The organism is Winogradskyella echinorum (assembly GCF_014297365.1).
GTDB lineage: Bacteria > Bacteroidota > Bacteroidia > Flavobacteriales > Flavobacteriaceae > Winogradskyella > Winogradskyella echinorum.
Genome location: NZ_JACOQD010000006.1, coordinates 1 through 115,343, shown reverse-complemented (window position 1 = coordinate 115,343; position 115,343 = coordinate 1). Strand labels below are relative to the sequence as shown.

The 115,343-nt window shown below is 32.4% G+C and carries 97 protein-coding genes and 1 other RNA gene (1 of these 98 running past the window's edge); 34 read left to right on the top strand and 64 right to left on the bottom strand.

All coding sequences use genetic code 11. From position 1 onward, the window contains the following. Positions 1–711, top strand: the final stretch of a protein-coding gene (locus tag H8K90_RS15560; protein ID WP_186846914.1) for a bifunctional alpha,alpha-trehalose-phosphate synthase (UDP-forming)/trehalose-phosphatase. It extends 1,479 nt beyond the left edge of the window; the window shows 711 of its 2,190 coding nt (coding positions 1,480–2,190); its start codon lies off the left edge, out of view; it ends in the stop codon at positions 709–711. A gap of 39 nt (positions 712–750) precedes the next feature. On the opposite strand, the gene H8K90_RS15555 is transcribed toward H8K90_RS15560, so the two are convergent. Both H8K90_RS15555 and H8K90_RS15550 read right to left on the bottom strand, forming a co-directional pair. Continuing rightward, positions 751–2,016, bottom strand: a complete 1,266-nt coding sequence (locus H8K90_RS15555; protein ID WP_186846913.1) for a glucose-1-phosphate adenylyltransferase — start codon at positions 2,014–2,016, stop codon at positions 751–753. Between the two features lie 55 nt (positions 2,017–2,071). Next, the gene (locus H8K90_RS15550; protein WP_186846912.1) at positions 2,072–3,475 is read right to left on the bottom strand and encodes a glycogen synthase; all 1,404 of its coding nucleotides are present in this window, start codon (positions 3,473–3,475) and stop codon (positions 2,072–2,074) included. A gap of 158 nt (positions 3,476–3,633) precedes the next feature. Between H8K90_RS15550 and msrB the strand changes: the two genes are divergently transcribed. The 3 genes from msrB to H8K90_RS15535 all read left to right on the top strand — a co-directional run bounded on the left by msrB (position 3,634) and on the right by H8K90_RS15535 (position 5,062). Then, positions 3,634–4,119, top strand: coding sequence for a peptide-methionine (R)-S-oxide reductase MsrB (gene msrB / locus H8K90_RS15545; protein ID WP_186846911.1), 486 nt, complete (start codon positions 3,634–3,636; stop codon positions 4,117–4,119). A gap of 109 nt (positions 4,120–4,228) precedes the next feature. After that, positions 4,229–4,489, top strand: a complete 261-nt coding sequence (locus H8K90_RS15540) for a hypothetical protein (RefSeq protein WP_186846910.1) — start codon at positions 4,229–4,231, stop codon at positions 4,487–4,489. Between the two features lie 24 nt (positions 4,490–4,513). Next, positions 4,514–5,062 carry a DUF1572 family protein gene (locus H8K90_RS15535; protein WP_186846909.1) on the top strand — a complete coding sequence of 183 codons (549 nt, stop codon included), beginning with the start codon at positions 4,514–4,516 and terminating at the stop codon, positions 5,060–5,062. Positions 5,063–5,074: 12 nt separating this feature from the next. Here H8K90_RS15535 and H8K90_RS15530 read toward each other — a convergent pair whose 3' ends face one another. Then, complete coding sequence (locus tag H8K90_RS15530) at positions 5,075–6,370, bottom strand: peroxiredoxin family protein (RefSeq protein ID WP_186846908.1); 1,296 nt, start codon at positions 6,368–6,370, stop codon at positions 5,075–5,077. Between the two features lie 130 nt (positions 6,371–6,500). Between H8K90_RS15530 and lpdA the strand changes: the two genes are divergently transcribed. Further along, a complete protein-coding gene (lpdA, locus tag H8K90_RS15525) occupies positions 6,501–7,877 on the top strand; it encodes a dihydrolipoyl dehydrogenase (protein ID WP_186846907.1) in 1,377 nt (458 codons plus the stop codon). 52 nt (positions 7,878–7,929) lie between these two features. On the opposite strand, the gene H8K90_RS15520 is transcribed toward lpdA, so the two are convergent. The 5 genes from H8K90_RS15520 to H8K90_RS15500 form a co-directional block, all read right to left on the bottom strand. Beyond that, complete coding sequence (locus tag H8K90_RS15520; protein ID WP_186846906.1) at positions 7,930–8,463, bottom strand: outer membrane beta-barrel protein; 534 nt, start codon at positions 8,461–8,463, stop codon at positions 7,930–7,932. A gap of 220 nt (positions 8,464–8,683) precedes the next feature. Next, positions 8,684–9,100: a type II 3-dehydroquinate dehydratase gene (gene aroQ, locus H8K90_RS15515; RefSeq protein ID WP_186846905.1), complete on the bottom strand. Its 417-nt coding sequence runs from the start codon at positions 9,098–9,100 to the stop codon at positions 8,684–8,686. Between the two features lie 77 nt (positions 9,101–9,177). Further along, positions 9,178–9,723, bottom strand: a complete 546-nt coding sequence (locus H8K90_RS15510) for a hypothetical protein (RefSeq protein ID WP_186846904.1) — start codon at positions 9,721–9,723, stop codon at positions 9,178–9,180. Between the two features lie 166 nt (positions 9,724–9,889). Then, positions 9,890–10,459: a porin family protein gene (locus tag H8K90_RS15505; protein ID WP_186846903.1), complete on the bottom strand. Its 570-nt coding sequence runs from the start codon at positions 10,457–10,459 to the stop codon at positions 9,890–9,892. A gap of 152 nt (positions 10,460–10,611) precedes the next feature. Continuing rightward, the gene (locus tag H8K90_RS15500; RefSeq protein ID WP_186846902.1) at positions 10,612–11,136 is read right to left on the bottom strand and encodes an outer membrane beta-barrel protein; all 525 of its coding nucleotides are present in this window, start codon (positions 11,134–11,136) and stop codon (positions 10,612–10,614) included. Between the two features lie 219 nt (positions 11,137–11,355). On the opposite strand from H8K90_RS15500, the gene xerA reads away from it, so the two are divergent. After that, complete coding sequence (gene xerA / locus H8K90_RS15495) at positions 11,356–12,264, top strand: site-specific tyrosine recombinase/integron integrase (protein ID WP_186846901.1); 909 nt, start codon at positions 11,356–11,358, stop codon at positions 12,262–12,264. A gap of 56 nt (positions 12,265–12,320) precedes the next feature. On the opposite strand, the gene rny is transcribed toward xerA, so the two are convergent. The 4 genes from rny to H8K90_RS15475 all read right to left on the bottom strand — a co-directional run bounded on the left by rny (position 12,321) and on the right by H8K90_RS15475 (position 14,814). Then, positions 12,321–13,898, bottom strand: a complete 1,578-nt coding sequence (rny, locus tag H8K90_RS15490; RefSeq protein ID WP_186846900.1) for a ribonuclease Y — start codon at positions 13,896–13,898, stop codon at positions 12,321–12,323. A gap of 131 nt (positions 13,899–14,029) precedes the next feature. Beyond that, a non-coding RNA gene (gene ssrS / locus H8K90_RS15485) (6S RNA) lies at positions 14,030–14,159 on the bottom strand. A gap of 57 nt (positions 14,160–14,216) precedes the next feature. Further along, on the bottom strand, positions 14,217–14,504 hold the full coding sequence (locus tag H8K90_RS15480; RefSeq protein WP_186846899.1) for a cell division protein ZapA: 288 nt from the start codon (positions 14,502–14,504) through the stop codon (positions 14,217–14,219). Positions 14,505–14,523: 19 nt separating this feature from the next. Further along, positions 14,524–14,814: a hypothetical protein gene (locus tag H8K90_RS15475; RefSeq protein WP_186846898.1), complete on the bottom strand. Its 291-nt coding sequence runs from the start codon at positions 14,812–14,814 to the stop codon at positions 14,524–14,526. Between the two features lie 177 nt (positions 14,815–14,991). Here H8K90_RS15475 and H8K90_RS15470 point away from each other — a divergent pair, with 177 nt between their 5' ends. Both H8K90_RS15470 and H8K90_RS15465 read left to right on the top strand, forming a co-directional pair. Further along, positions 14,992–16,683: a M23 family metallopeptidase gene (locus H8K90_RS15470; RefSeq protein ID WP_186846947.1), complete on the top strand. Its 1,692-nt coding sequence runs from the start codon at positions 14,992–14,994 to the stop codon at positions 16,681–16,683. Positions 16,684–16,694: 11 nt separating this feature from the next. Further along, the gene (locus H8K90_RS15465) at positions 16,695–19,160 is read left to right on the top strand and encodes a TonB-dependent receptor (protein ID WP_186846897.1); all 2,466 of its coding nucleotides are present in this window, start codon (positions 16,695–16,697) and stop codon (positions 19,158–19,160) included. 11 nt (positions 19,161–19,171) lie between these two features. On the opposite strand, the gene H8K90_RS15460 is transcribed toward H8K90_RS15465, so the two are convergent. Then, a complete protein-coding gene (locus tag H8K90_RS15460; protein ID WP_186846896.1) occupies positions 19,172–20,317 on the bottom strand; it encodes a cysteine desulfurase family protein in 1,146 nt (381 codons plus the stop codon). A gap of 35 nt (positions 20,318–20,352) precedes the next feature. Between H8K90_RS15460 and H8K90_RS15455 the strand changes: the two genes are divergently transcribed. Continuing rightward, on the top strand, positions 20,353–21,339 hold the full coding sequence (locus H8K90_RS15455) for a hypothetical protein (RefSeq protein ID WP_186846895.1): 987 nt from the start codon (positions 20,353–20,355) through the stop codon (positions 21,337–21,339). On the opposite strand, the gene H8K90_RS15450 is transcribed toward H8K90_RS15455, so the two are convergent. Continuing rightward, entirely contained in the window at positions 21,336–21,893 is a 558-nt protein-coding gene (locus tag H8K90_RS15450; protein ID WP_186846894.1) for a Smr/MutS family protein, read from the bottom strand. The genes H8K90_RS15455 and H8K90_RS15450 overlap by 4 nt on opposite strands. Then, a complete protein-coding gene (locus tag H8K90_RS15445; protein ID WP_186846893.1) occupies positions 21,883–22,095 on the bottom strand; it encodes a hypothetical protein in 213 nt (70 codons plus the stop codon). Before H8K90_RS15445 ends, H8K90_RS15450 begins: the two co-directional genes overlap by 11 nt. 92 nt (positions 22,096–22,187) lie before the next feature. Between H8K90_RS15445 and H8K90_RS15440 the strand changes: the two genes are divergently transcribed. Together H8K90_RS15440 and H8K90_RS15435 are read left to right on the top strand one after the other, a co-directional pair. Continuing rightward, positions 22,188–22,487, top strand: coding sequence for a DUF2752 domain-containing protein (locus H8K90_RS15440; protein ID WP_246457826.1), 300 nt, complete (start codon positions 22,188–22,190; stop codon positions 22,485–22,487). Positions 22,488–22,500: 13 nt separating this feature from the next. Continuing rightward, complete coding sequence (locus H8K90_RS15435; protein ID WP_186846892.1) at positions 22,501–22,863, top strand: CCC motif membrane protein; 363 nt, start codon at positions 22,501–22,503, stop codon at positions 22,861–22,863. 69 nt (positions 22,864–22,932) lie between these two features. Here the strand turns inward: H8K90_RS15435 and rocD are convergent, their stop codons facing one another. The 4 genes from rocD to H8K90_RS15415 all read right to left on the bottom strand — a co-directional run bounded on the left by rocD (position 22,933) and on the right by H8K90_RS15415 (position 25,780). Next, on the bottom strand, positions 22,933–24,210 hold the full coding sequence (gene rocD / locus H8K90_RS15430) for an ornithine--oxo-acid transaminase (RefSeq protein ID WP_186846891.1): 1,278 nt from the start codon (positions 24,208–24,210) through the stop codon (positions 22,933–22,935). Between the two features lie 135 nt (positions 24,211–24,345). Beyond that, positions 24,346–24,732 carry a DUF6768 family protein gene (locus H8K90_RS15425; RefSeq protein ID WP_186846890.1) on the bottom strand — a complete coding sequence of 129 codons (387 nt, stop codon included), beginning with the start codon at positions 24,730–24,732 and terminating at the stop codon, positions 24,346–24,348. Beyond that, positions 24,722–25,273, bottom strand: a complete 552-nt coding sequence (locus tag H8K90_RS15420) for an RNA polymerase sigma factor (protein WP_186846889.1) — start codon at positions 25,271–25,273, stop codon at positions 24,722–24,724. Before H8K90_RS15420 ends, H8K90_RS15425 begins: the two co-directional genes overlap by 11 nt. Continuing rightward, on the bottom strand, positions 25,274–25,780 hold the full coding sequence (locus H8K90_RS15415) for a hypothetical protein (RefSeq protein ID WP_186846888.1): 507 nt from the start codon (positions 25,778–25,780) through the stop codon (positions 25,274–25,276). 228 nt (positions 25,781–26,008) lie between these two features. On the opposite strand from H8K90_RS15415, the gene rlmD reads away from it, so the two are divergent. From rlmD to H8K90_RS15385, 6 genes are all read left to right on the top strand, one after another. After that, positions 26,009–27,463, top strand: a complete 1,455-nt coding sequence (gene rlmD / locus H8K90_RS15410; RefSeq protein WP_186846887.1) for a 23S rRNA (uracil(1939)-C(5))-methyltransferase RlmD — start codon at positions 26,009–26,011, stop codon at positions 27,461–27,463. A gap of 31 nt (positions 27,464–27,494) precedes the next feature. Next, a complete protein-coding gene (locus H8K90_RS15405; RefSeq protein WP_186846886.1) occupies positions 27,495–27,857 on the top strand; it encodes a four helix bundle protein in 363 nt (120 codons plus the stop codon). A 30-nt stretch (positions 27,858–27,887) separates the two neighbouring features. Continuing rightward, the gene (locus tag H8K90_RS15400) at positions 27,888–28,445 is read left to right on the top strand and encodes a DUF6452 family protein (protein ID WP_186846885.1); all 558 of its coding nucleotides are present in this window, start codon (positions 27,888–27,890) and stop codon (positions 28,443–28,445) included. Further along, entirely contained in the window at positions 28,411–29,169 is a 759-nt protein-coding gene (locus H8K90_RS15395) for a DUF6048 family protein (protein ID WP_222611371.1), read from the top strand. The genes H8K90_RS15400 and H8K90_RS15395 overlap by 35 nt, the downstream gene beginning before the upstream one ends. Before the next feature lie 153 nt (positions 29,170–29,322). Then, the gene (locus H8K90_RS15390) at positions 29,323–29,847 is read left to right on the top strand and encodes a DinB family protein (RefSeq protein WP_186846884.1); all 525 of its coding nucleotides are present in this window, start codon (positions 29,323–29,325) and stop codon (positions 29,845–29,847) included. A gap of 166 nt (positions 29,848–30,013) precedes the next feature. Further along, positions 30,014–30,730: a class I SAM-dependent methyltransferase gene (locus H8K90_RS15385; protein ID WP_186846883.1), complete on the top strand. Its 717-nt coding sequence runs from the start codon at positions 30,014–30,016 to the stop codon at positions 30,728–30,730. 152 nt (positions 30,731–30,882) lie between these two features. Here H8K90_RS15385 and H8K90_RS15380 read toward each other — a convergent pair whose 3' ends face one another. Both H8K90_RS15380 and H8K90_RS15375 read right to left on the bottom strand, forming a co-directional pair. After that, on the bottom strand, positions 30,883–31,836 hold the full coding sequence (locus H8K90_RS15380) for a phosphoribosylaminoimidazolesuccinocarboxamide synthase (RefSeq protein WP_186846882.1): 954 nt from the start codon (positions 31,834–31,836) through the stop codon (positions 30,883–30,885). A gap of 172 nt (positions 31,837–32,008) precedes the next feature. Next, positions 32,009–32,962 carry a PhoH family protein gene (locus tag H8K90_RS15375; protein WP_186846881.1) on the bottom strand — a complete coding sequence of 318 codons (954 nt, stop codon included), beginning with the start codon at positions 32,960–32,962 and terminating at the stop codon, positions 32,009–32,011. A gap of 110 nt (positions 32,963–33,072) precedes the next feature. Between H8K90_RS15375 and H8K90_RS15370 the strand changes: the two genes are divergently transcribed. From H8K90_RS15370 to dnaN, 6 genes are all read left to right on the top strand, one after another. Next, entirely contained in the window at positions 33,073–33,936 is an 864-nt protein-coding gene (locus tag H8K90_RS15370; protein WP_186846880.1) for an SAM hydrolase/SAM-dependent halogenase family protein, read from the top strand. Between the two features lie 120 nt (positions 33,937–34,056). Next, positions 34,057–34,353, top strand: coding sequence for a putative quinol monooxygenase (locus tag H8K90_RS15365; RefSeq protein WP_186846879.1), 297 nt, complete (start codon positions 34,057–34,059; stop codon positions 34,351–34,353). A 104-nt stretch (positions 34,354–34,457) separates the two neighbouring features. Further along, positions 34,458–35,183, top strand: coding sequence for a gliding motility-associated ABC transporter permease subunit GldF (gene gldF / locus H8K90_RS15360; RefSeq protein ID WP_186846878.1), 726 nt, complete (start codon positions 34,458–34,460; stop codon positions 35,181–35,183). After that, complete coding sequence (locus tag H8K90_RS15355) at positions 35,183–35,680, top strand: hypothetical protein (protein ID WP_186846877.1); 498 nt, start codon at positions 35,183–35,185, stop codon at positions 35,678–35,680. Before gldF ends, H8K90_RS15355 begins: the two co-directional genes overlap by 1 nt. Next, on the top strand, positions 35,667–37,334 hold the full coding sequence (gldG, locus tag H8K90_RS15350; protein WP_186846876.1) for a gliding motility-associated ABC transporter substrate-binding protein GldG: 1,668 nt from the start codon (positions 35,667–35,669) through the stop codon (positions 37,332–37,334). The genes H8K90_RS15355 and gldG overlap by 14 nt, the downstream gene beginning before the upstream one ends. 134 nt (positions 37,335–37,468) lie before the next feature. Beyond that, positions 37,469–38,587, top strand: a complete 1,119-nt coding sequence (gene dnaN, locus H8K90_RS15345; protein ID WP_186846875.1) for a DNA polymerase III subunit beta — start codon at positions 37,469–37,471, stop codon at positions 38,585–38,587. Positions 38,588–38,666: 79 nt separating this feature from the next. Here the strand turns inward: dnaN and H8K90_RS15340 are convergent, their stop codons facing one another. The 6 genes from H8K90_RS15340 to H8K90_RS15315 form a co-directional block, all read right to left on the bottom strand. Next, positions 38,667–39,026 carry a DUF4870 domain-containing protein gene (locus H8K90_RS15340; RefSeq protein ID WP_186846874.1) on the bottom strand — a complete coding sequence of 120 codons (360 nt, stop codon included), beginning with the start codon at positions 39,024–39,026 and terminating at the stop codon, positions 38,667–38,669. 63 nt (positions 39,027–39,089) lie between these two features. Further along, positions 39,090–39,299: a YgaP family membrane protein gene (locus H8K90_RS15335; RefSeq protein WP_186846873.1), complete on the bottom strand. Its 210-nt coding sequence runs from the start codon at positions 39,297–39,299 to the stop codon at positions 39,090–39,092. A gap of 50 nt (positions 39,300–39,349) precedes the next feature. Beyond that, entirely contained in the window at positions 39,350–39,622 is a 273-nt protein-coding gene (locus H8K90_RS15330) for a hypothetical protein (protein ID WP_186846872.1), read from the bottom strand. Positions 39,623–39,630: 8 nt separating this feature from the next. Further along, positions 39,631–42,825, bottom strand: coding sequence for an efflux RND transporter permease subunit (locus H8K90_RS15325; RefSeq protein WP_186846871.1), 3,195 nt, complete (start codon positions 42,823–42,825; stop codon positions 39,631–39,633). A 219-nt stretch (positions 42,826–43,044) separates the two neighbouring features. After that, positions 43,045–44,124, bottom strand: coding sequence for an efflux RND transporter periplasmic adaptor subunit (locus tag H8K90_RS15320; RefSeq protein WP_186846870.1), 1,080 nt, complete (start codon positions 44,122–44,124; stop codon positions 43,045–43,047). Between the two features lie 64 nt (positions 44,125–44,188). After that, entirely contained in the window at positions 44,189–45,496 is a 1,308-nt protein-coding gene (locus tag H8K90_RS15315; RefSeq protein WP_186846869.1) for a TolC family protein, read from the bottom strand. 130 nt (positions 45,497–45,626) lie between these two features. Here H8K90_RS15315 and H8K90_RS15310 point away from each other — a divergent pair, with 130 nt between their 5' ends. Further along, the gene (locus H8K90_RS15310; RefSeq protein ID WP_186846868.1) at positions 45,627–46,625 is read left to right on the top strand and encodes a metal-dependent hydrolase; all 999 of its coding nucleotides are present in this window, start codon (positions 45,627–45,629) and stop codon (positions 46,623–46,625) included. Positions 46,626–46,705: 80 nt separating this feature from the next. Here the strand turns inward: H8K90_RS15310 and H8K90_RS15305 are convergent, their stop codons facing one another. From H8K90_RS15305 to mnmE, 23 genes are all read right to left on the bottom strand, one after another. Beyond that, positions 46,706–46,843: a hypothetical protein gene (locus tag H8K90_RS15305; protein WP_165353716.1), complete on the bottom strand. Its 138-nt coding sequence runs from the start codon at positions 46,841–46,843 to the stop codon at positions 46,706–46,708. 12 nt (positions 46,844–46,855) lie between these two features. Then, positions 46,856–48,313 (bottom strand): NAD(P)/FAD-dependent oxidoreductase, encoded by a 1,458-nt coding sequence (locus H8K90_RS15300; protein ID WP_186846867.1) that lies wholly within the window; start codon positions 48,311–48,313, stop codon positions 46,856–46,858. Positions 48,314–48,386: 73 nt separating this feature from the next. After that, on the bottom strand, positions 48,387–48,692 hold the full coding sequence (locus tag H8K90_RS15295) for a hypothetical protein (protein ID WP_186846866.1): 306 nt from the start codon (positions 48,690–48,692) through the stop codon (positions 48,387–48,389). 16 nt (positions 48,693–48,708) lie between these two features. Continuing rightward, positions 48,709–49,785: a cytochrome d ubiquinol oxidase subunit II gene (gene cydB, locus H8K90_RS15290; protein WP_186846865.1), complete on the bottom strand. Its 1,077-nt coding sequence runs from the start codon at positions 49,783–49,785 to the stop codon at positions 48,709–48,711. A 2-nt stretch (positions 49,786–49,787) separates the two neighbouring features. Beyond that, positions 49,788–51,122: a cytochrome ubiquinol oxidase subunit I gene (locus tag H8K90_RS15285; RefSeq protein ID WP_186846864.1), complete on the bottom strand. Its 1,335-nt coding sequence runs from the start codon at positions 51,120–51,122 to the stop codon at positions 49,788–49,790. 100 nt (positions 51,123–51,222) lie between these two features. Beyond that, positions 51,223–51,948 (bottom strand): peroxiredoxin, encoded by a 726-nt coding sequence (locus tag H8K90_RS15280; RefSeq protein WP_186846863.1) that lies wholly within the window; start codon positions 51,946–51,948, stop codon positions 51,223–51,225. Positions 51,949–52,109: 161 nt separating this feature from the next. After that, positions 52,110–52,280 (bottom strand): hypothetical protein, encoded by a 171-nt coding sequence (locus H8K90_RS15275; RefSeq protein WP_186846862.1) that lies wholly within the window; start codon positions 52,278–52,280, stop codon positions 52,110–52,112. Positions 52,281–52,385: 105 nt separating this feature from the next. Beyond that, positions 52,386–52,682 carry a thioredoxin gene (trxA, locus tag H8K90_RS15270; protein WP_186846861.1) on the bottom strand — a complete coding sequence of 99 codons (297 nt, stop codon included), beginning with the start codon at positions 52,680–52,682 and terminating at the stop codon, positions 52,386–52,388. Positions 52,683–52,694: 12 nt separating this feature from the next. Further along, a complete protein-coding gene (locus H8K90_RS15265; protein ID WP_186846860.1) occupies positions 52,695–53,705 on the bottom strand; it encodes a c-type heme family protein in 1,011 nt (336 codons plus the stop codon). Between the two features lie 67 nt (positions 53,706–53,772). After that, complete coding sequence (locus H8K90_RS15260) at positions 53,773–54,114, bottom strand: rhodanese-like domain-containing protein (protein ID WP_186846859.1); 342 nt, start codon at positions 54,112–54,114, stop codon at positions 53,773–53,775. Between the two features lie 166 nt (positions 54,115–54,280). After that, the gene (locus tag H8K90_RS15255; RefSeq protein WP_186846858.1) at positions 54,281–55,051 is read right to left on the bottom strand and encodes a 4'-phosphopantetheinyl transferase family protein; all 771 of its coding nucleotides are present in this window, start codon (positions 55,049–55,051) and stop codon (positions 54,281–54,283) included. Beyond that, positions 55,044–59,048, bottom strand: a complete 4,005-nt coding sequence (locus H8K90_RS15250; protein ID WP_186846857.1) for a non-ribosomal peptide synthetase — start codon at positions 59,046–59,048, stop codon at positions 55,044–55,046. The genes H8K90_RS15255 and H8K90_RS15250 overlap by 8 nt, the downstream gene beginning before the upstream one ends. A 40-nt stretch (positions 59,049–59,088) precedes the next feature. Further along, positions 59,089–65,763: a polyketide synthase gene (locus H8K90_RS15245; protein WP_186846856.1), complete on the bottom strand. Its 6,675-nt coding sequence runs from the start codon at positions 65,761–65,763 to the stop codon at positions 59,089–59,091. 377 nt (positions 65,764–66,140) lie between these two features. Then, positions 66,141–67,001, bottom strand: coding sequence for a class I SAM-dependent methyltransferase (locus H8K90_RS15240; RefSeq protein WP_186846855.1), 861 nt, complete (start codon positions 66,999–67,001; stop codon positions 66,141–66,143). A 70-nt stretch (positions 67,002–67,071) separates the two neighbouring features. Further along, positions 67,072–67,665, bottom strand: a complete 594-nt coding sequence (locus H8K90_RS15235; protein ID WP_186846854.1) for a type II CAAX prenyl endopeptidase Rce1 family protein — start codon at positions 67,663–67,665, stop codon at positions 67,072–67,074. Between the two features lie 671 nt (positions 67,666–68,336). Then, on the bottom strand, positions 68,337–69,194 hold the full coding sequence (locus H8K90_RS15230; RefSeq protein ID WP_186846853.1) for an alpha/beta fold hydrolase: 858 nt from the start codon (positions 69,192–69,194) through the stop codon (positions 68,337–68,339). A gap of 54 nt (positions 69,195–69,248) precedes the next feature. Then, positions 69,249–69,935, bottom strand: coding sequence for a DUF6624 domain-containing protein (locus tag H8K90_RS15225; RefSeq protein ID WP_186846852.1), 687 nt, complete (start codon positions 69,933–69,935; stop codon positions 69,249–69,251). Between the two features lie 61 nt (positions 69,936–69,996). Further along, positions 69,997–70,599, bottom strand: a complete 603-nt coding sequence (locus tag H8K90_RS15220) for a hypothetical protein (protein WP_186846851.1) — start codon at positions 70,597–70,599, stop codon at positions 69,997–69,999. A 252-nt stretch (positions 70,600–70,851) separates the two neighbouring features. Further along, entirely contained in the window at positions 70,852–71,538 is a 687-nt protein-coding gene (locus tag H8K90_RS15215; RefSeq protein WP_186846850.1) for a DUF4386 domain-containing protein, read from the bottom strand. A 13-nt stretch (positions 71,539–71,551) separates the two neighbouring features. Continuing rightward, a complete protein-coding gene (locus tag H8K90_RS15210) occupies positions 71,552–71,716 on the bottom strand; it encodes a hypothetical protein (RefSeq protein WP_186846849.1) in 165 nt (54 codons plus the stop codon). A 175-nt stretch (positions 71,717–71,891) separates the two neighbouring features. Beyond that, a complete protein-coding gene (locus H8K90_RS15205) occupies positions 71,892–73,865 on the bottom strand; it encodes a serine hydrolase domain-containing protein (protein ID WP_222611370.1) in 1,974 nt (657 codons plus the stop codon). Between the two features lie 224 nt (positions 73,866–74,089). After that, positions 74,090–75,877 (bottom strand): helix-turn-helix domain-containing protein, encoded by a 1,788-nt coding sequence (locus H8K90_RS15200; protein WP_186846848.1) that lies wholly within the window; start codon positions 75,875–75,877, stop codon positions 74,090–74,092. A 90-nt stretch (positions 75,878–75,967) separates the two neighbouring features. After that, entirely contained in the window at positions 75,968–77,353 is a 1,386-nt protein-coding gene (gene mnmE / locus H8K90_RS15195) for a tRNA uridine-5-carboxymethylaminomethyl(34) synthesis GTPase MnmE (protein ID WP_186846847.1), read from the bottom strand. Between the two features lie 143 nt (positions 77,354–77,496). On the opposite strand from mnmE, the gene H8K90_RS15190 reads away from it, so the two are divergent. Next, the gene (locus tag H8K90_RS15190; protein ID WP_186846846.1) at positions 77,497–78,648 is read left to right on the top strand and encodes a TlpA disulfide reductase family protein; all 1,152 of its coding nucleotides are present in this window, start codon (positions 77,497–77,499) and stop codon (positions 78,646–78,648) included. 36 nt (positions 78,649–78,684) lie between these two features. Here H8K90_RS15190 and H8K90_RS15185 read toward each other — a convergent pair whose 3' ends face one another. After that, positions 78,685–79,341, bottom strand: a complete 657-nt coding sequence (locus H8K90_RS15185; protein ID WP_186846845.1) for a rhomboid family intramembrane serine protease — start codon at positions 79,339–79,341, stop codon at positions 78,685–78,687. A 61-nt stretch (positions 79,342–79,402) separates the two neighbouring features. Between H8K90_RS15185 and H8K90_RS15180 the strand changes: the two genes are divergently transcribed. Further along, the gene (locus tag H8K90_RS15180) at positions 79,403–80,293 is read left to right on the top strand and encodes a lysophospholipid acyltransferase family protein (protein WP_186846844.1); all 891 of its coding nucleotides are present in this window, start codon (positions 79,403–79,405) and stop codon (positions 80,291–80,293) included. A gap of 40 nt (positions 80,294–80,333) precedes the next feature. Here the strand turns inward: H8K90_RS15180 and H8K90_RS15175 are convergent, their stop codons facing one another. Then, positions 80,334–81,839 (bottom strand): aminotransferase class V-fold PLP-dependent enzyme, encoded by a 1,506-nt coding sequence (locus H8K90_RS15175; RefSeq protein ID WP_186846843.1) that lies wholly within the window; start codon positions 81,837–81,839, stop codon positions 80,334–80,336. A 79-nt stretch (positions 81,840–81,918) separates the two neighbouring features. Further along, on the bottom strand, positions 81,919–83,307 hold the full coding sequence (gene glmM, locus H8K90_RS15170; protein WP_186846842.1) for a phosphoglucosamine mutase: 1,389 nt from the start codon (positions 83,305–83,307) through the stop codon (positions 81,919–81,921). A gap of 82 nt (positions 83,308–83,389) precedes the next feature. On the opposite strand from glmM, the gene H8K90_RS15165 reads away from it, so the two are divergent. The 4 genes from H8K90_RS15165 (at position 83,390) to H8K90_RS15150 (ending at position 90,069) form a co-directional block, all read left to right on the top strand. After that, complete coding sequence (locus H8K90_RS15165) at positions 83,390–83,992, top strand: acyl carrier protein phosphodiesterase (protein ID WP_186846841.1); 603 nt, start codon at positions 83,390–83,392, stop codon at positions 83,990–83,992. Beyond that, positions 83,989–85,695: a gamma-glutamyltransferase gene (ggt, locus tag H8K90_RS15160; protein WP_186846840.1), complete on the top strand. Its 1,707-nt coding sequence runs from the start codon at positions 83,989–83,991 to the stop codon at positions 85,693–85,695. The genes H8K90_RS15165 and ggt overlap by 4 nt, the downstream gene beginning before the upstream one ends. Positions 85,696–85,946: 251 nt before the next feature. Then, complete coding sequence (locus H8K90_RS15155; RefSeq protein ID WP_186846943.1) at positions 85,947–89,216, top strand: S41 family peptidase; 3,270 nt, start codon at positions 85,947–85,949, stop codon at positions 89,214–89,216. Positions 89,217–89,337: 121 nt separating this feature from the next. Next, entirely contained in the window at positions 89,338–90,069 is a 732-nt protein-coding gene (locus H8K90_RS15150) for a hypothetical protein (RefSeq protein ID WP_186846839.1), read from the top strand. Positions 90,070–90,129: 60 nt separating this feature from the next. On the opposite strand, the gene H8K90_RS15145 is transcribed toward H8K90_RS15150, so the two are convergent. Further along, a complete protein-coding gene (locus H8K90_RS15145) occupies positions 90,130–90,537 on the bottom strand; it encodes a DUF2452 domain-containing protein (RefSeq protein ID WP_186846838.1) in 408 nt (135 codons plus the stop codon). A 104-nt stretch (positions 90,538–90,641) separates the two neighbouring features. Between H8K90_RS15145 and H8K90_RS15140 the strand changes: the two genes are divergently transcribed. Both H8K90_RS15140 and H8K90_RS15135 read left to right on the top strand, forming a co-directional pair. Next, positions 90,642–90,830 (top strand): hypothetical protein, encoded by a 189-nt coding sequence (locus tag H8K90_RS15140; protein ID WP_186846837.1) that lies wholly within the window; start codon positions 90,642–90,644, stop codon positions 90,828–90,830. 1,823 nt (positions 90,831–92,653) lie between these two features. Further along, positions 92,654–93,301 carry a hypothetical protein gene (locus H8K90_RS15135; protein ID WP_186846836.1) on the top strand — a complete coding sequence of 216 codons (648 nt, stop codon included), beginning with the start codon at positions 92,654–92,656 and terminating at the stop codon, positions 93,299–93,301. A 418-nt stretch (positions 93,302–93,719) separates the two neighbouring features. On the opposite strand, the gene H8K90_RS15130 is transcribed toward H8K90_RS15135, so the two are convergent. The 10 genes from H8K90_RS15130 to H8K90_RS15085 form a co-directional block, all read right to left on the bottom strand. Further along, positions 93,720–94,991, bottom strand: coding sequence for an McrC family protein (locus tag H8K90_RS15130; RefSeq protein ID WP_186846835.1), 1,272 nt, complete (start codon positions 94,989–94,991; stop codon positions 93,720–93,722). Then, positions 94,991–98,230 carry an AAA family ATPase gene (locus tag H8K90_RS15125; RefSeq protein WP_186846834.1) on the bottom strand — a complete coding sequence of 1,080 codons (3,240 nt, stop codon included), beginning with the start codon at positions 98,228–98,230 and terminating at the stop codon, positions 94,991–94,993. Before H8K90_RS15125 ends, H8K90_RS15130 begins: the two co-directional genes overlap by 1 nt. After that, complete coding sequence (locus tag H8K90_RS15120; RefSeq protein ID WP_186846833.1) at positions 98,231–98,881, bottom strand: hypothetical protein; 651 nt, start codon at positions 98,879–98,881, stop codon at positions 98,231–98,233. It lies immediately after the preceding gene. 2 nt (positions 98,882–98,883) lie between these two features. Then, positions 98,884–99,138, bottom strand: coding sequence for a hypothetical protein (locus H8K90_RS15115; RefSeq protein ID WP_186846832.1), 255 nt, complete (start codon positions 99,136–99,138; stop codon positions 98,884–98,886). Then, positions 99,129–100,526 (bottom strand): protein NO VEIN domain-containing protein, encoded by a 1,398-nt coding sequence (locus H8K90_RS15110; protein ID WP_186846831.1) that lies wholly within the window; start codon positions 100,524–100,526, stop codon positions 99,129–99,131. The genes H8K90_RS15115 and H8K90_RS15110 overlap by 10 nt, the downstream gene beginning before the upstream one ends. Positions 100,527–100,536: 10 nt before the next feature. After that, on the bottom strand, positions 100,537–101,226 hold the full coding sequence (locus H8K90_RS15105; protein ID WP_186846830.1) for a hypothetical protein: 690 nt from the start codon (positions 101,224–101,226) through the stop codon (positions 100,537–100,539). A 91-nt stretch (positions 101,227–101,317) separates the two neighbouring features. Then, on the bottom strand, positions 101,318–102,880 hold the full coding sequence (locus H8K90_RS15100) for an AAA family ATPase (RefSeq protein WP_186846829.1): 1,563 nt from the start codon (positions 102,878–102,880) through the stop codon (positions 101,318–101,320). Position 102,881: 1 nt separating this feature from the next. Continuing rightward, positions 102,882–106,493 carry an Eco57I restriction-modification methylase domain-containing protein gene (locus tag H8K90_RS15095; protein ID WP_186846828.1) on the bottom strand — a complete coding sequence of 1,204 codons (3,612 nt, stop codon included), beginning with the start codon at positions 106,491–106,493 and terminating at the stop codon, positions 102,882–102,884. A gap of 6 nt (positions 106,494–106,499) precedes the next feature. Next, positions 106,500–109,787: a helicase-related protein gene (locus H8K90_RS15090; protein WP_186846827.1), complete on the bottom strand. Its 3,288-nt coding sequence runs from the start codon at positions 109,785–109,787 to the stop codon at positions 106,500–106,502. A gap of 414 nt (positions 109,788–110,201) precedes the next feature. Then, entirely contained in the window at positions 110,202–112,223 is a 2,022-nt protein-coding gene (locus H8K90_RS15085; RefSeq protein WP_186846826.1) for a hypothetical protein, read from the bottom strand. Positions 112,224–112,854: 631 nt separating this feature from the next. Between H8K90_RS15085 and H8K90_RS15080 the strand changes: the two genes are divergently transcribed. After that, a complete protein-coding gene (locus H8K90_RS15080; protein ID WP_186846825.1) occupies positions 112,855–113,409 on the top strand; it encodes a LemA family protein in 555 nt (184 codons plus the stop codon). Positions 113,410–113,481: 72 nt separating this feature from the next. Next, positions 113,482–115,143 carry a DUF2207 domain-containing protein gene (locus tag H8K90_RS15075; RefSeq protein ID WP_186846824.1) on the top strand — a complete coding sequence of 554 codons (1,662 nt, stop codon included), beginning with the start codon at positions 113,482–113,484 and terminating at the stop codon, positions 115,141–115,143. Positions 115,144–115,343: the final 200 nt, after the last annotated feature.

The following is a 115,343-nucleotide window of genomic DNA, read 5'->3' as shown; positions in this document are numbered from 1 at the left end:
TTTAAAGAAAAAAACAAAAGACTGCTGCTTTTGGATTATGATGGAACACTTGTAGGTTTTAAGGACAATCCACAAGATGCTGAACCAGATGAGGCTTTATTTAATCTATTGGATAAGCTACAAGAGAAAACAACTTTGGTACTTATAAGTGGACGTGATAAAGATACTTTTCAGCGTTGGTTTGGGCACAAACCTTATAATTTAGTAACTGATCACGGAGTTTGGTTGTATAAAAACAAAGTGTGGGATGCTTTAGAACGCATAAAAACAGATTGGATGCAAAGCATAAGACCAATCTTGGAAACTTTTGTAGACAGAACACCGGGTACATTTATAGAAACGAAAAACTATTCTTTAGCTTGGCATTACAGAAAGGCCGACCCAGAGTTAGCTAAAATCCGTACCATAGAACTAAACACAGTACTTACAAGTATGGTTGCCAACAATGGCCTCTCAATTCTTAAAGGCAATAAAGTTATAGAAATAAAGAGCAGTAATGTTAATAAAGGACGCGTTGTAAGTCGTCTCCTAACCCAAGACAATTATGATTTTGTTAGCATTTTTGGCGATGACTGGACAGACGAATATATGTTTGAAGAAGCACCAGATTGGGCTTACACCATAAAAGTTGGCTTCACTAAAACAAAAGCAAAATATCAAATACAAGATACTGCAAAAGTCCGAGAACTTTTACAGCAACTCATCCAATAATATTATCTTAAAAAATCAGAGATTAATAAATCTTTGTGTTTATATAATCGTTCCGTGAGGAATTACAGCATCCTTTTTTACGACTACAATTCCATCTTTTATAACATATTGATCGGTTTCTGTGTCTTCTAGATGCTTGCCTCCATTAATTCTAACATCATCCCCAATTCTACAGTTTTTATCTAAAATGGTATTTTTAATGAAACAACGCTCTCCTATTCCCATTAAAACACCGATCTTTTTAGATTCAATATCCTCTAAAGATTCGTAGGTATCACTACCCATCATATAAGTGTTAATGACTGTAGTTTCTTTACCTATACGAGATCTTATACCAATAACAGATTTTTCAATAGTTGCTGCTTGTATTATACACCCTTCTGCAATAACAGCTTTGTTTAATGTTGTACCAGAAACTTTTGATGTTGGTAAGATACGTGCATTGGTATAAACTCTATTATTTAAGTCGAATAAATTGAATTGAGGTATATCATCCGTTAAGCCTAAGTTAGCTTCAAAAAATGAATCTATATTACCTATATCTGTCCAGTAACCCTCAAAAGGATAGCTTATAACCTTTAGCTTATCTATATTTTGAGGAATAATTTCTTTACCAAAATCTACCGTGCTTTCATCATTCATCAATTCAACAAGTAAGTCTTTATTAAAGATATAGATACCTGTAGAGCCTAGGTACTCTCTACCTTGTTGTTTCATTTCAACGCTAACCTCAGACTTCCAATCTACAATAACATCTGCTGATGGTTTTTCTATAAAAGATGTAATTCTATTTTCATCATCAGTTTTTAAAATTCCGAAAGACGTACCATCTTTAGCATTAACAGGATAAGTTCCTACAGAAATATCTGCATTGGCTTCGATGTGAGCTTCAATCATTTTGTTGTAATCCATTTGATACAACTGGTCACCAGAAAGTATTAAAGCATATTCAAATTCATGTTGAAGAAAATGATGCATACTCTGCCTCACAGCATCTGCCGTTCCTTGAAACCATTTATCACTCTTAATGGTTTGCTCTGCTGCTAGCACATCCACAAATGCAGAGCTAAAAAAACTAAAATGATAGGTGTTTTTTATATGTCTATTTAATGATGCCGAATTAAACTGCGTTAAAACGTACATTCTTTTAATATCTGAATTGATACAGTTAGAAATTGGTATATCTACCAATCTATATTTACCTGCAATTGGTACCGCTGGCTTTGATCTATCTGCAGTTAGAGGATATAAACGAGAACCTTGGCCGCCACCAAGTATAATTGACAATACTTCATTGTTTATCATAGCTTTGTTTAGTTTAGTTAATATATTAGTTCATTTCTGTATAATTCAGTATCGATTATGTAATTAAATTATATAAATTTATATATGCTTTTGCTGAGACTTTCCAAGAGTGGTCAATACTCATTATATGCTTTCTATTTGCTTTAAATTCTTTTTGCTTTTTATAAAAGTCTTTTGCTCTACTAATTGCAACAACAATATCTTGTACTGATACTTCATTATGGCAAATACCAAAACCATTATCTCCTATATCTATAACTGTATCTTTTAATCCACCAATACGTCTTACAATTGGTACTGTTCCATATCTTAATGAATACATTTGGTTTAAGCCACAAGGCTCTACACGAGATGGCATTAATAAAAAATCAGCACCTGCATAAATAATATGCGATAGTTTTTCGTCATAGCCAATAAATGCATTATAACTACCAGAATGCCTGGCTACTAATCCAGATAATTCTTTTTCAGTTTGTTCATGTCCTGAACCTAATACAATCACCGATATATCTTTAGTACTCAATGCATAATCTAAGGCATAAGGTAAAAGTTCTGCGCCTTTTTCACCTACTAATCGACCAATAAATGCAAACAATGGTTTGCTTTCGTCTAAATTAAACTCATTGCACAACCATTTTTTATTAGCCTTTTTGCCAGATTCTACCGTAGATTTTCTATAATTTTTAAGTATATATTTATCAGTTTCCGGGTTCCAGACCTCAGAGTCTATACCGTTTAAAATCCCTATAGCTTTAGAGCTTTCATGAGACAAAAGTGACTCTAAACCATTAGCATTATATTTTAATTCTTCCATATAACTTGGTGATACGGTTGTAACACGCCAAGCACATTTTATTGCTGCTGCCAATGGATTAATCATATCATCCCAAAGTAAAAGTCCAACTTTTTCAATATTAAATCTTGGGATTTTATAGATATTATCATAAGGCATCCAACCTTGGTATTGCGCATTATGTATTGTGGTAATAACAGGAATTTTATTTAAAGATTCGTACTTATAACTTTCTTGAGCCATAAAAGGTATTAAACCTGTATGGTGATCATGAGAATGAATATAATTTGGCTTCTCTTTTAAAGTTAATATCCAATCTAATGCTGCAATTTGAAAGGCTAAAAATCGATTAATATCGTTTTCTGTATATACATTTTCGCTGTAAAGTAATTCTTCTATGTGTACAAAATAAACATCAAACTCTAAAACAGAACCTTTAATTTTTAAAATTTCAAAATCGATGTCGTCATTTCCCAATTTTACTTTAGACTGATAAATTGAAGTAAATTTATGAGCTTGGGTAAATTTATTGTTATAAAATGGCATTATAACAGAACTATTAGCTCCTATCTCATTTTGGTACTTTGGCAATGCGCCTACAACATCAGCCAAACCACCTACTTTTGCTATTGGATAACATTCTGCACTAATATGTATAATTTTCATTGACATTACCTACTTGTTGTTGTTAAATTTAACAATAAAAAAATCAAAGACATATTATAATAAGAAGAATATTACTCAAAATAAAAATGAAATCGATTTCGTAATTATTAAAACTCCAATACGACCAATTTAAAAATAAAACTTCGTAAATTTAAGACATGAAAAAGATAGCATTATTAACTTTAATTGGTTTGTTTCTTAGCTGTAATAGCTCAGCTCAAAAAACAGAAACCAAAGAAAAAGAAACTTTTACAGTTACTAAAACTGAAGCCGAATGGAAAGCACAACTAACTGAAAAACAATACTATGTTTTAAGGGAAGCAGGAACTGAACGACCATTTTCTAGCCCATTGAATAAAAATTACAAAAAAGGAGTTTACCATTGTGCGGCATGTGATACACCTTTATTTAAAAGTGAACACAAATTTGATTCTGGTACAGGCTGGCCAAGTTTTGATAGAGAAATTAAAGGTAATGTAGCTTACGGTACAGACACCAAGTTAGGATACAGTAGAGATGAAGAACATTGTGCTACTTGCGGAGGTCACTTAGGGCATGTATTCAATGATGGGCCAAAAGAAACTACTGGTAAGCGTCATTGTATTAACGGTGTAGCTTTAAAATTTGTACCAAGTAAGGAGTAAACATAATCCTTTAATTTAGATTCATTTATTTTTATAACTTAAGTAATTAGCACATAATTTTACTTAGTACATTTTTTATTAACCCTTACAATACAAATTTCTAACCCTTATGAAAACTAATTTGAACACTATTAAATCTGAAATAGATAACTATGTGGCATCATCTAAATTAACCGAATTACAAGTTGTAGAAAAACTTAAAGACCATTACTTCAATAAAAAAGTAAACGAAAATTTAAAGCTCTATAAGAAAGGAAAGAAAAAAGTCAGCGAGATTACAAGAGACTTAAAGATTTCTCCACGTAAATTCTATGCCTTATTAAAAAAGAAAAACATAGAACATAAGACTTATAACAAAACAAAATCTTAACCACTCAGAGACATATTTCAAAGTATGAAAAACTCTTACCTTAATAGTAGCATAAAACAATTTCAATACTATAAATCTCTTGGTGATAAAACAATTGATCAACTTACCTTAGAAGAATTAAAAAAAGAATTTGTAAAAGATTCTAACTCTATTTCTATAATAGTAAAGCACCTTGTTGGTAATATGCTCAGTCGCTGGACAAACTTTTTAACTGAAGATGGTGAAAAAGAATGGCGAAATCGCGATGAAGAATTTAGAGATACATTCAATTCTAAACAAAAACTAATTGATGATTGGAACAAAGGATGGAATTGTCTCTTTGAAGCTTTAAACCAAGTTGAAGATTTAGAACAAATTATCTACATAAGAAACCAAGGCCATACAGTTACAGAAGCTATTAACAGGCAAATGATGCACTATGCATATCATGTAGGGCAAATTGTATTTATAGGTAAATTGGTAAAAGGTGCTGATTGGAAATCACTTTCAATTGCAAAAGGAAAATCTAAAGCTTATAACAATGATAAGTTCTCAAAAGATAAAAGTAGAACACATTTTACGGAAGACCTTTAACTAGACTTTTAACTAGACTTTTAAGGTGTTAGTTTCTAACTTTTCTTTTAATATTGCTTCTACCTCTTCAGCACTTGGATCTACGGCTAGAATCTCTCCAGATTTATCAATAAGGAACATTCCTCCTCCTCCATTCATAACATTATACTTTTCCCAAATTTTATTTTTTTTGTCTAATTCAATAAGGTTTAACCATGGCCATTGTTCTTTAGCCATAAATTCACTGTAAGCATCCAAATTTTTATGCTCACCTGCAACTCCTAAAATTTCAAAGCCTTTATCCTTATATTTTTCATATATAGGACGTATCAATCGAGAGCGCGCTATACAAGGTCCGCACCACGTTGCCCATAAATCTAGAAGTACAATATCATTAGCCTCCACTATTGGTTTCAATTCGTAAGATATGCCATTAATATCAGGTGCAGAAAAATTAATATATTGGCCACCAGACTTCAATTCTGTATAACCAATCCATAAATTTTCACCTAATTTAGTATATGGATGATTAGGATAAACTTTTTTTAAATCATTTAAAGCTAGTATAACTTTTTCTTTCGGAACTTTATTGTATTCTAAACCCATTATATCATCTATTAAGAGAGAATATGATACAATACTTGGATTCTTCTTTATGTAGTTATATTTACTTATCAAATACTTATTTTGAGCAATATCAACTAGAGAATCAATTTGCTTGCCTAAATCACTTCTATGTAAATTATTTTTTTTTAGGTCGTTCATCTCTTTATATATAACAACATTTTGCTCGTGTGTATTACTACTCTTTAATTTTTTGACAACTCTATTATACGCCCTTGAGTTCATTTTATCGTAAGAAATACTATCAAACATTTTATAAACCTTATCAAGGTTTTTTTGGTAAGGTTTCGAAATATTATTGAAAAAGTAACTATACTCAAAATTTAATTTACCACCAATTAATTTATTTTCACTAAACTCTTCCATTGAGTGTAGTGTTATACGAATAGTATCTTTTTCAGAAAAAAAACGCATTGGCATCCAACCTCCATCATCATGTTCTTCTTTAAAAATTAAATCATACGCTTCAATTGTATCTGTTTTAAATTCATAATAAAATTCCCAATTATAAATTGGTATTTTAGCAATTGTTTCACTTCTGGCGTCACCAATAGATTTAACCAGCAATAGTGTATCACTATCTCTTCCGATAACACAACCTTTTAAAACAGTTTTGTCTAACCCAGTATTTTTTTCATTTGAATCATTATTGCACGAAAAAAATGTGCAAACAATAAGAATTAAAATAAGAGGGTTGATTTTCATAATTCAAGTTGGTTTTAGATACTAAAATATAACTTTTCAAATAAGACTTTAGTATCGCTTAATTAAAATTTAATATTCAAATTCGATTTCGTAAATTCGTAGCTTCAAAATTCAACTAAAAAACTTACGCATGAGTAAATACGATATTATAGTTTTAGGAAGTGGTCCTGGTGGATATGTTGCAGCAATTAGAGCTTCGCAATTAGGTTTTAAAACAGCCATTATAGAAAAAGAAAGTTTAGGAGGTATTTGCCTAAATTGGGGTTGTATACCTACTAAAGCACTTTTAAAGTCTGCTCAAGTTTTTGAATATCTTAAGCATGCTGAAGATTACGGACTAAAAGTTAAAGATGCCGAACACGATTTTGATGCTGTCGTAAAGCGTAGTCGTGGTGTTGCGGACGGCATGAGTAATGGTGTTAAATTTTTAATGAAAAAGAATAAAATCGACGTCATTGAAGGTTACGGTACTATTAAAACCGGAAAGAAAGTAGATGTTGATGGTACAGAATATTCTGCGGATCATATTATAATAGCAACTGGTGCTCGCTCTAGAGAATTACCAAGCTTACCACAAGATGGTAAAAAAGTAATTGGTTATAGACAAGCAATGAACTTGGACAAACAACCTAAAAAATTAATTGTTGTTGGTTCTGGAGCTATCGGTGTAGAGTTTGCTTATTTCTATAACTCAATGGGCACTGAAGTTACCATCGTAGAATATTTAGATAAAATTGTACCTGTAGAAGATAACGAAGTCTCTAAACAATTAGAGCGTAGCTTTAAGAAAAGCGGCATTAAAATAATGACATCTGCTGAAGTGACTTCTGTTGACACTTCTGGTAAAGGTGTGAAGGCTACTGTAAAAACTAAAAAAGGTGAAGAAATATTAGAAGCAGATATTGTACTTTCTGCTGTTGGTATTAAATCTAATATTGAAAATATAGGTCTAGAAAATGTTGGTATCGCTGTAGATAGAGACAAAATTCTAGTAAACGATTACTATCAAACAAATATTCCTGGTTACTACGCGATTGGCGATGTTACTCCAGGACAAGCACTAGCACATGTTGCTTCAGCTGAAGCTATTCTTTGCGTAGAAAAAATTGCAGGTCAGCATGTAGAAGCCTTAGATTATGGTAATATTCCTGGTTGTACTTATTGTACACCAGAAATTGCCTCTGTTGGTTTAACGGAAGAACAAGCAAAAGCGCAAGGCTTAGATGTAAAGATTGGTAAATTTCCATTCTCTGCTTCTGGTAAGGCAAGTGCTGGTGGAAATAAGGAAGGGTTTGTAAAAGTAATTTTTGATGCTAAATACGGAGAATGGTTAGGTTGCCATATGATTGGAGCTGGTGTAACTGATATGATTGCTGAAGCAGTTTTAGGTCGTAAATTAGAGACTACAGGACACGAAGTTTTAAAAGCAGTGCATCCTCACCCAACCATGAGTGAAGCTGTAATGGAAGCTGTTGCTGCTGCCTATGATGAAGTTATACATCTTTAAGATAGAAGAAAATTAAAAAATGCGATTCAGAAATGAATCGCATTTTTTATGTTTAGAATTTATAACCAACTCCAAAACTTATGGTTCTTTTTTTGCCAAACATTGGAGATTCTCCATAGCGGCCAATTGAAAACTGATCTGTAAAACCATGATTATAACGTACTTCTATAAACCAATGCTTATTAATATTGTATTGCATCCCAAATATAAATGAACCGCCAAATTCTTTATCTTTAGCATTATAGTTATCATAACTATCAAAGGAATAAATAAGTTCTGTTCCTCCGTAAAATTCAAATTTATCTGAAATTTTATATTTCAAAAGTAGTGGCACCTCTATTAAACCTCGTCGCGAATAATTTGTTTCTAACCTTATTCCGAGTCGTTCTGAAAAATTGGTTTCAACAAATAAGCCTGCATAAAGTTGAAAATTATTATAACCACTATAATCAGTGGAAATATCCCAATTACTATAACCATGTCTAATTCCGAAATCGAACATAGAACTATTTAAATCAGAAGAATCTTGTGCAGCTGTAATAGAAATTGCACAAATTAGTAATGTAGTAAAGCATAATTTTCTCATAATTGATTGATTGTTAGAAATTAATAAGCACAAACCTACTCTGGTAAGTTGTTAATTAATCCTAACTAAATCACAATCAAAATGAAAGAGAACGTTAATCTCTTGTGAAAAGACTTAATTTTTTATGACAAATTCTCTTTAACAAATTTTTTCAAACAAAGAGGACTATATAAAAGTAACAGTGAGAATTCCTTCCCTCTGGGAAGGTTAGGATAGGCTTTTATAGAAAACTCTGAATAGCTAATTCATAGCTTTGTAAACCAAAACCTAAAATTACTCCTTTGGCATTAGGGGAAATGTAAGATTGATGCCTAAACTCTTCTCTTGAAAACGTATTTGAAATATGAACTTCTACAACTGGTGTTTCAATAGCTTTTATCGCATCACCAATACCAACAGAAGTATGTGTATATGCTGCTGCGTTTAATATTATACCATCATAAGAATAACCAACCTCTTGTATTTTATCTATGAGTTCACCTTCTATATTAGACTGATAATGTTCTAAAGTAACGTTAGAGTATTTTTTAACCACAGTTTCAAAAAACTCAGTAAACGTTAAATTACCGTATATATTAGTTTCTCGTTTACCTAAGAGATTTATGTTAGGACCATTGATGATGATAAGTTTTTTCATAAGGTAAATATATAAATTCTAAGCATAAAAAAACCGAAGCAGTTGCTTCGGTTTTAATAAATATTTTAAAATCAATACTAGAAATGTAAAGCGAAACCAACATTGAATTGTAATACACCTTCATCAGTATAATCTTCATTTAAAGATAAGTTGTATCTTAAACCTGGCTCAATTGAAATATTATTACTAACAAACCAAGCATAACCAGCACCTAAACCTAACCATAATGGTGTTTCATCACCATAAACATCTTCACCAGAAGCACCAGTTAAATCTACTGTTACAGGAATCATACTATTTACATAATACTTAGCACCAAAACGGTAAGAAAAGCTGCTTGCTGCATCACCTTCATCCGGGCTAAATCCACCGTAACCTAAACCAGCTTTAATTGCTAAGTCATCCATAATAAAATAACCTCCATCTAAACCGATGTTGTACTCTGAAGATCCATCGCTAGAAGCAAAATAAATACCTGTAGTACCTAACATAGCATTACCTGTATTAGCCTCGATTAACCATTTTCCTTTTGATGTTTGTCCGCCATTAGAATCGTCATCTTGTGCGTTTACATTTGTAAATCCGAAGACTGCTACAGCAGCCATAAGTAATAATTTTTTCATTTTTAAGTTTATATTTTAAATTAATTTGGTCGACAAATGTATGTTTTAGATTTATAGTACAATTCTATTTTATGTTAAAATTAACAGTATTTCATCGATAAATTAAGTTATTTAAACAGATAAAGAGGTGATTCACCTCTTTATCAAACTGTTATAAAAATATCATTTAGAATCTATATCCTAAACCTATCTGAAAGTAATTAAATTTAGCTTTTACATTAAAATCTTCAAAATCTTCTAAATCGCCATCCAATCTATCTGAAAGTCCAAATGCATATCTTGCGTCAATAAAAACATTTTCATCAATATCATAAGACATACCAAGAGCAATACCTAATCCTAATCGTTTTAATCCTTCAGAATCCTCTTCATTTAATAAGTAATCTAATTGCGGACCAGCCAATAAACCAAACTTTTCATTTGCTTTATATTTAAATAATACTGGTACGAGTAAAACTCCAGTGCTTTCACCATCTTGACTATAGTTACCAAAATGTAACTCTGGTTGTAAGTTTATTTTTTCTGACAAACTAAATTCACCGAAAGCTCCTATATAAAAGCCTGACACATCCTCTGAGGCAGAAGTACCATCCACAGAAACACTTAAGATGGTAGATGAGTAACCAGCCTTAATACCAAATTTTGGCTCAGAAGTTGCCATAGAACTATCGTCTTGAGCATTTACGTTAATAAAGGCTATAAAAGCTACAGCGATTGACAAGAATATTTTTTTCATGTTTATATTTTTAATTTGATTATAAGATCAAATGTAAATCTTAACTCATAATATTTACATAATAAGTTGTTAAATATTATACTATAAAGTCTATATTATATAAATAAAAAAAGAGGCAAAATTGCCTCTTTTAAATTATATATGTCTATAGTTTAGAATCTATATCCAACACCAGCACTAAATCCAGAAATTTTAAAAGACGCATCTTCATCACCAGTATAATGATCATTTAATTGAAAACCATATCGTGCTTGTACAAAAAGTTCCTCACTAATATTGTATCCAGCACCTATAGCTAACTGTAAATTTAATTTTGTTCCGTCATCATCAAAATCGTCAATCGCGTCTCCAACATCACCTCCAATAAATCCTATTTGTGGACCTAATTGAATATTAAATTCCTCAGAAACATTGTACTTAGCAATAGCATTAAGTCCAATTATAGAAACGTCACCTGCGATAGTGTAAGTTAATTCAGGTTGAATAGCAAACTGATCAGAAACTTCTAACTCAGCAAAAACACCTAAATGAAAACCTGTTTCAGAATCTGATGCATCAAAACCACCAGCTTCAGCTTTTGCTGTTAACATTGATAATCCTCCTAAAGCACCAAAAGATTGTGCATTTACACTTGCAAAAGCAAATACTGCAAATGCAGCTAAAAATAATTTTTTCATAATTAATTAAGTTTTAAAATTGATTACTACAAACTAAAGCCTTTTTTTTGAAATAATAAAGTTTCTAGACCTAGTTATTAACAATTTTACAAACAATCTGTTTTAAATATTTGATTTTCAATAATTTACAAAATTTTTTATTAACAATTTTATATCTAAACACGATGAACTGCATAGTATTTTCATCAAAAATAACGTTATAAATCCCTATTTTTAAGCATGAAATGGCAACAAGCAATATTAGATTACAAGCATTATCTACAAATTGAACGTGGTTTATCTAACAATTCTATAGAAAACTATTGTTATGATATAAAAAAGCTCATTCAATACCTTGAAGAAAACACAATAAATATTTCGCCTATTTCTATTGACAATGAGATTGTTAAACAATTTATATATTCTGTTTCTAAATCTATAAATGCGAGATCGCAAGCCAGACTAATCTCTGGACTTCGAAATTTTTTTGATTATTTAATTTTTGAAAATTATCGAAAAACTAATCCTCTAGATTTAATTGAATCACCTCGATTGGGAAGAAAACTACCAGACGTTTTATCTATTGAGGATATTGACAACTTAATAAATACAATTGACCTCAGTTACCAATACAATGGTGTTAATCTCGGAGAACGTAATAGAGCAATTATAGAAACCTTATACAGTTGTGGCCTAAGAGTTAGTGAGCTTATAGAACTAAAAATTTCAGACTTATTTTTTGACGAAGGTTTTATTAAAGTAACTGGTAAAGGTGATAAACAGCGTTTTGTTCCTATTGGTCCATCAACACAGAAGTTTATAAATATATGGATTGATATTAGAAATCATATAGATACTCAACCCAATTCTAAGGATATTTTATTTTTAAACTACAAAGGTAAAAAGCTAACACGTGCAATGATTTTTACAATTATAAAAAAGTTAGTAGAGAAGGCTGGCTTAAATAAAAATGTATCTCCACATACATTTAGACATTCATTTGCTACTCATCTTTTAGAAAATGGTGCAGATCTTAGAGCTATACAAATGATGCTTGGTCATGAGAGTATTACTACTACCGAAATCTACATGCATGTAGATAGATCTCATTTAAGTGATGTACTTAATAAGTACCATCCTAGAAAATAAAAAAGGTAATCAATGTCTCGATTACCTTTTTAGAAATATTTGAGTTAGTTAGTAATTTATTTTGCAATATTAACTGCTCTAGTTTCTCTAATTACAGTGACTTTAACCTGTCCAGGATATGTCATATCAGTTTGTATTTTCTGAGAAATCTCAAACGATAAACTAGCAGCTTTATCATCAGATACTTTTTCACTTTCTACAATAACACGTAGTTCTCTACCAGCTTGTATCGCATAAGCTTTCTTTACGCCAGTAAAGCCAAATGCTACATCTTCTAAATCTTTAAGACGTTGTATATAAGAATCTAATACTTGACGTCTTGCTCCAGGTCTTGCACCAGAAATAGCATCACAAACCTGAATGATTGGCGATAATAAGGTAGTCATTTCTATCTCATCGTGGTGAGCACCTATGGCATTACAAACTTCTGGTTTTTCACCATGCTTTTCTGCCCATTGCATACCTAATATAGCGTGAGGTGTTTCTACATCTGTTTCAGAAGATGGCACTTTACCTATATCGTGCAATAAACCAGCGCGTTTTGCTAATTTTGGATTTAATCCTAATTCTGCAGCCATTACTCCACAAAGTTTTGCAACTTCACGAGAGTGTTGTAATAAGTTTTGCCCATATGAAGATCTATATTTCATACGACCAACCATCTTAATTAATTCTGGGTGCAATCCATGAATTCCTAAATCGATAACGGTACGTTTTCCAACTTCTATGATTTCTTGTTCAATTTGCTTTTGTGTCTTTCTTACAACTTCTTCAATTCGTGCAGGATGTATTCTTCCATCTGTAACTAACTTATGTAATGATAAACGAGCAATCTCACGTCTCACAGAATCGAAACAAGATAAAATTATAGCTTCTGGTGTATCATCTACAATAATTTCTACTCCAGTTGCAGCTTCTATTGCTCTAATATTTCTTCCTTCTCTACCAATTATTCTACCCTTAACATCATCAGATTCTATATTAAAAACAGACACACAGTTATCTACAGCTTCTTCTGTACCGATACGCTGAATTGTATTTATTATAATTTTTTTAGCTTCTTGTTGAGCCGTTAATTTAGCTTCTTCAATATGATCTTGGATAAAGGCCATAGCATCGGTTTTAGCCTCTTCTTTAAGTGATGCTACTAATTGTTCCTTTGCTTCTTCAGCAGATAATGAAGAAATAACTTCTAATTGTTTTATTTGGCTTTTATGTGCCTTTTCTAATTCTTCTTTCTTTTTTTCTACAAACTCAAGTCTAAATTCGTAGTCTTTTATTTTAGATTCTAAAGATTGATTAGCTTTCTTTGATTTTGATAATTCATTAGAAATTTGAGACTCTTTATCTCTAATTCTTTTTTCGGCTTCAGCCATTTTTTTATCGCGAGATAAAATGACTTTTTCGTGCTCTGCTTTTAACTCTATAAATTTTTCTTTTGCTTGAAGTATTTTATCCTTTTTTATAGACTCAGCATCTAATTTAGCCTGTTTCAAAATTGAATTAGACTCATTTTCTGCATTAGATATTAGTTTTGACGCATTACCTTTTGCTAATGATTTTGCTATAATATATCCTAGTATTAGTCCTAATACTACTCCCCCAACAATGTATAAAATTGTGTTAGTGTCCATGTTTGTTGTTTAGTTTTAGTTGTTTTGACTTATAATCAAAAAGTTCTCAATTTAAAATTGAGATATGTACAATTCATTTAAAATTAAAATTGTACTAAAAAAAAAGCCTACATCAGTTATCGGTTTTGTATAAACTCCTTAAAAACAAGTTTAGGGCTAACAAGCTGATCAAAAATCTGTCTAAGATACCGAAACAAGTTCGGCACTAACAGCACGATTTTACAACTTCAACTCACCCTTTTTAAAGAATTAACGTTGAGTTTATCAAAAAATGTAACTAATGTAGGCAGTAACCTTATATTTTAAAGAACGTACGAGTTAAATATGCTGATTTAAAAGTTCATTTAAAGCTTCTAACTTCTCTTGGACCTCTTCATTAACATACTCTTTATCTATTGACTTTTGCTCTACTTGAGCTGCAAACTGCAAAGCACACATAGCTAATACATCTTGCTTATCTCTTACAGAATAATTCTGCTCAAATTGCCCAATCATGGCCTCAATTTTTTTTGTGGCTTTACGTAAACCTTCTTCTTGGCTTGGGTTAATTGTTAATGGATAAACCCTATTTGCAATTGAAAGCTTAATTTTTAATTGTTCTGGCATTTAATCTAAATTTACAACATTATTCTGAGAGTTGCCCTATACAATGGTCAATATCTCTAATAAGTGCATTTATTTTGAGCTTCGTTTCTCGTTTATTTTCGTCACTACCAAGCATTGAATTTGCCATTTTGAGTGTATCATACCTTTCTACCCAAGATTCTATTTCCTCTTGCTGTTCAAGTAGCTTTTGTTGCTGCTCCTCTAATTGTTTAGAAAGTTTAGCATTGGTTTGATTTAAAACCTCTTGCTTATGTAAAATCTTACTGATTTTATTTTCTAAAGCATCAACAATGTCTTCTATTTTACTCATTAAAGTAATTCAATACTATTGAAACAAAGTTAACATACCTAATGAAAAAATACAATTCTTTTACAATTATTTTTAATGAGCATAACATCAAAAGAATTAAACCGTTACAAAAATAATACTGTTTTATCATTTGCATATCGCTATCAAATTAATATTTTAGCTACAATTGTCCATTGTATGAAAAAATTTTTGCTCCTATTCCTTGTGTCGTGCTCTATGTATTCACAATCAGAATATCCTCAAGACTATTTTAGAAATCCTTTAGATATTACCATGGTGCTTTCTGGCACATTTGCAGAGTTACGGTCTGCGCATTTTCACGGAGGTTTAGATATAAAAACACAGCGAAGAGAAGGTTTAAAGGTTTATGCTTCGGCTGAAGGTTATATTAGCCGAATAAAAATTTCTCATTTTGGGTATGGAAAAGCGATATATATAACACACCCAAATGGTTATACTACGGTTTATGGACATTTACAGAAGTTTTCAAAACGTTTAGAAGACTACATAAAACAATGTCAGTACGATAAGGAAAGTTTTGAGGTTGAAGTATTTCCAAATTCAGAAGAACTTATTATTCAACCTAATGAGGTAATTGCTTATTCTGGTAATACAGGAGGTTCTGGTGGACCACATTTACATTTTGAGATTAGAGACAACCAAGAACGACCTATGAATCCGATGCTATTTGGTATGGATGTAAAAGATACCAAAGCCCCTTTTGTGTCTGCTGTATATGCGTATCCTAAGGATGAAAATGCATTAATTAATGGTAAAAACGAACGTGTGGCACTACGTTTAATTCCACAGAAAACTGGTGATTATGAGGTTGAAAAAATTTCAGCATACGGCAATATTGGTTTTGGTGTCACTTCTTATGATAAGCAAGATTTAGCGCCAAATAATAATGGAGTAAGTAATATTCAAACCTTTTTTAATGGCAATAAAAGTCTAGAAATAGATTTTAAGCGTTTTAGTTTTTCTGAATCTAAGCATATAAAAAGACTAATTGATTACGAGTATTTTAAGACAAAAAAATCTAGAATTCAGAAGTTATTTATTGAAAAAAACAACCCTTTAAGTCTTTATAAAGATGCAGATGATAATGGCTACGTTAGAGTTGAGGATAGTACGTCTTCAGTTTATAAGATTAGAATACGAGATTTTAAACAAAATGAAACTTGGGTAACGATACCTGTTAAAGGGAAGTACGAAACTGCAGAAAAGGAAATTGAAGACGAAGACTTTTCTAACAAATCATTGGTTTACAGCGATAAAGCCACAACCTTAAGTTCTGGTAACATAAAAGTTAACTTTTATGACAATACCTTATATGAAGATGCTTTTATTGATTTTAAAGTTACTTCGGATACTTTACATCTGCATAAAGACAACATTCCACTGCAAAAGAATTTTTATATCAATTATGATTTAAGTAACTACAAGTCTGAGCATCAGGATAAAATATTTATTGCAAAATTATACGGCAATTATAAAAAACCTTACTATGTTTCAACCAAACGAAAAGGTAATATTCTTAGCGCTGGCAGTAAAGAATTTGGCACCTATACTTTAGCTATAGATACTGTTGCACCAACAATTACACCTATTAACTTTCAAGATAAAAAATGGTTAAGCAAATACCGTTATTTAAAAGTAAAAATTGAAGATGAAATGTCTGGTATTAGTAAATACAGAGCTACAGTGAATGGTAAATGGATTTTAATGGAGTACGATTATAAAACTAACACTTTAGTACACGATTTTAACGATAATATCGTTAAGGATACCAAGAACGAATTAAAAATAATTGTAACAGATAATGTTGGAAATAGTTCTACATTTGAAGCAATATTTTATAGAAAATAAAACTAAACTATTTGAAACGCTTACATTTTATCGTCCTACTTAGCTTACTTTTTAGTTTGCTTTCCTTTTCGCAATCTGCTATTATTAGAGGTGTTATTTTAGATGAAGCCAACAAACCTATAGAAAATGTAAATATAAAAGCGAGTACTGGCGAAGGTACGGCCACCAATGAAAACGGATTTTATGAACTTACAATTCCTTCTGGAGTAGAAGTCATTGTTAAATTTACTCATGTTTCACATGGTCTTATTGAGCAGAGATTTAATCTTAAAAATGGCCAAGAGTTAGAATACAATCCTGTTATGCTCATTGAAGTAGAGCAAATTGCCACAGTAGTAATAAATACTAATACTCGGCAATCTGTAGATGGAGTCACTTCTATTTCTCCTCAAATGATAAGAACCATTAAAGGCGCCCAACCTGGTGTTGAAAATATTCTAAAAACCTTACCTGGTGTAAACATTTCTAACGAACTAAGTACCCAATATTCTGTTAGAGGAGGAAATTTTGATGAAAACTTGGTGTATGTGAACGAAATTGAAGTGTATAGACCCTTTTTAATTCGCTCTGGTAACCAAGAAGGATTAAGTTTTGTAAATACAGATTTAGTACAAAATGTAGATTTTTCTGCTGGTGGATTTCAAGCTAAATATGGAGATAAGTTATCTTCTGTATTAGATATTACGTATAGAAACCCAGTAGATTTTGGTATTAGAACAGATTTAAGCCTTTTGGGTGGAAGTGTTGCAGCCGAAACCGTTTCTAAAGATGGTAAGTTTTCAGGCATTGCAGGCGTACGCTACAGAGACAATAGTTTAATACTAAATAACCTAGAAACCGAAGGTAATGTAGAACCTGTTTTTGCGGATGCTCAAACCTATTTAACGTATCGCTTTTCTAGTAAATTTCATCTTAATTTTTTGGGGAACATTTCGTTAAACAAATACAACTTTCAACCTGAAAACAGGCAAACCAATTTTGGAACGTTACAAGAACCAGTTGCGCTTTTAGTTTTTTATGATGGACAAGAAAAAGATGAGTATCAAACCTATTTTGGAGCTTTTAAGACCAATTACTTTGTCAACGAAGATTTAACACTTAAACTTATTGCTTCAGCTTATCATACAACAGAGCAAGAGTACTTCGATATTTTTGCTCAATATCGTTTAGGCGAAGTAAATACAAATATTGGAGATGAGAATTTAGGTGAAGTAGAATTTAGTGAAGGCATTGGTTCTCAATTAACTCATGCTCGCAATGATTTAGACGCCTTAATCGTTAATGCAGAGCATAGAGGAGATTACACTATTGATGATGAAAGTACGGTTGAATGGTCCGTAAAGTATACACACGAAGATATTAGAGATCGACTTGTAGAGTATGAGGTTATTGATTCTGCAGGTTTTTCAATTAGACCACCAAATTTTAGTCAGCCTAATCTTCAACCTTACGAGCCTTTTTCTGGTCCTTTAACAGCTTTTGAAAATATTAGAGCTTTAAACAAAGTACAAATAGATCGCTTACAAGCTTTTGTACAGTACAGTAAACGTACAGAATGGGACAACAACGAAGTGTTTTATAATGTAGGCGTACGTGCGCATAGCTGGACAGTAAATGGAGATGCTATCGAAAGTAACTCACAGACAGTATTTAGTCCTAGAGCTCAATTTGCTATAAAACCAGATTGGGAAAAAGATATGCTATTTAGAGTTGCTGGTGGATTGTATTACCAACCACCATTTTACAGAGAATTAAGAGATTCTTCAGGTGCAGTACAACCTAATGTAAAAGCGCAAAAATCATTTCATATTGTATTAGGAAACGAATACAGTTTCGAGATATGGGATAGACCTTTTAAATTAGTTACTGAAGCATATTACAAAGGCCTATCTGATGTAAATCCTTATACGCTCGAAAATGTAAGAATAAGATACAGAGCAGACAATAATGCTGAAGCTTATGCCTACGGTTTAGATTTGCGGCTTAATGGTGAATTTGTACCTGGAACTGAATCATGGTTTAGTTTTGGTTATTTAAAAACTGAAGAGAATATTAATAATCGTGGCTACATTGCCAGACCAACCGACCAACGCTTAAAGTTTGGTGCCTTGTTTCAGGATTATGTACCAAATATGCCAGATTTAAAAATGTATTTAAACTTGGTTTATAATACAGGTGTACCAGGTGGTTCTCCAAGCTATGCAGATCCTTACGATTATCAAATACGTTTACGTGATTATAGACGTGCAGATTTGGGTGTTTCATTACAATTAGTAAATCCTGAAAAAACCTATAATTCTAAATGGAAAAAAGCATTAAGAGAACTGTCTATCGGTTTCGAAATCTACAACATGTTTAACAACCAAAACTCTATTACCAATACTTGGGTGAGAGATGTTTATACAAAACGCCAATTCGCTATTCCTAATTACTTAACGCCTCGTGTGTTTAATTTAAGATTGTCGGCTAGGTTTTAATTGTGAAGTGATTAAGAATTAACAAATTCCTTTAATACAGAAACCACATAATCTAATTCGTCTTTTTTATTAAAAATACTAAATGAAAAGCGTACAGATGGTTTACTCAACATACTCTCATCTAAGATAGCAGTTAATACATGTGAATTTTGCGAACTACCACTTTGGCAAGCACTTCCTTTAGAACAAGCAATACCTTTTAAATCGAGTTGAAATTGTAACATCGGTGCTTTTTCTGGTGCTATAGGTAAACATATATTTACCAAAGTATAGGTGCTATTTACTTCATCTTCGCAACCACCATTAAAACCAACATTTGGAATATAAGCTTTTAATTGCTGAATGAAATAAGCTTTTAAATCTGAAACATATTTCTTTTCTGTTTCAAGATTAGCGTAAGCTATTTTAAGCGCTTCATCCATTCCTACAATATTATGAATAGACTCAGTACCAGCCCTATAACCCCTCTCTTGCTCGCCTCCAAAAATTAAAGGTTTTAGACCAGATTCTTTTCTTACAAAGCAAAATCCAACACCTTTGGGTCCATGAAATTTATGAGCACTTGCTGCCATAAAATCTATAGCAATTTCTTTTAAATCAATTTTGTAATGCCCAACCGATTGTACCATATCACTATGAAACAAAGCATTATGCGTTTTACAAAGTTGAGCTACTTTTTCAATATCTAAAATATTACCAACCTCATTATTTATATGCATTAAACTAACTACAGCCTTTTTAGATGACTGCAAAAGTTCTTCTAAATGTGTATAGTTTATTAAGCCACAATCATCTAAATCCACATATTTTAACTCTACACCATATTCTGTTTGCAATTGCTCTGCTGTATGTAAAACAGCATGATGTTCAATTCTAGAAGTAATAATCTCAGTAATTCCTCTATCTCTAACGACACTTCTTAAAGCTAAGTTATCGGCTTCTGTACCACCCGAAGTAAAAATAATTTCGGCAGCGGACACATTAAAGTATGAGGCAATATTTTTACGACATTGCTCTAAAAGTGCTTTAGATGAGCGCCCAAAACTGTGTGTTGATGATGCATTACCATAATTCTCCTGTAGAACATTGGTTATGCGTTCTATCACCTCTGGACGTAAAGCCGTCGTCGCGGCATTATCTAAATATACTGAGTTCATAATGCAAAAATATTGTAAATAAAATTATTTAGTTAATGCTACGTTATAATTTTACAAATCCTTTATTTTTGTTTAAAATTGAATCTATGATGCGTCAAATTTATATCCTACTTTGTTTAGTCTTTTTAGTTGCTTGTGATGATGGTGATATTATTACAGTGGACTTAGAATTTGACAAGGAACTTAATTATTGTGACAACAATATAGACTCATTTTTAATTTTCGATTTACGTGAAGATCCTAATGAATCTTTATCTGTAATTATTCCTCGAAGTACAAATCAAGAATTTCCTTACACGGAACCTACACCTGCTGATACACCTCATGAATATACTATTAATGGATCGACCAACCGTTTCATTTATAGAACATATAATCGTGCTGTTGGGACTAATGAATTATGCGAAGCTATTGCACCTGGTACTCTAAATATTATTGATGACCACGAGGCTGAATCTGGAACTATTTATGTAACCGTAAATGTTGACGATGATGATGAAGACGGTATACCAAGTGATATAGAAGGACGTGGCGAAATGGATGAAAACGGTAATTATCCAAATGCTGAAGATTTTGACGGAGATGGAATACCTAATTACCAAGATGAAGATGATGATAATGACAACGTATTAACAAAGTTTGAAACTGGAGAAATTGATGATGAGGGTAATCCTACTTTAGACACTGATGGTGATTTAATACTAGATTATTTGGATATTGATGATGATGGTGATGGAATTAACACCATACTAGAAGATGAAAATGGAGATAAAAATCCTCGAAATGACCAAAATACTAATGCCGAAGACATGGTAATTGCGCATTATTTAAACCCGTTAGAGACAACAGTTTATGATTCACCAGGTTTATTAGAAACCAATGAATACACCAGAACAATAACTGCCAGTTTTTTTATTACAAATTTTAACCTAGACATTTTATCATCACCTCAATTGGATTTAGGAATTTTAACTTATTCAATTAACATAGAATTAGAAGAAGAAGAAGAAGAAGAAGACTAAGCCTCAACATTCTGAAAAATTCTTACTTCAGTAGCACCAAGTCCATAGGTTTTATAGTCTGCATCGTAAAATTTAATATTATTATAGCGACCAAAAAGAGTTTCTAGTTCTTGTTTAAGCACTCCTTCGCCTACTCCATGGATAAATACAATTTTAGGAATACGCTTTTTAATTGCAAATTCTAACTGCCGTCTTGCTGTATCAAGTTGTAGATTAAGCATATCGTAATTAGACATGCCTCTTGTAGATTCTGTTAAGTGGTGAATATGTAAATCGACTTCAAATTTAGGTGCGTGTCGCTCTTTTGGTTTAACTGCAATTGTTGGCTTTCTTTTTTTACTTTCTTTTTCTTTTTTTACAGCTTCTATATCAGAATTGTAAATGGCATTATCTATTGTATACTCATTAACCGAATGCATAAGTTCGTTGGCTTCAAACTGAAATTCGAAACCATCAGCATCTTCAATAGTAATTGTATTTTCAGAAATCTTTGTTACTATTCCAGAGATGGCATCATCTATAGCTTCAACTGCGTCACCAAGTTTAATCTTCATCTTCTGTCTTTATAAAAGTCTCTTCTTCTTGCTTATCATACTTACTAGGAATGTTCCTAGAGGTTCTGTAAATTCCTAACATTAATAAAACTATTCCTCCCATTAACAAATAGGTGTTTTGTTGTTTTTGTGCCTGAGCATATAATGCTACAACTCCACCTGCTACAATACACACAAAGTTTATAATTCTAGAAATATTCATAGTTATACAATTAAATATTTTACAAAAATACGGTTTACAATAATTTACTAGTGTAATTATAAAAGTATTTAGCAAATACTTAATTTAGCACCATGCAATTACTAATGAGTGGTATAGAAGATTACATGTTACCTTGTCTAAATAAAACATTTTTAGGCTTTGAGTGTATGGGTTGTGGACTACAACGGTCTATAGTTTTACTTATTAAAGGGCAGTTTGTAGATGCATTTATTATGTATCCTGCTATATATCCTATGCTATTTCTGTTTGTTTTTCTTATTTTTGACAGGTTTACCACCATAAAGCATGGTGAAAAAGCAAAACTAATCTTAGCAGCTTTAACGCTTTTAGTTGCTGTTACCAGTTATATAATAAAAATGTTTGTCCACTAAATAACCTAATTTCATGCAAAAACTTAATACAACACTCGTAATCATTTTATCTATTTTAGGAATAGTATGTTGCTGCGTCTATGGTATAGGAACTATTTCTGCAATTATAGCTATTGTAATTGCTAATAAAGAACTTAAAAAATACAATGAAAGCCCTGAAACATACAGCAATGGTTCTGCTATGAAAAGTGCTAGAACATTTTCAATTATTTCTTTAATTATATCGTTTATTGGATTGGCCTTTATTATTTGGGTACTTGTTAACCCTTGCTTATTCTTTGATTGGTATATAGGAATGTTTGAAGATAACCCTAATGTTCCGGCTGAATCTATGGAACAAATTTACCAAGCAGCTAGAGATGCTGGATGTAGATAATATTAAAAATTACACATTAAAAAAATACCACTCGATCAAGTGGTATTTTTTTTAATTCAAATTATTTTTTTATTCAAATTCCTTTAGAGTCTTAATTATTATAGACACACAATCTAATAATTGTTCTTCATTCATTACTAAAGGTGGTGCAAAACGTATAATATTTCCGTGAGTTGGTTTTGCTAACAAGCCATTATCTCGTAAACGCATACAGATATTCCAAGCCGTTTCACTTTCCTCTGTATCATTTATTAAAATAGCATTTAAAAGCCCTTTTCCTCTAATTCCACTCACAACAGTTGTAGTTTCTATAAACTTTGACAATTCTGCTCTAAATAATTCTCCTAATTTTTGTGCATTATCTGCTAATTCTTCATCTTTAATGACTTCTAAAGCGGCTATGCCAACAGCTGCAGCAATAGGGTTTCCGCCAAAAGTACTTCCATGATTTCCTGGTTTTATAACATTCATAATGTTATCGTTAGCCAAAACAGCAGATACAGGATATGCGCCGCCACTTAATGCTTTACCTAATATTAAAATATCGGCTTTCACTTCTGGAGTACCAGAACAATGTTTTTCTGCACAATTACAATTGCCACAAGTTGCTAATAAACGACCTGTTCTACCAATACCCGTTTGTACTTCATCTGCAATAAATAATACATTATACTTTTCGCACAAAGCTTTTGCCTTTGCCAAATAACCATCACTTGGCACATAAACTCCAGCTTCACCTTGAATTGGCTCTACTAAGAAACCTGCGACATTAGAATTCGCTTTTAATGTATCTTCTAAAGCTTCTAAATTATCATATTCAATTTTAATAAATCCATTAGTATATGGCCCAAAGTTTTTACGAGCAACAGGATCGTTACTAAACGAAATTATAGTTGTTGTTCTTCCATGGAAGTTATTTTCACAAACCACAATTTCAGCTTCATTTTCATCAATTCCTTTTACTTCATAAGCCCATTTTCTACAGAGTTTTAAAGCAGTTTCCACGGCCTCAGCTCCAGTATTCATTGGTAATAATTTGTCATAATGAAACGTTTCCGTAGCATACTTTTCAAACTTACCGAGCATATCATTATAAAAAGCTCTCGAAGTAAGCGTTAAAGTCTGAGCTTGGTTGGTCATAGCACCAACAATTTTTGGATGACAATGTCCTTGATTTACTGCTGAGTATGCAGATAAAAAATCGTAATACTTTTTACCTTCTACATCCCAAACATACACACCTTCTCCTCTACTCAGTACTACTGGTAATGGATGGTAATTGTGCGCACCATACTTGTTTTCTAAATCGATCGCTTGTTGCGAAGTTAATTGGTCTAAAACAGCCATTTTAATTTGTTTTAAATTAATAAAATAACCATTCCTTATCTACCTTTATCCTTTCAATAGTTTTGAAAATTCAGCGTGGGAAAGAAATCATCCCTAAGAGCCTGCAAATTACTAAATAATCTAGTGATTTAAAACTTACTCAGCTATTTTCGATGAAAGAGATGACACTTGTAGTTCTAGTCTCTTTATTTCTCTAGTTAATGCGTTTCTATGAATTTGCATCCAAGCATATATTTTTAGCATACTCATGGTAATAAAACAAATAAAAAAACCTGCAATCCATAACATAAGATCATTAGTGTTTTCTGCATCAAATGTCTGTATTAGGCAGTAAATCATAAGTCCGAATGCAACAATGTTTACAACATGCATTACGATTGTAAACCATAAATTTTTCCCTTTATACAATCCTGCAATCATTGCAAATACGCTTTGCTCATCAAGAGAATCATAAAATTTAGCTTCTTCTTCTGTTAACGTATCTTTTATTAATTTGTCTATGTCTTCCATATTAGTTTTCATAATCTATCTTTTTTAATGTTATTTTTAATTTTTCTCTTGCGTGAAATAATCTTGACTTTGCTGTTCCTACTGAAATGTTTAATATTTCACTGATTTGCTTTAAACTATACGATTCCGTATAAAATAGCTTAACAACTAGTTTTTGATTTTTTGGTAATTCATTTATTGCTTTTAAAAGCGAAAGTTTTAAATGTTCATTTTCTGAATATTGTTGTTCTTCACTTTTAATTTCAAAATTATCTCGAATATTATTTTTTTGAGTTTTAGCTTGCAGTCGCAACCAATCTGTAGATTTGTTACAAACAATTCTATAAGCCCAATATTTAAACTGTTTAGGATCATTAAGTCTGTCTATTTTATTGATTATAATCGTCCAACTGTCTTGAGCAATATCTTTTGCCGCATCTTTATCCTTTATTATCCAGTAGGCTTTATCACAAAACAGCTTGTGCCATCGCTTTACCAACATTGCAAGCGCTTTTTTATCACCAGCTTTGTAAGCATTAACTAAATTTTCATCTATACGTTGGTCAGTTTTCAATTAACTATGTTTAATTTGAAACGATTTTCTTTTATATATTTCTCTCAAAAGTTTCACCCACACATTATACGGTGTTTCTTTCTTACGTGTTAAAAAATGATTTTCAACCTTATCAAAAGCATCTTCAATTAAAGCATCATGAAGCCAACGTATAACAAACACCCAAAAGAAACTTGCTTTTAAAGACGAATTAGCTATTATTTTATGGCATATTTCGGTACTATTTGCATCAATAGAATTTATTTTAAATTCATGAATACCATTAAAGCCTTCTGGTTTAGAAAATTGAAACTTAATGTAGTCTCCTTCAATAAATTCAATTATAGTATAACGAATACGTCCATGATCACCTCTACTCTCAATTTTTAATCCTTCTTTAAACCGTATGGCTGGCCAATTCTCTGTGGGCCAAACCAAATCATTATTAGTTGCTAAAGTTTTAAATAGTTGAGACACCTTTTTCTTAGGTTCTAGGATGGTTCTTTTATGGATATTTATAACCTTCATATGGTGATATCTATTTTAATCTTATAGTCAGATGGAACATTCAAAAAGTAGTTATACGATACAATTTGTATTTCTAAACATTAATGTTTCATACTCTAAAGACGTAGAATTAAAAAAAGGTTCAAAATTGACTTAGAAATCTTTTAAAGATAATCTAATTATACAGATACTTTTCCGCTTACCTATTTATAAAATAAGAATATCTTTGCACTCAAATTATTCAAAAAAATGCCAAAAAGAGAACGTAATAAATTTGTTAAACGCGGCCAAATTATTGAGATCTTAATTGAAGATTACGCTTTTGGTGGAAAAGGGATTGGTCGTATCCGTAACGAACATGGTGAATTTGTTGTTTTTGTTCCTAATACATTACCAGGACAATTGGTTAAGGCTCAAATAAAGAAATCGAGTAAAAAGTATGCTGAAGGTAAACTTTTTGAGATTTTAAAACCTTCGGAAGATGAAGTTGACATGCCCTATCAAGATATTCCTGGTGCGCCATACATGCAATTACCTATAGAAAAGCAACACAATTATAAAAAACAAAGCACCTTAGAGTTATTTAAGCGTATTGGTAAAGTCGCTAACATTGAAGATAAGTTTGACGAATTTGTAGATTCACCTAATACCTTCCATTACAGAAATAAAATGGAATATGGTTTTTCTGCCATTGGCTATAATCGTAAATTAAAAACTGATGTAGATGAGTTTACGCTTGGATTTAAAAAGCGCGGAACTTGGTGGTGTGGTGACAACCTAAATAGTGATTCCGGATTATTTGATGCTGAATTAGAAAATCACTTAAAAGATATTAGAAATTATTGCGAAGCAACAGGTTTAGCACCTTGGCATGCTCCACAACGCGTAGGCTTTTTTAGATATTTTGTGGTTAGAAAATCTTACAAAACCAATAAGTTGTTATTCAATTTAGTAACGACGTCTTACGATTTACCAAAATTCGATTTAGATAAATTTGCCGGTTATTTGGTTGAATTATTTGGTGATCGGGTAGCAGGATTGTTACATACGATTAATGATGAAGTAGGAGACAGAACTATAGCCACAACCGGAGATATATCTTTAGTTTACGGTGACGATAAAATTGTTGAAGAACTTTTAGGTTTAAATTTTGAAATTAGCATGAAAAGCTTTTTTCAAACCAATCCAAAATGTGCCGAAAAACTCTATTCTAAAGTTGTTGACTATGCTTTAGAAAATAAAGAAGCTATTGATAATACTGTTGTTTTAGATTTGTTTTGTGGTACAGGTACTATAGGGCAAATAATAGCAAGCAAAGCTAACAACACTAAAATTGTAGGTGTAGATATAGTAGCTTCAGCTATTGAAGACGCGAAGGAAAATGCTAAACGCAATAATATTAAAGGGTTAAAGTTTTACGCAGCAGACGTTGGTAAATTTTTAAATGAACACCCAGAATACACCAATAAAATAAGAACCATTATTTTAGATCCTGCTAGAGCTGGTATTGCGCCAAAAACTCTTAAAAAAATAATAAACCTAAATGCAGACCGTTTGGTTTATGTATCTTGTAATCCGGCGACACAAGCTAGAGATACTGAGCAGTTAATGGAAGCTGGTTATGAGATTAAAAAAATAAGTTTAGTCGATCAATTTCCTCATACAGCGCATATTGAAACGGTAGTACTATTTGAAAAAGGTTAATTTGTTTATTCGTTGATTTGTTTATCATAAAATGAAAATATATTCATTTGAGAAATTAGAAGTTTGGAAAGAGTCTGTTGAGTTAGTGAAATCAATATATTTGATAACTGAATCCTTCCCTAAGGAAGAAAAATTTGGATTAATAAGTCAATTACGAAGAGCTTCTATCTCAATTTCATCAAATTTAGCTGAGGGTACTTCTAGAAAAACTCAAAAAGATAAAGCGCATTTCACTACAATTTCATTTAGCTCAGCTATGGAAGTTTTAAATCAATTGATAATAGGTAAAGATTTAGGTTTTATATCTGAGAATGATTATATCTTAGCAAGAACAAAAATTGAAAAAATTACTAATATGCTAAATGCATTACGTAATTACCAACTAAACAAATAAACGAATCAACTCAATTCTATGAGAAGGTTAATGAAAACAAAATACAACATCATATATATTCTAAGCCTTATAGCTTTATTGAATTTACAAAATTGCGAGCGCGACGATATCTGTGCAGAATCTACAATCACTACACCGCGTTTACTGATAGAGTTCTATGATATTGAAAGTCCAGATGATTTAAAGAGCGTACCTAGACTTACTGTATATGGTGAAGGATTGGTTGTTGAACCAACTGAAGATTCCGATACTACCATTGTTTATAACGTCAATGTAAGTGCTGCGGAATTACCATTAAAGATTGAACCAGAAGCAGGTGAAGAAAGGACAACAACACGTTTTGTTTTAGAAAAAGACACCAACTTACGTTTAGATACAGACGACACCACAAACTCTAACATTGATATTTTAGAAATAACATACTTATCTGAAGAAATATATGTATCAAGAGCTTGCGGTTATAGAAGTATTTTTAATGAGTTAGAAATGAGTTTTGATAATGATGGTGATACTTGGATAAGTTCAATAACCGTAGATGAAACACAAATAGAAAATGAAAACACAGTACACGTTCGCATCTTTCACTAGATGTATAGTGATTTTGCTGTTGTTTTCTACAATAGCATTAGCACAAGAAAAAAAGAAAACCGTAAAAGACACCTTAGTTTTTAAGCAAAAGTATGGACTACGTCTTGGAGCAGACCTCAGTAAATTAGCTCGTACTTTTTTTGAGGATAACTACACAGGTTTTGAGATTATGGGTGATTATCGTCTCTCAAAAAAATTGTACTTAGCTGGTGAAATTGGTAATGAAGAACGCACTATAGTAAATGAAGTTTTAGATAATACCACTAAAGGAAGTTACTTTAAAGGTGGTGTAGATCTTAATATGTACAAAAATTGGCTAGACATGGAAAACATGATTTACGCTGGTTTTAGAGTTGGTGCAAGTACATTTAGTCAAACACTTAATAGTTACGATATTTATAATGTAAATAACCAATATTGGAATGAACAAGTTTCAATAGAAGAAGGTCAGGAATTTAAAGGTTTAACAGCCATATGGGCTGAAGTACAAATCGGATTAAAGGCTGAATTATTCAATAATTTCTTTGCTGGTATCAATGTGCAACTAAAAGCTCTAATTACTGAAACTGAACCCAACGAATACGAGAATTTATACATTCCAGGATTTAATAGAACTTATGATAGTGGTCGTTTTGGTGGTGGCTTTGGATTCAATTTATCTTACCTAGTTCCAATATTTAAAAAGGATAAAATTGTAGTTCAGGAGAAGGAAGTGGATGAATAGTGTGAAGTAAGCAGTAAGCAGTAAGCAGTAAGCAGTAAGCAATAAGCAATAAGCAATAAGCAATAAGCAATAAGCAAATAAACGAATCCACTACATAACGGATAAACAACTAAACCTTTTTTTACCTATCTTTTCTTTATCAAATTCTTAACTATGGATAAAGAAGCTATTGCGGATCTAATTGAAGCCAAACATTCTGAATTAATTTCGTGGTTAGAACAACAACCTAAAGAATCTTGGACACAAGGACCAGAAGGTAAATGGACGCAAGGACAACAAGCCCTGCATTTACTTCAAAGTGTTAAACCACTCAATGATGCATTGAGCATGCCTAAATTTCTTTTACGCTTTAAATTTGGTAAAGCTAACAGACCCGTTAGAGATTACGATGCTATAGTAAAACGTTATCAAGAACGGTTATTGGATGCTAAAGGCAAAACTTTTAAAGGCTCTCAAAATATGAAAGTGCCAACACTAGCTGATAAGCACTACATTTTAAACCGACTTCAAACCGAAAGTAAAAAACTACAATACAAGACCAAGAAAATCAGTGATACTAATTTAGACACGGTAATACTACCACATCCGCTAATGGGTAAAATGCCTGTACGCGAAATTATTATGTGGACAGCACACCACGTAGAGCATCATACTAAGATTTTAAAAGAGAAATATTAAGTTGTATCATTCTGAATTGCTATACTGAGCGTAGTCGAAGTGTTGTTTCAGAATCTCATATTTGATGTAACATTAGATCATGAAACTTACTGTAAACAAGCTTAGTATGGTAGTTCAACATGACAAAGAAATAAACAATTACTAATAATTCCGTTTAGAATAAAAAATGAAAGAAATCTATGAACCTAAATTTGTTGAAAGTCTATTTGATAGAATGAGTAGTTCCTATTCTAACATGAACTTTATAACATCCTTTGGATTTAGTGAAAGATGGAGAAGGCAATGTGTAGAGGAAATTAATATAGAAAAAGGAAAAACAGTAGTCGATTTAATGACTGGTATGGGTGAATGCTGGAAACATATTTTAAAAAAATCGGATAAAAATTCAAAATTAATTGGACTAGACTTCTCTACCGAAATGGTAAATCGTGCTGAGAAAAACAAAAGGAATTTTAAAAACTCATCAATTGAAATACTTAAAGAAAATGTCTTTAAAAACTCAATCGCAAACGAAACTGCAGATTATGTTATTTCTGGTTTTGGATTAAAGACTTTTGATGACGAACAACTTAAAAAATTGGTATATGAAATTGATCGAATTCTAAAACCAGGTGGCAAATTTTCGCTTATTGATGTTTCTGTTACTAATAGTAAAATACTTAAACCTTTTTATATGTTTTACCTTAAAAATATTATTCCAATAATAGGAAAGCTATTTCTTGGAAACCCTGAGACTTATAAAATGTTAGGTGTTTACACAGAAGAATATGGAAATTCAAGAAATGTTCATCAAATTTTTGACAAGTCAGAATTTGAAGTTGAATATGTTGAATATTTTTTTGGTTGTGCAACGGGGATTAAAGGAAGTAAGAAAAAGTATTGATATGAATTTTTCGTTATTCCTAACTTGTTTCAGAATATCGTCTCAAAAAATAGATGCTGAAACAAGTTCAGCATGACAACTAAATGACTAAACAATTAATAAAAAAAAACGCTTTAGCAATTCAACGACTTAACAACTCAACGAATAAACAACTAAACACCTTCCAAATACCTCAAAATATTAGCCTCAATCCTATTCTGAATATCATTTACATCAGCTTTTACAAAGGTCTCACCTGTAATATTTTCATAAAGCTCAATATAACGCTCGCTAACAGTTTCAATATACGCATCACTCATAAATGGCACCGTTTGTCCTTCTAAACCTTGAAAATCATTTGAAATTAACCATTGACGCACAAATTCTTTAGACAACTGCTTTTGAGCTTCACCTCTATCTTGTCGCTCTTGGTAACCTTCTGCATAAAAATAACGTGAGGAATCTGGTGTATGGATTTCGTCAATCAATACTATTTTACCGTCTTTGGTTTTTCCGAATTCGTATTTAGTATCTACTAGGATTAGACCACGTTCTGCTGCGATTTCTGTTCCGCGTTGAAATAACTTTCTAGTATAATCTTCAAGAATTAAATAATCCTTTTCAGAAACAATACCTCTTGCTAATATATCTTCACGAGAAATATCTTCATCATGGTCGCCCATTTCTGCTTTTGTTGCTGGTGTTATTATAGGTTGTGGAAACTTGTCGTTTTCTTTCATACCTTCAGGCATTTCGACTCCACAAAGCATTCGCTTTCCTGCTTTATATTCTCGTGCAGCATGACCAGACATATAGCCACGTATTACCATTTCTACTTTAAAAGGATCACATAAATGTCCAACAGCAACATTAGGATCTGGTGTAGCAACCAACCAATTTGGCACTAAATCTTCAGTATCTTTCATCATCTTTGTCGCAATCTGATTCAAGATTTGCCCTTTAAAAGGGATTCCTTTTGGCATCACCACATCAAAAGCACTTAAACGGTCTGTTGCAACCATTACTAACTGCTCATCATTAATGTTATAAACTTCTCTTACTTTTCCTTTGTAAACAGATTTCTGATTAGGAAAATTGAAATTGGTATCTATTATGGTATCACTCATTTTACTTAGCTTTTAGCTTTTGGATATTAGCTATTAGTTTGTTATGCTTATTACTTTTAGATTAAGCCCTAGCCCAGATTGAAGCGGCATCCTTTTTATTTGGTGACTGAGCGTAGTCGAAGTCAGCAAATAAAAAGATATAGCGGAAAGCTGGAAATAGCTCCTAAAAAAATTAATCCCTATTCTCAATACTTTTATAAGCCGAAATTACTTTCTTAACTAATTTGTGACGAATCACGTCTTTATCATCTAAATAAATCATGCCAATACCTTCAATATTTTTAAGAACTAAAAGCGCTTCTTTAAGTCCAGAAATAGTACGACGTGGTAAATCTACCTGACCAGGATCTCCTGTCAACAAAAACTTAGCATTTTTACCCATACGAGTTAAGAACATTTTCATTTGGGCATGCGTTGTATTTTGTCCTTCATCTAAAATCACAAAAGCATTATCTAGAGTACGGCCACGCATAAAAGCTAATGGAGCAATTTGAATCACACCTTTTTCTATATAATTTTCTAGCTTTTCTGCCGGAATCATATCTCGCAAAGCATCATATAACGGTTGCATATAAGGATCTAATTTTTCTTTTAAATCACCAGGCAGAAATCCTAAATTCTCACCAGCTTCCACAGCAGGTCGAGTTAAAATTATACGCTTTACTTCTTTACTTTTTAGTGCTTGTACTGCCAAAGCTACTCCAGTATAGGTTTTCCCTGTACCAGCAGGACCAATAGCAAATACCATATCATTTTTACGTACGCTCTCAACAAGTTTACGCTGATTTGCAGTTTGTGCCTTAATAAGCTTACCACCAACTCCGTGCACAATAACTTCACCACTCTTAGCAGAAGTGTTGTAATCTTCGCTGCTATTACTTGTAAGTACACGCTCTATAACATTTTCATCTAGTTTATTATACTTTCCAAAATGTTTCATAAGCATGGTCATTCTATGATCAAACTCTTCGAGTAAATCTTCGTCACCATAGGCCTTTAATTTATTGCCTCTGGCTACAATTTTAAGTTTTGGAAAATACTTTTTTAGAAGTTCAATATTTGCATTTTGTGGGCCGAAAAATTCTTTTGGAGTAATTTCTTCGAGTTCTAGGATAAGTTCGTTCAAAAGCGTGCTTTATTTAGTGTATTAATCTGATTTCTTTTATTAGTTTTGTGTACACACAAATCTAATAATTTTACAACCATAATTCTTAAAAAAATATCAACAATCATTCCATGGCAATAATCACTTTAACGACTGATTTTGGAGAAAAAGATCACTTTGCTGGCGCAATAAAAGGTGCTATTTACAGTGAACTTTCGGATGTGAGAATTGTAGATGTTTCACATTCGGTATCACCTTTTAATATTTCTGAAGCGGCTTATATTATATTAAATGCCTATAGCAGTTTCCCAAAAGGAACGATTCATATTATAGGAATTGACTCTGAGTTAAGTCCTGAAAACAAGCACGTTGCAGTTAAGTTAGATGACCATTACTTTATATGTGCTAATAATGGTATAATGAGTATGATTTGTGCTGAGATTGTGCCAGAAAAGATTGTAGAAATAAACATCCACGATAAGATAGAGACTAGCTTCCCTGTGTTAGATGTTTTTGTTAAAGTAGCCTGCCATATTGCAAGAGGAGGGACTTTAGAGATTATTGGAAAAGTTATTAACACTATAAAACCGATTAAGAATTTAATTCCGTTTGTTAATGACGAACAGAATCAAATTATAGGTAGTGTAATCTACATCGATAATTACGGAAATGTAGTTACTAATATTAAACAAAAGTTTTTTGAAGAAGTCCAAAAAACGAGGTCTTATGAAATATCAGCTAGAAACCATAAATTCAAAAAAATATATAGTAAGTATAGCGATATTGTAAATTTTGAATTAGATGAATCTAAACGAAATGATGAAGGTAAAGGTCTTGTAGTATTTAACTCTTCTGGGTATTTAGAAATAGCAGTTTATAAGAGTAATTGTACTACTGTTGGTAGTGCCTCTACTTTAATGGGTTTAAAAACTATGGATACAGTAACTGTTAACTTTTTGCCCATACTTAGTCCTTCTCATACACGCTCGTCATAGTTTTAGTTAACGCACGAAGGAAAAAATGTTTAAGTTGAAGTAAAAAAAATAATAAGTAATACTCACAAAAGTGAGAAAGTCCTTTGCTCTGCAGAGGAATTACTAAAAGCTTTTAATAATATGTTAGTAAGAATTGTAAAAATGAGTTTTGATCCGTCGAAGATTGAAGAATTCTTGGCTAATTTTGAAACTGTAAAAACTGAGATTCGAAATTTTGAAGGCTGTAATTTTTTAGAATTGTATCGCGACCAGAACAATACCAATATATTTTTTACGTATAGTTATTGGGACTCTGAAGCAGATTTAAATACGTACAGACATTCAGAATTATTTAAAAGTGTTTGGGCTAAGACTAAACTGTTGTTTAACGATAAGCCTGAAGCTTGGAGTGTGGATAAACTCGCTTCGCTCAAGTAAGCAGTAAGCAGTAAGCAGTAAGCAGTAAGCAGTAAGCAGTAAGCAGTAAGCAGTAAGCAAAATTAATATTCGTGTATTTGCGGCTGAATTATTAAAAAAATAAAATGATTGCAATTTTAAAAAAAGAAATAAACACCTTTTTCGCCTCACCGATAGGTTATTTGGTAATAGCCGTGTTTCTATTGTTAAACGGACTCTTTCTATGGGTTTTTAAAGGGGAATTTAATTTACTAGATAATGGTAGAGCTAACTTATCGTCTTTCTTCCTATTAGGGCCTTGGATTTTAATCTTTTTGGTGCCTGCTGTTACGATGCGTAGTTTTAGTGATGAAAAGAAACAAGGCACTTTAGAATTATTAGTAACAAAGCCTATTTCTCATTTTCAGATAGTATTAGGTAAGTACTTTGGTGCGTTTGTTTTAATCCTTATAGCATTATTGCCAACCTTAATATATGTTTATACCGTTTCTCAGTTAGGAAATCCACAAGGTAATCTTGATATGGGAAGCACCATAGGCTCTTATTTTGGACTCTTGTTTTTAGTTGCAGCTTACACAGCCATTGGAGTTTTTGCTTCTACCCTATCTGATAATCAGATTGTGGCTTTTATTATCGCAGTATTTATTTGCTTCTTTTTTTACTTTGGTTTTGAAGGGCTTTCTAACTACTACATCTTTGGTGATTTAGTATATATGGAAGATTTAGGTATGGCTTCTCATTATAACAGTATGAGTCGTGGTGTTATAGACACAAGGGATTTGGTATATTTTATTAGTGTTGCGCTTGCCTTTTTATTATTCACAAAACTTAGAATTCAAAAACAAAACTAATGATTATTACACCCTTTTTAGTCATTTTTATGATAGTAGTATTTATTCTACTATTCCTGTTTTTAAATACAGTAGATAAGCGAAAATGGTTATCTGCTTTAATTAGTTTGGTATTAACACCTTTTGTGTATTTCTATATGTTTTACCCTTTTATAAACATTATTAGCAGTTACCATCATCAAAAATATTTTGATAGCGAAGCTTGGACAGAAAAACCAGCACTGCGCTACGAAATGATAGATAACACAATAACCTCTGATACATTGATTGGTTTATCTAAAGAAAAAATAACTCATCTCTTAGGTGAAGAAGAATGGTTGTCTTGGGATGACGGAAAAAAGGCTCACGATTCTAATAAATGGAATTATGGTCTAGGTATTGAACCTGGTGCTTTTAATGATAAAAAAGACTGTGTAGAAATTACGTTTAAAAATGATAAAGTCGTTGCATTAAGACCTTATCAAGAAGAAATAAAATTTGAGAATGAAGAAGAATAAATCTATACTGTATATTCTTGCTGTTATTGTTGGACTAATTTTAGTTAACATTATTTCCAGCAAAGCCTATGAACGCTTCGATTTAACTAAAGATAAACGCTATACACTATCTGAAGTCTCAAAATCAATGATTAGTGATTTAGATTCACCTTTAATTATCGATGTGTTTTTAGAAGGTGATTTTCCTTCAGAATTTAGATTACTTCAAACTGAAGTGCGACAAATAATTGAAGAATTTCAACTAGAAACCAATCAGATATTTATCAATTATATTAATCCTATTGAAGACGAAAGTACTCGTCAACAATATATTGAAGAGTTAACAAGACAAGGATTAGAGCCTTACATAAACACTGACAACAGTACTGGCAAAGTAACTCAAGACATTATTTTTCCATGGGCTTATGCAACTTATAAAGATGAAAGAGTTAAAATCCCATTATTAAAACGTAGCATTACTCAAGGCTTACAAGAACAAATCACTAATTCTGTACAATCTTTAGAGTATGCGTTTGCTGATGGTTTTAATAAATTGGTAAACCCTAAAGCTAAAAAGATTGCCATTTTAAAAGGTAATGGAGAATTAGGAGATCTATACATTGCTGATTTTTTACAAACTATAAAACCCTATTATAATTTAGCGCAATTTACTTTAGATAGTGTTGCATCGAATCCTCAAGGCACTTTAGATAAATTAAAACAATACGATTTAATTGTTGCTGCCAAACCAAGCGAAGCATTTACAGAAAACGAAAAATTAGTTTTAGACCAATATACCATGTCTGGTGGTAAAAGTCTTTGGCTTACAGAATCTGTTGTTATGGATCAAGACAGTTTAAAAAATGTTAGAGGAACAGCTGTATCTATAATGAGAGATTTAAAGTTGAATGATTTTTTCTTTAAATATGGATTTAGAGTCAATCCTACTTTAGTAAAAGATTTATTTTCGGCACCAATTATGTTGGCCATTGGAGAAGGCACTCAAGCACAAATGCAACCTTTACAGTGGCAATATTCTCCATTAGCAGCTTCAAATCCTAAACATTCAATTACAAAGAATCTAAACTTAGTAAAGTTTGATTTTGCAAGTCCGATTGATACTTTAAAAAATGGTATTAAAAAAACAATTTTATTACAGAGTTCTCCAAAATCTAAATTAGAAGGCGCCTTAACCACAATTTCTTTAGCAGACGTTACCAAGGCACCTGATGAAGCTACCTATAATTCTGGACCACAAAACTTAGCTGTGCTGTTAGAAGGCGAATTTACTTCGGTGTATGATAAACGTGTTTTACCATTTAAGGTCAATAATTTTCAATCTCAAAGTAAACCTACGAAAATGGTTGTTATTTCAGATGGCGACATTATTAAAAACGAAGTTATAAGAAATAGACCTCAAGAACTAGGTTTTGATCAACTCACAGGTAAGGCATTTGGAAACAAAGAATTTCTTTTAAACACCGTTAATTATCTTTTAGATGATACAGGACTTATAAACATTAGGGCTAAAGAAATTAATATTGCCTTTTTAGATGCCGATAAAATTAAAGACAATAAAGGTAAATGGCAGCTTATAAACATTGTATTACCTTTAGTTATACTTGCATTATTCGGATTTGTTTTTAACTACTTTAGAAAGAAAAAATACGCTTAATTGCCTTAAGTTTTTAAAGCTTAAAGATTTTCAATTTAGAGAGAACAATTTGTTAATAAGTTTGTTTTATAAAACCCTTCTATTGAGATATATTTGTAAGGCAAACTAAAAGTAAACACACATATTTATTCAGCATGAAATTTATTGTTTCAAGTACATATTTATTAAAACAGCTTCAAGTATTAGGAGGTGTTATTAATAACAGTAATACACTACCAATTTTAGATAATTTCTTATTTGAACTAAGCCATTCAAAATTAACGATTTCGGCAAGTGATTTAGAAACCACAATGTCTTCTACTATGGATGTAGAAAGTGATTCTGAAGGTAGTATTGCATTACCAGCCAGATTACTTTTAGACACTTTAAAGACATTTCCTGAACAGCCTTTAACCTTTGTTGTAGAAGAAAACAATACAGTAGAAATTAGTTCTAACCATGGTAAATATGCTTTAGCTTATGCTGATGGTGCTGAATTTCCTAACGCAGTCTCTGTAGAAGATGCAAGTACAACAACTATAATGGGTGATATTTTAGCAACTGCTATAAGTAAAACCATTTTTGCAGCTGGCAATGATGATTTAAGACCTGTAATGAGTGGTGTTTTCTTTCAGTTCTCGCAAGACAACCTAACTTTTGTGGCTACAGATGCCCACAAATTAGTGAAATACACAAGGGATGATGTCAGTGCTTCTGAGACGGCAGAATTTATTATGCCTAAAAAACCTCTTAACCTTTTAAAAGGAATTTTAGCCGGAAGTGATAATGATGTATTAGTTGAATACAACGAGTCTAACGCCAAGTTCACTTTTGAAAATTCAGTATTGATTTGTCGTTTAATTGATGGAAAATATCCAAACTACGAAGCCGTTATCCCTAAAGAAAATCCTAATAAATTAGTTATTGACAGAACACAGTTTTTAAACTCTGTTCGCCGTGTTAGTATTTTCTCTAACAAAACTACCCATCAAATACGTTTAAAAATTGCTGGTGCAGAATTAAATATTTCTGCAGAAGATATCGATTATAGTAACAAAGCCGAAGAACGTCTAACTTGTGATTATCAAGGGGACGATATGCAAATTGGCTTTAACTCTCGTTTCTTAACAGAAATGATTAATAACTTAAACTCAGATAACGTGCAGTTAGAAATGAGTTTACCAAACAGAGCAGGTATTCTAACACCAATTGATGGTTTAGATGAAGGCGAGCACGTGACTATGCTGGTTATGCCTGTGATGCTCAATAATTAGCAGAGGGTTCTTGCAAATTTTCTCAACATAAAAAGGCTCACCACTTGGTGAGCCTTTTAAATTCCATTTTCTTTAATAACTAACTAACAAAATTAATAGACAATGGATAGCTCGGTAATTCGCCATTACTAGCTTTTACACCGTTTATAATCGGCATAACAAATGCTAAGATTCCAATCAATATCAGTGTAAGAATTCCTATTCCAACAAATATTAAAGGAACACTTATAATAGAATATATAAGAATACTTAATTGAAAATTTACAATAGATTTTCCATGAGCATCCATATCTACGACTTTATCTTTTTGTGTTGCCCAAATAATTAATGGAGCAATTAGTCCGCCAAATCCTGTAACATAAGTTAATAACTGCGATAAATGTGTTATAACTAATAATTGATTGTCTGTGCGTTTAAGTGTGTGATAATTTGATTCCATGATTAATAATTTTACACCTATAGGACGCAAATTGATTAAAAATGTTACAAATTGAAATTCAAATTAACAAGAAGAACAACTTTCATCCTCTATTTTCACTCCTAGTTTCATTAAAATTGTCTCTAATAAGCACCATTTTGTAAATGCAGACTGAATTAAATTTAAGCCAATAAATACAGTAAACCACATCCAATTTGGATTAACATATACGGTTAAAACAACGCTTAATAGCACCATAAAACCCACAATTACTCTAAAATATGTATTTAACATTTTAATTATTTTTTAATTTATACAAATTTTTCAATAGGAACTACAATCGCCTATAAAGGATTGTTAGTTTCTAAATTTTTATTAAATTCTTTTATAGCTTCAAACAAGGCATCAATGCGCTCTTCATCAGTAAATGAAAAGAACATGCTAGATTCATTTCCTCCTTTTTCTGCTGGAAACCAATTAGAAGCCATTAATAAAGACGAACTATTTTTATGTCCATCAATTTCAGAACTACTAAAGTTTTCTATATCTGCCTTTTTAAAAAGTTTGAGAATCACCATTTCGAACTGTTCTACTGCGGTAACAATTACTAATTTCATGATTTCTATTATTTAAAATTCTTCTTCTCTATCATATAATACACTAATGGCACAACCAATAATGTTAATACTGTGGACACAATGGTTCCTCCCATTAATGAAATGGCTAATCCTTGGAAAATTGGGTCGAACAAGATGACAAATGCTCCAATAACAACTGTTCCTGCTGTTAGTAAAATTGGTGTTGTTCTCACAGCTCCTGCTTCAATAGCTGCTTGTTTTAATGGTATACCTTCAGCTGTTCTTAAGTTGATAAAGTCTATAAGTAATACTGAATTTCTTACCATGATTCCTGCTAAAGCAATCATCCCTATAAATGAAGTTGCTGTAAAAAATGCTCCCATTATCCAGTGTCCTAAAATGATACCAATTAATGACAATGGAATGGCTACCATCATTACCACTGGTGCTTTAAAGTTTTGAAACCAACCTACAATTAAAATATAAATCAAGATAATGGCTCCTAAAAATGCGATACCTAAATCTCTAAAGACTTCTAATGTAATTTGCCATTCTCCATCCCATTTTACAGTATAATCATCTTCAAATTCAGGCTGACCTAAATACATCTCATTAATCTCATAGCCTTGTGGTAGTGAAATTTCTTTCAACTTCTTTTCCATTCCTAAAATGGCATACGCAGGACTTTCTAATTCTCCAGCCATATCTGCCATGACATAGACCACACGTTTCTGGTTTTTATGATAAATACTTTTCGCTGCTGTGTTTTGAGAAATATCTACTAAATCTGAAATTGGCACCATATTTCCCATTTTAGATTTCACCTTTAATTGCGAAATATCAGTAATAGTAGATTTCTCCTTTTCATCTAAAGCTAATACCAAACCAATTTGGTTTACAGCATCTTCGTCATACAAAGTAGTAATCGCTCTATTAGATAAAGCCATATTCATGGTATAGGCTATTTGCTGTGGTGCCACACCATATAACATCGCTTTTTCTTTATTAATATCGAATTGATATTCCGTTTGGTCATCTTCAACCATCCAATCAATATCCACCACATCAGCTGTATTTTTCAAAATATCTTGAACGTGACTGGCTACTCTAATTTGCTCATCGTAATCAGGTCCATATATTTCAGCTACGATAGTAGATAATACTGGTGGTCCTGGTGGCACTTCTACCAACTTCACATTGGCATTATATTTCGCCGCTATTTTCTGAATATCTGGACGTAGTAATTTAGCAATATCATGACTTTGTGCTGAACGGTCTTCTTTAGACAATAAATTCACTTGAATATCTGCCATATTACTTCCGCCACGCAAATCGTAATGTCTTACCAATCCGTTAAAGGTTATTGGCGCAGACGTCCCAACATAATTTTGGTAATTAACCACTTCTGGTCTATTAGATAAATATTGAGAAATCTCTTGAGCAACTACACCTGTTCTTTCTAGGGTTGTACCTTCTGGCATATCAATCACCACCTGAAATTCATTCTTATTATCAAAAGGTAACATTTTTACAGCTACTGAATTGGTAAAAAACAATGCCATAGTTCCTAATAATACAGCGAAGGTTCCCAATAAAAATAACCATCGTTTTCCTTTACTTTCTAAAAGAGGTCTTTCAAACTTATTGTAAACTCTATAAATAAGGGTGTCTTCTATTGCTTTTTCAGGTTTTTCTTCTTCACCTTTCTTGTCCTTCTCTCTTAAGAAAATATAACCTAAATATGGTGTAATGGTTAACGCTACGAATAATGATAAAATCATGGCTATAGATGCTCCAATTGGCATAGGTGCCATATATGGTCCCATTAATCCAGAAACAAAAGCCATTGGTAATACAGAAGCAATTACCGTAAACGTTGCTAAAATAGTTGGGTTACCTACTTCGTTAATGGCATATAAAGCGGCTTGTTTAAATGGCAAGCGTTTCATTTTAAAATGCCTATGCATGTTCTCAGCAATAATAATGGAATCATCGACCACAATACCTGTAACAAATACTAAAGCAAATAAGGTGATTCTGTTCAACGTATAATCCATCATGTAGTAACTCAACAGCGTTAATGCAAATGTAATTGGCACTGATAGAAATACAACTAAACCACCACGCCAACCCATGGCTAACATTACAACAATGGTTACCGCAATGATAGAGCCTATAAGGTGCAATAATAATTCTGATACTTTATGAGATGCCGTTTCTCCGTAATTTCTTGTGATTTCTACATGGACATCATCTGGAATTAAAGTAGTACGTAAATGGTCTACCTTATCAATGATTACTTCTGCAATTTTCATAGCATCTGCGCCTTTTCTTTTGGCAACAGAGATAGTAACTGCAGGATATTCGGATTTATATTCAGCAGATGCTTCGCTTCCTTTACCAAAACCTAAACTCACATAATTTTGAGGTACTTCTGGACCATCAATAATCTTAGCGACTTGCTTTAAATAAATCGGTTGATTCTGTTGCACACCAACCACTAAATTTTCTACATCTGTAACCGATTCTAAAAATTTCCCAGTGTTTACCAAAAATTCTGTATCACTTTTATCAAAACTTCCAGCACTTAATTGACTGTTGTTGGCCTTAATCATTTCGGAAACTGACAAGAAATCTAATCCGCTCGCTGCTAGTTTATCTTTATCTATAACCACACGTAATTGACGGTCTCTTCCACCAATTTTATGTGTAATAGCAACATCATTTACCTTTTTAATTTCGGCTTCTAATTCTTGAGCCATTTGGTTGAGTTGGTAATCGTCGTAATTCTCACTCCACAAGGTTAAACCCAGCATTGGCACATCGTCAATAGCTCGTGTTTTCACTAAAGGAAACGTAACACCAGCTGGCATTTGGTCCATGTGTTTATTGATTTCGTTGTACATCTTTACAAACGAACGCTCAATATCTTCGCCTACATAGAACTGTACGATTACCATACCTTGCTCCTTCATAGACGTAGAATACACATATTCTACACCTTTAATATTTGAGATTAATTGCTCTAAAGGCTTAATAACTCGAGACTCTACTTCTGTAGGACTTGCGCCAGGATAACCTACAAAAATGTCTGCCATTGGCACATCGATTTGTGGTTCTTCTTCACGCGGAATTAAAAACGAACTATATACACCAACCACCATAAATACAATCATCAAAAGCACTGTAAGCTTCGATTGCATAAAGACTTTGGCGATTTTACCTGCGATTCCTTCTTTCATAATTGGCCCCTTTTAATTTCCCTACTTCGACTGCGCTCTGCACAAGCTCGGGGAAAAACTGTTATGGGATTTTTTTAGTTAATAATATTTTTAAGCCCCTTTAATTCCCCAAAGGGGAAAATCATTACGGGATAAACTGAAAACTGTTACTTTTACTGCTTTCTCTTATTTGTGTTATTCTTTTATTTTACTTGACCCGATACTGAAAACTGCGACTGTTTACTGAACACTGATTTTAGCTCCATTATAAAGTTTTCCTTCAGCAGAAACGATATAAGCTTCATCTCCATTTAAACCCGATAATACTTCTACTTGGTCTCCAAAGGTTCTTCCTAAACGTAACCAACGTAATAATGCTGTATTACTTTGACTTACGGTATATACACCAGATAATTGTCCGTTTGTTATAATAGCATCTGTTGGAATTAAAACCATTGCTGTCGCTGCTTTTCTTTCTACAGGAAATTGAACCGTTGTAAACATGCCAGATAAAATATTAGCTTCTGTTTTGTCTAATGCTATTTTTACTAAATATTGTCCACCTGTGTTTTTGGCAGATGTACTTACTTCGGCTACTTTTCCTTTTAAGGTTTGATTAATTGATTTCACCAATACGTCAACAGTAGTTCCTTTTTTAATCGCAGAAATTTCAGATTCTGGTACCATGGCCATTACTTCAAAATGGCCTGGCGTTTCCATACTAATTAATGGTGCGCCTGGATTTGCCATATTACCAGCTTCTACATTTTTACTTGTAATGATTCCGTTAAAAGGTGCTGTAATATTACTATATGTAAATTGTGCATTGACTTCATTTTTCATTTGGTTAGCAGATTCTAATCGTGCTTTTGCCATTTCATAATTAGCCGTCATATCATCCATTTCTTTCTGAGATGCGCTATTCTCTGCAAATAAATTCTTAAATCGATTGTAATCTTTTTGTGCATTATTAAAAGCAGCTGTTGCTTCTGTAATACCTGCATTTACTTGTGCGCGTTTGGCTTGCAAATCGCTATTATTAATAGACACTAATAATTGTCCTTTACGTACTTTATCACCAACATTAACGTGTACTTTATTCACATAACCCATCATTCTGGTACTTAAATCTGCACTATTTGCAGCTTGAATTTTTCCACTAACCGCTAAAAACGGACTATTGGTATTAGCTTCTACCTGACTGGTTTTTACAACAATTGCTGGCGAATTATCTTCAACTGCTTTTTTATCTTCACTTCCGCAGCTCGCTAATAACAAGGTTAAAGTAAATGCAACTATGGTATATATTTTTTTATTCATTTTTATATCTTTTATAAGCAAGTCTATTAGTCTTTGCTCTTGGTTCTTTTATCTTGGTTCTCTTTTATTCTTTAGTTAAAAATTGTAAATAAGCTTGTGCGTAATTGTATTCAAAAATAGTTTGATAATACTCTAATTGCTTTTGAGCATATTGTGTTTCAGCTATCAATAAATCAGACGTTTTTTCTAATCCTTCTTTAAATCTATTGGTTCTAATTCTTAAAGATTCTTCAGATTGTTCCAAGGCTAAAGTGTTTAACTGTAATTTATTTTCTGCATCCATAAATGCACGTTTCGCTTTGTTTAATTCTAAATTACTTTGTGATACATATTGCTTGTATTCTAGTTTAGATTTTTCAAATTCAGCTTTACTCTTTTGGGCTTTTCCAAAACGTTTAGACCCTTGAAAAACATCCCAACTTAATTGTGCTCCAAATAAATAACCATTAGCGTCGGCTTGAAAAATTTGGTCATCGTACAACTCATAACTACCAAATGCATTCAATCTTGGAAGAAATGCCATTTTATCAGCTTTATTCATAGCTTCATAAGCGTTAGAGGCTAATTGCATGGCTTTAATATCTGAACGATTTTCGGAAATTGATTTATCATTAATTGTAGTTGTTGTAATCTCTAATTCATCTGTTGGAGTGTAAATCACATAACTTTCATCATTCATTAAAAATGATAAATAATTTGAGGCATTCTGCACATTGCTTTTTGCTGATTGTAATTGATTTTTTACCTCAGTAACACGCACTTCAACATTTAGCACATCTGCACGTTGCAAATACCCTTGTTTAAATCTATTGTCCGCCAATTTTTTATTAGCATTTGCCGCTTCTAAAGCCGTTTCTAAAACTTCTACTGCTTTATAAGCTAATTGTAATTGCATGTATGCTTTCTCCACTTCAAAAGCTAAATAATCTTGTGTGTGCTCCGTCTTTAAAGACATTGCTTCCATTTTAGATTTAGCCGCTTTACGTTGATACATACCATCAAAATTGATTAATGGTTGTTGAATTTCGAATTTAGTTGCGTAGTTTTCAATCTGCGAAGGGTCATTTAATAGCGCAGGATTAAAATCGTTTTGTGTTAAAATTTCCTGATTTAATTTAGAACCAAAAGCTATTAAAGGATTAGTTGTCGCTATAGCTGTATGACTAGCTGTAATGTTTGGTAAAAACACAGCATTGGTTTGTCTAAAATCTGCTTTGGCTTGTTTAAATTCTTCTTCAGAAATTTTAATACTTGTATTATTTTCTGAAACTTTAATTAAAACTTCAGATTTTGTAATTGGCACAAGATCTTGCCCTTTTACTGAAATAGTACTAGCAATAAGAAATAATGATATGTAAACTTGTAATTTCATTAATTAAATATTTATGCTACAAAAATAGATGCTAACTATATGTTTGTTAGTAACAAAGGTTACTTACCAAGTCGCAATGATTTAAAACTTTATAAAAGTTTAATATGTATATCTTACTTTTGCTTTATATATGGATTCACTTACTCAAATTGTATTAGGCGCAGCTGTTGGTGAAGCTGTATTAGGGAGAAAAGTTGGTAATAAAGCGATGCTTTATGGTGCTATTGCTGGTACAATACCAGATTTAGATGTGTTAGCCTCTCATTTTACAGATACTGTAACTGCATTGTCGATACATCGCGGATTTACACATTCAATTATATTTTCTATTCTTTTTGCAGTTATATTCGGTTGGATAATTTCGCGATTTGAATCCTATAAGAGTTTTAAGGGTTGGTTCTCTTTATTCTTTTGGGCTTTTGTAACACATCCTATCTTAGATGCTCATACTACATGGGGAACACAGTTATTCTGGCCATTTGATATTAGGCTAGCATTTAAAACCATATTTGTTATCGATCCACTTTATACGCTACCATTTTTAATATTTTTAATTCTTGCCATGCGGCATAAACGTCATACTAAAAAACGAAGGTTATATAATAACCTTGGCCTATTAATAAGTACTTTCTATTTGGTAATTACGTTTTTTTTAAAATGGCTGGCTTTCACAAAATTTGAATCTGCTTTAAAAGAACAAAACATAAATTATCTAAAAATAGACACAAGGCCCTCACCATTAAATACAATCCTTTGGAGTGCTAATATAGAAACTAATGATGCCTATTTATTAGGGAATTATTCATTTTTTGACACGAAACCAATTCGTTTTGAGATATACCCTAAACGACATGATTTATTAGGAGATTTAAAAACTAATGAAGATGTATTACGTATGATAAAAACATGTGAAGGCTGGTATACAATTAATAAGGTTAATGAAGATTATTATTTTAACGATTTAAGATTTGGTTTAATGAGCTTAGAGCCAAATTCTGAAAACTTTGTGTTTAAATATAAAATAATTGTAAATGATAATGACAAAGTACAATTTGAAGAAGTACAAAAAGATAGACGCGACGGCAAAAAACTATTAACCGATTTATGGAAACGACTTAAGGGGAATTAAATATTAAATTATAAAATATAAAGGCATCTATAATTACTTATAAATGCCTTTAATAAACCAACCAAAAACTGACAACCACATCAGTTTACTTTTCTAGTGCCTCCGTGTCCTCCAGCTACAACAATCATTATTTTAATACTTAAGTAAATGAATTTGAAAAACTGAATGATTGGATTCATCATTTTAAATCTTTGATATTTTGAAATTCTTTGTGTCATAATCTTAAATGTTTATTCGGGTATTAACCACCAAAATGGACGCATTTTAGCTTTATAAATAAAGGCGTGATGTAAGGCCAGCTTTAACCAGTGACCTGCCAAACCTATTTCTCCAAACGTTTTACCTAATTGTCTTCCTTGTGTCTTTGGGTACTTTTCGTAATCTGGCACAATCGGAAAAGTTGTGATGCTTACACCGCTTCCAGACGTCATTCCAAAACCAGCTGATGCAATACATGCAGCGCCCATGTTTCCCATAGAACCCTTATGTTTTAACGATTCTTTACCGTTCTTAATTGAATCTATAATGTTATCTGCTACCAATTTTGCTGTAATACCAGAAGGCATTCCTGTTCTTGGAGGAGCAGGAAATATATCTGTACCGCTTTTGCTTTTCCTCGGTTTAGATATCGTATGAGGAGGCGCAAATGCAATACCAGGAGCAAAAATGTTTTTATATGTTGGGTTTTGATACGTTTCTGGCCAATCCTTTACTGACCATTCCTCATATGGTTTTGGTGTATAATCAGCATCTACAACCATAAAACCTTTAAACAATTTCTCTGTTATGTCGTTTTCATTTTTATCGTATGCCTTGAAACCATGACCAGAAAATGATGGAATAAGCATTGCAAAATCGTATGTCTCCGATTTATGTTCGCCTTCCAAATTCTCGTAATACGCTATACCATCTTCTATTTTATTAACACCAGCACCAAGAATCCATTTGATATCACGATCTTCAAAAATCATCTCAACCATTTCGCTAGATTTCATAGTCATACTTCCATAACTCATTAGCATACCATCCATTCCGAAATCACCTAGTCGGTATTCGTTAGAAATCCATGTAACTTCAGCCATATCTCGTACATTGTGCTTACGTAATTCTTGTTCAACATTTAAGATATACTCAAAAGCTGCACCTTGGCACGTTGATTTTGCATGACCTGTACCAATTAGTATTTTCGCTTTCTTACCAGCCTTCATTTGCTGTATAACCTCATTTAATCCTTCCCAAGCATGATCTGCATGTGTATAAGTACAAACAGAATACGTTTTGTTTTTACCAGGAATCAATCCTTCAGTAGCTTCAAAATTAAGTTTTGGACCTGTGGCATTTATAAGATAATCATAAGTTACTTTTTCTCGTTGTCCTTGTTTTTCACCAGTAACATATTCCGCTAAAACATAGGGTTTTTGTTCATCTTTATCTCCTTCTGGATAGAAAGAAAGAGCCTTTGCCTGCTTGTAACCTATACCCTTCTTTTTATATAAAGGTGCTAATGGAAATAAAATTTTTTCTGATTTCATTCTGCCTATTCCTACCCAAATATTTGAAGGAATCCATTGATAATTAGTATTGGGTGAAACCACAATAACCTCATGTTCTTTAGACAACTTTCTTCTTAAATGTGATGCTGCTACATGACCAGAAATTCCGGCTCCTAAAATGACAATTTTAGACATGACTTTAATTTTAATTAAAGGTAGTCTAACTACTTAAAAGCGATGGTAACTTTAGTTACACAAGGTGAAGGTGTTATGAACTTGCTTTATTTATTAATAAATACATCTTTTTAAAAAGAATCATAAAAATTGTACTTCCTATAGCAGACACTAATAAATTAACCATGAGTAAAAAACCATCAAAATCGCCATTCTTCATTATAGACCAAGGATCAACACCTAATCTTCCGAAAGTTTTAATAAATAGGAGACTTCCAAATACACCAATTAAAGTGTTGCCAGTAAAACCAAAAGAATATTTCTTCTTGAAATAGGCCAATAAATTTGCTGCAATAATTCCTATAAAAATACTGATTAAAGAAATTAAAGTACCTGTCATAACGTTGCTGCTTTAATTAATGCTCACCATAACCAACATCGTCCATTTTCCCTTTAAATACACGATATTGAATAGTGAAATATGTAATCACTAGAATTATAGCAATAATAAACCAGTACACTCCAACAGACAATCCATATTCATGAGCAGCTACATTATACAGTGTTAAATCTGGATTAACGCTATTGGTAGACGGTAATACTTTAGGGAAAATTGAAGCTACTGTCGATGCTAATCCACCTCCCAAAAACAAGGATGAAAATAGAAAGCCTTTACCATGTTGCTTAAAACTTTTTACTTTAAATAAGCCAAACAAACCTGTAAATGTGATAACAGGAAAAATCCATAGCCAAGGATATTTGAAAAAATTATGAAATGGTTGTGGTTCTATAACATGCCATATTAAAAGTGAAACAATTACTAAAGCTAATAACACAAAATTAAGATTGAAAACTACTCTTTTTAGTTTTTCGTTAATATCTGCATTTGTCTTAAAAATTATCCAGTTAGCACCATGAATAGTTAAAGCCACTACTCCAACAATTCCTAATAAAACGGTAAACCAATCAAGTATTCCTAATTGTTCTGCTTGTGGACTAAAAGTTGGATTCCAAAGTGGTAAGAAGAAATAATGTGCTTCTTGTGTAGATACTCCGTTAACAACATTTCCTAAGTTAACACCTCTTACTACATTACCTAAGGCTACACCAAAAAAGAGTGCTAATAAAAAGCTGGCGATACCAAAGGCTTTATCCCATATGATTTCCCATATTCTATTATGAATTTGACCTCTAAGTTCTAATCCGATAGCTCTAAAAATGAGTAACCACAAAATCATAATTAATGGTAAATAAAATCCGCTAAAAGAGGACGCATAAAGTGTTGGAAATGCAAAAAACAAAACACCTCCTGCTGCAATGAGCCATACTTCATTAGCATCCCAAAAAGGACCAATAGCATTTGTAATTGCTTTTTTATCTTTTTCTTCTTTAGCAAAAAATAAATGAATAATACCTGCACCAAAATCGTAACCATCTAAAATTACATAGACAGCTAACATTGTCATTAAAACGATATACCAAAATAATTCCATAATTAGTGTTGTTGATTTAGTTGCGGTCCTTTATTAATTATTTTTCCGGCTAACATTAAAAATAGTAACCCTAATAGCAGATATAAACCTATAAAACCGAGTAAGGTGAACAAAGTATTACCAGATGAAACCGTTGGTGAAGCGCCATCTGCAGTTCTTAATAAATTATAAACTAACCAAGGTTGTCTACCCAACTCTGCTGTGTACCAACCTGTAGTATTGGCAATATATGGAAATGGCAACATAAACATAAGCGACCATAAAATCCATTTGGTCTTGTATAATCGTTTTCTAAATAATTGTACCACGGCTAAGAGCATTAATCCTATAAAAATGGTTCCTAATCCTACCATGATATGGTACGAATAATATAGACCAGGCACATTGGTTGGATGCACACTTTCATCAAATTCGTTTAAACCTTTTATTTGTGCATCCCACTCTTGATACGTTAGAAAACTTAAAATATTTGGCACTGCAATTTTGTTATCTAGCTTTTTCTCTAACATGTTTGGCTGACCAATAAGAACTATTTCTGAGCCACCTTCTTCAGTTTCAAAAATGCCTTCCATAGCAGCAAAAGTTACAGGTTGATGCTCTGCTACATTTTTAGCAGCCCAATCTCCTGTAGGAAATGCTACTAACAAACTAGATATTAATCCGAAAATAACACCTGTTTTTACAAATAACTTTCCGAATTCGTTGTGCTTATTATTCAACAAATAAAATGCACCGACAGCCGCAACCACAAATGAAGACGTTACTAAAGAAGCTGCCTGATTATGTAAATACGATGGTAATAACCAAGGGTTAGAAAATAGAGCTCCAAAATTATTGAGTATAAATTTTCCATTTTCTAAGACCTCATAACCTACGGGATATTGCATCCACGAGTGTGTGGCTATAATTAAGTATCCACTAGCCCAAGACCCCAAGAATACAAGAAATCCTGTTATAAAATGAAGCTTATGCCCTAATAACTTTTCTCCAAATAAAAAAAGTCCTAAAAAGGACGATTCTAAAAAGAAGGAAAACATACCTTCCATAGCCAACGTCTGACCGATAATACCACCTGTCAGCTCTGAAAATTTTGCCCAATTAGTACCAAATTGAAATTCCATAGGAATACCAGTTACAACTCCCATGGCAAAATTGAGAGCAAAAATCTTCATCCAGAATTTTGCAGCATCGTTATATTTTTCAATTTTAGATCTAAGAAATTTCCATTTAAAATAGACTATCATTAATGATAATCCCATGGTTAATTGCGGAAATAAGTAGTGAAATGTGATAGTAAATGCAAACTGCATTCTATCATAGAATAGGATGTCTTCCATATCTATTTTTTATGTTATTCAAAAATACGAAGCAAATTGCAATCCTTAAGTAACTTTTATCACAAAAAAAGCCTCTTTTAGAGGCTCTTTTTTTATTTACTTACGCTTTTAAAACTTCTTTAATCACTAAATCTTTATCTAATTTTTTAGTGCAGAAAAACCAGTCTTTACAATCTAAATCTTCGGTAGACGTCATTCGTTCCTCGGCTACACCACAAGATCCTGCTGGAGATACTATAACGTCGTCACCTGGATTCCAGTCTGCTGGAGTTGCGACATTAAATTTGTCTGAAGTTTGCATAGCAATAAGGGCTCTATATAACTCATCAAAGTTACGACCTAAACTTAAAGGGTAATATATAATTGCTCTTACTGTTTCATGAGGATCTACAAAAAAGACAGCTCTCACGGCTTGTGTTTTGCTTTCACCAGGCTGAATCATACCATATCTTTTGGCAACATCCATAGATATATCTTCAATTAAAGGGAACTTTACTTCTATGTTTTTCATGCCGTTAAACTCAATTTTATCTTTAATGGTTCTTAACCATGCAATATGGCTATATAAACCATCAATAGATAAACCGATAAGACTACAGTTTGCTTTTTCAAATTTTTCCTCTAAATGCGCAAACGTCATAAACTCAGATGAACATACTGGTGTAAAATCTGCTGGGTGACTAAATAAAATTGACCATTTACCTTTATAGTCAGAAGGATAATTAATTTCTCCTTGTGTGGTCACTGCTTTAAATTCTGGTGCTTTATCTCCAATTCTTGGCATTGAAAATACTTGCTCTTCTTTTATTGTTTCTGTCGTATTCATAACTTTTAAGTATTTGATTAATTTATACCAAATTTAAGCTACAATAGAATTTATCAATGTAACTTATGTTACTCATAACTGTCTAATATGCTGGTTTAGAACAAAAAAAGAGGATAACCCATAGTTGACTACCCTCTTTTTAAATTTATAATTAGTTTTAATTAGTATTCTGTGCTATCCTTTTCATTTATATTATCAGACACATCCTTACTTTTACCCTTAGACATAAAATTAATTAGTATTCCTACTAATGTTATACAGACTACTGCGAAAATTGCAATCATTACAACTCCATTTGTCCAACTATACAATGCTATTGAAGTATTAATCATATAATTTATCTATTTTTTTCTGAGTATAAAATTAGCTACTTAATACTTTATGAAACATGACATTTGTCATTATTGACAAAAAAATATCAATATTTATATTTGAAATTAACTCGATGATTTTATAACATTAATAATGTCATCTTTTTGTAGTACTCCAGATTGTCTCCAGACCTGTTTACCGTTTTTAAATAATAACATTGTTGGCACACCTCTAACCTGATATTTTGAAGCTAAAGATTGATTCTTATCCACATCAATTTTTATGATTGTAACATCTTCGCCTAAGGCATCTTTAACTTGTTTTAAAATAGGACTCAACATTTTACATGGACCACACCATTCTGCAAAAAAGTCAACTAAAACCGGTTGATCTTTACTTATTATTTCTGAAAATTTGCTCATTCCTTGCTTATTTTATTTATCGAAAGTGATATTCCAAATACCTCTAACTTCATTTACATTATAACCTATTGCTTTATCTAAAGGATATAAACTCTTTATTTTGGCTAAAGTTGTAGGTTGTAATGTCTCATTGGGCTTCCCATGGCATTGAAGACACATCGTATTGGTCGTAATTGGATAATAAACCCTTACTTTACCATCAATTTCTTTTACAATTGGACTTGCCTGTTCATTCTTTGCCGCAACCTGTTTAAATGTATTAATGTAACCTAGCTCTTCTGCATTGGCTTTATTATTAGGATTTCTTGGTTTATCCGACACGCGCTTAATATCAGCGTTATGCACAACAGCCATACTATCGGTTAAAGGATAAGCACGCTCGTTACAAAAAGTTAAAGCCTCTAAAATTCCTTTTTTTTGAATGGTTCCCATTAAATTTTCACCTAAAACAGCCTTTGTTGTTAAGGCATATTTTAAACCACGTTCACCATAAGGTAACTCTTTAAAATTAGTTTGTGCTTGTTGATTTTGTTTTCCTTTTCCTCGTCCCATTCCTTTTCCCATGCCTTGGCCCTTATGTTTGCCATTTTCATTATTAAAATGATCTTCAAACCATTCTGGTTGTTCAATTTCAAAATCGTAAATATACTCTGCGATCTTAGCGATAGTTTCTTCTGGAAATGCTTGTTTAGGCATAACACCAAATCGTTTTATTGCACCATACATTTTAGCATCTTCTTTATTAGGGTTTTTAATCCATTTTTGCATAGAAGCTACAAATTCTTCTTTTGTTGTATTATCATTTATATAGTGCATTTTAATAGCAATCATTGGAGGTCCAATTCTATTTTCTTCTGACGCTGAAGGGCTATGACAGACATAACAATTAGTTTCCAATAATTTTTTTCCTGGATGCTGAGATGCACTTTGTCGTTTTGTAACGCTAGAATAATCAGACTTTTTCGAATCCTCGCAATTAAATGATACAGCTGCTAGCAACGTAAGTAATATTATATTTTTCATACCAACATATTATTTAAATTAAGATGAAATTAAATCAGTAACAATTAACTAGATGTTTATATACGTTTTAATTATAACCTAGAATCCCACCTTTTAAATCATATACTTCGGTGAAACCCATTTTTGCCAAACGTTTAGCCGATTGTCTGCTTCTACTTCCGCTTCTACAATACACATAGACTGCTTTATCTTTACTTAATTTATTAAACTCAGTATTGAAGTATGCTGAAAATGCATCTATATTCTTTGCGCCTTTAATATGGCCAGATTTAAATTCTCTTGGTGTTCTAACATCAATTAATTGAACCTTTTTATTTTCTATTTTAGACTTAAATTCATTTGAAGAAAGAACCTTAATAGCACTGAATTGCTGTGTATTAGATCCAAATAACGATGACAGAAATGACATGTAACTAGGTTTTATTGTTAAATAATTATATCAAAATTAGCCTAAACAGTTTACCTTAAGCGTAACCTTTGTTACATAAATACGAAAGCTATGAAATTGGAAAAATATACCAATATAAAAATAAAGTGAATCCTTATATAGTCATTCTTATAACATGGATTGAATGTTATATATTACCTAAAAGCATTAAATCTTCCAATGATGTTGGAAGACTATAAATTGTAATTTTATCAGAATTATAATTGTTATCATCAAAAGCTAGAGATGCGATATAATCTTTATCTAAATTGAAACTTAGAACATTCATATTTTGAAAACCTCCTAATAACTCAGCATCTATAGAATGACAACCATCACTTGATGGAATTAACGGTAAATTATCACTAATTCCTTTTCCTGTTGCTTTAACTATAGCTTCTTTGCGAGTCCAATACTTATAAAACGTATGATCTTTATTGTTTGAATTAAGTATTGTTTCAATTTCCATATTATTAAACACATGCGATAAGATTTCAGAATAATCAAAATCTTTATTTAAGTATTCCACATCTACACCTACAGCTGCTTTATTTATAGCTATAATGGCAAAATTTTCTGCATGAGACACATTGAAATGTATAGACCTATTAATTGATAGATAAGGCTTTTTATTCTCATCTTTTTCTATTTGAATTTCAGAAATATTAAGCCCTGAAGTTTGAGCAAGTAAGATTTTGAGTAAGGATCTGCTAATTATAAATCGGTTTTTATCTTTTACAAAGTGATATTTTTCTGCACGCTGCAACTCTGTTTCACTTAAATAATTTACCAGCATAGGTACTAAATCATAGTATGCAGGCAATTCGATTTTAAATAAGTTAATACCTAATTTATTTTGTGATAGTTTATTAAAATGTGCGTTAGATAACTCAATTGTATCACAATATAATCTACTCACAATTATCAGCATTATAGTTATCCATAACACGTTGAAGACTATTTGCATAGACCTCAACATTAGGTGGCGCAAACATGTCTACGTGATTACCAGGAATCATATACCTATTAACACCTTTTTTAGCAAACTTCTTCCATCCAAGAAACTTAAAATCATGAGCAAAAAATACATTATCCTTGGCTTTAAATAAATCTATGACAATATCTTGAGGCGTCATAATGTATTTTTTACATGCAAGTATATGCATTCTGTCCATTTTTAAAGGTCTATTATGCTGTAACTGAAATTGTTTTTCTCTTCCTAATTTTAGTCTCATATAAATTCCTTGAAACCTCAATTTTAATAATTCAATTCTACGAATAAAATTCTTCTTACTACTAAACATATTCAGAGTAACATAAATCATTTGACCACCTTTATATAAAAAGGAAACAATACTTTTCTTTAATGCATTACTATAAAAATAACTAGGGTAAATATAACTATCAAAACTTGCTAACATAGTAACTTTTTTCCCTTTTGCTCTTAACTGTTTAGCCATTTCGAATGCAATAATTCCACCCATAGAAAAACCTGCTAAAGCATATGGTCCATCTGGATTAGAAGCTTCCATTTCAGAAATATAATGTGCCGCCATATCTACAATAGAATCGTGTGGTTCTTCTTCACCATCTAATCCTTTAGGCTGTAACGCATAAACAGGTTGATCATCATCTAATAATTTCGCTAAATCATTAAAGATATAAATCCCAAAATGAGCTCCATGGACAATATACAATGGGGTTTTATTTCCATCCTTTCTTAAAGCAACTAATGAATTCCAAGACTTCTTTTTGTCATCTTTATCTAAGAAATTAGCTAACTTTTCTATGGTAGGATAGACCATAATTACAGATAATGGTAATTTTTTACCAATTTCTTTTTCTAAACGTACTACCACTTTTATGGCCAAGATTGAATGACCTCCAAGCTCAAAAAAATCGCTTTGTATATTTATCTTTTCTCTTTCTAAGACGTCACACCATATTTTACTAACTAAATGTTCTGTTTTACTCCGAGGACTTGTATAACTTATCCTTTCAACCTTTTTAGAAGACAAGGTTAATAAACTTTTTCGATCTATTTTTCCGTTTAAAGTTTTAGGGAATTCATCAATAACATTAAACTCATTAGGCACCATATGTGCTGGAAGTTGATGAATTAAGCTTTGTTTCCATTGATTAATTAAATTAGCGGTATCATAATTCTCCTGATTTAATATTAAATAAGAAACCAAACGATCATTATTTACCATTACAACCGAAGATTGCACTGCTGCCAGTTGGTCTAGTGCTTGTTCAATTTCACCTAATTCAATTCGATGCCCTCTAATTTTAACTTGATGATCTATTCTTCCTAAACATTGTACCTCACCATTATCTAAAAGCTTCCCTAAATCACCTGTACGATACAAAATTTTATTTTCCGCTAAACCAAATGGATTGGTTACAAATTTTTCAGCTGTTAATTCTGGTCTTTTCCAATAACCTTTAGATACTCCATCACCTGCAATACACAATTCACCAATAGCACCATTTTTAACTAGCATATCTTGGTCATTTAGCAAATACAATTGGGTATTTGCAATTGGGTGGCCAATGGTTATTAGTTCATCTTCCATGGTAATTTGCTTCACAGCAGACCAAATTGTAGTTTCAGTTGGCCCATAAACATTCCAGAGTTCATCAACTTTTGCTAATAGCTTTTTAGCTAATGCTAATGGTAATGCTTCACCACCACATAAAGCTTTAATTGGATATGGATTATCCCATCCAGAATCTAATAACATTTGCCATGATGTAGGTGTAGCCTGCAACATGGTAATTTTTTCTTTTTTAATGAGATCAAGCATTAAACGACCATCTTTTGCTGTCTCTTCATTAGCAACAATTAATTCTGCTCCTTTTAAAAGAGGTAGAAACAACTCTAAACCTGCGATATCAAACGAAATAGTAGTAATAGAAAGTAAACTGTCTGTTTCATCTATTCCGGGTTCTTTGGCCATACTAGTTAAAAAATTAACTAAATTTCTATGAGTGACCTGAACTCCTTTCGGTTTTCCGGTTGAACCAGATGTATAAAGTAAATAAGCTAAATCATTAGGACTGACCTCAATCTTTAATGGCTCTAATGGGTACTTAGAAAGATTTGTAAACAAATCCTCCAGCAAAAATTTTGAAGCCTTAGTGTTTAATTTTGAAGAAAATTCGTCAGTAGTAATTAAAAATTTAGCCTCAGAATCATTTATCATAAAATCTAAACGCTCATTTGGATAGTTTGGATCTAACGGCAAATAAGCAGCCCCACATTTCATTATGGCAAGCAAAGTTATTACAAGCTTTTTAGAACGTGGTAAACATACTCCTACAAAATCGCCATAACCTACTCCTTTTTCTAATAAAGAATGAGCTAAGAGATTAACTTGTTGCTCTAACATTCCATAAGATATCTCAGAACCATCAAATTTTATCGCTGTTTTTTTAAACGATAATTTAGTTTGTTTTTCTAATAAATGATGTAAAGCCAAATTTGGATAATGTGCAGCTGTATTATTAAGATTTTTATAAATTGACTCGTCAGTTTTTATGATTTCCCTTAATGTTATATCTGGGTTTTCAACAATTCTCTCAACTATAGCTTCAAAATCTATCATCATCTTTTTAATTGTTGCAGACTTAAAAAGTGAAGAATTATAGGACCATTGTAAAATAAAATCATCTTTAGTATCACTAGCATTTAAGAAAATTTCAAAGGCATCAGAGACCCTTGGATTACTTATAACTTTGAACTCTAAGTCATAAAAACTAACCAGATTAGTCATTCCAACATCTATATTAAAAACTACTGGTACAAGTGGTACTTTAGATGGGTCTCTTTGTAAAGGCAACTTCTGTAATAATTCTCCAAAACTTAACTGTTTGTGATCATAAGCATCTAATAAAGAAGTTTTTCTTTCTTTTAAATAAGCTCTAAATGATTTTCTAGAATCTAGCTTACTTCTTAAGGGTAATAAATTTACACAATGCCCAACTAATTGTATTCTGCCATTTACAGTTTGCCCAGCTGACGGCAACCCAACAACTATATCATCTTGCCCAGTTAGTTTATAGAGAAAAACTTCAAAAGCAGACATTAGTGTTGTAACTAAACTACAACCAGATTTTAATCCTACTTTTTTTAATTGATCTAGTAATTGAAGATTAAATGAAAAATCCAATCGCTCGCTCTTGTAAGTTCTTAATTTAGGTCTGGGAAAGTCTGTTGGTAATGTTAATTCTGGTATAGAATCTTTAAACAAATCAATCCAAAATTTTTCAGTTTTAATCTGTTCTTCACTAATTATAAATTCTTGCTCATCATCTGCATAAGAACTAAAACTCTCAACTTTAGGTAAATTTGGAATTTGATTGGTTTTGTAAGCGGAGTATAATTTTCCTAAATCTTCCAAAATGATACCAAAAGACCAACCGTCACAAATGATATGATGCGCAGTTATAATGAGATGACTAATTTTATCGCAAATTTTAATTAATCCAAATTTAATTAGAGGTCCTCTAATTAAATCAAAATTATGGTTTGCATCATTATTTAAATAATCTGCTAGTGCACTTTCAGTTTTATCTGATGTTAATTGAGAAAAATCATGATATGTAACTTTAAAAGGAGTATATTGAAGTATACTCATATACCTACCATCTGGACTAAAAACTCCACGTAAAGCCTCGTGCCTTTCTACTAATTTTTGTATAGCTTTATTTAGAGATTCCTTTTCTAACTCACCTTCAAGAACAAGAGATATAGACTCATTATACCCTTTATTTGCATCTTCACCACCAAGTTTACAATCTATCCATATTTCTGCCTGAGCTTGGGTTGTAAGTATTATTTTTTCAATTATAGGCCCAGTAAACGGGTCATAATTCACAGATTGATTTTGACTAATTGTAGATGTTATCATAATTTAAAACGGTTAGGCGTTTTTAATTTTTAAAACTTTATTAAATATCTAATTGATGATATCCATTTTCCTTTTTCATATCCTTTACAAACCAAGCAGGATTACCATTTTCGTCGAAACCAAGCTTTGCTTCTGGTATAGGTGGTGTATTCAATTCTTTTGTTAAAACCTTTTTTCCCTTTACAATTAATCCATTTTTTTCGTTTGAATTTAAAATCCCATTTGTAATTAATAAATTAAGACATTCTTTAAATGTATCTATCAAATTTGTTATATCCTTATCGCTATAAGCCGAAGTCATATAACATGGAAATCCATCCCAAATATGAAACCCTTTTTCTCTCATTAAAACAAAAAATAATTCAGAGTAAGGAATATCTTCTAAAAACTTTAATCTCCATAATGAACGATAATAAACTATTTCCATTGGAAGGTCTTTAGATTTGATAAATGAAGCTATTTCAGATGCAATGCGCTCTGTTTTTCTGGCTAATTCATCTTGAAGTGCATTTCCTTGTGCTTTCATATATAACAGAGAAGCCTTTGTTGAAGCTAACGCCAATGGGTGACGAACAAAAGTACCCGCAAAATAAGTTACTCCCACCTCTGGGAAAGAATCATCACCAAATTTCCAGTGACCACCATCAAGTGCATCCATACATTTTTTACTTCCTGCAATAGCACCAATAGACATACCTCCACCAATAACTTTTCCATAAGTTGCTAAATCCGCTTTAATACCAAATAATTGCTGAGCACCTCCTAGATGCATTCTAAAGCCAGTTATAATCTCATCAAAAATTAATACTGTTTCTGAAGCTTTAGTTACCTCTCTAACTTCTTTTAAAAATTCTATTGGCCTAAGCTCTGGTCTGCGACTCTGTACTGGCTCTACGAGAACTGCAGCAATTTCGTGTGCGCGTTCTTTAATAATAGCTAAACTTTCTTCTGTCCCATAATCTAATATTAACATGTTCTTAACTGCTTCTGGCATTATACCAGATGCTGCTGGAAATGTTCTAAGTTTTTTTGAACCTCTTACAAGAACCTCATCATTAATACCATGATATGAACGTGAGAATGCCACAATTAGTGAACGGCCAGTTACCGTTCTTGCAATTCGCATAGCACCTAATACAGCTTCAGAACCTGTATTACATAATGCAGCACGATCATTCCCAGTTATTTCACATATAAGTTGAGTAACCTCACCAGCTAAAGGATGTTGTGGGCCAACTTCAAAACCAAGATCTATCTGTTTATGTAAAGCATCTTTAATAAAATCTGGTTGATGACCAAATAAACATGCTCCAAAGCCATTGAGAACATCAATATATTCATTACCATCTATATCCCATAAACGATTGCCTGAAGATTTTTCTACAACAATAGGGTATATTAACTCTTTAGTTTGTGGTTTAAATCCTGAAACTACTCTAGGGTCAGACATATGACTTCGATGTTCTTGAGCATAAGCCTTACTACCTGCTGTTTTTTTATTATAACTTGATATTAAATTCTTTAAAAAATCTGCTTGAACCTTATTTAAATCTGTTGACTTTTTTTCTATTCTAGGTGAAGCTCCAAATGGTTTTTGATGTTCTTTCTTTTCTTCTTCAGATAATATGTCGTCATAATTCTTGTCTGGTTCTATTTTTACATTATTTTCTTGAGGTAATACAGCTGACGGAGTTGCAATATCAACTTGAAATTGTCCTTGTCCTTGCATAATTTCTATTTGTTTACCTAAAAGTTGTATCTGTTGAGCAATAAGATTTAATGCAGGGTTTTGAGTATTATTAATTAAATTTAATTGTTGAGAAGCATGTATTGTTGACGCACCATTATTAGTCGAAATTTGATTTACAGGAGTTTGATTTTCAACCACCTGTTGTGGAGCAAAAGCATCTTTCGGAAGAACATTATCTAGATAATCAGCTAATAAATTCGGAGAGCCTAGTTGATCATTTAACTGTCTAAATGTTATAGCTGTATCAAATTCTTTTTTGAAAGTAATTGACATTTGTGTAAGTACCAAAGAATCCAGACCCAACTCCAAAAAGTTTAGATCATATTCATTTATTGCTATTTCAATTCCAGAATTATCTTCAATAATTTCTGCTATTTTTTTAAGAAGTAATGGTTTTCTCATAATCTTAGTATTCATTTGAGGTTTAGGATCAGCAGCAATAATTTCTTTAGTTTCAATTTTCTCATCAACTGTATTAGTATTTACAACAGTATTATTAATTGTTGATTCAACCATTGGTGGATCTAACCAACAATGTTTTCGATCAAATACATAAGCAGGTAACCAAACTTTTTGTCTTGATTGCTCTCCATAAAATGCTTTCCAATTAGGTTCTATTCCGTTTACCCAAAGATCACCTAGTGCACTTAACACTGTATGGTAAGCATTTTCGCCTTCCTTAGGTTTCTGCATACTTGCTATAGAAGCTACAGATTTTAAACCTTTCTTTTGCTGCGATAATGTTGTCAAAGCTCTTCCAGGACCTATTTCCAGTAAAATAGGATCTTCTAGTCCTAATACTGTTTCCATTGCACCAGAGAAGTTTACTGCTTCCCTTAAATGGTTAGTCCAATATTTAGAACTTGTAGCTTCTGCATCAGTTATCCATTCACCAGTTACTGTAGAAACTAGAGGCAAACGGGGAACATTTAAAGTCATTTTTTTAACTTCTTCTTCAAAAACTTCTAAAACTGGATCCATCATCCTAGAATGAAATGCATGACTTGTTAATAAAAGCATATTTGCAATGCCTCCTGCAGTTAAAGTTTTCGCAAAATCTTCAATAGCACTATCTGGACCTGATACAACGCACAAACGATCCGAGTTGATTGCTGCAATAGAAAGTGTATTTGGAAGTAAATCTTTAACACTATTTACATTAGCTCTAACTGATAACATACTTCCACCAGGTAATTGACTTACTAATTTTCCACGAACTGTTATTAAATGTAATGCATCTTCTAAAGTGAATATTCCTGCCAAATGAGCAGCAACAAATTCACCAATACTATGACCACATAGTAACGTTGGTTTAATTCCCCAACTCATCCAAAGCTGAGAAAGTGCATATTCTACAATGAATAATGAAGGTTGAGTAAACTTAGTATCCTTCAATTGAGCTTCAGCATCACCATTATTAACTTTTGGATATATAATATCTCTTATATCCAATGTTAACTCTTTTTTTAACAACTCTGCGCAATGATCTATAGCATCTCTAAAAACAGTTTCACCCTCGTAAAGTGCCCTACCCATTTGTAGGTATTGAGAACCTTGTCCTGGGAATAAAAAGGCTACTTCATTTGGAATGACTTTTAATTCATTGCTTTTAACGTCTTTATTATCCTCTACATCTAATAAACTATATGCTTCCAAAGTATCTCCTGCTAATGCAAAACTGCGATGTCTAAATACATCTCTTGTAGTATTCAGAGAATAGGCAATATCAGCAAGCGCTATGTCTGGATTTGTCTTTGTAAAACGGCTTAAAGCATTTTGATAACCTACTTGACTATTTTCTGATTTAGCTGACCAAGCAAGTAACTGTAAAGGTCTAATAGTCTCTGTTGTTTCTTCTTTAGTTTCATATTCTTCTAAAACAATATGTACGTTTGTACCACCAACTCCAAAGGAGCTAACACCAGCACGTCTAATAGTATCAGATTCCCAATTCCTTAATTTATCGTTCACAAAAAATGGACTATTTTCAAAATCTATAGATGGATTGGGGTTATTATACCCTAAAGAAGGTGGAATCTGCCGATGCTTCATTGCTAAAGTCGTCTTAATTACACCTGCTACACCAGCAGCAGCTGTAAGATGCCCTAGGTTACTTTTTATAGAACCTATAGCGCAATAGCCTTTTGATACTTGTTCTCCAAAAGCTAAATTAAGGCCTTCTATTTCAATCGGATCACCAATAGGTGTTGCTGTTCCATGTGCTTCTATATAGCTTATTTCAGAAGGCTTAATATCTGCATCTAATAATGCGCTACTTATTGCACCAGCCTCACCTTCTATGCTAGGAGCTGTAAAACTACCTTTGTCGTTTCCATCATTATTAATACCAATTCCTTTTATAACGCCATGGATAACATCACCATCTCGCTTTGCTTCATCTAAATTTTTAAGAAGCACAACGCCAGCACCATCAGAAAACAAAGTTCCTGTAGCATTTGCGTCGAAAGGTCTACATCGACCATCAGCACTTTTCATTGAACCTTCTTGATATAAATGACCACTGTACATTGGCGATGTAACACTAGAACCGCCAGCTAAAGCTACATCGCATTGACCATTACGAATAGACTCAACGGCTTGAGCAATTGCTAGTGAAGATGTAGAACAAGCTGAATGTACACTTACTGCTGGCCCTTTAAGATTTAAATGATATGCCGTACGTGTTGCAACGTAACCTATATCATTAATTGTCATAGCCTGCATATCTCCAATTTGGTTCATTAACTTTTTGTTAGGAAATACATTATTAAGAAAATATGTATTTGACTTAACACCTGCATACACTCCAATTTTTCCATCATAAAGATTTGGTAAATATCCAGATTGCTCTAACGCCTCCCATGCAACCTCTAAGAATAAACGCTGTTGAGGGTCCATAGCAGAAGCCAACTTTGGTGTGAGTCCGAAAAATTTAGCATCGAATGTTTTTGCGGAAGGAACTATACCTCTTGCACCAACATAAAGTGGATCGTTACGTAAAGCTTTTGGTATACTTTTATCTAATTCATCTGGCGTAAAATACGAAATGGTTTCTTTCCCATCTTTTAACACATCCCATAACTCTTGTATAGAATTAGCACCAGGAAAACGTCCTGCCATGGCAATAATAGCTATATCGCTATTATCATTTCTTTTACTTTTTTTATGATGTTGAGAAACCGCTTTCTTCTTTTGGTTTGGATTTAATATATTAGCAAGATCAGAAATTGTAGGATGCTGGTATATTTTGGTTATAGGCACTTCTAATTTTAATTGTTCTGCTATTACAACAACCATTTTCTTAGTTAAGAGTGATGTACCTCCCATTTCAAAAAAATTATCATCAATACCTACTTCTGAAATAGATAATAATTCACCCCAAATTTTTGAAAGTTCTTTTTCTAATTTATTTGTTGGTTTTCTTAAAATAGGTGCAGATTCTGGTCTTAAATTAGCTGGGTCTGGCAAACTTCGTTTATCTATCTTACCATTTGGCGTTTGAGGGAATTCATCCATCCAAACAAATAACGATGGAATCATATATGATTGAAGAATATCCGATAGTTGCTTTTTTATAGCAGATGTATCACGAGATTTATCTTCAGATTGCATGTAAGCTACTAACCTTTTTTCACCAGCTATTGCATCATTTACTATAACTACAGATCTTTTTATATTCGGTATAGAATTAATTGCATTTTCTACATCTCCTAATTCAATACGAAATCCTCTTATTTTTACTTGGTCATCCTTACGCCCAATAATTTCAAGATTACCAGATGGTAACCATTTTGCAAAATCTCCTGTTCTATATAATTTTTGACCTTTTTCAAAAGGATCATTTATAAAGCGCTCTGCGGTAAGTTCCTCTTTATTTAAGTAACCTCTACCAACACCAGTGCCTGAAATACACAATTCACCAACTTCACCAATAGGACGTAATTCCAGTTCATCAGATAAAATATAAATTTTCGTATTACCAATTGGTTTACCTATAGATAATGAGCTTTCATTGTCGTCGTTAGGCGAATACTTGTAAATAGACGACGCAACTGTTGTTTCCGTTGGTCCATATTTATTATAGAAATCGCCAAATACAGATAATTTTTCTGCCAATTTTGTTGTACAAACTTCAGCAGCTGCAACTATCCGATTTAGTGCTGTTGCTTCAGACAAATCTGATATTGTTTCTAAATAACTCGCTGTTGCGTGAAGATGCGTAATATTTTGTTCTATTACAAACTCTTTTAATTTATGATTTTTCAATACTTCACCATCAATCATAACCAAAGTTGCACCAGACAATAAACCTAAAAAAATCTGCTCCACAGAAGCGTCAAAATAAGGGTTTGCAATTTGTGAAATACGTTCACCTGCTTTTATGTTATAGTATCCCTTCAACCATGTAATTAAATTAACTACACCTCTATTTTCAATCATTACACCTTTAGGATTTCCTGTGGTTCCTGAGGTATAAATAATATAAGCCAAATCATTAGGTTCTGAGTTCGAACCATAAGCTAACTCGCTTTTAAATTTTTCTTTTGAAGTGGTAAATTCTTCAACAACTGAATTTTCGATAATAAATTTGCAATTACTATCGTTCTTAACATATTCCTTTCTTAATTGAGGAGCTTCGACATCAATAGGAACATAAGTGCCTCCGGCTTTGAGTATACTTAAAATACAAACTATAACCCATTCACTTCGTTCTATCATTAAACCAACAAAGTCTGTTCGCCTAATTTTATAATTCTCTATTAAAAAGTTTGCAAATTGGTTAGAGAGCGTATCTAATTCTTTAAATGTTAACTCATTGCCATTATACGTAACCGCTATATGACCTGGAGTACTTTTTACTTGCTGCAAAAACAAATCTATGATTGTTTTGTCACTTGGAAACTCAAAATTAGTTGAGTTAAATTCCTTAATCGATTCAAGTATTTCTTGTTCGGTTAAATTCATAATACACATTTTTTTATACAAAGAAAATAGCCAATAGCTTATTCTTTATTATAAATTAATTTTAAAATGGAGGGGTGTTATTAAGGATAGAATAAAACTATTAAAAAATTAAATTTTGGAAAAAAATTTTAGCCATAAAACACTTTTATCTGTTTAAGAACATATATTGACCACTTTCAGAGCCAATACAACACCTAAAGTGTTGATTATGTATGTGTTAAATTATTTTTGTGTAGAATTAAAATAATTATTCTTTTCTAAAAATGATAAACTTTATTTATATTATAAAATGAATTTAAGTGAAAAAAAATGGTATTATATTTCTATTCATTTAAAACAATAAATAGATATTTTTTTTCTAAATTGAATCAACTTTTTTAAAAGTTTTTTGCACCAATAATTGTTCTATTCATGGTTGGATTATTCCAAATCTTTTGTGAGAAATGCCATAAACTAAAACCTGCATTTTTGAATAACTTCGGATAGTTATGAGAGAATGAAGGTTCTAATCCATAAAGTTGCGTATTTGGATGTGTTTCAAAATTATGATTAGCAGCATTTGGTTCAATGGCAACAAACATTATTTCACCTAATTGGCTTATATGACTTAAAAAATCTTGTAAACGCTCTTCTAGAAAATACTCTAGTACCCCTCTAGACGTTACAAATATAGTACCGCTTTGACCATGTTCTTTAATCCAATCAAAAGCATCTGAAGCTACAAATTCTATTCTTGTATTACTATTTTTAAATTTATTTCTGTTAATTTCTACTTGCTTTAAACTAAGATCAATACCAACTAATCTTTTAATTTCAGGAAATTCTGAACTGAGATAATTTAATACCTTACCATTACCTGTTCCAATTTCAACTAGCGTGTTAAACTCTATGTCTACACTTAACAATTCTTTTTTAAGTAGATTGAAAACAAAAGTACAGTTTGGTAGAAAATCAGTTTCAAATGTATTCTCTACTTCCGTAAAAAATTCTGTAGCCCCTTTATTAGTCCAAAACTCTCGATTTAACTCTGCAATTTTATCATAATCTTGAATCTTCTCAAGCTTTTGAATAAGTGCATAACGCATCAATTTTTCTTGTAAACTTAAATATTTCTTATTCTTATGCACCAAAGTTATTCTATCTTCTGCTAGTTGACGTGCTTTCTTTGGTCGGAGATGCACTAATGTATTACCCAAGACCTTTGCAAGTCCTCTAACAATTTTTGATTTGGCATTCATATGAAAAATTTATTTATAACAGTTAAAAACTATAAAAGTGATCTATCTATTGATTGAAATTAATTCCTTATCATAAGGTGTTTTTAATCATTACCTGTTGCTTCCTTTTGTTTAACAAGTATGAAAAAAACCAAAAACTCAACATCATTAAAAACCCAATTACGGCAAAAACAGTGTATGTTGGTTTTCCCCCATTTAATGGCATAATTGGAAATGAAACAGTAGTGAAATTTGACATAGTCTGCAATACTAGGACACAAATTCCACTTTTAGTATTTTTATAAATAAAAGCACACATTCCTGCTACACCCAATATGCGTATAAAAAAAGGTAATATAGGAAGTTGTGGAAAAATACCTTCATTATTAAGTATTATGGGAATAAACCATAATGTCCAAAAAACACCAACTATTAAACCTGCATAAAAAGGTTTAGTGATTTTTGATAGTTCGCGAATGCAATAACTTACCCATACAACTTCACCAAGGAATGCCCAAACGATTAATGCAATATAACCTCTTAATGTTGTACTTCTAAAGGTAATAAAGGAATGATAATCAACATCGTAATAAAAACTTTTTAAGATAAGGGTAATAAAGGTTATTGATATAGTAAAAGTTAGACTCAAAATATACCACTTAGGATGTACTTTCCAATTTAACATAGGCTTAAATAAATTTATTATACCCTTGTTGCCTCTGGTAAATCTTAGAATACAAATTAACATGAATAATAAAATACAAAAACGCCCTGTATTAAAAACAGTCTTAGACATGAGTCCTTCAATTCTAGCCTGCACAAAAAACACATTAATTATTGGGGCAAGAATTAAAAACACCCAAATTTCATACCTTTTAATAAAACTCCCCATTGCTTTAACATTAAAAATATAATATATTCTACTCTATTATTTTGGTGCTTATTTTAATTTTTCAGTAAAAACGATAGCTAAAAACCATTTTACTGAACACCTACAATTAAAATATAAACATTTGAAAATCAAAAATTTATATTAACACATTAGAGTTATACAATGCTATGAAAAAAATATCAGTATGAATATTTTTAATCTACAAAAGGTTAATATCTAAGTTTAGAGGTTAAATTTATTAACACGTATAAGATTAATTATTAGATAATTACAATTAATTTCTTTAAATAATAATTATATATTTAAGAATGCAAACAACTTTCCGATATAGAAAGTAAAACCAATGGAATTTAGTAGTAATTTGAAGAAGCGAAACAATTCTGGTACAATTAAAATGAAATATATCTCATTTTATAGTTGCTGAATTCCGGAAATCTTACTGCTTCTTTATTGTTTTCATAATATTAATTGCTTTGGTCTAGAATTAGTTGTTCTATTTCTTTAAAATCTTTTAAACGAGGCACATGTTTAGCCCCTTGTAACAAAACAACTTCTTGTAAAGAAGGAAATATATCTATAGCTCGTTTAATCATTTTTTTACCTGGAAACATGATGTCTTTTTCTGCAGCGAACATGGTAATTGGTGTTGCAATGTTTTTGGCTGAATTTTTAGATATTAAAGGTAGTGGTGAAAAATCCATATTACAATGCGTAAACGTAAGCGACATATATTTTAATGCAAAGTCATCGTATTCTGAAAATAAAGCACTCATAACTTTTTTAATATACTTTGGGTTCTTAGTTTTTATAAACTTTTTTAAAGGTATAAACATCTTCCATAACCCTAATAATGGATTGCCATTTATAATATAAACAGGTGCTACTAAGAAAACTTTATTTATGGGAATTTCACTAAATTCAAGTGCCTTTAAACTTATTAACCCTCCAAAGGAAAATCCTACTAAAGTAACATCTTTTAACCTTAATTTTATGATGACTTCTAAGAGCCATTCACCATAATCCAAAGATTTCATATCTAGTCTATTCTCAGCACTCTTATTGGGTTGAGCTAACACATCTACAGCATACACGCAATACCGTGAGGTTAAATTGGGAAAAGAATCTAAAATTTGAGGCGCACAACCTCCTGTTCCGTGAATCAGAACTAAAGGAGGGTTATTAGAATCGCCAGTAGTAATAATATTAGTGACTCCAAACTTTGTTTCCACAGATTTTTCTGAATATTCAATATTCAGCTCTTTTAACTTTTGATTATAAAGGGCTATAATTTTTTCTTTTCCTTCTTTTGATTTGAAAAACATAGACTGATCGTTTTTTGATTGATGCCTTAAATGTTCGAGTTTAGAAAATGTAATCTAATTGGTTAACTCATTTTTACTCCCTTCCTGTTTCTTCATTTCAAATTCCTTTGTTCTCTTTATCTGTTCTTCAAGATTCCATTTAAAATCAAATCTATTCTTTAGAAATATGGCAATAGAATCTAAACCAATAGCAGTTCTTCTTTTATCTATATTTTCTGGATCAAAAACTGGCCAAAGATTAAAACTTTTAGTTTCTGGATAGTATTTCATCTGTCCACCATAGATTTGTAAATCCCCTCGTTCAGTTGCAATTCTGTCTTCAGCTCTAACTAAAAAACGTGGTTCTAATTTTTTGTCTTTTACAGCTTGTCTCATCATTGGAAGGTATTGTATTCGAACTTCATTATCTGAATGTTGAATAACGTTACATATAGTCCAATTCCCTCGTTCTCCAATCATATCCTTAGTTGGCCAACCATGTTTATCTAGAATAGTCTTTACTTTTTTCTCGTTAATGGCGTGATTTTTATCTATAATTGAATCTTGTACTTTCACTAAATTATGGTCAACGCCATAGATAGAAATTAGGGAATCTCTCGATCTGATTGGATGCTGTTCAGTTGCCCAAATCTCGTCTATTTGTGCTATTAAGTTTTCTTCCTTTGCCTCTTTGATTTTAGTATTACACGAACTAGATACTATTAACACTAAAAGAGTCAATAAATAATACGTTTTTTTCATTTTCTTATACTTTTTAATTACTAGTTTCATTTATTGACTCTTATATTATTTTCTTTTTTTTTTACAACCAGCTCAGCCCTAATCCTACATTAAAGATTACTGCATCTCTATGCGCATCTCCATCTAAAGACGTACGACCCAAAACTAATTTAGACTGTATATTAAGCGCAAAGTTTTTCTTTTTATAAATTTCGTAACCTGTGCTTGCCATAACAGCACAACCAAAGTTCCAGTTGTCATTTACATCGTCTTTAATATCATACAGTGCTGGCGAATCTATGGCTAGACCAATACCTCCATGAATCCACCAACGATCTTTTACCCAATATTGTAGTGATGGAATAAAACCTCCAAAATTTCTGTCATTATCCTGAAATTGGTATATGTTTCCTGGCATAGCAGCAGTAATGGCTAGTTTTTCGTTTAACATGTAGCCAAATTTTAAATCTGGAAAAACGAAAGTTCCTTGCGATTTGTCAAACGTTTGAATGCCTGCACTATCTTCTATACTGATAAGTCCTCCGCCTACTACGAATTCGAAGATGAATCCATCCCTTTGTGTTGTTTTTTCTGAATTTGTGTTTTGTGCATATGTTGTACTTGAAACTAATGCAAAGGCTACACAAGCCATTCTTAATAAAATTTGTTTTTTGATTGTTTTCATTTTAATTGATTTCATAATTGTTCGTTTTTTGATTGTTTTGATTAATGATTTTTATTTTTATGTATTAATTTAATGTTCTGATAATTGTCTTATCTATGAGTAGTAGCGTACTTTAGCACTCAACTTTGCAAGTACTCACAAAGCTGACACGAGCGCAGCGAACTGGCGCAAGCAAAATATGTGAGGGTTTTCAGAAGTACACGAAAAAAGCAATTACTTAAAGTCATTGTTGAGTGCCGTTTTAATTTAATTTTACTTATCGCTAGGTCTTATGCCAAAAATTAGTAAATAACCTATCATCCAAAATTCTCCAATTGTTGCAGGTAGCGTAAGAAATTTATTGAAGCTAAAATCAATTCCGGTGTAGTGTATAACTGTTGAAATTAGATAGCCTACACCACCCAATATAATAACCCTTCCTAACCAGACAGGCAACCTTTTAGATTTGATAACTATATATCCCATGGGAAATAGCCATAACCCGAAAAATAGGCCACCAATACCCCAAGCATTCGAAATAATATTTTGAAAAACTTGAATCAGTAAAACCTTGTCTTCCATAGCACTTATATCAGAATTTGCAATACCTATTACTGAGGCGATTGAAATTGCACTTATCATAATGGCTAAAGCATTTACCATTCCCCATATACCTAAAGTCCACGCTTCCCATTCATAACTATCTTTAAATAATTTGAAAAACCAAACAGCAGTAAGTGCCTGAGATATTACGATACCAAATTCTAGTAGCAACCTAATTCTTGCTGTAGATTCTAATTCTACTAGATTTGTTAGCGTTTGTTCTGGATTACCAGACACAAATATTTGAGAATGAAAGACTAAAAACCCGAGAATTCCTGTAATAGCCATCATTAAATACCATAAGCCAGTTATTCTAGCGGTCTTAATTAAATTCTTCTGTTCTGTATTTGCATTCATAGATTATTTAATTTTATGATTTTCTTTGAGTGCCATATTCCAAAGCTGCTCCAATAGCAATTCCTAAAACAAACCACAATTGTATATTTGAGGTTAAATAACCAACTATAGTTCCTAGTATGATTCCTATGCCTAGTTTGACTCCTTTTTTAGTTTTTTTTGTTTTCATTTTTTCCATTGATTAAGTTTTTACTTATGATTTCAAAAGTAGCGTGGTAGACTGAGTTTAAAGTTCTACTTTAAGAATCAGAACTAACATTAAGAATTGAATATCCTTGGGTGGTTATATTTTACAGCTTATGGGTTGGTGTTAACTGCATCTATTTATTTTAGCAACTACACAAAATATAAACTTAATTAAGCTTTACGGCTGTTTGTCCATATAAGAGAAATGAATTATAGTCACTCGACCTTAAAAATTTGACATTGACTCCAGTATTTGGATTGATGAAACTTATTTCTTCGCCTTCAATTGAAATAAGATTATAGGCATCACCGTTTGGAAAGTGCAATGAAAGTAGTTTTGTTTCATCATTAAAACTTACAGACAGATCAACCTGATTATTCCATTTATATTTCCCTGTAAGTTGTTTTAATAATGTAGTATCTGATTGATTTCGTTTAACAGATGTGCGTTTAAAGTGATTCCAATTGTACAATTGAGAAGTAGATAACAGCAACTCATTGCCCAGAGCACCACCATTATCTGAATTAATTAAATAGACCAATCCTTTTCCAGTATTAAGGTCTATGGTCATGCCTGTACGATAGCCAGCATTGCCTCCATAATGGGTAATTGCAAAACCATTTTCTGACTTATCTACAATTAACCCATAAATATGTCCATCTCGCTCTTGATTGAGTATCGATTGAATTTCTTCTTTAGAAAAAACTGAATTTTTGCCTTGATAACCTTTATAAATTTCAATTAAAAATTTAGCCATATCATTAGCATTACTCCAAAGTCCTGCTGCTGCTTGTTCTGGATGGTTTCTCCAACCACCTTCTAAAACAACACCATTTGACGTATAGCCTTTTGCAACTTTACTTGAATCTGATGGTTGCAATGGTTGTGTGAATTGAGAATTCTCCATACCAATAGGTTGAAGTATCCATTGGTTCATAATATTTGAAAAATCATCATTAAAAATATCCTGAAGTGCCACCTCAGCTAAGGTATAGCCACCACCCGAATACGCTAACATTTCATTGGGTGTTGAAATAACTTCTATTGCTGGTGAATTAACACCTTCACTACCATTTAAAACCTCAACATCACTTGGCATAACCTGGTCTTTAGCATAACCTTGATAGCCTCCTGAGGTAATACCAGAAGTATGCGAAAAGATATTACGAAAGGTTACTGGGTTTTCAACCGTTTGTTTGCCTTGTGGTAATTTGTAATTCTTTATGTACTGTTCTATATTTTCATCTAAATCTATTTTTCCTGCTGTATGCATTCGTAAGGCAGCGAAAAAAGTTACGGGTTTCGATAAGGATGCTGCTTGAAAAATGCTAGAATCGTTTAAATTCTGCTCTGAAAAATTTGAATTTTGAAACATTTCAGTCCACTCTATTTTCCCATCATTAATAACTGCAAGCGAGAGAGCAGGTATTTTATAGTCGACCATTTTATTTGCTATAGTACTAAAGTCCTCAGTTTCTTCCAAAAACTTCACTTTTCCAATGATTTGATTCTCTAATTGAACTTTACTTTTTAATGGCTTATCAGAATACTCAACGAGTTCTTCGTTATACACAAAATCATCTTGTTTTTGAGTTAGCTTTATAAAGTTTTTAACTTCAGGTGCGTATAGCCAAACCTCATCTACAACCGCATTATACCCTCTAGAATTTGTGATATTACCATTATAGTGAATGGTGTACGCCATAAAAGTTCCAGCTTCTACTGTTTCTTCTTTATAGGATAATACTTCAGCGTTCATTTGCTGTTTTCCGGTTGTACCATCTTGACTTGTCCAGTTTTCTTCATAAACCCACTTTTTTCCTTCTTTAAGTGGCCAATCGTACTTTGGCGTCTTACTTTCTTCAGGCTTTACCATTTCTGAAACAGGAATCGTATCCTTACCGATAGTTATATGCAACTCACCATTAACTTCTATTATTTCTCGAGTGTCTATCCCTTTAGATCTAACCTCTCCTTCCGTGGTTACGCCTTTATACTTCCATACCCATGTTTCACCAATAGCATAATCGGCTAGTGTTGGTTGTTGGGTTGTACCTGATTTAGCTTTCTCATTACAGGCACTAAGTATAACTAAAGCAAATAGTAGAATAAATCGATTTTTCATTTTAATTGATTTCATAATTATTCGTTTATGATGGATACTTTTTTAAATTCAGCTGCAAATTTTCTATAAAATATAGATGTTTCTGAATCCAATAAACTGAACTGTTGATTTAAAATGATGAATTGTAGAATTTCTATTAGTTCTTGATACTTTTTAGTTTTCAATTCTACAGTATCATTTAATTTTTGATAAAATTAAGTAGACTACAGAATTACAAAGTTCTACTTTAAGAATCAGAACTAACTATTACTTTTAAGATAAGTATTTGGTGTTATTCCTTCTATTTTTTTAAAGAACGTATTAAATACTGTTTTAGAATTAAAACCACTATCGTATGCTACAGCCATAATGGTTAAACCTTTATTTTCTTTTAAAAGTACTCGTTCTTTAAATTCCTTGACTCTAAAAGTATTCACATATTCAGAGAAGTTTTTTTGAAACCCTAGGTTTAATAATTGAGAAACGTAATTGGTTGGCAGTTCTAAGTAAGAGGCTAAATCTTTTAATGACAAGTCTGGATTTAAGTACAATTTATAATCCATCATAATCTGTTCAAGTTCCTTTGTGTACTTCTCTATTTCGTCTTTATTTAATAGTGCTTGTTTGTACTTTTTCTTTTGTTTGTAGTTGTCGTTATCTGGAATAGCTTTAAGCATAATATCTTTAAATCCTTTGTAAGTTTTTAAAGGCTTAAGAATTGGTGATGGATTTAATACTAAAATTAATGGTAAATGATTATTGTATGCTTGCGTTATTAAATCAACCACCTTTTCATCATTACCTAATAACGCATTAACTAATATTAAAAATGTTAATGCCTTATCTACAAGGGCTGTTGATAAATACGTTTCTAGTTCTTTTAATCCATCATTACACTTTTCCGTCTCATTAAGGTACGCATAACACATGGTTTCACCTCCTAATTTCGTAAGGTCTTTCACAGAAACTCCTTTAAGTGAACCAAAGTACGTCAAAGCTTCATTTGATTTGCCTGATAGTAATAAACAAATCCCAATGTAAATTGGTGGAAAGGGTAATTTAGGGTCTAGCTCCAAAGCTTTTTTTAAGAAAGGTATTGCTGTGGTGTATTCTTCTTTTAAGTAATATAAAAACCCTTTATAATGATGATTGATAGCGGCATACGGATCTAATTGTAATGCTTTTTCAAGGTAATTATGTGCTGCATCTAATTTCCCTTCTACTGTCAAAAAATTAGAAATGGTTAAGTAAATATCGTCTGCTTGCTGCATCTCCAGAGCCTTATGAGCGTGTTCGTAAGCTTTCTTAAGATTCCAATTTTGCCAACATTCAATCAAAGCCAAATTCAATTGTGACCTTGATGAGTTTGGGTCCAGCACTAATGCCTTTGACAAATAAGGCTGGGCCTTCTCGTAGGCTTCAAATGCAGGTAAAAGTCCCATAGTTCCCATATTAATATAGGCTAGATTTATATCTAAATAGGGATTGGGAAAATTGGGTGATTTATGTATTACATCTTTTAAGATATTGATACCCTTAATTGAATTTTTATAATCCAACTTCATAATGTAATACCTCCCTTTCAGGTATTCTCTATAAATAGCTACAGGCACATCAATAGGTGCTACTAGCTTATCTTCTATCTCAATATGACCTACATGTTCACGTAATTTTTCAGCAATGAATAGACTAATTTCATCTTGAATTTCAAAAATGTTATCTGGGTTTCTATCAAAGGTTTCTGACCAGAAATGAAAATCGTCAACAGTATCAATCATCTGCACTGTTATACGCATTTTCTTCTTTGAGGTTCTTACACTACCTTCAATAAAGGTAGCTACCTCAAGTTTCTCTCTTATTTCGCTTGCTGTTACTGACTTGTTTTTAAAATAAAATGAAGATGTACGGGAAGTAACAGAAAGTTGTTTGATTTTTGCTAAGGCGTTTATAATTTCTTCTGTCAATCCATCGCAGAAGTATTCGTTTTCAATATCACTACTCATATTGACGAAAGGAAGTACTGCTATGGATTTTCTAGGAATAGCCATTTAAGAAAATAGAAATCAGACGTTTCAACAAATATAGCAAACCTTAGACTTACTTAATTTCTGTGAAGAGGTTACACCTAGTTGTGCAAGTTACTTTCCAATACAAAAATTAGCAAAAATATTACCCAATAAATCATCATTGGTAATTTCTCCTGTAATCTCACCGAAGTGATACAAAGCTTGGCGAATATCGATAGCCAATAAATCACCAGACAAGCCTGTTTCTAATCCATGCTGCACTTTCTGAATCTCTTCAAAAGCTTTTAATAAGGCATCATAATGACGAGAATTAGTTACAATGGTTTCGTTATTTCTAAGCGCACCAGTATTTATTAAATTAAGAAGTGAATTGGTTAATTGCTCTACTCCAAAACCTGTTTTAGCAGATAACAATAATACGTCTGCAATATTTTTGTTGATTTCCGCTAATTGCAAATCACTAAGTGTATCTATTTTATTCGCAATCACCAATAAAGGCTTTTGAGGATATTTATTTCTTATTTTTTCAATCTCAATTCTAACCGCTTCAAGCGTCTCTATATTTTTTTGAGCATCAAATAAGTAAATAGTGACCTGCGATTGTTCTATTTTTTCAAAGGTTTTCTTTATTCCAATACTCTCAACCACATCTTTGGTTTCCCTAATACCTGCAGTATCGATAAATCGAAAACCAATACCTCCAATAGAAATTTCGTCTTCAATAGTATCTCTTGTGGTTCCTGCTATTTCAGATACAATCGCTCTATCTTCATTCAATAAAGCGTTTAATAATGTTGATTTCCCAACATTAGGTTCTCCAACAATAGCCACTGGAATTCCATTTTTAATCACATTTCCTACAGCAAACGAATCAATTAAACGTTTTAAAACAAAAGTTATGCGTTCTATCAATTGTTTAAACTGAGTTCTATCCGCAAACTCTACATCTTCTTCGGCAAAGTCGAGTTCTAATTCTATTAAGGATGCAAAATTTAAAAGTTCTTCTCGTAGCTTGGCAATTTCAGAAGAAAAACCACCTCGCATTTGCTGCATCGCAATTTGATGTGAGGCTTCATTATCACTTGAAATTAAATCGGCTACAGCTTCTGCCTGACTTAAATCGAGCTTCCCATTTAAAAAAGCTCGCAACGTAAACTCACCCGCAGTTGCCATTCGGCAGCCTTTTCGAAGAAATAATTGAATGATTTCTTGTTGAATATAGTTGGAGCCATGGCAAGATATCTCTATAACATCCTCTCCTGTATACGAATTTGGGTTTTTAAAAACGGATACCAAAACCTCATCAAGGGTTTTTTCACCATCAATTATATGTCCTAAATGAATGGTATGAGTGGGTTGTACACTTAAGTTTTTATTAGAAACAGATTTAAACGAATTAGAGGCTAATGCAATGGCATCATTACCAGATAATCTTATAACAGCAATTGCTCCACTTCCAGATGGTGTTGCTAAAGCTACAATAGTATCGTTATGCATGTTAGAATTCTTTACTGCAAAAGTATTGTAAAATATATGATTCTTATAAAATGATTACGTACTATTTAAGATTTAATTCACAAGCCGTTCTTCAATTTTCTCAGCATTGTTTATATATTTGTGTGCTACAAAAAAAGAAAATCATGAAAAGAATACTTACAATTACTATTATTGGATTATTGCTTACAGCTTGCAAAACGGAATCTAGAACAGGATATCTAATAAACGGAAATGCAAAAGATGTTTATAATGGTGTAAGAATATACTTGAAGCAGGTTGATGAACGCGGACAACAAGTTGTGACTGACACAGCAATAGTTATGGATGAAAAGTTTAAAATAACCGGTTCTATTGAAGAGCCCGCTGTTCGTTTTTTATCTATAGATGGCACCAAAGGTGAACTAATTTTTATGCTCGAAAACAGTGAGATTGACATAACCGTTAATAAGGCAAACCCGATGGCATCAGTTGTTAAGGGTTCTGAGACTAATAATGACTTTATAAAGTTTCAGGATGAAATGGCAGAAATTAGGAAAAAAAGCCAAATGACAATTGTTAACTATAGAGATGCTATTAAAAATAATGATTTAGAGCGAAAGGATTCTATTCATAATGTTTTAGAAGGTTATAGCTTAGAAATGGCAAACCACGCAATAACATTTGCAAAAGCTAATAATGACGCCTATTTTAGTCTTAACCTAATTGGTTTAGAACTTAATAAACCTAAAATTGACGTCGAAGCTTATATTGAGGCCTTTGAAAACCTTACTCCGAATTTAAAAGATTCACCTAAAGGTAAAGAAACACGAAAAAAATTAGATGAGCTTTATGAAGAATATCAAAAAATAGCACATTTAGAAATTGGTAAAGTAGCACCAAATTTTGAAGCTCCTAATCCTAATGGAGATATGGTTAGCCTAAACGATATAAAAGGCAAAGTGACTATTATAGATTTTTGGGCAGCTTGGTGTGGACCATGCCGCAAAGAAAACCCAAATGTGGTAAGGATTTATGAAAAATACCATGATCAAGGTTTAGAAATTATAGGTGTGTCTTTAGATGGTGACCAACGACAAAAAGATCCTAAAAAATTATGGTTAGAGGCTATTAAAAAAGATAATTTAACATGGCATCACGTATCTAACTTACAATACTTTAATGATCCTGTGGCTAAACTGTATAATATCCAATCTATACCTGCCACTTATATTTTAGATAAGGACGGTAAAATTGCATATAAAAACTTACGTGGAAAAGCGTTGCAATTAAAGGTAGAAGAACTTCTAAATCAATAGAAATTAGTTTAAAACAACAAGAAAGCTCAATTATATTTAATTGAGCTTTCCTGTTTTATATAGCACATATAATATTATAATTGGTATTGCTAGTAAACCTATATGTCCCAAATCAGTTTTAAATAAACTAGGCATTAAGATTAGTGTAACTATATAACCACCAACAGCTCCACCAAAATGAGCATCATGCCCAATGTTACCTATTCTATTTTTCATACCATAAATTGAGTATAAAAGGTATCCTATACCAAAAATATATCCTGGAATAGGAATAGGAACAAAAAACATATACAAACTCATTTCTGGTTGTATAAGAATAGCTGAATACAAAACACCTGTAACAGCTCCACTTGCACCAATGGCACTATACCAATATTCATCTTTATGAAAATACAAGGACAATAAATTACCAAACACTAAACTTGCTATATAGATTATAACAAAATTTAAAGTCCCTAAAGGTTCAATAACATAACTTGCAAAAAAATATAGTGTAACCATATTAAATAACAAGTGTGTAGGATCTGCATGCAGAAAGGCTGAGCTAAACATTCTTATCTGTTCTCCTCGTCTTATACTTCCTACATTAAACTTATATTGTTCAAAAAAAGAACGATCATTAAAGCCTTTTAAGGACATAATTACATTGGCTGCAATTATTACTATGGTAACTGGGTCTAAATTATTGTTCATGTAAGCTAAAGTTATAAGTCAAATATAATATATCTTTGCGCTTCAAAGCTAACATCTTTTAATGCAACTTATTGCCTATATTCTTATTTATCCGATTCTGTGGTTAGTATCTATGCTTCCGTTTAGATTATTATACGGACTTTCAGATATACTTTGTTTTTGGCTATATCGTGTATTTGGCTATAGAAAATCTATAGTCAAAGGCAACTTACGCTTGGTTTTCCCAGACAAATCTGAAAAAGAAATTTCAGATATTACTAAAAAATTCTATAGCCATTTTTGTGATATTATTTTAGAAGCGATAAAATCACTAACCATAAAAGAGAGTGAAATAAAAAAACGATTTGTCTACACCAATATTGAAAAAATAAAGGAGCTAGAAACACAAAATAGAAGTGTATTATTAATGTGTTCGCATTATGCTAATTGGGAATGGACTGTTGTTATACAACGCCATATAAAACATAAAGGCTACGCCATATACAAACGCTTAAGAAATAAATATTTCGATAAGCTCGTAAAACGCATTAGAGCTAAATACAATGCCTATTTGGTAACAACCAAAAAAACGATTTCTACACTAACAAGTTTAAAAAAAGAAGGTGAATTATTCGCAGCAGGTTTTGCGGCAGACCAATCACCAAAAAAAGATAAGGCGCATTATTGGAGAAACTTTTTGGGCATTAAAGCTCCTGTTATTACTGGTCCAGAAATGATTGCTAAACGGTTAGATGTACCTGTACTATTTTTTAAAATAGAAAAAGTAAAACGTGGTTATTACGAAGCCACTTTTCATAATCTTATAATGAATCCTAGAGACTATAAGAACTACGAAATTACAGATTTGTATATCGACTTCATAGAGAAACAAATCTATGAAAAACCAGAATTCTACTTATGGACCCATAAACGTTGGAAACATAAAGATGAAGTTCCTGCGGAATTTCTTTAAAATGTTAATTGTCTTTATTTAGTAGACTTAGAAACATTACTTAATCCAAATTAAACCAAGCATCTACATTCGTTGCATTACAAGGTTTATTTATTAAAGATTTATGAATAAACTCATTATTACATTTTGAGTATTCATAATCCTTAGACCAAGTATCATGATTTTTGGCTAAATCAATAATACTATCGCAAACAAATTCTATTTCTGCATTAGTGGTTGTTGGATGAATAGACATACGAATCCAACCTGGTTTACGTATTAAATCGCCTATAGAAATCTCATTGGTTAACTCATTAGACATTTGCTGATCTACATGCAGTAAAAAATGTCCATAAGTCCCTGCGCAACTGCAACCACCTCGTGTTTGTATTCCGAATTTATCGTTGAGCAATTTAACACCTAAATTAAAGTGCAAATCATCTATATAAAATGAAATCACACCTAACCTATCTTTATGTTGACCTGCAAGAATATTAATATTAGAAATTGGCTCTAACTTCTTAAAAATGAAATCGACTAATTGATGCTCGCGTTTCAACATATTATCGACTCCCATTTGCTCTTTTAATTTTACAGAGAGTGCCGTCTTTATGGTTTGAAGAAATCCAGGAGTACCTCCATCTTCCCTATCTTCAATATTATCTATATACTTATGTTCGCCCCAAGGATTGGTCCAACTGACAGTACCACCTCCTGGACAATCTGGTATCATGTTTTTATAAAGCTTTTTATTAAAAACCAATACACCAGAAGTACCTGGACCACCCAAAAACTTATGAGGTGAAAAGAAAATAGCATCTAATTGTGCATCTTTATCTTTAGGATGCATATCAATTTCTATATATGGTGCAGAACAAGCGAAATCTACAAAACAAACTCCATCGTGCTTGTGCATTAATTTAGCTATTTTATGATGAGGTGTTTGCAAGCCTGTTACATTAGATCCTCCACTAATCGAAGCAATTTTTATCGTTCGATCTTTATATTGTAGAAGTAATTTTTCTAAATTTTCTAGGCAAACTAATCCGTTTTTATTTGGTGGAATAACTTCAACCTTGGCCATCGTTTCTAACCACGAGGTTTGGTTAGAATGATGCTCCATATGAGACACAAAAACTACTGGTCGCATCTCATCAGGTATCTTTGTATAATCTTTTAAATTTTCCGGAACTTTTAAACCAAGAATACGCTGAAACTTGTTTACTACACCTGTCATGCCATTGCCAGACACAATTAAAACATCATCTTCATTACTATTAACATGATCCTTAATAATCTGTTTAGCCTTATGATATGCCTTTGTCATGGCTGTACCAGACACTGTAGTTTCAGTATGTGTATTGGCAACAAAAGGTCCAAAATCGTTACATAACTTTTCTTCTATTGGTCTATATAAACGACCCGAAGCAGTCCAATCTGTATATATGATTTTTTGTTCACCATAAGGTGATATAAAAGTTTGATCTTGTCCTATTATATGCTTTCTGAACTGATTGAAGTAAGTTTCAAGTTCAGTCGATTCTTTATGTTTAACTTCAGAAATCATAACATTTGTATTTACTACTGTTTCTAACTTTATAAAAATGACAGATTATTTTAACTTTTGAACCATCTACTCAAAGGTACTAAATATTAGCAATAGCCTTTATTTCGGCAATAAAACGATCAGCTAATGTATCTGCAGCTTCTTGAGATGGAGCTTCCGTGTATATTCTAATAATAGGTTCTGTATTGCTTTTACGTAAGTGTACCCAACTATCAGCGAAGTCAATTTTTACTCCATCAATAGTGGTCAACTTTTCATGACTATAATTAGATTCCATAGTACTTAAAATTCCATCAACATCTAATCCTGGAGTTAATTCTATCTTTTTCTTACTCATATAATAGTTAGGATAAGAGGCTCTTAACTCGCTCACTTTCATTCGCTTTTCAGCTAATAAGCTTAAAAATAAAGCCACACCAACTAATGCATCACGACCGTAATGTAATTCTGGATAAATAATACCCCCATTACCTTCACCACCAATAACCACATTATTCTTTTTCATTAACTCAACTACATTCACTTCTCCAACTGCACTAGCTTCGTACATGCCTCCGTGTTTCTCAGTAACATCTCTCAACGCTCTAGTAGAACTCATGTTACTTACTGTATTTCCGGGATTTTTACTCAACACATAATCAGCACAGGCCACCAATGTATATTCTTCTCCAAACATGTCTCCATTTTCATCCATAAATGCTAATCTATCCACATCTGGATCTACGACTATACCAAAATCGGCACGCTCTTTTACAACCGCAGCAGCCAAATCACCTAAATGTTCTTTTAATGGCTCTGGGTTATGAGGAAAATGTCCTGTTGGATCACAATACAGTTTAACAGGATGCACACCTAAACGTTCTAATAAAAGTGGAATTGCAATACCACCTGTAGAATTTACACCATCAACAACTACTTTAAAATTAGCGTTTTCAATGGCTTTAGCATTTACTAATGGTAATTTTAAAACTTCCTCAATATGCAAATCTATGTAAGCCGTATTTTTTGTAATCTTACCTAAATCATCAACCTCAGCAAAATTCATATCGTTAGATTCTGCTATCTCTAGTATCTTTTGTCCTTCTGCACCATTCAAAAATTCACCTTTTGCATTTAAAAGTTTTAAAGCATTCCATTGTTTTGGATTATGACTTGCTGTTAATATAATACCACCATCTGCATGCTCCATTGGTACAGCGACTTCAACCGTTGGCGTTGTAGATAAATCCACATCTATGACATGGATTCCCAGTCCGACTAAAGTATTCATTACTAAATTCTGAATCATTTCTCCAGAGATACGCGCATCACGTCCAACTACTACTCTGTAATTTTCTTTATTACGTTGTTGTTTTAGCCATGTACCATAAGCTGCGGCAAATTTAACCGCATCAATTGGTGTTAAATTTTCTTCAACTTTACCTCCTATAGTACCTCTGATTCCTGAAATAGATTTTATTAAAGTCATATATAATTTTGATTTTCAGCAAATATAAATAGATATACGCTTTATTACTATTTTGTTATTATGAATTTGTAAATTCGGACTCATGAATTTCTTAGCACATATCTATTTGTCTAGTGACAATGAACTTTTAACCATAGGCAATTTTGCTGGTGATGGTGTTAGAGGTAAAAATTATACCCGCTTTCCTGTTGCAATGCAAGCTGGTATTCAACTGCATCGCGAGATTGATACATTTACAGATGCACATCCTGTTGTAAGACAGAGTACTAAGCGATTACATAAAAACTACGGACACTATAGTGGTGTCATAGTAGATATTTTTTACGACCATTTTTTAGCTAAGAATTGGAAAGATTATTCCGATATACCCTTAGCAGAATATATAGATGATTTTTATAAAAGTCTCAATAAACATTTACATGTTTTACCAGAGCGTTTTCAAAAACTAACACCTATAATGATTGAAGGTAATTGGTTACTTAGTTATGCGACTATAGACGGAATTCAGTTAGTGTTAGATGGCATGAACAGACGAACTAAAGGACGCTCTAAAATGAATGAGGCTACAAAAGAACTCAAAGAAAACTATAGTGCTTTTGAAAATGATTTTACTGTATTCTTTAACGAGTTAATAGAGTTTAGCACTAACAAACGTTTAGAAATAGAAAAACAATTTAAAATATGAATCGTTTACTCCTTTTATGTTTTGCGCTTTTAATAAGTATTTCAAGTTGTAAAAAAGACGAAAAACTATCCAAAACATCAACAAATAAAAGAGGACTTATAGCAAAAAAAGCTATGGTAGTGAGTGCTAGAGAAGAAGCCTCTAAAATTGGAGCAGAAATCCTTAAGCAAGGTGGTAATGCTTTTGATGCTATGATGGCAACTGAAATGGCTTTGGCAGTTGCCTATCCATATGCTGGTAATCTTGGAGGAGGAGGTTTTTTAATCTATAGAATGGCAGATGGTACAAAAGGTGCTTTGGATTATAGAGAAAAAGCACCCTTAGCAGCGACTAAAGATATGTATTTAGATGATGATGGAAATGTTATTAAAGACCTCAGTACTGTTGGCTCAATGGCTGTAGGTATTCCAGGAACTATAGCAGGTATTTTTGAAGCTCAAAAACGCTTTGGAAAACTCGATGTTACTACCATTTTAAAACCCGTTATAGCACTTGCTAAAAATGGCTATTACATTACAGATAAACAAGAAAAACGAATTGCGCATTACGACAGTATGTTTAGGGCTGTAAACGGAAAGGAAATCCTTTATAACAATAACCTAAAATCTGGTGACCAAATTATCAATACCGCTTTAGCAGAAACCTTGCAACGTATATCTAAAAATGGAAGAGATGAATTCTATAAAGGTGAAACGGCTAAAAAACTGGTAGAATTTCTTCAAGCTAAAGGAAGTATTATAACGCTTGAAGATTTAGCAAAATATGAAGCCAAATGGAGAGATCCAATTTCGTTTCAATATGATGATTTAACCATTACATCTATGTCACCACCTTCCTCAGGTGGAGTGTGTCTTAATCAAATAATGACCATGGTTGAGCCTTTCGATTTAAAAGATTATGGACATAACTCATTAAAGGCAATTCAAGTTTTAGTTGAAGCTGAAAAGCGTGCTTATGCAGATCGCAGTTATTATTTAGGAGATCCAGACTTTGTAGATATTCCTATTAAAACCTTGACAAGTGAAGTGTATTTGCATAAAAGAATGGAAAACTTTTCTTTTAAAAGTCCAACTCCTGCCGACTCTATTTCTCATGGTGACATTGTTGGCTACGAAAGTGATGAAACCACACACTACTCTATTGTTGATCAGTTTGGCAATGCCATTGCAGTTACCACTACTTTAAATGGTGGTTATGGCTCTAAACTTTATGTAGAAGAATTAGGCTTCTTTTTAAACAACGAGATGGATGATTTTAGTAGTAAACCAGGCGAACCCAATTACTATGGTTTAATTGGTGCTGAAGCTAATAGCATCGCACCTGAAAAACGAATGCTAAGTTCTATGACTCCAACAATCGTTGAAAAAGATGGTGAATTTTATATGTCTGTTGGCACACCTGGAGGTTCTACAATTATTACCTCAGTATTACAAACTATTTTAAACATACATGAATTTGAATTAACGATGCAAGAAGCCGTAAATGCACCTCGTTTTCATAACCAATGGCTACCAGACGAAATTCGTATGGAACCTCATTCTTTTGATAAAAAACTCATTAAAGAACTAGAGGCTCTAGGCTATACAATTAATGAGGAACGCTCTCCTATTATCGGAATTGTAGATGGTATCTTAATGCTAGATGATGGCACACTAGAAGGTGGTGCAGATAAACGTGGTGATGATACAGCAGTTGGGTTTTAGATACTTCTCGATATAATTTCTCATTCTTCGAAATCACTCGAAGTGACTAAATAGTATCCTATAATTAAATCACACTTACGTCAGTTCGATTGAAATTGCTATTTCGCAATTTTATATCGAGAACCAGTCTATAAATTATATACTAACCAAACAGTTTTTAACATTGTTTTAGAATTTCCACAAACTCTAAATCGTATATTTATAAGCACCAAATGCAATCAACTTACCAACTTCTAAAAACCAATCAAAAAATGCGACAATTTAGTATTGCTCTAGCCTTATGCTATTCACTATTCAGCTTTTCTCAAGGCACACAACTCTTACGACAACCTACATTACATGGAGATGATGTTGTCTTTGTCTATGCTAACGATTTATGGAAAGCATCCGTAAATGGTGGCACAGCCATTAGACTAACTAGTGACGATGGCTACGAATCGAGTCCACACTTTTCTAACGACGGTAAACAAATTGCATTTACAGCACAATACGATGGTAACGTCGATGTTTTTGTAATGCCCTCTGAAGGAGGAGAACCCAAACGTCTTACCTATCATCCAGGTGGTGATTTTGTACAAGGCTGGACACCAGACGGAAAAGTACTCTTTCGTTCTGGGCGCGAAGCGCAACCAACCATGACCAATAAATTCTTTACAGTTTCTACTAAAGGAGGCTTACCTGAAGCTTTAGATATTCCAAGAGCAGCTTATGGAGAGTTATCAGCCGATGGTAAATACTTAGCTTATACGCCAATTACAGGTTGGGATGCCGAATGGAGAAACTACAGAGGAGGACAAGCCATGCCGATTTGGGTGGTAGATATGAAAACAAAAGATTTAGTAAGAACATCGCAACCAACTGGTGAGCGTCACTTAGATCCTGTGTGGTTAGATGGGATTGTTTACTTTATGTCTGAGCGCAATTATACAATGAATATTTGGTCCTTCAACCCAAGTACCAAAGAAGAAAAACAAATAACGTTTCATAAAAAATTCGATGTCAAAAGCTTAGATGCTAGTAAAGACAAAATAGTTTACGAGCAAGGAGGTTACCTACATGTGTACAATCCAAGTTCGGGAAAAACGTCTCAATTAAATATAGATGTAAAAGCAGATTTAACCTTTTACCGTTCAAAATGGGATAATGTATCAGGATTTCAATTATCTAATCCTAATGTATCACCAAAAGGCAAACGTGCTATATTTGAACATCGAGGTGAAATATTTACAGTGCCAAAAGAAAACGGTACATGGAAAAACATTACCAACTCACCAGGTGTTGCAGACCGAAGTCCTATTTGGTCACCAAAAGGAGATAAAATCGCCTGGTTTTCTGATAAAAGCGGAGAGTATCAATTAATGCTTGCAGATCAAGATGGTCAGAATGTAGAAGCTATAAAATTGCCTAATCCAACGTTTTACTTTCAACCAGATTGGTCACCAGATGGCAAATACATTGCCTATTCAGACACCCATTATAATGTCTGGATTCTTAATTTAGAAACTAAAAAGGCGCGTAAAGTAGCAACAGATCGTTATGCACATCCTAATCGTACCATGAATCCGGTGTGGTCACCAGATAGTAAATGGATTGCATTTCCTAAACAACAAGATAGTCACTTTAAATCCATTTTTGCTTATAATGTAGATTCAAAGAAAACCATTCAACTAACCGATCCTATCGCAGATGCTATTAGTCCGGTTTGGGATGCTTCTGGGAAATATCTATATACATTAGCCAGTACTAACTATGGCTTACAATCGGGATGGTTAGATATGAGTAATTACGATCCTGCGGCTAATTTAACCCGAAGTTTATATGCTGTTGTTTTAAACTCTCAAGACGAAGCCCCTAATCTTCCAAAGAGTGACAAGGAAGATGTTAAGAAAGACGACACTTCAACTTCGGTCAGTGATAAAGACAGTAAAAAAGATGACAAAAAAGCATCAGAAGGAGTTACCGTTACAATAGATGAAAACGGAATTTTCGATCGTGCTGTTGCCTTAGATTTACCAGCTAGAAACTATATAGCCCTTTTAAAAGGCCAAAAAAACAAAGTGTTTGTAGCCGAAGCCATTCCTAATGCCAACGGCTTAAAAGTACATTCATACGATGTAGAAAAGGAAAAAGCTACGGACTATGCGGATGGTGTTTCTCAAATGGTAGCATCAGAAGATAGAAACTCCGTCTTATTGTTTCAGAATAGAAGTTGGGTATTAACCGGTGCCGCTGCACCTCCAAAACCAGGAAAAGACAACTTAAAAACGAACCTAAAAATAAAACTAGATCCTAAAGCCGAGGCCCATCAAATCTTTAAGGAAGGTTGGAGATATATGCGCGACTTTTTGTACGTAGATAATGTGCATGGTGCCCCTTGGGATGAGGTCTATAAATGGTATTCTCCTTGGATAGACCATGTACGTCACCGAACAGACTTAAACTATGTGGTGGATATTATGAGTGGAGAAGTTGCTGTTGGCCATTCGTATGTGTCTGGTGGTGATTTTCCAGATGTAGATCGTGTGCCAGTTGGTTTATTAGGTTGCGATATTGAATTGGTTAATGGACACTTTAAGATTTCTAAAATCTTTAATGGAGAACGTTGGAATCCTAACTTAAAAGCTCCATTAGCGCAACCAGGCATCCATGTGAATGAAGGCGACTATATTTTAGCTATTAATGGCACTACGCTTTCGGCTGATGTTAATCCTTATAGTTTATTAGAGCAAACCTCTGGACGCGAAATTAATATCACTGTAAACTCAAAACCATCGATGGCAGATGCTAAAACCATTTTGGTAAAACCTATTGGTAATGAGCGTGGTTTAAGAACTGTGGATTGGGTAGAAGGCAATCGTAGAAAAGTAGATGAACTTTCTAATGGTAAATTAGCTTATGTCTATGTACCGAACACAGGTGGAGGCGGTTTTACCTCTTTTAACCGTTACTATTTTTCGCAACAAGATAAAAAAGGAGCTGTTATAGACGAACGTAATAATGGTGGTGGTTCTGCTGCAGATTATATGATCGATGTGATGTCTCGTGAGTTATTCGGGTATTTTAATAGTAAAGCAGGAGACAAACGCCCTTGGACCACTCCAATTGCAGGTATTTGGGGACCAAAAGTAATGCTCATTAACGAGCGTGCTGGTTCTGGAGGCGACTTATTACCTTACATGTTTAAGATGAAAAACATTGGTCCATTAATCGGGACAAAAACTTGGGGAGGCCTTGTAGGTACTTGGGATACTCCTGCATTTATAGATGGAGGCCGTATGGTGGCACCACGCGGAGGTTTTTACGATGTTAACGGTGAGTGGGCTGTAGAAGGAGAAGGTGTTGCACCAGATATTGAAGTGATACAAGCCCCTAAATTAACTTCTAAAGGTATTGATCCACAATTAGAACGTGCTATAGAAGAAGCGCTTAAATTATTAAAAGGTAATGAGTTTAAAATGAAACCAGAACCTAAAGCTCCTGTACGTTGGAAACGACCTGCTGGTTATAAGTCGGATAACTAAAAGTTAATAAATATATTGAATTGTCATCCTGAACTTGTTTCAGCATCTCACATATAATTAGATAGTGAAACGAGTTTAGCATGACAAATACTTTATTAAATTTGCTTAAACAATATTCCTTTTGGCAAAAACACTAAATACAAAACGTATCCTAAAAATAATAGGAGGTCTTATTATCTTTTTCACCTTACCTACACTCCTACTCTTTGGTTTTATGTATTTAAAATACAACGAAGATTTACCTACTGGACAACAAGGTGCCAAAGCAGACCAATTGGCAACACAAATGCTACAAGCCCTAAATGAAGAAGCGTATTTAAACACGGATTACTTAGAGTGGACCTTTAAAGGCAAACACCATTACAAATGGTATAAAACGGATAAGACTTGCGAAGTGTCTTGGAGTCATTTTACGGTCATTTTAGACTTTAAAAACAAGGCGAATTCTAAAGTTTTTTTGGCCAAGCAAGACTATAATGGTATAGAAAAACAAGATTATATTGATACAGCTACGGACTACTTTAACAATGATTCGTTTTGGTTAGTGGCTCCATACAAAGTTTTTGATGCTGGTGTAGAACGTCGTTTGGTACAAACCGAATCTGGGGAAACAGCGCTTTTAGTTACTTATATGTCTGGTGGCAGTACTCCTGGTGATTCTTACCTTTGGCATTTTGATGCAAACGGAAAACCTAAAAGCTACCAAATGTGGGTGGATATTTTGCCTATTGATGGTTTAGAAGCCACATGGGAAAATTGGATTACTACCGAAAGTGGCGCCCAATTACCTACGTTTCATAAATTGTTGTTTCTAGGTTTAGAACTAGACAATGTTAAAGGGTTGGAATTGTAATTCTATGGATACGCATTGTGCTTTCAGACTTTGCAGCGAGTGTTTAAAGCTGGAAGCGTGTTAGTCTTCCTTCTTTTTCCAAATGAATTCACTATTTAGTTCAAAACTACCGACAAAGTCAAAGTTACAATCGTCAGGTGCTATTATAGATAAAAAGAACTTTTCTTGCTTATCGCGATACAAATGGTAAGTTTCTCCAACAATCGGTTCGAAATTATAACGCGAATTGTACACCAAAGTATTATATTCTAGTGCTTCCATCATTTTTTCATATTCTGCCTTCAGCTCTAAATACTTGGCTTTTATTTGCTTATTTGCCTTGTTAATATTTCTGTTTTTCCATGTAGAATTATCTGTAACCACAATAGCAGGTGCGCCAACATTAGTAGCATAAGGCTTTAATGCCGCATCATAGCGTTGCGTTTCGTCGTTAAATACTACCTGATCTGGCTTCTTATCCTTAGACATAAGCATTATTGTTTTTTACAAAGTTAAAGCTCCTTAATTTGAGATTAAAACATATAGGCTACTAATTTTTTTATTAACTTAGGGCATCTAACATATTAACCACAATGAATTTCCTAAAAACTATTGGTACTTTAAATCTGTTTATGCTTGCGATTTGTGCCATAATTATTATTGTAGCAGAATATCTATTTCTAAGAGGAGACCAGCTTCATGCTATATTTATTGGACTTTGGGCACCAACACTTTTGGGCATCGTTATATTTATAAAACAGATTTACAATGGACGGAAATGATATAATTATATGGTTATCCGTTTTTGTAACGGTCTGTGTTGTTATATGGGCTGTTGCTGTTATTCGTGCGTACAATAGGATTGGTAAGGAATAGTGTGTAGGTTGTTTTAGTTGTTGGCTGTTAGCTGTTAGCTGTTGGCTGTTGGCTGTTGGCAAAATTAATTTACTCATTTTGTTTGGTTTTGCTTTGCGGGTTTTTTATTTTACTATTCATTTTTTGCTTGATCAAAAAACGAATCAAAAAAATCAAGACTGCCGATTATTTAGCTAAACATTATGTTCGCTACGGCGTAAAAATGGTGGGCATTGGACGTTTTAATAATTTAAACTCCCAACTAGCCATTTTATATATAAATTGTTAATCCTTCCTTCGATTTTTACTAAATCCTTTGCTTCACTGCATGTTTTACACTAAATAATCGAAGGTCGGGCTTACCAACTGAGGTTAGAACTTCTTACAATGGTTTGGATTGTTTAGGGATTGTTAGCTGTTAGCCAATTTAATTTACTAATCTCGTGTGGTTATGCTATGCGGGATTTCTTAATATGTACTTTTTTATGCCTAAAAAAGCTACCAAAAAAGCCTTTTACTGTCGAAGGTATTTTTAATAGCATTATCATGCTATTAAAACCATAACTAAAATCCTAAATAGCTTCCAAGGCTTCAGCTATTTTTAACGGATTTTAGTTATATATACTGCCGACAGCATTTTCCGACTGCGTCGGAATTTCAAGTACGATAGTGGTTTAGGGGTTTTAAGTGTAAATCGTTAAATTAGATTATTCCCTATTTCTAGTTTTTATTGTTTTTGCAAATTATCTATTGATTGTTAGCTGTTGGCTGTTAGTTGTTTGGTGTTAGGTGTTAGGTGTTAGGTGTTAGCAACATTAATTTACTTAACTCGTTTGGTTTTACTGTGCGGGATTTTTTTGTACACTATTCATTTTAGTTCCTTTAATTTTTATTTCAATAAATAGGTAGTCATGAAGGCTATCGCATTTGTTATGCCCTCTTTTTTATTCCAATCGGTTTTTATGATATTATTCGTTAAGTTTTAAGGTGCGTTTTATTCTTGATACTAGAAAATAATTTATGATAGAACAGATACGCTTATGTATCTCTTTTGAGTATTGCTATTTTATTCCTTGGCTGTATGCTTCGTATTGGTGTTTACACGAAGGAGTGACGGAGGACAGCCGAAGGAGCTACGGAGGACGACCGTAGGTACTCTGTGCAAAAAATAAGTATTTCTAAACATTTTATGTGATGCTACAAATCTCATAACACACTATATATGTGCGATTTATGAAAACTTTTTTTCATTTATTTTCATTTTTATGAGATTCTTAACTACTATTCGGGTGGGCTTAGATATTATGAAAAATTCGTTCAAAATATTGACCCAATTTTAGAAAATCATCGGTAAAATGCATTTTTTACCGATAATCTGTTAATTTAAATCGACGAACGGTTAATTTATTTTTTTATATGTTTGACCCACAGCACATTAGCATACATGCATTATGCTTACTATAACATCCGGATTTGTAGTATTGCTGTACTAATCCCCTTAGACAAAAATAACAACCCAAAACACGTTTGGGCTATCTAACCAGATGTATTATAGCTTTATAATGCCATGGCTATATGCATCATAACATCAAATATTATGGCTAAAAATAATTCATTTATCAGATTAGAAGGGACCTTAGATGGGTTGACCTTTTTTAGAAAAAACGGTGAGAATTTTGTGAAAACAAAAAGCAGCGTGAGTCGTAACCGTATTATGAATGCTCCAGAGTACCAACGTACCCGTGAGAATATGCAAGAATTTGGCGGAGCCAATAAAGGTGGCAAGAGTTTTAGAGAAAGCTTTGCTTCGATATTGCGCTTGGTGAGTGATTCTAACGTCACCTCTCGTGTTGCGGGTATTATGCGTCGTATGATGAATAATGGAGCTGGCTTACGTGGACAGCGCACCTTGAATGTTGTGGACAACAAAGAACCGTTTATAGGGTTTAACTTTAATGTGAACAAACCTTTTGACAGCCAATTTAACGCGCCCTCTACAGGTCCTGAGATTAATGCTGGACGTGACACAGTCACATGGTCTATACCCGATTTTAACACCGATACTTATATAAGACAGCCAGAAGGTGCGACACATTGTAAGTTGGTTTTAGCAGCAGGGTATGTGAGTAATTACGAATGGGTACCTGCTCTAAAAGCTTACGACCCTGTGGAAGATACACCAAATGGTGTGGGTAGCGTTGTTTATAGTGATGCTATTGCTTTGGGTTCCATGGTTGGTGCAGCTACGGATTTGACTGTAGATTTAACTGCTTATGCTCCTATTCCTGCTACGACTGCCTTGTATGCTGCGACAGCGATTGTGTTTTACCAAGAAGTGAATGGTGATTTGTATGAGTTGGCGCAAGGTCATTGTATGAAAATTGCTGCTGTTGGGTAGTGTTAGCTGATGGCTGTTAGCTGTTAGCTGATAGCTGTTAGCAAAGTTAATTTTATAATCCCGTATGGTTTTACTGTGCGGGATTTTTTATATGTACTTTTTTATGCCTAAAAAAGCTACCAAAAAAGGCTTTTACTGTCGAAGGTATTTTTAATAGCATTATCATGCTATTAAAACCATAACTAAAATCCTAAATAGCTTCCAAGGTTTCAGCTATTTTTAACGGATTTTAGTTATATATACTGCCGATAGCATTTTCCGACCGTGTCGGAATGACACGTGCGATTGTAGTTTAGGGTTTTATGGTGTTTATTGGTTGGTTTCTTATTTAAGTACTTATACAAATGCTCTTGTCATTGCGAGTCTGCCTATCGGTAGATAGGGACGCAGGACGTGGCAATCTTTTAGATGGTGGAACCTATCGATCGATGGCAGGGATATCACTAAACAACATATCCAAAATATCTAAGCCTAAATCTAAGTTTAGTTTATAGTCTTTAATAACTTTAATGAATCCTAATTTACATTTATTCTCACCATCTCTACCTTTATGAAATGATCCGAAGGAAGTCATTTTTGGGTTTGAAGAAGGATATAACAACATACTTCTACTCGATTCCCAATACATATTATAGGCATACATTTGTTTTAAGTCGTCATCACTAGGCTTACTAGGATCGATCACTTTCCATTTGGTATCTATCACAAAAACCTCTTCTTCATTTTGATCATTAATTTTGGTTAAAACTATATCTGGTTTGATTCGCTTATTATTCCAAAACTTATCACTATTCTGAAAACTTACATTAATATGTTTATTTTGATGTTTTGACAAAACACGATACACATATTCTTCCCATAGTTTATTCATATCAAACAACAATGCTATCATGTGATCCTGACCACCTTTGATATCCGGTGAATAATTAAGAATAATCATTTTGGCAATTTTAATAGCTTCCTTATAAGCTGTTGTTTTTCTATTATCAACTAAACCATCGAAATGAGTTTTATTTATAGTCTTATCATCCATTTCTGGAAATCTACTTAGCACTCTATTAATACCATCTATAAGTGAATTATTATTTGTGATTGTTTTTAAAACCTTTAAGCCTTTGTATAATATTTGATTCAAAGTATGGTTAGTATCATAAATTTGATGTGAGGTATGGAACCGTTCTTTATGAATTATATTATGTTGAATATTTTGAGCAAATTGTAGTCTCCCTTTTAAAACACTAAGATTACCGCTTTGTTTATGGTATTTTTTAACTAGACCTTGTTCTAAAAGGTAATTGACTTCCTGTAAATACTGCTCAAAGTATAAATCTAACAGTGAGTGGTAGCGTTTTTTTAACGACGCCTCGCTTACAGAATCTACTCGAATTTTTTTGCATTTAGCTAACATATTCAGTAAAACGTTATGCCAATTTTGCTTATCACCTTCTGTAGATTTTTGTCTATCCGCTTTTGGCAAAATCTCAATAGTTATGTTTCTTATTTGAATAACACCAACGAACTGTCTAAACTTTACACCATTACGAATAGCAGTAAAATAAATATTGTTATGCGCATCATTGTATTGCCAAAGCTTCTCTATTACTTTTTTTCCGATGACTTCATTGACAAAATAAGTCTTGTCATGAGCACAAAGTTTTTGATATTCGAATATTTGAATTAAATGACGCATTAAATGGTATTAAAATCCCAATCTTTTGATTTTGCTATTTTATAGACTGATCGTTCTTTTAAATCTGAACTTATATCAGCATCATAGCCTTCAAACTCGGCAAACTCGAAGTCATCTGAGTCATCTTTAGTAATAAAACTACCACCAAGAACTAAACCTATTTTCCCATAATCTCCAAAGAAGTACTCCTCCAACAATGGAATAACCTCATTTTTAAAACAGTGAATCAATGATGATTTATCATTAACTTTTAGGAAGTATGAATGCCCAATCGTATGATCTTTATCTATTAGTTTTTCGATGCGCTTATTAATTATATTTAATAAGTCTTTTAAATTAATGCCATCAACCAAACCATTTACTTTTCCAGACAGACTTTCAGTCTCAATTAGTTTTGGTTTTGGTGGCATTTCTGTAAAACTAAAACGTCTCCGTAAAGCGGTGTCCAAAGCTTCAATACTTTTATCAGCAGTATTCATTGTGCCAATTAAATGAACGTTATGCGGTACTTTAAAAGGTTGCTTTGAGTAGGGTAATATCACTTCTAACTCTTCATCTTTTCCTGCTCTTTTATCGTTTTCAATAAGTGTGATTAATTCACCAAAAATAGACGATACATTTCCTCTATTAATTTCATCTATAATTAGGACATAGTCCTTTTCTATTGGTTCGTTATTTTCAATTAATTGCCCTTTATTTATGAAAAATTCTGGTCTTAATTTGTTTTCATTTATTTTATAAATTGTTCTTTGGCTTAATCCTTTTTCATAAATTTCTTCTATTGGAATATTTTCATCTTTAAAAATCCAATCTACATTTCTAAAATGATTGTATCTTATTGGTGCATTTGGATCATACTCATAATCTCCTGTTACTTTTCCTAAAGCCCTGACATATTTATTGCCATTACTTATCAAAACATAATTTCCCACCTTTAAATAATTCTTAAAGTAATTAAATTGTTGAGCATCCGTTTCACTTTGGCCAGTTTCCTCAAATTTCTCTTTTACTTCTGTTTCACCTAAATCTGAATAATCCAAACCCTGACCAAAACCAATAGCTATATAGTTATTATCTCTACAATACTCATATATTTCATTATCCTCAGAATTCTGAGAATTTCCTAAAGACAACTTATAAAAACTAGCACGCCTAAATTGTTCTTCGTCCCAAGATAGTTTACCTTCCTTTTTTACTTTTAAAGTACTCAGATTACTATCAGCAAGCTCACAAATATTTTTAAACACACCATTTTCTATTTTATAGAATACCTCTTTATTATCATTTACTTTAGGCTTTATACCTTCTACAAAATCTTCATAGCTAAATGATTGATGAAATGTACAAAATGCAATTTGCCCTTTAGTTTCATCCCATTTTTTAATTAATAACTGTTTAAATCTTGTATTTAATGCTTCACGGTTATCCTCGTTTGCTTTATAGAATTCTGGATCTACAATTTTTAAAGCTTCATTGATAGTGTTATAGGTTTTCCCTGTGCCTGGTGGGCCAAAAAGGATGGTATTAAGGTTGGTCGTTTTCATTTGCTTTTCAGTTTTATACGAACTTGTAGGTTCTGCAACAGTTCCTTTATTCCAAAGCCAAGCTTCATAAGAAATTTGATAAAATGGCTTTTTTGTTTTTTGCTTCAGTTGATTTAAAATAGTCATATATTCAGAATAACTATTAAAATCAGTAGCAATACCAAAAACCGTTTTTAAATAAGGCTTTGTAGGACCATTAATTGGAAAGTAATATTCTGGATCTACATAAAAAAGGGCTTCTGTAATTTTTGTCTTTCCAACATTCTGTATTTTTAGGGCATCTTGAAACGTTGATTCTAAAATTTCATTATCAGTCACTTCGTAAAACAATTTCCATAATGTATCAATTTCGTTATTAACTCTCTGATACTTCCAAGGGAACATCCATACTTTCTGAGCATTAGCGGATGGAATGCCTCGTTCATCTTCTGGATAGTGCAGGTTTAATTTAGTAGCGATTGCTTGCAATATTTCCAGCCTACGGACATCGCCATACTTATATATATAACAGAAAAAAGTAAAAGGATCTATGACTTCTAGGTCTACTGTGCTATCAATTGCATCTTTATCATTGAATATTTCACATCCTACAGATTTTAATAACTCTATTAACTCAGGTTGTTTGTTCTTATAATTTTTTAAATAGTCGACTAGCCCTTTGTGCGTTTGTACCCATGTATAATTATTATTCTCTGACATACTCAATAATTCTTGATATTCGTTTTTCGTTGCACTGAAGTTGGTGCCTTGAAGCCCTAATTTTAAATCTTTTAGTTTAAGGTTTTGGGCTACTTTATATTTTAAGATAGGGTTATTGTAAAAATTGTGCGTTATCCTAATTCCTGCCTTAATATCTGTAGGTTGTTCTATTTTCCAATGTGCATCATCTACACTCACTTCAACAACCCTTGGTTCATGTATTATTTCTGCCAATGCATAACAACCCGCATTTTCACCAGATAGCCATATAATTACCTTATCTCCAATCTTTATTTTATCCTTATGCGAAGACACTGTAAAGTTCTGTAATGTGTTATTACCAATTGCCGACGCAAAATCAAAAATCTTTGGATTCCCTTGAAATAGCCAATAACCGATTTCACTATTTGATTCGCTGAACCTTTCTTTCAAATATCTTAGATAATGATTTTTTCCGAGCACAGCTTTAGGAATTCCATTACTATGAAACTTGTCATATTGTACGAATTCCAAATTTTTTCTTCGCTCCTTAGTACTGAAAATAAGTCTAATGTCTTTGATTTTTGCAGTAACTGTTTTTGGGTCAATTTCAAAAAACTTATAGTCCGGGAAGAACGTCCCTATTTCATCTAGGCGCTCTATTATGGATTGTACAGAGCTCCCTAAATATTGATTATAAGAATCCGGCGCATTATTTAACAACCATTTTGCAAAATCATTTTTAACATTGACTAATTCATTTACTGTCTTGTTTACAATTTTAAATTGTAGATTCTTTAAATATTTATTGGTAGGCTCACCTCCGCCTGGAAGCCACAAATATTCTCCCGTTGCATATTCATGAGCAAGACGCATCACATCTTTTGGCGGATATGTTTTACCTTCGTGTAGAATATCAAATTTGGTGGATTGTCTTACACCAATTTCTCCACTATCAATTTCTTTGAAGGCTCTTAAAACATGCTCTCTGTTTATTTTATCAGGTTGAAATGGCATTTAATTTCGTTTTAATATTTCTTTTTGTTTACGGTTAATTACAATAGCCTTACGCTTCAAATCCAAATTCAATTTCTTGCTAGATTTCAACCAATATAGCGTAGGTCTATCTTCTTTTGGGTAATAATAAAACGTTTTAAAAGCATTACATGCAGTTGAACGTTTCATATTAAAATAGGTACTCACTACATTAGCAAAGAGCTCACTTAAAGAATTTGCTTCTACATTTTGAAACGGAAAACCTAACTCACCTTCTAGCAAGTTGGGACTATTGCAAACACAATTACACAAAGTCCAAGATGCTTTATTGTGTTTTTTCTTCATGTATAAGTCTTCTTGCAGTGCAGCATCAAATAAATACTCTCTTACTACATCTTCTTCAAAACGCTTTCCAAGACCAACTCTAAAAACAAATTTATCTCCTGCAGAAGCTAATTGTTTTAACTCATAACCATTATGCCTATTTTCTAAAGTCTTTAATTTTTGAGAAGCATCTAAAGGCTTGTAGTCTGTTTTTATATATTCCTCTAATAGAAAACTGTTATCATCTCCTTGTAGATAATAGGTTTCAAAAGGTTTTAGATTTATGCGTTTACCAGTTTGCTTATCAAGCAATAAACCATTCTTAAATGTGACTTCGAAGTTTTTCATTTTTATAATTTATAAATCATTTGGTCTTTAGCTCTCAAATAAATTCTACCAGTAGTTTTCTGACAAACTTTAACATTTTCAGTACGAAATTTGGTTCCTATCGGATGCGCATTTCGTGTTTTTTCTTTACACTCAATAACAATTTTAGTTGGCAAACCTTGGTTTGGCAATGGTCTAACTCGTATTCTACCAGTTTCAGGATCTTTAAAGCTTTCACATTTTATGTTGTCGTAGTAGTTGCCTATAATCAAGTCCATTTTATATCTGATTCATTTATTGCAAATATTAATCTATTTGCTTTATATGCTTTGTCTTGCATAGAACAAGGTGTTAATTTTTTTTCTTCCATAGCTGTAAGCAAATCCATAAAACGAGTGTATTGTGCATCGGAATCAACATTCTTCACAAAACACAACCTATATTTATTTCTATTATCAAGATAAAAATCCCATTCAGGTTTAGTCAATTGAAATTCTAAAAAATTAGATGACGTACCTTTACATTCATAGTAAAATTTTCCCTTATCACTTTCTAATAAAAAATCATAAGGCAAACCTTGTTCTCCATTTTCGTTAAGCCAACTAACTTTAGTTGACTCGTCTTTAAATAATTCTCGTAATTTTTTATATAAAAAATCTTCAGCCAAACGTCCAATGCGTTCGTTATGAATTTTATTTTCAACAACCTTGACGTCTTTTTCAAGTTGTTCTTTAGATTGAAGTAGCTTTAATATGTTATTTAGCTGACCAGAAATATATTCTAATGATGAAGTATTTTTATGAACCTGCTTTTCTAAATCACTCTTATCTTTTACTATAACATTAGTTTCTTTTTCTGATTTATCACCTTCATCTTTAGCTAAATGATCGGTGTTGTCTTTCTGGGTTTCATCTAATTTAGTTGCTGCTATAATTTGAGTTTGCTTGATATTATCCTCTAAAGCGTTTGACATTATTTTTGTATTAAGCTCTGAAAGCAACACATTTAATGCATTTACGTCATAATTCATCGCTTTTAAATTGCTATAGATGCCACCTGTTTTTTCTGCTAAATTTTTAGATTTTTTTTGAGCAACCTCATCTTGTGCAATACCTATAAAGTGAATTTTTACATCTTTTTTAGAACCATGTATCAACTCTAAAATGTCTATATCAAATTCAATTCTATCATTTGCGTCACCATCACTTAAAATGATGATATTAACTTGATTGGTAATAGATTTAGATATTGTTTGCGCCAAAATATAGTATAATGGCGTACCTGCTGGCATAGGATTTTCTATAGTTTCAATTTTACTCTTTAATTCATCTGAATTAAAAGGACCTTCATAAATCACATTAATATCTTGAGACATCGAATAATACCTTTCTTGAACATTCTTGCCGTTTTCATTCTTTACCCATCGAGTTAAAATTATGCGCTCATTATTTTTATCTAAATTAAATTTATTTCTAAAAGTTGAAACCTTAATATGTTCGCTAAATTCTATAGTATTTATTATTGATTGGTTTAATATTTTTTTTACTAAATCTGTACGCGTATGTTTTCTATCTGAAAGTAAATATTTATTCTCTTCATCCTTTTCGCCTCGCATATAACCCATACTCCCAGAAGCATCTATCAATATCTCAAAATGTGTTTCCATACTAATAAATTTACATTTTGTTAGCCCTCTCCCTTATCGCTTCTTGTAGTTCTTTGCATAATATTATGAAGCTTGGTACTAAATCTTTTAGAAACTCATGGTTTAAACAAATATCTCTACTCTTATCAATCCAAATATTCTTGTTAGCCCTTATGTAGTTTTCTAGATGTGTATTACTGACTGCTAGTTTCCCAAAATTATGCACTATGTTATTTCTTAACGATTGTAAGCACATGAGGTCGCTCCAATTATGCTCTAATGATGTATTCATTTTTATCTTTGCGACATTACATAGGTAGTCTTTAATGTTTGCAAGTAGACTTCCTTTCTCTTTTTTGAATGGTTTATTTATATCTAAAAGACTGTTAAGCGAATCGCATAGTTGCTTCAATTCTTTTTCAAACATACTAGTAACCATAACCAAAGTTGCACGCCTATTTAAATTTGGAAAGTGATTTGTAATAGTATCTTCTGCGTCAAATGTACCACCATCAATACTCCTAAAATGAATCATAATATTTGCACCATATTCATGTTCTACAATCTCAGTTTCTTTGTATTTATGGTAATCTGTAATTGCCAAACTATTATATATTTCAGAATGTTCTATGTAAGCTGAAATTAATTCTATACCTGCTTGAATGTATTGGTCATACCAATTATCTGGTCCTCCTACTGTAAATGCAAATTTATTTTCCATTAATTAATTTTAATTTTCGCGCCATTTTCGCGCCGAATTGGCGCGAAAAGAAACTTTAATAGGGACGAATTACCGAAACGCGCCATTTCACTTAAATGTTAAATCCTGTTTCTAATGCCAAAGCTTCAACAGTTTCAATAGCTCTTTTTAATTCACTCTCAAATAATGGTGTTTCAATATCGTAATGAGAACTTGGGTTTAATATTCTATCCTTATACTCAATAAATCTTATTAAATTAATTGCATTCAATCCAGCTAATAATCCTTTTGTCTGAAATTGTTCTATTTGACTATGTAAATTCCTAACTGTGTATGATGTTATATTTAATCTTTCATGTGCTGTTAAATAGGCCTTGCACAATTTTTCAGATGCTTTCCTTAATGTATTAGCAGACAATGCGAATTCTTTTCTATGAAATAATTGCCACGCTTTCTCAATTTGAGAAGTATTTTCAATGATTAAAGGTTTTGGAAATGCACCGTTAGAATCTTCAAACATTTCTAAATACTTGAAGTTAGGCATTGCTCCTTTCTCTATGGTGTATTTTGCCATTTCAAAGAAAAATCTATCATGTGTCATTAATATTAATTGATAATCGTTTATATAGTTATTTAGAATTAAGTTAAGTACTGCTTCTCGATTAGACATATCTAGACTAATAATCATATCATCAATAACTAACACTTTCATATCAGCCACATAAAGACGCTGTTCTAAAATAGCAAAACGCAATGCTAAACCAATTGCAGACCATTTGGCTTCATTTAAAAACGTATGTGGTTTTGTGATTTTTGGATTAGCCACACCTTCATATTCAGAAACTATTAGTTTAATTTCAGGATCAAACCACTTTATTGTATCATCTGTAGCTCTATAATCTGGAAATCTGCATTTAAAGTCTAGAACTATTCTAAAATTATATCTAAAATCATTTCTGATTAGCTGATTAGCTCTAGTTGTAATTCTTGATAGAAAATCCTTCAACCAATTCATCCAAGCTTTCCATTGATTACGATAATCTTTGTAATTTCTATATAATCGTCGCTCTTCTAATGCCGAAGCAGTTCTTAATGCTGCTGTTGGAAATATCTCATCACCTGCCAAATTATTAACTTTACCAGGACCTTGTTTAAGCACATCATATTCATCTAAACAAGGGTCGCTACCTTTTTTAACATAAGGCAAAACTTCTTCATAAAACCATTGCCAAAGATTGTTATCCTTTGAATGTTTTAAATTATGAAGTTGAAAAAGGACTCTATAATTTATAAAGTCAGATGCCATATTGCTTTCTCTTACATCTGTATTAGTTCTTATAGATAAATCTCTTGCTTTCCTAGAAGCCTTATATCTGGTCGAATTACCAAATCCATCATTTAGTTCTACTTTAATATAAGAATCGCTTGAGCCTGTAGCATGAATATTAACTAAACTTTCATCACCTGTTTTCTTAAAATACTTTCTTATTTCATCATCTGAATTTTTGAAACTACATTCCAATAAGGTATAAAGTGACCAATAAATAGTTGATTTTCCACTTCCATTTTCTCCATAAATTAATAGGTGATTACCATCAATAGAAAGCAAAGGACTATCAGGTTCTACTTTAGAGAAGAATTTAAAATCATTAATATGTAATTTATCTATCTTCAATTTAATGAGTAGTTTCGTTAATTCGCCTTATAATATCCACACTTCTTGTAGAAGCCAATAGTATTCTATTTCGTATAGGATTATCTTTCTCTAATAGCTTATAGTACGCATTTTGAATGATATTTCGTTTTTCCTCAAACGTTTCCACGTTGCTTATATCTTTGAAATCAACATATTGCAAAACATCTATTTTCTTTTCTTTCATATGTTTTTTAAAATATAGTTCATAAGCCATCATATTCACAACATCTTCAAATTGTCTACTAATAATTTCTGATGAAATATTTTCGAATAAATGATGGTTTTCTGGTGCATTAATTAGCGTTAAATAGTCTGCTAAAATTTCAAATGGTTTACGTTTATTACTATTTAGCTCTGGTATTGGTAGTTTTTCAACAAAAATTTTACTCCATTGGTTGGTGCCTTGACCAGTAGAAGATGAAACCTTATCTAAATACCACTCCATCGCTTTAGAATTTAACATCGTGAGCAAATATTTATTACAATGACTGGTCATGATATAGGCAGGGGCAGTAACATACATCTTGTTAGTATCTAAAGCAAAAGCTGGTTTATCTGAAATTGACAACCATATTATTTTTTCATTGTCAAAAACATCTACATAAGCACAATTCCTCAAATTAGTCCAATGGTCACCTTGGTCTGCTCTATTAACCAAAGTTTGGATTTTACCTTTAGAATCTTTTTCTACTAATTCTGAATGTTCATCTTTATATTTTAGAAGATGATCATAAATAGCTGGATAATTCTGTTCAACATAGATTCTAGAAACTTTATCATTTTTTATTGAATATCCATTGTGTGGAAAAATCACATAACTATTTTGATAATTGTAGCCATACTTTTTTATTTCTCTTCCCCTTATTAAAGGTTTAATTATAAACTGACTACTCGTATCTTTGTCTATTAATTCATCTTTTTTATTCTTATCAATAAAAAAGGCATCATTAAATCCAGTTAGAAACCCTCGATAAAAATTAATATTCCAGTCGGATAGTGGTTTACCTTCTTTTTCAATCTGCTCTTTAATTAAATAATCTTTTTTATCAACAATAATCCAGCTATCATCAGTTAGTTCTTTTAATGTTATTTTTTTATTCTCAAAATACTTAGAGATTGATGTCTTTGGTACATAATCGCCTTTAATCGCTACAGCATCTAGATTAATATCATAATCTTCCCGTCGAGTAAACATTATATTTACTTCTACTGTAGCAGACGGAAATATTTTGGTGTCCTCAAAATTCAAAAGTTTGTATGGGTTTGAATTTTCAATAAAATATGAACGCATCTTTTCACCAAATTTGGTTCGCATCCAAGTATTTGATGTTATATAAGATAAAACACCTTTATTTTTCAATAACTCTATACCTTTTTCATAGAATAAACAGTAAATATCACCAGTTCTAGAAAAGGTGCTGTAATTTGCATTTTGTAAATCCTTTTTATCCTTTTCATCAAACTTTTGTATTTGATAATATGGTGGATTACCAATAACAATATCAAAACCATATTTAGTTGCTACTTCATCATTTAATACCTCTGGAAAGTCTAACTTAAAGTCAAAAAAGTTCAATGGGACTTTATCTAGTGTTTTGGCATGCTCTAATTCTTTTACATGATTAGACCAGCCTAGAGTTTCAAGGTATTTTTCAGTATCTCGTTTAAATTGAGCTTTACTCTTATTTTGGTAATCTATAATACTAGGTTTCTTAACAATTTTTTGTTTTTCGCTCATAATCTCCAACTGGATAATTAAAAGCTCAATCTTCTTGTTTCTTATTTTTAAAGCTAAAGTATCTTCATCGCAATTTGGGTCAAAAGCATCCTTTTGTAATTGCGTAATTTCTTTGAGAAGCTTTAACTTTTGTTCTGTTTTTGGTCCCGTAAAAAACCCTTGGTCTTCCTCCTTTGCTTTCCAATTAATTTCAATAACTGTTTTATCATCAAGTTTAGGCACCAAACTATCACCCACTACAATTTTATAGTCTAAATGTGGTAAAGCATGAGGTTCTTCACTATCTACCACCAAGCTTAACCAAAAGCGTAAACGTGCAATCTCTACAGCACCTTTTTCTATATCTACGCCATAAATACTTTGTTGTATAATGTTAAGCTTTACCAAATCAGGTTGCCAAGTGCTCATCTCCCAAATGGCACCAACCTTGTCTGGGCTAGCATCGTACAAGTTATGCACCAACTGAAAAATCTCGTTTAGCAATCCCATTGGGAACGCACCAGAGCCAATAGCAGGATCGCATATTTTTACGTCTTTTAGGGCTTGTGCCAAGGTAGCGTCTAGGTCTATGACATGGCTTGCTTCTTTTTTTGTAATAAAGTTGTGTAAAGCGTTATCTAATTCTTGTTGTTTAGCTTCATCACTAGTCCATTGATTGTGTTCTTGCAAGTAGGTTTTAAGATATTCCTTTAAACTTTCTTGACACATATAGCGAACAATTTCCTTTGGTGTGTAAAATGCACCTTTGTCTTTATTGTCTTCCAGTAGATTTTCAAAAATATGACCTAGCATTTCAGGGTCAATACCTACTTCTCTATCCATAGCTGTGTCATTCTCATCTATGGTAAAATTGTACTTTTCTAAAAACTCAAACAAGCCCTCAAAATAGGCTTGAGGGAAATTAATGGTTTTGGTTTTTGGGTCTTCGTTGTCAAATAAACCACCACTTAAAAAAGGAACTTTAGTACCAGTGAGTTCAAAAATATCATTTGGTCTGTAAGGTTGGTCAAAACCTTCAAAAAACAATGGGTTTAAAAATTGTGAGTAGAAATTATCTTTATGTTCAAAGCTTTCAAAACTGTCTTCTAAAAAACGGTAGTTGCCATTGTTCCAACCTGCTTCCTCTGCTGGTACACCTAACCAACCTTTTTTCTGCACAAACTTTATGAATACCAAACGACCTAAAAGCAATTTTACCCAATCGCGTATGGCTTTATCATCGTTTTTAAACACAGCAGTATAATAACCTGGTCTTTGAGTTAAATAATTTACAAACAACTCATACTGTTGTTTGTATTCCTTAAAAAAGTTTTTACTTAAAGTTTCTACAGAAAAGGCATGCTCTATGGCAGCAATATCAGCTTCGTTCTTTTTCTCACTTAGTTGATAAAAACGTTCTGCTGCTGTACGACAACTTTCGTTTTTACCTAGGACGTATGTGAAACGCTTGGTATCGGTTTTTTTTGTCTTAAAATCACCAACTTCTTCATCATATTCACTAGCTCGTGCAGAAAAGGTAAACCGATAATCATCTTTACCTTGCTCAAAAATAGATAAAACACCATGTGTTTGTTCTTGATCGATATATTTAGAGGCAATATCATTTAATTCGACTCTATTACGAATGATGTTGACATTCTCTTTTAGTTTTAATTCAAAAAGGGCTAATGCTTTTCCATCATTTAATTTAACTTCGCCTAATTTTTTAAAGGTCTCTACCTTTTCATTTTCAATTGGAATGACTTGCGGCATTGCCAAAATTTGAACATTAGGAAACACAAATTCCACAACATCTTTCCAATTGTCTTGTGCATAGGGCTGATTCAGCTTATTTTGTAATTCTTTTTTATTCATACAGCATTATTTGTGTGTAAACGATTCAGAAATGATGATTTCTGGTTTTAATTTTTCAAGCGATTTAATCGTAATTGCTGGTCGCTGATCTAGAGTATCGTTTTGCAATACTGGGTATTGATTGATTATTTTTATTAAGGCATCCATTAAGTCCGTAGCTTTTAATGGTGCTGCTTTTGCATTTTTCTTTAGTTTATTTACCTCGCGCTGTAGTTTTTGAAACTTACCAAGCTTTACGGCTTGTTTCGCTGCCTTTATAAGTTTCTTTTCTTCTTCTGAAGCAAATGGAAAATCTAAAAAGCCATCCATATACGCCAAGGCACGTTTCTCGTTTGGTCCTTGTGTGGTATCAACCACTTGTGCACTTGCCATTTCGGTTTGTATTTTCTCGTTAAAATCGGCAAGAGCTACTTGTATTTGCTCATGATGTGCCTCTGGTAATGGCACTGCCTTTTCAGGCACATTAGCATTAAATTCCTTAGCTGTTTCTATAAAAGTGAGTTCTTCAATACTATTATCTGGTCTTACAAAATAGAAAGCATCACGACGATGGTTTCGCATAAAACAAATTGAAGTGCCTTTTAAGGTTCTAGACTCACGACCAACACGAGCACGAAGCGGCATATTTTTAATTTTTCGGAACAACTCAGGACTTTCTGCTTTAAACTTTCGTAATTCCATGAGGTATGCTAAACGCTCGTCTTTATCTTCATCGACATCTTGGTCAAACAATCCAAAGGATTGCGTTTCTTCATCTGGTGAATAGATTTCGCTATCTTCTCCTAAAGCAGAATGAAACGCTTGTAATTTCATAATAGCTTTTTTCTCTAGCTCGATATCGTCGTTAACTTTAGCTGTTGGATAAAAATTGTAAATATGCACTTGATTTGCTAGAGACCCTATACGATTAACACGACCAATACGCTGCATGAGTCGTGTAGAATTCCAAGGTGTATCGTAATTAACAATAACGTTTGCACGATGTAAATTGACACCTTCTGCTAAGACTTCTGTGGCTATTATGATATTATAATCAGATTTATAATCTTTTCGTGGTATGTTGGCATCAAAATTTTCGCGAATCACTTGTTTTAGCTTATTTCGATTATCTGAATGTATTTCTAAAACATCTTTGCGCCCAGCACCTTTTAACTGTTTTGCTATGTGGTTTGTGGTTTCTTTAGATTCTGAAAATACCACGAGTTTTTGCTCTGGATTAATGGTTTTTTGAAGTAACTCGGTATTTAAGCGCCTTACAAATTCATCAATCTTTGGGTCTTGCTCTACAGTTTTCCAATGGTCATTGAGTTCTGTTAAGATTTCAAAATCGCGTTTTAGTCCATCAACAAAATTTGGAAGAAAATCTGATGGTGTACATATTTCTATGGTAGGATCGGTTTCTCTCAAGAAGATAAGTTTAGTCAACAGCTCATCTTCTTTTTCTTCCATGACATATTCCGTAACGTTTAAGTTAGGCGCAATAAAAATGGTACCTGCATCAAACATCTTAATCATCGCCTCAGTAGCCTCCGTAAATCGGTTGAGGGATTTTTTAAAGGCGTAAAAACTACTGTCAATGCGTTTTACCAATAGCGTTTTCATCAATTTTGCCAAAGCTTCTGAAGCCACATCTGCATTTTTATATTTAGCTTTCTTTTCTTCCTTTAAAAACTTGATCGCTTGGTAACGTAAATATTGAATCCCTTTAGTTTTATGACTCAACAAATACATGGTTTTATCGTAAAGTTCATCTAACTCATCATCTAGCTCATAAAATATTTTTTTAGGCTTTTGAATATCTGGAAAAACGATGTTTTGTTCTTTCAGGTCTTCACTATACTGGTCATGCGCCATTAAATCCGAACGTGTACGTCTAACAGTTAATGGTTGAATCACTTTTTCACGAATCTGCTGATAGATGTAAGCAACACCTTCTTGGATTTCTTTTATATTATTGTGTTTTTTCAACTTCTTATAGGCATCGATACGATGTCTAAAAAAGTGTTGAAGGTTCGAAATCTCTAAAGTAGAATCCTTAGAATCCTGAAATAAGTATACTTGGTTAGCAATATCCTCTGGTCTGTTATTTAATGGTGTTGCAGAGACTAAAATTACCTTTTTGTCGGCATAAGTATTATCCTTTAAACGACGTTTGGTCTTCGTCTTACATATCTTTTGAAGTTCGTTATAGGCTTCTGCTGTATCATTTCTAAATTTATGCGCTTCATCTACAATAATCAAATCATACTTTGCAGCATCTCTTACTTTGTGCAAACTTCCATTTGTAATTATTTTGTAATTCTGTAATTGAAATTTATCTAATGTTTCAATCCAACCATCTTTTAATGCTGGTGGAACAATAATAAGGATGTTAGAAATGTGCGATGGAAAATCATTAGAATAGAAAAACTTCTTTGCAATCAGTGTTGCAATCACAGTCTTTCCCAATCCAACTACATCAGATAAGAAGAAACCATTATGCTTTTCTAGCATTTTATAGCCTTCGTTCACAGCATCAACTTGATAGGACAATCGTTTAAATCCATCTGGTAAATCTGTAATAGAATTAGGGTCAAATTCTACGCTTTTCCCAAAGTATTCTATCAAGAATTTAATATATAATTCAAAAGGTGTAAACTCACTATTGAGATAAGTTTCCTTTTTGACTTTATTGATTTCAACAGGAAGAATCACAATACCTTCTTTCCAGAGTTGTTGAAATTCGTCAGAAGCGAACTTTACATCGTCATAATCACTAAGCTTCACATTGAATTCGTAATTATGATCACCTTTATCACCTCCAAGTCCTGAATGTGTTAAGTTAGAAGACCCTGTGATGACGTGACCAGGTCTATGCTCGTTCCAATTTTCAGGTTTAAAAATGTAAATTTTTGCATGTAATTTTTTACTAGGATGTGCTTTGATTTCAATTTTCTTAGTAGCAATATCCTCAATGAATTGAAGAATACCATCTTCAACATCTTTGCTATAATTTGCAGTTTGAATATCTTCCTTCGTATCAGCTAAAAATTCTATAAGTGTTTGATTGGCATCACCTTTAAACAGCAACCCTTTAGATTGATATTTTGCTAGAATAACATCGACATCAATACCAACAAGAATTCTAATATTGGGAACATTATCTAAAAATGGTCTTATCTTAAAATATCCAGAGGCACGGAAGTAACCAACAATAGCATCAAAAAACTCAATGTCTTTGTTATTTTCAAAGATGCCTTTGAATTTGTTTAATAGTGTGTTTTGGTCTTGGTTGGTAAAAAATTTTGTTGACATAAATTGATTTAGGCATTTAACGTACACGTCAAATACTAATTAAATAATTATAGACTATGGTGAAATTAATTAAGGGACTCTAAAGATAAAAAAAGCCTGTAATTAGCCAATGTAAAAAATCGTAATTGAGTGATTAATTTGCTTTATATCTTATTTATTCCTTAATCACTCTCTTTCTCTATTAAGTTTCTATATTGTACTGCTATACCCAAAAGTAATTAGAATATCAATAATAAGTTTTTGTAATGCTTATGCTAATAAATTTTAATTTGATTTTTATATTACCATTCTATTGTTTTCCTTTATTTATTTGGGTTTACTTTTCAATACTTAAAAATAGTGATCTTTATAGAGTAATTTGAAAAGATATTGAATATATATGGTGAATCATTTTAAATTATAAAAGCTATTACTTTATTTTGAATTCGTCGCATTGTCATTACGACTAAGTATAAAAAATGAATATCCCAGCTGAATTTGTGAAAAGTTATTTGCCGAATAACCCATTTCATGTGTAAAACGCCACCTCAAGAATAACTGCCCCCTAGAACCTACATTTAAATAACCTTTAAACTCAAATTCATTGTTCCAATTTGATAATCTTCTTCTAAATCCAGTAACCGGATCCGCTAAACTTCTAAATTCTATTTTATCGCTTGATAAATGCACATATTTTGGTCTCCACATAGCGTAAAAACCATAACGCTCCTCTGGTAACAAATGCATTTTTATTTCCGGGTAGAAAGTCCAAAAACTCACAGAATACTCTTTTGGTTTTAAGATTTCAGATCCAAAGGTCTTTATACTATCTTGTATGGCTGTTTTATGAAATCTAAATCCTCCATTAATATGAAATTGATGTTTTAAGTCTGGGTTATCGATTAATAATAAATTAATGTCTTGCCCAATATTCCAAGTGCTATAATTCAATAATTTGATGGGCGTTGTATATCGTTTTGAATCAATTATTGTAGAAATACTATCTAAGGATAATTCAGTATCCAATCTTTCTGGATGCAGGCGTCTTTCTTTATCCTCCAATTTAGTTATACCACCAGCTATTTCAGCATATTGAAGCCAACCATAACCATCAATTAACCATTTGATATATTTACTTGGGTCATGCCTTCTAGTATTAATATTAAAATGCTTAGAAAGCTCTATTTGTAATAATCCATTTGGCGCGTCAGCCTCAAATCCTTCAAAATCACTATATACTTCAGCCTCTAATATTTTACGAGTTTCTTCTTTAGTCAAAGTTAGTTTTGATCCTCCATCAACTCTGACCATTTGATCCATTGGGCTAAAATCTCTAGTTAATTTATTAGAATAAAAATCATAGTTAATTAAATCATCCATTTTAATTAATAACTTTTCTCTCAATGTGTCATTGTATAATTTCAACTCTTTAGCTAAAGTTTGCATATTTTCCTCTTTATAATCTTTTTCAGATTGATTAATATGCAATGAGATATTGTGAAATTTTTTATAATTATTTCGACTTGTAAAGCCAATCCCATATTTATTAGTAAATATGATAGAAACACTTTCTTTTAAAAATGACGGAATTAAATCACAATTATATTTAGTATCATCTTCACATTTAAAATGCCCCTTAACTTTTATTATTTCTAAAAACCCTCTTGAAAATTCAAATTCAACATTATCTACTACATAATAGCTAAAAGGTACTAACTTATCTAATTTTGTGTATTGTTCTTTATAAAATTCAACATATTGTCTCAACGAATTTTTAAACTCATCATCCTCAGCTAATAGATTAGATGTCAAAGTTTTAGTTTTTGATAATTTTAATTGGTCGGTATCAGCCGAATTTATTATCTTTTCAAACTTTGGTAGATATATTTGCTTCGAAATCTTTATTATTTCTTCCAAACCTTTAGTATAATTTGAGTTTACTATTGAATCAATAGTCTGTAATTTTATTTTAAATTCATTTTCTGCATCAGATTCCAATTTATCTTTAATAAGGGATGCCATTTTCTCTATATCGATATATACAGGAATGACCTTATTAACTTTTAAATCACCCGTTTTAGGTTTATAATTTAAGTTATCTAAAACTCTTATATTCATCATAAAACTATAGTAGATACTCTCCGCTTCTTCATTAACTCTTTTTAAAGCAAAAGCATCATGGTTTGCATTATTGGTGTCAATAGGTAATCCTAACAGTTTCTCATATACTTTTGTTCTAAATTCTATTTTGAAATCATTGAAGTTACCTACAGAATTACTTAAATAGAATTCTTTAAAAGACTCACCTTTAGACAGTTTAATTTTATATTTGCCATCTATCTTGGAAATTTCAACTTCAATTCTATCTGTATTAATAATAAAATAATCAGTTAAAGTATTCTGAGCGAATGTCAGCTGAAAGACAAAAAGTATAGCTAATGTTAGTAAATTTTTCATAATCCGTATAGTTTAGTTGGTTAATAATTAAATTAATAGCAAGCACCACAGAAAACTATACACCGTTAAGTGTATATTCTATGTTTCGTGCAGTCAACAACGAATTATGTAATAAGGTGCTACTAAGGCTGTAGCACTAAGGGAATTGATTATTAAGTTAATAAATACTCTAATACACTGACTATTAATTAGATGAACTGTTAAAATTTTCTTTGAAAGGGAGATTTAGATTTGTTAGATTTTTAGATCTGTTAGATTTTTAGATTTTTAGATTTATTAGATTAATAGATAATTAGATTCTTAGACTTGTTAGACTTGTTAGATTAGTTTTGGATTGTTCTGCTGAGGTTATCGAAGTGCGTTGCGACCAAAATGTTGAAACATATGCTTCTTGATACAATTCCTATAAAAAAATTTGGAATCACTCGCTTCTCGATACAATTCCGACGAAAAAGTCGGAATCACTCGAAGTGACCCTTCGACAAGCTCAGGGCAGGCTCAAAATAACACTAGCAATATGTTTGGTAAAATTCATTACAATTAAAATGTAGGGACACTTGAACTGACTATCTTATTGTTGGATTTTTCACTTATTTTTACATACCTTTAATTCTTATTAAAATTAACAACTATGATCTTCTTATATGCCTTTATAGGTTTTGTTGTTTTGTCGGCTTTTTATGGCATTGGCATTTACAACAAATTAGTAAAATTAAGCACACTCGTTGATGAAGCTTGGAGTGGTATTGACGTGCAATTAAAAAAACGTTATAATTTAATTCCGAATTTGGTAGAAACTGTAAAAGGCTATGCTAAACATGAAAAAGACACCTTTGAAAATGTAACCAAAGCTAGAAGTATGGCACAGAATGCCACTACTGTTGAAGGTCAGCAAGCTGCAGAAAACCAGTTGAACAAGGCCTTAGTTAATTTATATGCGGTTGCTGAGCAATACCCAGATTTAAAAGCGAACGCCAACTTTTTGAACTTGCAAAACGAATTATCAGTTATAGAAGGTGATATTGAAAAGTCTAGACGTTATTATAATGGTACCACACGCGATTATAATATTTTAATCGACTCGTTTCCGTCTAACATTATTGCTGGACTTACCACCTTTAAAAAAGCCGCATTTTTTGAAATTGAAATTGCTGAAGAACGCAACAATCCACAAGTAAAATTTTAAGCGTTGCAAAGACTCTTATTTGTTATACTATTCGTAATACAGTCTTTTGCTTTGTTTTCGCAAAGTGAGCGGGTGATCTCATTTCACTCGGACATTGCTGTTGATACTTCTAGTACTATTACGGTAACTGAGTCTATTAAAATATATGCCAATGGTACTATTTTTAAACGCGGTATTACACGAACCATCCCAACCGTAATGGTTGATAGTTCTGGCAATAAGGTAAAACTCGATTTTAAAATTTTAGCTGTAGAACGCGATGGTAAATCGTCTGCTTACCATACCAAAAAAAATAGTAGTGCTACAACCATTTACGTAGGTAATAAGGATGTGTTTTTAAGTGCTGGTGACTATACTTATACGATTACCTACAGCATGAGTGGGCAGATTCGTTTTTTTGATACTTATGATGAACTCTACTGGAATGTCAATGGTTTTGATTGGGCTATGCCTTTTGGTGAGGTTATTAGTACCATCAACTTGCCAACAGGTGGCACTATTCTGCAGAATGCATGTTATACAGGTCGTTATGGTAGTACTAGTAGCCAATGTAGTGCAACAGCATTATCGGAACATAGTATAAAGTTTACTGCGGCAAATTTAGACGCTGGTAATAACTTAACAGTGGCAGTTGGTTTTAAAAAAGGTATTGTTAACCAACCTCCTCCACCTCCACCTCCAACATTTTTTCAGGAGTTTGGTGCGCTTATTTTAAGTGCTTTTATCAGTTTGGCTCTGTTATTTTATTATGGCTATACGTGGTTAAAATTTGGTATTGATCCGCCAAAGCCAACAGTAATTCCGCAATGGGAAGTGCCACACAACATGACACCTGCTTCTGTAGGGATGTTAGACAAACTGCGGTATCATGGTGATTTAATCACAGGAACTATTATTAATTTAGGCGTAAAAGGCTACCTCAAAATTGAAGAAACGACGCAGGAATATGTATTTGGATTGTTTAAAAGCAAATCGTTTGCTATCCATAAAGTTAAGGAAGATTCTGGATTGCTTGAAGGTGAAGAACGCGCATTGTTTTCAAAATTATTTTCGGGTAAACAGACGGTTACTTTAGATGGTAAGTACGATTCTAAAATTGAAAGTGCGGTGACGGGCTTTAGAGACTCTCTAAAAAAGCAGCATCATGGTTTAATATATCAAGGTTTTAATTATAAATTTTGGTGGTTGCCATTGCTTACTATTATTGCCTATGTGGTGTCATTTACCATCCTGGTTACTCAATATTTTGAAGGTGATAATGACGGCGTTATATTCGGGATATTCTTAATTTTTAACGTTCTTTTCTTTTTGTTATACCAATATTTAATTCGGAAACCAAGTATAGAAAAGTTACAGCTAAAATCTTCGATAGATGGTTTTAAACTTTATATGAATGCTGCCGAAACGCAACAGATATCTCATTTTAATCCACCAGATTTAACACCAGACATTTTTGAACAGCTTTTACCCTATGCTATTGTATTGGGTGCTGAAGATGTTTGGGGAGATAAATTTCAGAAATTGATTAACAGCTCAATGATGGACCAAAGCTACCAACCAACTTGGTATGCTGGGCATGTTAGCAACTTCTCTAGTTTTAACCATACTTTAAATTCGTCCTTATCTAATTCTATCAGTCGCTCTGCAACTCCACCATCTAGTAGTGGTAGTGGTTCGGGAGGTGGAGGATTCTCTGGTGGTGGCGGAGGTGGTGGCGGAGGTGGTGGCTGGTAGTTGCTCCTTTGTGTTTTTGATTCATCTTTTTTTGTATTGAAATAAGTATGAGGGCGGCAATCCGTTTCATTTTTTCTGTTTTTTAATGTCTGCTTTATTGGTTTTGTAATTAGGATACCCAATGGTTTTACTGTGTGGGATTTTTTATATGTACTTTTTTATGCCCAAAAAAGCTACCAAAAAAGGCTTTTACTGTCGAA

Excerpts from the sequence above, each read along its gene's own strand:
- H8K90_RS15555 (WP_186846913.1), bottom strand. The coding sequence starts at position 2,016 with ATGATAAACAATGAAGTATTGTCAATTATACTTGGTGGCGGCCAAGGT.
- H8K90_RS15550 (WP_186846912.1), bottom strand. The coding sequence starts at position 3,475 with ATGAAAATTATACATATTAGTGCAGAATGTTATCCAATAGCAAAAGTA.
- msrB (WP_186846911.1), top strand. The coding sequence starts at position 3,634 with ATGAAAAAGATAGCATTATTAACTTTAATTGGTTTGTTTCTTAGCTGT.
- H8K90_RS15540 (WP_186846910.1), top strand. The coding sequence starts at position 4,229 with ATGAAAACTAATTTGAACACTATTAAATCTGAAATAGATAACTATGTG.
- H8K90_RS15535 (WP_186846909.1), top strand. The coding sequence starts at position 4,514 with ATGAAAAACTCTTACCTTAATAGTAGCATAAAACAATTTCAATACTAT.
- H8K90_RS15530 (WP_186846908.1), bottom strand. The coding sequence starts at position 6,370 with ATGAAAATCAACCCTCTTATTTTAATTCTTATTGTTTGCACATTTTTT.
- lpdA (WP_186846907.1), top strand. The coding sequence starts at position 6,501 with ATGAGTAAATACGATATTATAGTTTTAGGAAGTGGTCCTGGTGGATAT.
- H8K90_RS15520 (WP_186846906.1), bottom strand. The coding sequence starts at position 8,463 with ATGAGAAAATTATGCTTTACTACATTACTAATTTGTGCAATTTCTATT.
- aroQ (WP_186846905.1), bottom strand. The coding sequence starts at position 9,100 with ATGAAAAAACTTATCATCATCAATGGTCCTAACATAAATCTCTTAGGT.
- H8K90_RS15510 (WP_186846904.1), bottom strand. The coding sequence starts at position 9,723 with ATGAAAAAATTATTACTTATGGCTGCTGTAGCAGTCTTCGGATTTACA.
- H8K90_RS15505 (WP_186846903.1), bottom strand. The coding sequence starts at position 10,459 with ATGAAAAAAATATTCTTGTCAATCGCTGTAGCTTTTATAGCCTTTATT.
- H8K90_RS15500 (WP_186846902.1), bottom strand. The coding sequence starts at position 11,136 with ATGAAAAAATTATTTTTAGCTGCATTTGCAGTATTTGCTTTTGCAAGT.
- xerA (WP_186846901.1), top strand. The coding sequence starts at position 11,356 with ATGAAATGGCAACAAGCAATATTAGATTACAAGCATTATCTACAAATT.
- rny (WP_186846900.1), bottom strand. The coding sequence starts at position 13,898 with ATGGACACTAACACAATTTTATACATTGTTGGGGGAGTAGTATTAGGA.
- H8K90_RS15480 (WP_186846899.1), bottom strand. The coding sequence starts at position 14,504 with ATGCCAGAACAATTAAAAATTAAGCTTTCAATTGCAAATAGGGTTTAT.
- H8K90_RS15475 (WP_186846898.1), bottom strand. The coding sequence starts at position 14,814 with ATGAGTAAAATAGAAGACATTGTTGATGCTTTAGAAAATAAAATCAGT.
- H8K90_RS15470 (WP_186846947.1), top strand. The coding sequence starts at position 14,992 with ATGAAAAAATTTTTGCTCCTATTCCTTGTGTCGTGCTCTATGTATTCA.
- H8K90_RS15460 (WP_186846896.1), bottom strand. The coding sequence starts at position 20,317 with ATGAACTCAGTATATTTAGATAATGCCGCGACGACGGCTTTACGTCCA.
- H8K90_RS15455 (WP_186846895.1), top strand. The coding sequence starts at position 20,353 with ATGCTACGTTATAATTTTACAAATCCTTTATTTTTGTTTAAAATTGAA.
- H8K90_RS15450 (WP_186846894.1), bottom strand. The coding sequence starts at position 21,893 with ATGAAGATTAAACTTGGTGACGCAGTTGAAGCTATAGATGATGCCATC.
- H8K90_RS15445 (WP_186846893.1), bottom strand. The coding sequence starts at position 22,095 with ATGAATATTTCTAGAATTATAAACTTTGTGTGTATTGTAGCAGGTGGA.
- H8K90_RS15440 (WP_246457826.1), top strand. The coding sequence starts at position 22,188 with ATGCAATTACTAATGAGTGGTATAGAAGATTACATGTTACCTTGTCTA.
- H8K90_RS15435 (WP_186846892.1), top strand. The coding sequence starts at position 22,501 with ATGCAAAAACTTAATACAACACTCGTAATCATTTTATCTATTTTAGGA.
- rocD (WP_186846891.1), bottom strand. The coding sequence starts at position 24,210 with ATGGCTGTTTTAGACCAATTAACTTCGCAACAAGCGATCGATTTAGAA.
- H8K90_RS15425 (WP_186846890.1), bottom strand. The coding sequence starts at position 24,732 with ATGAAAACTAATATGGAAGACATAGACAAATTAATAAAAGATACGTTA.
- H8K90_RS15415 (WP_186846888.1), bottom strand. The coding sequence starts at position 25,780 with ATGAAGGTTATAAATATCCATAAAAGAACCATCCTAGAACCTAAGAAA.
- rlmD (WP_186846887.1), top strand. The coding sequence starts at position 26,009 with ATGCCAAAAAGAGAACGTAATAAATTTGTTAAACGCGGCCAAATTATT.
- H8K90_RS15405 (WP_186846886.1), top strand. The coding sequence starts at position 27,495 with ATGAAAATATATTCATTTGAGAAATTAGAAGTTTGGAAAGAGTCTGTT.
- H8K90_RS15400 (WP_186846885.1), top strand. The coding sequence starts at position 27,888 with ATGAAAACAAAATACAACATCATATATATTCTAAGCCTTATAGCTTTA.
- H8K90_RS15395 (WP_222611371.1), top strand. The coding sequence starts at position 28,411 with ATGAAAACACAGTACACGTTCGCATCTTTCACTAGATGTATAGTGATT.
- H8K90_RS15390 (WP_186846884.1), top strand. The coding sequence starts at position 29,323 with ATGGATAAAGAAGCTATTGCGGATCTAATTGAAGCCAAACATTCTGAA.
- H8K90_RS15385 (WP_186846883.1), top strand. The coding sequence starts at position 30,014 with ATGAAAGAAATCTATGAACCTAAATTTGTTGAAAGTCTATTTGATAGA.
- H8K90_RS15380 (WP_186846882.1), bottom strand. The coding sequence starts at position 31,836 with ATGAGTGATACCATAATAGATACCAATTTCAATTTTCCTAATCAGAAA.
- H8K90_RS15370 (WP_186846880.1), top strand. The coding sequence starts at position 33,073 with ATGGCAATAATCACTTTAACGACTGATTTTGGAGAAAAAGATCACTTT.
- H8K90_RS15365 (WP_186846879.1), top strand. The coding sequence starts at position 34,057 with ATGTTAGTAAGAATTGTAAAAATGAGTTTTGATCCGTCGAAGATTGAA.
- gldF (WP_186846878.1), top strand. The coding sequence starts at position 34,458 with ATGATTGCAATTTTAAAAAAAGAAATAAACACCTTTTTCGCCTCACCG.
- H8K90_RS15355 (WP_186846877.1), top strand. The coding sequence starts at position 35,183 with ATGATTATTACACCCTTTTTAGTCATTTTTATGATAGTAGTATTTATT.
- gldG (WP_186846876.1), top strand. The coding sequence starts at position 35,667 with ATGAAGAAGAATAAATCTATACTGTATATTCTTGCTGTTATTGTTGGA.
- dnaN (WP_186846875.1), top strand. The coding sequence starts at position 37,469 with ATGAAATTTATTGTTTCAAGTACATATTTATTAAAACAGCTTCAAGTA.
- H8K90_RS15340 (WP_186846874.1), bottom strand. The coding sequence starts at position 39,026 with ATGGAATCAAATTATCACACACTTAAACGCACAGACAATCAATTATTA.
- H8K90_RS15335 (WP_186846873.1), bottom strand. The coding sequence starts at position 39,299 with ATGTTAAATACATATTTTAGAGTAATTGTGGGTTTTATGGTGCTATTA.
- H8K90_RS15330 (WP_186846872.1), bottom strand. The coding sequence starts at position 39,622 with ATGAAATTAGTAATTGTTACCGCAGTAGAACAGTTCGAAATGGTGATT.
- H8K90_RS15325 (WP_186846871.1), bottom strand. The coding sequence starts at position 42,825 with ATGAAAGAAGGAATCGCAGGTAAAATCGCCAAAGTCTTTATGCAATCG.
- H8K90_RS15320 (WP_186846870.1), bottom strand. The coding sequence starts at position 44,124 with ATGAATAAAAAAATATATACCATAGTTGCATTTACTTTAACCTTGTTA.
- H8K90_RS15315 (WP_186846869.1), bottom strand. The coding sequence starts at position 45,496 with ATGAAATTACAAGTTTACATATCATTATTTCTTATTGCTAGTACTATT.
- H8K90_RS15310 (WP_186846868.1), top strand. The coding sequence starts at position 45,627 with ATGGATTCACTTACTCAAATTGTATTAGGCGCAGCTGTTGGTGAAGCT.
- H8K90_RS15305 (WP_165353716.1), bottom strand. The coding sequence starts at position 46,843 with ATGACACAAAGAATTTCAAAATATCAAAGATTTAAAATGATGAATCCA.
- H8K90_RS15300 (WP_186846867.1), bottom strand. The coding sequence starts at position 48,313 with ATGTCTAAAATTGTCATTTTAGGAGCCGGAATTTCTGGTCATGTAGCA.
- H8K90_RS15295 (WP_186846866.1), bottom strand. The coding sequence starts at position 48,692 with ATGACAGGTACTTTAATTTCTTTAATCAGTATTTTTATAGGAATTATT.
- cydB (WP_186846865.1), bottom strand. The coding sequence starts at position 49,785 with ATGGAATTATTTTGGTATATCGTTTTAATGACAATGTTAGCTGTCTAT.
- H8K90_RS15285 (WP_186846864.1), bottom strand. The coding sequence starts at position 51,122 with ATGGAAGACATCCTATTCTATGATAGAATGCAGTTTGCATTTACTATC.
- H8K90_RS15280 (WP_186846863.1), bottom strand. The coding sequence starts at position 51,948 with ATGAATACGACAGAAACAATAAAAGAAGAGCAAGTATTTTCAATGCCA.
- H8K90_RS15275 (WP_186846862.1), bottom strand. The coding sequence starts at position 52,280 with ATGATTAATACTTCAATAGCATTGTATAGTTGGACAAATGGAGTTGTA.
- trxA (WP_186846861.1), bottom strand. The coding sequence starts at position 52,682 with ATGAGCAAATTTTCAGAAATAATAAGTAAAGATCAACCGGTTTTAGTT.
- H8K90_RS15265 (WP_186846860.1), bottom strand. The coding sequence starts at position 53,705 with ATGAAAAATATAATATTACTTACGTTGCTAGCAGCTGTATCATTTAAT.
- H8K90_RS15260 (WP_186846859.1), bottom strand. The coding sequence starts at position 54,114 with ATGTCATTTCTGTCATCGTTATTTGGATCTAATACACAGCAATTCAGT.
- H8K90_RS15250 (WP_186846857.1), bottom strand. The coding sequence starts at position 59,048 with ATGATAACATCTACAATTAGTCAAAATCAATCTGTGAATTATGACCCG.
- H8K90_RS15245 (WP_186846856.1), bottom strand. The coding sequence starts at position 65,763 with ATGAATTTAACCGAACAAGAAATACTTGAATCGATTAAGGAATTTAAC.
- H8K90_RS15240 (WP_186846855.1), bottom strand. The coding sequence starts at position 67,001 with ATGAATGCCAAATCAAAAATTGTTAGAGGACTTGCAAAGGTCTTGGGT.
- H8K90_RS15235 (WP_186846854.1), bottom strand. The coding sequence starts at position 67,665 with ATGTTAAATTGGAAAGTACATCCTAAGTGGTATATTTTGAGTCTAACT.
- H8K90_RS15230 (WP_186846853.1), bottom strand. The coding sequence starts at position 69,194 with ATGTTTTTCAAATCAAAAGAAGGAAAAGAAAAAATTATAGCCCTTTAT.
- H8K90_RS15225 (WP_186846852.1), bottom strand. The coding sequence starts at position 69,935 with ATGAAAAAAACGTATTATTTATTGACTCTTTTAGTGTTAATAGTATCT.
- H8K90_RS15220 (WP_186846851.1), bottom strand. The coding sequence starts at position 70,599 with ATGAAAACAATCAAAAAACAAATTTTATTAAGAATGGCTTGTGTAGCC.
- H8K90_RS15215 (WP_186846850.1), bottom strand. The coding sequence starts at position 71,538 with ATGAATGCAAATACAGAACAGAAGAATTTAATTAAGACCGCTAGAATA.
- H8K90_RS15210 (WP_186846849.1), bottom strand. The coding sequence starts at position 71,716 with ATGGAAAAAATGAAAACAAAAAAAACTAAAAAAGGAGTCAAACTAGGC.
- H8K90_RS15205 (WP_222611370.1), bottom strand. The coding sequence starts at position 73,865 with ATGAAATCAATTAAAATGAAAAATCGATTTATTCTACTATTTGCTTTA.
- H8K90_RS15200 (WP_186846848.1), bottom strand. The coding sequence starts at position 75,877 with ATGGCTATTCCTAGAAAATCCATAGCAGTACTTCCTTTCGTCAATATG.
- mnmE (WP_186846847.1), bottom strand. The coding sequence starts at position 77,353 with ATGCATAACGATACTATTGTAGCTTTAGCAACACCATCTGGAAGTGGA.
- H8K90_RS15190 (WP_186846846.1), top strand. The coding sequence starts at position 77,497 with ATGAAAAGAATACTTACAATTACTATTATTGGATTATTGCTTACAGCT.
- H8K90_RS15185 (WP_186846845.1), bottom strand. The coding sequence starts at position 79,341 with ATGAACAATAATTTAGACCCAGTTACCATAGTAATAATTGCAGCCAAT.
- H8K90_RS15180 (WP_186846844.1), top strand. The coding sequence starts at position 79,403 with ATGCAACTTATTGCCTATATTCTTATTTATCCGATTCTGTGGTTAGTA.
- H8K90_RS15175 (WP_186846843.1), bottom strand. The coding sequence starts at position 81,839 with ATGATTTCTGAAGTTAAACATAAAGAATCGACTGAACTTGAAACTTAC.
- glmM (WP_186846842.1), bottom strand. The coding sequence starts at position 83,307 with ATGACTTTAATAAAATCTATTTCAGGAATCAGAGGTACTATAGGAGGT.
- H8K90_RS15165 (WP_186846841.1), top strand. The coding sequence starts at position 83,390 with ATGAATTTCTTAGCACATATCTATTTGTCTAGTGACAATGAACTTTTA.
- ggt (WP_186846840.1), top strand. The coding sequence starts at position 83,989 with ATGAATCGTTTACTCCTTTTATGTTTTGCGCTTTTAATAAGTATTTCA.
- H8K90_RS15155 (WP_186846943.1), top strand. The coding sequence starts at position 85,947 with ATGCGACAATTTAGTATTGCTCTAGCCTTATGCTATTCACTATTCAGC.
- H8K90_RS15145 (WP_186846838.1), bottom strand. The coding sequence starts at position 90,537 with ATGTCTAAGGATAAGAAGCCAGATCAGGTAGTATTTAACGACGAAACG.
- H8K90_RS15140 (WP_186846837.1), top strand. The coding sequence starts at position 90,642 with ATGAATTTCCTAAAAACTATTGGTACTTTAAATCTGTTTATGCTTGCG.
- H8K90_RS15135 (WP_186846836.1), top strand. The coding sequence starts at position 92,654 with ATGCAAGAATTTGGCGGAGCCAATAAAGGTGGCAAGAGTTTTAGAGAA.
- H8K90_RS15130 (WP_186846835.1), bottom strand. The coding sequence starts at position 94,991 with ATGCGTCATTTAATTCAAATATTCGAATATCAAAAACTTTGTGCTCAT.
- H8K90_RS15125 (WP_186846834.1), bottom strand. The coding sequence starts at position 98,230 with ATGCCATTTCAACCTGATAAAATAAACAGAGAGCATGTTTTAAGAGCC.
- H8K90_RS15120 (WP_186846833.1), bottom strand. The coding sequence starts at position 98,881 with ATGAAAAACTTCGAAGTCACATTTAAGAATGGTTTATTGCTTGATAAG.
- H8K90_RS15115 (WP_186846832.1), bottom strand. The coding sequence starts at position 99,138 with ATGGACTTGATTATAGGCAACTACTACGACAACATAAAATGTGAAAGC.
- H8K90_RS15110 (WP_186846831.1), bottom strand. The coding sequence starts at position 100,526 with ATGGAAACACATTTTGAGATATTGATAGATGCTTCTGGGAGTATGGGT.
- H8K90_RS15105 (WP_186846830.1), bottom strand. The coding sequence starts at position 101,226 with ATGGAAAATAAATTTGCATTTACAGTAGGAGGACCAGATAATTGGTAT.
- H8K90_RS15095 (WP_186846828.1), bottom strand. The coding sequence starts at position 106,493 with ATGAATAAAAAAGAATTACAAAATAAGCTGAATCAGCCCTATGCACAA.
- H8K90_RS15090 (WP_186846827.1), bottom strand. The coding sequence starts at position 109,787 with ATGTCAACAAAATTTTTTACCAACCAAGACCAAAACACACTATTAAAC.
- H8K90_RS15085 (WP_186846826.1), bottom strand. The coding sequence starts at position 112,223 with ATGAAAAATTTACTAACATTAGCTATACTTTTTGTCTTTCAGCTGACA.
- H8K90_RS15080 (WP_186846825.1), top strand. The coding sequence starts at position 112,855 with ATGATCTTCTTATATGCCTTTATAGGTTTTGTTGTTTTGTCGGCTTTT.